An 81,038-nucleotide genomic window follows, 5' to 3' on the forward strand; every position below is an offset into this window, starting at 1 on the left:
CACGTCGGAGACCACCGGTCCGAGGGTCGTGGCCTCGTCGCGGGGGTCGCCGATCACATAGCCCGTCGCCTTCGCCGCGGCAATCTCCTCGGCCTCGGCCAGCCGGCCGCGGGGAACCAGGATGCGCGAGAGCCCGCCGCAGACCTGGCCGGAGTTCCGGAAGGCGTCGCCGAGCCCGTCGATGACGGCCTTCTCCAAGTCGGCGTCCTCAAGAATGATGTCGGCGGACTTGCCTCCGAGTTCCAGTGCCACACGCTTGACCGACCGCGACGCCAACTCCATCACCCGGCTGCCCGCGCCCACCGAGCCGGTCAGGGAGACGATGTCGATGAGCGGATGGGTCGCGAGCGCCTCGCCGACCTCCGGTCCCGTTCCACTGACCAGGTTGAACACGCCCTCGGGCAGTCCCGCCTCGGCGGCGGCCCCGGCGAACAGGAACGAGCTCAGCGGTGCGACCTCGGTGCCCTTGAGCACCACGGTGCAGCCTGCGGCAATGGCCGCTCCCGCTTTGAGGGCGATCATCCGCAGCGGCCCGTTCCAGGGGGTGATCGCCCCGGCCACGCCCGCGGGTACTCGCCGTACTATTGTGTTGTCGAGTCGCTCCTCCCAGATGATGTCCCTCAGGCTCGCCGCGGCGATGCGCAGATCTTCGATGGGGGCGGCGGTCTGTGAACGGCGAGCGACCCCCACCGGGGTGCCGACCTCGCTCACGATCGTGCGGGTGACCTCCTCGGCCCGCGATTCCAGGATTTCGGCGAGGCGCGCGAGCACCGCGGCCCGCTCCTCGATCGTCGACCACGACCAGGACTCGAACGCCCGCGCAGCGGCTCGGGCAGCCCGGTCGACATCGTCGGCGTTGCCGCGCGGCACGGTCGCGATCGGCTCCTCGGTGGCAGGGTTGACGACAGTCAGGGTCCCAGTGCCCGCCGAGTCGACCCACTTGCCGTCGATGAAGATCGTGTCTCGTTCGATCACGGCTGTCTCCTTTGCGATCACCGCCGAGGACGCAGCGCCACACTCAAGAGGCGATCGCATATACGAACGACTGTTTCCTATTGCGATCGGTGACGGTACAGCGCCCGACGGCCACGGTCAATGCCGAGACTGTGACGTTCAGAAGTGAGCGCGGGCCGACCGGGCGCCCGACACAGGACCACCGACTCCACCCCGGCCCACCAGCCCAGCAGCAACTTTCACGCGGGGGCGTACCCCGACTTTGCCCCCGACTGACACCGGCAGGCACCGATCGCCACCCGGCACCCGCGGGCGGGCGCGCGCGGCCATAACACCGCCGCCGGCACACAGAACTCGGCGAACCCAACTGACGTCGCGCCCGCACACCGCTCGCGCGCATGCCGACCGGTGCGACGGGCCTCGACGGCATCCGCACAGGCGACTTCAGGACGACGGCCGAACAGCCGCGCCGTTCCGCCGCGGGTGGAGTCGTTCACACCCGTTGACAGGACCAGTCGCCCACCTTAGGTTACCTGCAGTCGCCACTACGATCGCTTGATCGTATATACGAACCCAATTTGCCCGCTGTGGATACGCCAAGGTCTGTCGGATTCATCCGTGGTGATGCTGCGACGACCATGGCGAGCGGGTCACACAAGCCGCAAGACACGTTCTCCCCGCACTCTCCGATCGACGCCAGCGGCCACCGACTTCTACCAGGAAGCTGGAGCAGTCACGGTCGTGACCACGCCGTGGTCGTGCGACGACTCAAGGCCGTTTCGACACCCGCGACAAAGGAGTCCGGCATGTTCACCAGGCGATTTCTGTTCGCCTCCACCTCACGAAGGACACCACGGACCCGGCTCGTCGCTGCGCTCACCGTGCTCACCGTCGTGCTCACCGGGTGCGCGAGCACGGACCGAGCGAATTCCTCAGGAGGCGCGGCTCAGGACGGGGCGCTGAAGGTCCGGATCATCTCGACCTCATCGACCTTCACCGACCTCCCGACCGTGGTGATCGAGGCACGGGGCTACTTCGCCAAGGTCGGCCTCGACGCGACTGTCGAACACGGAGCCGGCAACGCCTCCCTGATCACCCAGACCGTGATCTCCGGGGACGCCGATATCGGCACGTCCGGGACCGGAGCGCTGTACAACGCCTACGCCGAGGGGATGACGGACCTCGTCGGCCTCGGGACCACCAACCCCAGCATCACCTTCGGCCTGGCGTTGAGCCAGGACACGATCGACGCTCTCGCCGAGCGCGGGGTGACGCCGAAGTCGCCTGTACGCGACCGGGTCCAGGCGCTTCGGGGCCTCAACCTCGCCGCCTCGCCGCAGGGCTCGACGGGCAATTCGTACCTGCGCTCCATGCTCAGCGAGCACGGCCTCGACCCGGACCGCGACGTGACGATCGTCCCCAACAACGACGGCACGGCCCAGATCGCCAGCACACGACAGGGCCGGACCGACGGGTTCGCCCAGTCCTTCCCACGGGTCAACTTCCCCGAGGCGGAGGGCTGGGGCGGATTGTGGCTGAACTGGGCGGTCGATCTTCCCAAGCTCCTGCCGCTGGCCTCGCACGACTACTACACCACTCGCTCCTGGCTCTCGAAGAACCCCGAGGTCGCGAAGCGGGTCATGGAAGCCATGTGGCTCGCGCACCGGGATCTGCAGAACCCGACCGCCGAGCTGCGGGACGCGGTCCGGAAGCTCCCCGACTTCGCCGATCTGAACAAGGCCGCCTTCGAGGCGGGCTGGGAACTCGCCGTCGGCGCCTACAAGGGGGCGACACCCTTGACGACAAAGGAGATGTTCGACAACGAGGCCGCGCTCGTGAACGCCGAGCGGAAAGAACCGGTGAAGTTCGGCTTCGACGACATCTACGACCTGAGCGCTGCGGAAGCCGCGCAGCCGCGATGAGGAGGCAACGATGCCGAGGGATTCAGCGCCCGAGAGGACGGGGCCCGTGGACACCATGACATCGGCAGAGAAGGCCCCGGAGTTCTCCTTCCGGAACGTCACCCGTCGGTTCCGGTCCAGCAGCGACAGAGAGTTCGTGGCGCTCCAGTCGGTCGATCTCGACGTCGACAGCGGTTCGTTCGTCTGTTTCATCGGGCCGAGCGGATGCGGCAAGACCACGCTGCTGAACATGTCGGCCGGGTTGCTGTCGCCGACCGACGGCGCCGTGCACTTCCGCGGTGAGCAGCTGACCGGCGTGAACACCGGGGTCGGGTTCATCACGCAGCACGACAACCTCCTGCCGTGGCGCACTCTGGAGAAGAACGTCGGGATCGCGCTCGAGATCGAGAAGGTGCCCCGGGCGGAGCGCCGCCGGCGAGTCGCCGAGGTGATCGAGCTGGTGGGGCTCAAGGGTTTCGCGCACCAATACCCGTCACAGCTGTCGGGCGGCATGCAAAAGCGCGCGTCGCTCGCGCGCGGTCTGGTCTACGGCCCCTCGACGCTGCTGATGGACGAGCCGTTCGGGGCGCTGGACGCGCAACTGCGGTTCACGATGCAGAACGAGCTGCTGCGGATCTGGGAGCGGGACCGCAAGACCATCATCTTCGTGACGCACGACCTGGACGAGGCCATCCTCCTCGCCGACAAGATCGTCGTCTTCGGGACCCATCCGGGCCGCGTCGTCCACGTGGAGGACGTGCCGCTGGAGCGTCCGCGTGATTTCGCCGAGCTGCGGCTCAGCCCAGTCTACGGTGAGATCTGGGAACGGCTGTGGAAACTGCTGGAGAACTCCGAGGAGGCACCGTGAACCCGACCCCTGTGTCGACGCCGCGCGGGGCGGACGCCGACCTCGCCGCGTCCGCCGTCGCGACCCCGGCGGAATCGCCGCCCGCGGGCCCGGTCCGTGGCTCGCGCGCCCGGACCGACATCAAGCGGATGATCGTCCGCGTCTCGCGGGTGGTGCTGCCCATCGCGCTGCTGCTGACCTGGGAGACCACTACCGGGGACCCGAAGACCGAGCCCGGTGTGCTCTTCGACAGCTTCTTCATCAGCAAGCCGTCCGAGATCTGGGCGGCGCTGAGCGGCTGGGTCGAGGAGGGCGTGCTGCTGGAAAGCATCCAGGCCACCGTGATCGCGATGCTCTACGGGTTCACCATCGGCTCCCTGTTCGGCATCCTCGTGGGCATCGTGCTGGGCAGCAGCCCGATGCTCGGCGACATCTTCAAACCGTTCATCGTCGCGCTCAACGCGGTACCGCGACTGGCGCTCGTGCCGCTGTTCATCCTGTGGTTCGGGTTCGGGCTGGGCTCCAAGGTCGCTCTCGTCACCCTCATCGTGTTCTTCCTTGTCTTCTACAGCACCTACGAGGGGGTGCGCGACGTCGAACAGCGCCTCATCGACGTACTCAAGGTGATGAACGCGTCCCGGCTCACCGTGCAGTTGAAGGTCCGGATCCCCTCGGCCGCGACCTGGATCATCCAGGGCCTGCGGGTCTCGGTGCCCTACGCGCTGGTCGCCGCGGTCACCGCCGAGATCATCGGCGCCAACACCGGTATCGGCTACCTGATCCAGCGGTCCGCGGGCAACTTCTTCACCGCCGGTGTCTTCGCGGGCATCGCCGTGCTCGTGGTGGTGTCGGTCGTCATCAACGCGCTGGTGACGCTGTTGGAGAAGCGCCTGCTGCGGTGGAAGCCGCGCAACCTGACGGGCGGCTCCGCCACACTGTAAGCCGTCACCAAGCCGTCACCTCCACTTCGGACCTCTCACCGGGACCCCGCCGCATCGTCGAGATCTCGGCCGGGTCCCGGCCTTTCGCGTGCATGTGCTCAGGGCGTGCATGTACTCAGGCAAGGCCCGCGCGTGGGAGTCACTCGCGCGGGCCGGCGCGCCAACGACGCGGTCACGGCCGCCCGTTGCCGATCAGCCCAGATCGAGCGCGTCGAGCAACAGTGCGGTGACCGCCTCAGGGTCGGTGACCATGGCATCGTGCGCCGTGTCCAGCACCTGGCGATGGAAGCGGGCATCAGCCTCGCTGCGTAGCCGTGCCCGCTCCAGCAGATGCGGCTCCAGGGACGAGGGGACGCATTCGATGAACGTCCCCGGGTGCTGCCAGGCGCGGTCGGTCGGCCCGATCGGGTCCTGGTAGGTCTTGAGCGGCTGGGCCGTCATCCTTCTGTTCACCCACGCCGCGGCGACCGGGTCAGTCACGCCGTACCTGGCCGCGTCCGCCGTCGGGATGTACCACCCGTCGCCTTGTTCTTCCGCCAGCGCGATCATCGCCTTCGCGCGCTGCGGGCCGATGAGGTCGAAGACCGACTCACCGGTCCGGGGCATGTGGCCGTCGAGCAGGACGTGCCCGCGGACCCTGTCTCCGATCCGTTCCAGCGCGCCGGTCACCACCATTCCGCCGTAGCTGTGCCCGACGAGCACGGCGTCCCGGATGTCCTCGTACTCGAACGTCGCGACGATGTCCTCGATATGCGTGCCCAAGCCGATCTCTCGGCTGAGCAGGTGCGCACGCTCGCCGAGACCGGTCAGCGTAGGGGTGAACACCTCGTGCCCCCGGGCGCGCAGACTGCGCGCGACCGGCTGCCAGCACCACCCTCCGTGCCTGCCACCGTGGACCAGCACGAACGGTCGGGAAGGCGCCGTCGCCATGTGAGTCTCCCTCGTCATTCAGTAGTGGGCGTGCTGGTGAGCTCCACCCGCTCCACGACCACGCTGCCGTCCGGAGGGCGCGGCGCGCAGGAGGGCGTCGACACGCGCCCGCGTAGTTCGCGATTATGAATTATCTATCGCAATTACGAACATGATATTAGAGGGCGACATTGCCAACGGTCAACGCCCGCTTGAGTGACAGGCCAAGAACCTCAGCGCGCGGATCAGGCTCCGAGGGTCTTGGGGCCGGGAAGTAAAGAAGGGAGTGCGACCGCGATCCGCCTACACCAGGGATCGAGGGCGGCACCAGGCAGCGATGGCCACGAGACAGGCGGCGACGACAAGCCAGGCCGCGCGCACCGACAGCCCGTCGGCGACAGCGCCGGAGACAACGGCAGCGACCGGCCGCGCCCCGACGAAACCCATCATCCACAGGGCCATGACCCGGCCACGCAGATGGCCGGGCACCCGCAGCTGGATCAAGGTTCCCGCACTGGAGCTGGCGACGATGAACCCTCCTCCGGCTGCGGCCATGGCCAGCATGGCGAGCTCGACGGTGATCGCCGCCGCACAGCCGGCCACGCCGACAGCCAGCAGCATGATGCCGACGCTGACGACGACTTCGTGGCGCACCCGTGGCGCCATCCATGAACTGACGATGATGCCGAGTCCGGCTCCGGCACCGAAGCTCGACGTGAGTGCGCCGACGGTACCGGCCCCTCCCCCGAGATCACGTGCCAGCGCCGGCGCCAGCGTGGCAGTCGGCTCCGAGCCGAACCCGAGTCCCGCCACGACCACGAGGAGCAACAGCAGGGGACGGTCGTGCCAGACATGCCGGACGGCGGCTGCGACCGAGTAGGACTCGTCGACACCACGCTCGGTTCGATCGCTGTCGGGGATACGGATGATCAGCATCAGACCGGCGAACAGGAGATGCCCCGCCGCGGCCGCCGCAAAGGCCTGGGCGGGGCCTGCCAGCTGCGTCATCACCGCACCTACCGCCGGGCCCGCGACACGCCCCACCGTCATCGGCGCGGTGTTCAGGGCCATCGCCGTCGGCAGCTCGTCACGCCGGACCAGCAGCGGGGTGACCGACTGCATGGCCGGCCCGCCGATGACGAAACCGAACCCGGCGATCAGGGACGCGGCAACCACCACCGAGGCAAGCACCCAACCGGTGGCGTCATCATCGACCGACAACCACAGCCCAAGTCCCCCTGAACCGGCGGCACACAACAACCGGCCGAAGATGATCTGACGCGCGACATCACCCCGGTCGGCCCAGGCACCGGCCACCAGAGCCAGGAGGAGCTGAGGGGCGAACTGGGCGACCGGGACCAGCGCGACCGCGAACACGGAGCCGGTCGCCCCGTAGACCACGATCGCCGCCACCACGGAATGCAGGTACACGGCACTGGCCGTGACCAGCCGCCCCCAGAAGAATCCACCGAAGTCCCGGCCGGTGAGCAACTGAAACGCGCCACGCGGCCGGGCGGACTTCTTCACGTGCTCGTCGGCAGTCATGGGTTCCATCTCCCGTGGTCACCTCGGCAGCCCGACGTTGCCGATGCCCCTCTGCATTCCGTCGAAGCCCCAGCAGACCAGCGACGACGGCACCTGCCCGGTCCTGGGCGTGATGGAGGGCATCGACCGCGGTGTTGATGTCGTCGAGGGCGCAGCCGTCGGCCACAAGCGCACTTGGGTGGGCGACGACGTGGGAGATTGCCTCAGCCATGCGGCTTCTCTCCCCCTTCCGTCGTCATCGATGCGACGGCGTCGTGAATCAAGGAATGGAGCATTGGTTCATATTTACGAACCATGGTTCGCAATATGGAGCACGATAGGAGTCGGCCAAATGAGCTGTCAACCACAGCTGTCGACCGCGGGGTCACCTCACGTCGGGTTCGTAATAGCGGAACACTGTCCGCCATTCGGGTACGGTGGGCACCATGAGTGCCAGGCCTTCCGCCCCCACCGAGAGCGTCCCGCAACACCACCGGACCATCGACCGCGTGACGCAGATCCTTGAGGAAGTCGTCTACCACCCGGGGATCAGCTTCGCTGAGCTCACCCGCGCCCTCAACGCTCCGAAGAGTTCGGTGCACGGGTTCATTCGGGGCCTACAGGCGAAGGGCTGGCTGTACGAGGACAACCGGCGCTTCTACCTGGGGCCCGCTGTCTACGGCCTCACACTGGTCAGCGGCCACATTCGGGCGGGCATGGTCACCCAGGCGGACCTCGACGCGCTGCACAGGGACACCGGAATGACGGTCTTTCTCGGGGTCGAGGCCGGCGACCACCTGATCTACATCGGAGAGTCGGGAACGGACGCGCTCACGGGGTTCGCCGCACGCAGCAACATCCGACGGACCCTGCTCTCGACAGCGGGCGGCAAGGCCCTGCTGGCGGCACGGCCCGATGCCGAACGGGACGCCTACCAGCGCCGCCAGCAGCCGGAGAACGCTGAGCTGGTGTCGGTCTTCCTGTCCGAGTTCGCCGACATCAACAAGAACCGCATCGCGACGAACACCCGGCACCACGGGGCTCAGCTCGCACTCGCGACCGTCGTGCGCAATCGGACGGGGGACGGAGTGGCGGCTGCGATCCTCGTCGGCCAGACCACCGCGATGAAGCCGCACGAGGCAAAGTTGAGCAGAACGCTCCTCAAGCACGTCGACTCATGGACACAGCGGCCCGATTCGCCCCGGGAACCGATCTGATCGCGGCGACGACCGGCACAGTCACGACGCGAGGCCGGACCCCGTGTCTTACGTGGGAACGGCCTGCGCCACACCGGATGTCGGCCGGACTGGTTGTTGTGTGAGCCTGGGTCAGCTGTGCACGACCTCCGCGAGACCGGCCGGCGAACCGGCGTCGATCCAGCGGGGGAGCCGGGCCGGGGACAGCAGTTCGTCGGCGACCATGAAGGCGGCACCGACGAGGCCGGCGCGGTCGCTGAGCGGTGACACCTCGATCCGCAGGTCGTGAGCGGCGGAGGGGAACGTCAGGTGGTAGACCTCCTCCCGGATGGCGGCGAGCAGAAGGTCGCCGCTGTGGGCGACACCACCGCCGACGAGCACGAGGGACGGATTGGTAATGTTCGCCAGGGCCGCAAGCGCCCGCCCCAGCATCTTCCCGGCGCGGTTCAGCAGCGAAACGCAGTACGGATCCCCCGCACGCGCTTCTTCCGCGATGTCCCGGGCGTCGATCCCGCCCCGCGCTTCGAGGCGGGCGGCCAGGGCCGGGCTGTGGCCGGCCCTGGCCGCCGCGGAGCCCTCGGCGGCGAGCGAGCTGCCTCCGGCGTAGAGGTTCAGGCAGCCGGTGGCACCACACCGGCAGACCGCCGAGGGATCGTCGACCACGTTGACGTGGCCGATCTCTCCGGCACTGCCCCGGGCACCGCGGCTGAGTCTGCCGCCGGAGATCAAGCCGGCGCCGACACCCGACCCGAGCTTGACGTACGCGAGATCTTCCACCTGGTGTCCAGGGGTTCCGCGGTACTCGCCGAGAGCCATGAGATTGACCTCGTTGTCGACCCATACCGGTACGTCGAATCGCTCGGCCAGGCGCTTGCGGACCGGATATCCGCCCCAGCCCGCCATCAGACTGAGCGGGATGGGGCACCCTGCGGCGGCGTCCACGGGACCGAGCACACCGATGCCGACGCCCCACAGCGAAGGCGCGTCGCGCGGAAGGTCGGCGAGGAGGCCGTCGAAGAGTTCCTCGACCCGGTTCAACAGGGGCTCCGGCCGCTCGGCGACCGCGTCCGTCGGCTCCTCATGGTGGGCCAGCAGTTCACCGCCCAGATCGGCGAGGCCGACGCCGATGCTCGTGTACCCGAGTTCGGCGACGAGCACGAGCCCCGCCCGACGCCGGAAGCGCAGTTGACGGGCCGAGCGGCCACCGGTGGAGGGCGCCAGTTCCGCCTCCTCCAGAAGACCGTGGCTGAGCAGGTCGGCGACCCTCTGAGTGACGAGCTTGCGGCCCAGACCGGTGCGGGCGCCGAGTTCGGGACGGGTCGTCGCCTGCCCCGTGCGGACCATGTCCAGCAACGTGCACAGAGTCTGGGCCGTCTCGAACACGGGGGCGGCCATCAGGTCCTCCTCAGGCGTGCGGCGGGACGGCGCTCCTCGGCGACGTTCACCTCGGTCAGTTCCGGCTGGTCGACGGGCGAACCGAGGGGCAGCCAGCGTGCGAGCGCCCGAGCTGCGAACAGCTCGTCCGCGGCCATGTGCGCCGCACCGACCAACCCGACGTCCACGCTGTCCGCCGAGCGCAGGATGCGCAGATCACGCGTCGCGAGCGGCAGTGAGCGCTCGTACACCGTGCGCCGCACGGCGGCCAGCACGAGGTCCCCGGCGGATGCGACACCGCCACCGATGACGATCATCGTCGGATTGTAGAAGTTGACGACCGTCGCCAGCATGCCGCCCACCAGCCGTCCGGACCGGGAGAGCAGCGCGATCGCCGCGGAGTCCCCCGCGTGTGCCGCGTCCGCGACGTCGCGCGCCTCTACGGAGCCACCGCCCGCCTCACGTTCACGAAGCCGCGCCGCCAGGAACGGGCTCGATCCGTCGCGTGCCACCGCCGCGCCGTCACGAGCCAGGGCAGCTCCTCCGGCAAGTGCCTCCAGGCAGTTGTGCCTTCCGCACCGGCACAGCACGGGAGAGTCACTGCCCACAAGAACATGTCCGACATCGCCGGCCGATCCGTTGGCTCCACGGTGCAACCGTCCGTCGCTGACCACGCCTGCCCCGATACCGGTACCGATCTTGACGTACACCACGTCACGCTGTCCGCTGGCCACACCGCCCCGCACCTCGCCCAGCGCCATGAGGTTGGCGTCGTTGTCGACCCAGGCGGGAGCCCGGTAGCGAGCGGCGAAGCGGTCACGTACGGGACAGCCGTCCCAGCCGGGCATGATCGGCGGCGCGATCGGCCGTCCGGAACGGAACTCCACGGGGCCGGGAAGCCCAACCCCGATCCCCCACACCGCGGGCGCTCCGGCGGGACGCTCATCGAGCATGCGGTCGAAGAGCTCCTCGACCCGGGCCAGCGCGCGCTCGGGACCGGCCGCGATGTCATGCGTCTCGTGGTGGCGCCCGACCAGTCGCCCCTCAAGGTCGGCGACGGCCGCGCTCAGCCCAGTGGCACCGAACCGCGCGACCAGCAGCGCTCCGGCATCCGGCGCGAACCGCAGCTCACGGCGGCTTCGGGCAGCCGTGGCGGCGCCGGTCCCGCCGTCTCTCAGCAGCCCCCGCTCGACGAGCGCGGACACCAGCGGCACAAGAGCCTTGCGGCCAAGCCCCAGGCCGTGGCCCAGTTCCTGACGCGTGGCGGCCCTGCCGTTGCGTACACGTTCCAGCAGTGCAGCGGCGTGCTCCGTCCACGTCTCGGAGGGCGCTTGAGGGCCCGCACTGGGCTCGACTTCCATCGACGGGACCACTTCCGGCAGCTGACTACGGCCGCTACCAGCTTATCGATCCAGCCACACATATATCGCCTCCCAGGGCATTGACTTATGTTCCTACGGAACATAAGTTGCGGACAGCTGACCGCGTTTCAGTGATCCACATCACACATCTCGACCTCGTCGAAGGTCTCAGCCCACCGACGCACCGACGCGGACCGCCCTCGCCCCGCGCCCATCGGCATCCGCCCGGTTCGGCACCCCGAACCGCACACGGCCGCCGAACCAGTCCTTATCCATGCAGGGACCTGCGCCAAGGAGAGTCCATGACCACTCGGCACTACCCATCGACAATCGAAAGCGGCCTCTCGCGCCGGGGCTTCCTCGGCCTGGGTGCCGGTACGGCAGGCGCCGCGTTCCTCACGGCGTGCGGTGGCCTGGGCCCGGGAAATTCGGGCAACACCAAGACCCTGAAGTTCTGGGACATGATGTGGGGCCTGACGGGCTACACACCGGTCGCGAAGAAACTGGCACTGGGCTACAAGCCGGCCTCGGGCCGCCCGAAGGCCTCGTACCAGTACATTCCGTGGGCCAACTTCGTGCAGACCTTCACCTCCGCCGTCGCCTCCAAGACCGGTCCCGCGGTCAGCTCCGGCGCCAGTTATCAGGCGCTGCAGTTCCTCCGGCAGGGCGCGATCGCCCCCGCGGACGACCTCATCGCCAAACTGAAGAAGGAGGACTTCCTGCCGGGCACCATCGAGGCCATGCGGTACGAGGGCCAGTACTTCGCGGTGCCGTGGCAGATGGACATGAGAGTGCTGTACGTCCGCAAGTCGCTGCTGAAGAAGGCGGGCGTCGCCGTACCGACCGACTGGGACAGTTTCAAGGCCGCATGTGTCGCGCTGAGGAAGCAGGGTCATGCCGGTTTCGGCATGCAGGCCGGACCGTCCACCAGCGTCGGCAGCCAGCAAGTGCTCACCATGATGTACAACAACGGCGGCGGGATGTTCGACAAGGACGGCAGGCCCGACTGTGTCACCGACCGCAACATCGAAACCCTGGAGTTCCTCAGGGAACTCGTCTCGATCGGCGCGATCGAGAAGCGGTACGTCAGCTACACCGACAACAACCTGCTCACCGACGTCAAGTCCGGGAAGGCCGCCATGGCCTTCCTGGCACCGGGCTACGAGACCAATCTCCCTACCGCGGACCAGTCGGACCTAGTGGTGACAAGCCCGCTCAGCGGACCGCACGGCGACAAGGGCGCCTACGCCTCGATCAACAACCTGATGATGTACACCAACACCCCCTCCCAGCAGGACAGCGAGGCGTTCCTCACGTACTACCTGGACCATATGAAGGTCCTGTGGCAGAAGAAGGCCGTCACTGCCCTGCCGGTCCGTCAGTCCATCGTCGACCTGCCCGAGTTCCAGGCGAACCCCAACATGGCCAAGATCGCCAAGGAGTGGCAGCCGGTCGGCAGGACCCACGCGGCCCTCTCCCCCACCCCTTTCCCCGCGCTCAACGCCGTCGACGGCGGCCAGGCACTCGCCAACTTCACCCAGCAGATCATCCAGGGCGCGGGCACGCCTAGGTCCCAGTTGGAGTCCCTGCAGAAGGGTCTTGAGTCGCTCGTCAAGTGACGCTCCCGGTGTGCCGCGCCTTCACCGCGAGCATGCCGTGGCCCCGCCCCGATCCGACCCGGAGTCCGTGATGACCGAGCCGCAGACACTGTCGTCCGCACTGGTTGCGCGACAGGTGAGCCCGACCGGCCCAGCCAGGGATGTCTCCCACCCGCGCAGACGTTCCGCCGTGTCCAAACGAGGCCTGACGATGGGCGCGATGCTCGCGCCCTCGCTGATCCTGATTGTGCTGATCAACGCCTATCCCCTGGTCTACGCCGCGATCCAGGCCACCCACAACAGCACCCTCACCAGTACGGGCCCCTACGTCGGATGGGACAACTTCTCCTTCGCACTGTCCGATCCGGGTTTCTGGAAGGCCGCCCGCTTCACCCTGTGGTTCACCCTGATCGGAGTCCTCGGCAGTTGGGCGGTCGGTCTGGCCATGGCGCTGCTGCTGCGCAGCAATGTGCCCGGCCGCTCCGTCTTCCGAGTGCTGTTGCTGCTGCCCTGGGTGGTACCGATGGTCGTCTCCGCGACCAGCTGGAACTGGCTGGCCAACACCCACGACAGCCCACTGCCCGCCCTGGCCCGCTCCCTCGGATTCGATGACGTCCTCTTTCTCGCCGACCCCACGCTGGCCGCCACCACCGTCTTCGCGTTCAAGGTCTGGGGAGCGTTCCCCTTCATGATGATGACCAGCGGCGCCGCGCTCGAAGCCGTCGATCACACCATGTACGAGGCCGCCCGGATGGACGGCGCGAGCAGGTGGCAGCAGTTCCGCCACATCACCCTGCCGCTGATCGCCCGCCCCACGTACATCAGCTGGATCCTGATGGCGATCTTCTGCGTCAACGACTTCCCCACCATCTTCCTGCTCACCGGAGGCGGCCCCTCCGACGCCACCAACTCCCTGGTCGTCTACGCCTACCGGCTCGTCTTCCAGAACTTCCAGCCCGGCTACGGAATCGCCGTGGCCTTCCTGATGACCGCCGTCCTCAGTGCCGTCGCGGCCGTCCTCTTCCGGCAGATCCGGAGGGCAGCCCAGTGACCACCGACACCCGGACCGCTTCCTCCCGTGCCGGCACCGGCACGATCGGACGGTGGCTGCGTTTCACGGTCCTCGTACTGATCACAGCGGTCGTGCTGGTCCCCATCGGCGCGATCATACTGCTGGCCCTGAGGCCCCGGGCCGCAACCGGTGCGAGCGGAATGACGCTCGACACGTTGTCGTGGGTGCTGACCGAGACCGAGGTCATGACCTGGCTCGGCAACAGCCTGACCGCCGCACTCCTGTCCACCACCATCGCGGTCGCCGTCGCAGCACCCGCCGGATACGTCCTGTCCCGGGGACGCAGCAAGGCGGTCTCCGGTTACTCCCTACTCCTCTTCGTCATCCAGTCGTTCCCCGTCGTCGTCTTCGTCATCCCCCTGTTCATCCTCTTCGCGGACCTCGGACTCGCCGACTCCATCGCCGGCCTGACCATCGTCTACGTCGCGGCCACCATGTCCGTGTCCTGCTGGATGATGGCCGCCTACATGGACTCCATCCCCCTCTCCCTGGAAGAGGCGGCCTGGATCGACGGCTGTTCGCTGGTCGGCGGTTTCGTCAGGATCGTGCTGCGCAACTCGCTGCCCGGCATCCTCTCCACCGCCATCTTCAGCTTCCTGCTCTCCTGGAACGACTACCTCGTCGCCCTGGTCTTCCTACGCAGCAGCGACCGGTACACCCTCCCCATCGGTCTGCAGACCTTCTTCCAGCAGAACTCCGTCGACTGGGGCCCCGTCATGGCCCTCGCCGTGATCATGATGCTGCCGCCGGTCCTCGTCTTCGCCGCCCTCAACCGCTACTTCAGCGTCGGAGGCATCGGTGGCTCGCTGGCAGGCCAGTGACCGCTCCGCCCCACCCCCGCACAGCGCGTCAGCCCCGCGGACGACGCGCCGTGCCCACCCCGAAGCCGGAAGGAAACACCCCGTATGAGCAGCACCGCACAGGTCGCTTTCAATCCTCTGACCTGGCTCTTCTCCTCATCTGGTCAATTCTCCCCGGACGACGCACCGCCGCTCGCGCACATCTACCGTGAGATCCGCGAGGCCGGATTCCACGCGGTGCACACCGAGATACCGCAGGACATGAGCGTCGACGACTACCGCCAGCTGCTCGACGACAGCGGACTGGCACCGGCACCGGGTTACTTCCACACCGCGTTCAGCGACCCGGCCCGCATGCCGGGCGCCGTGGAGGAGGCCAAGCGGACGGCCGGACACCACGCTCAGCTGGGGCTGAGCCGGATCTTCATCGCGGACGGGTTCGCCGCCGGCCCCCGTCTGGAACGTCCCGCGCAGGGCGCGGACGCCGACGCGGCGCGACTGGACCGGATCGCCACGGCCGTCGGCACAGTGGCGGAGGCGATGGTCGCCGAAGGGGTGACTCCCTGTCTGCACCAGCACGTCGGCACCTGGATCGAGACCGAGGCCGAAACCGAAGCCGTTCTCGCGTCCGTGGACCCCGAACTGCTGCTGCTCGGGCCGGACACCGGGCATCTGGCCTGGGTGGGAGTGGATCCCGCGCGGTTCATCGAGAAGCATCTCGACCGGATCGGCGCGGTCCATCTCAAGGATCTGCATGGTGCGATCCGCGCGGAGGCTCGTACCGAGTCCCTCGACTACTTCGGCACCGCCGCCCGCCATCTGTGGACCGAACCGGGCCGCGGAGACGTCGACTTCGACGACGTGCTCGACGTGCTCTCCCGCTTCGACGGCTGGTACGTGATCGAGGTGGACGTCGCCGACCAGCCGACCCCCCGGGACACCGCCGCCGTGAGCGCACGCTGGGTCAGCGAGCGGCTCACCGGCGACCACGCCGAGGCCGCCTCATGAGCCGTACGCACCCTCCGCTCGGTGTCGGCGTGATCGGCGCCGGCCCGGTCGTCCAGGCCGTCCACCTGCCGACCCTGGCCACGCTCGCCGACCGGCTGACGGTCACCCATGTCATGGATGTCGACCCGGAAGTGTCCGCGAGCGTCGCCGCACGGGCCGGTGCCCGCCACAGCGCCGGCCTGGAGGAGTTGCTCGCCGACGACAGCGTGGAGGTGGTGGCCGTCTGCAGTCCCCACGCCTTCCACGCCGAGCACATCGCGGCCGCCGTCGCGGCGGGTAAGCGCGGCATCCTGTGCGAGAAGCCACTTGCCACGACCAGGGCGGAGGCCGAGCACCTCGCCAAAGCGGTGAGCGCCGCAGCCGTACCGATCGTGGTCGGCGCGATGCACGCCTACGACCCGGCGTGGCGTGCCGCTCAGCGGGAGTGGGGCGATCTGCCGGAGCGCGTCCACCTGGTGCGCTCCCGGATCTGGCTGCCGGGCAACGACGAGTTCATCGGCCTTGCCACCGACCCGATGACAGCGGGCACCACGCGGCCCGCAGCCGCGTCGGGCCCCGCTCCCCCCGCCACCGAACGCCTCCGGAACGCCGTGCTGGGCCTGGCCACCCACACGGTCCCGCAGCTGCGCCAGTTCCTTCCGGGACCGGTGCGGGTCGTCGAGGCACACATGCTGTCGCCCTTCGGGTACCGGCTGGTGATCACGGGCAACGGGCGGACTGCCGAGTTGTCGGCCCTGATGCCGGGCGCCTGGGAAACCGACTGGACCTTCGAGGCCTGGGCTGCCGACGCCCGGCTTCGGGTGACGTATCCGCCGTCGTTCGTCCTCGCCGGTTCCGCGACCGCGTCCCTGACCACCGAAGCCGCCGACACCCGCACATGGCGGTTCCCCGTCAACGGATACCAGGCCGAGTGGCTGCACCTCGCCGATGTGGTGGAAGGCCGCGCCGAGCCACTGATCGGGCTCTCCCCCGCGGTCGCGGACCTCCTCTACGCCCTGGATCTGGCCGAGGCTGCGGCCGCTCTCCTGGAGGACCACGGATGACCACCGCCCTGATCGGCGTCGCCTTCGACGGGCCGGCCACCGCCGCCCGCCACGCCCCCACCCTCGCCGGGCTGCCCGCCCGCTTCCGTACGGTCGCCAAGGTATCGGACGCGGACATCCTGGTCGTCGACGGTACGACACCCGACTGGCCCGCCGCCTGCACGCGGGCGGCGGCCGTACTGGTGGACCGCCCGCGCGCGGCGGACGGCGAACCGCCGCACCGCCCCCGGGTGTTCGCCGACCTCGGCTATCCGGCGGACCCGGCCTGGACGGCCGAGCTGCCCGGCATCAGAGCCTCCCTCGACGACACCGTCAGCATCGTCGAGTCCACCGTCACCGTGACCGGTCCGGACGAACTCCCCGACAGCCTGCTGTCCCAGCTCACCATGCTGCGGGCCTTGTTCGGTGACATCGGCACGCTCACGCCGTCCGCCGTCACCGCGCGCCGCGGCTACCTCCTCACCGCCGCGGCGGGCGGAACCGTGATCTCCCTGTCCGGCACCGTCGGACCAGAAGCCGGCCTCGTCCTCGTGACGGCGAGCCAGGCCGAACGCCGACACCTCTCCCTGTACGCGCCCCACACCGCTCGTCCTGCCCGTATCACCCGCTTCACCGGCGAAGGCAGGCGCACCGTACGCCCGGTCTTCGAGTCATCCCGCCGCGCTCTCTGGCGCGGGGTCCACTCCACGCTCACCGGCACGGGCACGTACACGGGAGCGCATCAACTGGCCGCCGCCCTGCCGGACCTCGCCGTCGCCACATCCGTACTGGGCGCTCCCCACCCGACTGTCCGATGAACAGGTCCGCCGTTCACAGCGCACCGGAGGAACACATTCGATGAAACTGGACACTTTTGACGACGAGGGCTTCATCAGCCTCTTCGACGGCAATTCCCTGACCGGCTGGCATCCGGCGCCCCGGGTCTACGGGACGGTCTACCCCGGAGGACCTCACCTGCTCGACGTGTTCGACGAGCGCGGCACCGCACGCCCGGTGGAGCCGGAGAAGCATCCCGCTGTCTGGCGCGTGGAGAACGGCTACATCGTCGGTGAGCAGGAAGAGCCGGGGTGCGGCTACGGCGGGTACCTGGTGAGCGACGACACGTTCGCGGACTTCGAACTCGCGCTGGAGGCACGGCCGGACTGGCCCGCGGACACGGGCATCATGCTCCGTCGCAAGCTGGACAGCTGGGAGGGCTTCCAGGTCCTGCTCGACCACCGCGAGTCCGGCGGTATCGCCGGTTTCTTCGGCAACGGTCTCGCCAGCTTCTCCGCCGTCCCGTTCGCCGTGGTATCGAAGAAGGACGCCGAGGGAAGGATCGTCGGACTCGCCGCGGACGACCCGGCGACCTCCGTCGAACCGGTCACCCAGGAGAAGATCGACCGGCTGAGCTACGCGGCCGACGTGAACGACTTTCTTGAGGTGTGGCGGTGGGACGACTGGAACGAGATCAGGATCCGCTGCGTCGGCGCCCTGCCGGTCATCACCACCTGGGTGAACGGACTGAAGATAGCGGAGCTGAACACCGGAACACTCGACTCCCCGGACTACGACCCGTCCGCGGTGCTGGAGTCCCTCGGCAACCGCGGGCATCTTGCCTTCGAGGTGCACGACAACGACGCGTTGTTCGGTGAGGCCCGCTGGGGCACGGGCGCCCAGTGCCGCTGGCGCAACGTCAGGATCAAGGATCTCGGCGAGACGGAGGTCCCGGCATGAGTTTCCTGAGTCAACCTCTATGCCGCCAATGGCGTGTCGGCGGTCGTGCTGATCTTGTTGTTGGCTTGGTGGGTGGCTGGGTCGTAGCAGGCTCCGTCCCGCCAGCAGGCCCACATCACCCGGAGCCAGGCGCGGGCCAGGATCCGGATGGCGTGGGGGTGTCGCTTCTTGCGTGCTCGGGCGTCGTTGTAGATCTTGGCGGCCCAGTCGCTGCCGTGCCGGCTGTTGTCGGCGAAGACGGTCAGTGCGAGACGTGCTCTGCGGTTGGTCGCGAAGCGGAAGGCGACCACGCGGGACTTGCCCGAGGCGCGGGTGACGGGAACGACACCGGCCTCAGAGATGAGCTGTTCGCAGGTCTGGGCGCGTTCCAGGATCGGGCCGATCTCTCCGATGACCTGGCCGAGGCTGACCTTGCCGATGCGCGGCATGGTGGCGAACAGCGCCGCGTAGGGGTGGGTTTCGATCGCCGCGGTGATGGACTTGTCCAGTGTTCGGATGGTGGCGCGAACGCCCTGGACCAGCTGGACCTGGACGCGGACGAGCTGTTCGACGGCCGTTTCGCTGAGGCGGGAGGCAGCTTTGGGGGCGGCGCGCAGGCGCTCGATGAGGACGCTGCCGGGCTTCTTGCCGAAGTAGCCGCGGCGCTTGCACCAGGCTTCCAGCCGTCCGGCGGTGAGCTTGGCGGCGGAGGCCGGGGTGGGGTATCGCTCCAGGAACGCCATGGCGATGTCGCTGTCGAGTTCGGCGAAGACCGCCTTGCCGCCGGGCCAGTGCATGTCCAGCAGCGCGGCGAACTGGTTGACAGCGGCGACCTTGGCCTCGACGTGGTCGGCGCGGGTCCGGGTGAGCGCCTGGAGGTCCATGGTGGCCTGCTCGGTGGGCTCCAGGCGGGGCAGCAGATGCCCGTCGGTGCGCAGGTAGTCGGCGAGCTTCATGCTGTCGCCCGCGTCGGTCTTCGCCTTCGAGGCGCCCCAGCGCGCCCGCATGGCGTGGAAGGCGTTCGGATGCACCGGCACCACCGGGTGCCCGGCGGCCAGCAGCCGGTCCGCGGCCAGACCACGCGTCGTCTCGATCGCCACTGGCAGGTCTGCCGGGGCCCCGTGCTTACGCAGACGGGCCAGCGTCTTGGCGAACCCCTCCTCGGTGTGGGCGAGTTCCCACCGCTCAACCCGCCTGCCGGTGTCGTCCATGACCGTCACGTCGTGAGTGTCGGTCGCCCAGTCCCACCCGATGAACACGAAAGAAGTACTCCAGTGCCGTGCGCGGAGCACCTGCCCGGTGGTGAGGTCGTCTGCCGGGAGCTCATTAATCGGCCCTCTGCGGGGCGTGTCCCTGAAGCCGATCAGACGGCCTCGGCCCGGCGGGGCCGGCGGAACTCATGCAGGCCGTCGAACGGCTCGCACCACTGGCCGTGCACCCACCGGGACCGAGAGGTCACAACCCTACCCGTGAGGGCTGCAGAAGGGATGGTCCTCTAATGAGCACGCTCGCCGTCTCCAGTTTCAGCCTCCACCGGGTGCTGGGACCCCTGCGCCTCGAACGGCCGACACCCGACGGCGGATACGAGGAGTTCGAGCTGCCGTTGCCTCGCGAACACAGCCTTGAGGAGTTCGCGGTTCTGGTACGCGATCGCCTCGGTGTCACCGCGGTGGAGCTGTGCCAGATCCAGTTCGACTCGTCATCCGAGCCGCGTGTGGAGGCACTGGCATCGGCCTTGAAGGTCAGTGGTGTACGGGTGCTCACCGTGCCGATCGACGTCGGTGATCTCGCCGGCGGCAACGTCGGCACCCGGGAGCGGGACGTGGCCCGCATCGAGCGATGGTTCGCCGTCGCGCGTCGCCTCGGGGCGACATATGTACGCGTCAAAACCGGTTCGCCGATCACCGGCGCGGCGGCCGAGGAGCGCAGTGGGCTGGTCGCCTCGCTGCGTACGCTCGCCGTCTCCGCGGAACGGGACGGCATGCGCCTGCTGGTGGAGAACCACGGAGGCCCCGGCTCCGATCCAGACTTCCTGCTCGGCCTGCGTGCCGAGGTCGGTCCTGAGCACCTGGGCATCCTGCTCGACCTCGGCAACTTCGAGCCTGTCTCCACCATCGGGCACGCTCGGCTGACCGGCGAGACCGTCGACGAGTCCGGTGTCGATCGTGAGCCGGTGTACGAGAACATCGCCCGCCTGGCACCGGTGGCCGATCTGGTGCACGCGAAGGCCTACGACCCCACCTCCGACGGTTCACCGCTGCTGGACCTCGACCGCGCGCTCGGCATCGTGTCGGCGAGCGGCTACGAGGGATCGGTGAGCATCGAATGGGAGGGCGTCGCAGGCGACCCCTGGCTGCGAACGGCCGAGACGGTGGCCGCTGTACGAGCCGCCTTCCCCAAGCTCGGGTGACGTCCCCGGTGGCCTCCTGCCGCTCTGCCTCCAACGAACTGATGAAAGGCGATTCGTGAACGACAGCACAACGCCCCTGGTAGGAGACGCCGCCCCTCCCCGCGTCGTCGTCCTCGGGACCGGGATGATCGGTGAAGTCCACCGGCGGGCCGCGGTGCTGGCCGGCGCTCGGTGATCGGGGCGATGGCCTCGACACCCGAGCGCTCGGAAGCGGTGGCCGGCCGTCGGCGGACGACCGCGCTCGGATCCCTCGACGACCTCGCACGGCTCACCCCTGACGTGGTGCACGTTCGAAGCCCGAACGGCCTCCACGGCCCCGATGAGGGCCTGGGCCGCGCGGGCGGGTTCGCCGGGCTGAGGACCGTGGGTGGTGTCGTTCTCCTTGCGTCGGAGGCCGGCGGTGTCGTCGTAGTCCGAGATGATGGTGCTCGACTGCTGGAGCGAACGTCCCGCGAAGTCCGTGCGGAAGGCTTCCGGCTCGACGAGAGCCACCTTGATCCCGAGCGGCGCCACCTCCTTGCGCAACGCGTCGGACAGGCCCCCGAGGGCGAACTTGGTGGCTGAGTAGTAACCGGATCCGGGCAGGGCCAGTCGGCCGCCGATGGAGGAGACGTTCACGATCGCCCCGCTGTGACGTGCGCGCATGCCCGGCAGCACCGCCTTGATCATGCCGACCGGGCCGAAGAAGTTGGTCGCGAACAGTTCCGCGACATCCTCCTCCGCGCCCTCTTCGACGGCGGCGCGATAGCCGTGCCCGGCGTTGTTGACCAGCACGTCCACACCGCCGAAGCGGTCCTCGGCCGCCCGGACGGCCTCGGCGACCTGCATACGGTCGGACACGTCGAGCGGGAGCGCGAGTGCGGTGTGCGGGTGCAGCGCAGAGAGATCCTCCACCGACGAGACGTTCCGCGCGGTGACGACGGCGTTCCAGCCCCGTTCGAGCACCGCCTCTGCGAGAGCGCGGCCGAGTCCGGACGAGCATCCTGTGATCAACCAAGTAGGCACGGTAATACGCGCTTACTTCCGTTCATGAGGGTGCGGGTCCGGTGCACCACCGTGTTCCTCGGGGCGCGGCCCCGGGCCACCGTCATTTCGCCTTCGGCGCCGAGTCCCGCAGGCAGGACAGGGCTACGGTCGTTGTCGACATGACGGTGGCCCGGGGCCGGTGGGCGAATCCGCCGAAAGGAGTGCGGGCGTGACCGTCAGCGGGTGCCGAAGGTGTCCAGCTTGATGACCTCGGGGTCGGGTCCGCTGCGCAGCCCGGTGTCGAGGGCATCGATGGCGGCCACCTCGTCGGGCGTAAGGGTGAAGTCGAAGACGTCGAAGTTCTCCGCGATCCGGTGCGCCTTTACGGACTTGGGGATCGCGCACACGCCACGTTCGAGGTGCCAGCGCAGGACGACCTGGGCCGCCGTCTTGCCGTACTTCTCGGCAAGCTCCAGGACCGCGGGCTCTTCCAGGGCGCTGCGGCCGCCGTTCGCTGCGTGGGCCCAGTAGCGGGTGATGCCGCCGATCGGCGACCAGGCCTGGGTGACGATCCCGAGCTCCTCGTGGACCTCGCGCAGTTCGCGCTGGACGAAGTACGGGTGCAGTTCGACCTGGTTGACCGCCGGGACGATGTCGGTCTGCTCCATGAGGGTGTTCAGGATCCCCGCGGTGTGGTTGGAGACACCGATGGCCCGGACCCGGCCGTCCGCGAGGAGCTTCTCGGCGGCCTTGTAGGCGGCGAACCAGGGTTCGGGCTCGAGCGGCGCCGGCTGGTGCAGCAGATACAGGTCGAGGTACTCAAGACCCAGCTTGTCCAGGCTCGTCTCGAAGGCACGCAACGCGGAGATGTAACCGTAGTCACTCAGCCACAGCTTGGTCGTCACGAAGATCTCGTCGCGGGACACACCGGACCGCTTGATGCCCTCGCCGACCTGCTCTTCGTTGCGGTAGGCGGCGGCTGTGTCGATCAGGCGGTAGCCGTCCCGAAGCGCGGTCTCGACCGCGGTGGCGGTCTCCTCCGGGGGGCTCTGGTAGACGCCGAGGCCCAGGGCGGGCATCTCGACGCCGTTGTTCAGTTTCAGGAGCGGGGTCTTACCAGTCATGACTCTCCTTGCTGGGTTGGGGTGGTGCGATGAGTGGGTCAGAGTTGGACGAGGACCTTCAGTGCCTCGCGGTCGGCCATCGCGCGATAGCCGTCGGGGACGTCGTCCACTCCCACGGGACGGCCGAGGGCACGGCCCGGACCGGCACGATCCGGCCCTGCAGCACGCCGGGCAACGGTTCCTCGACCGGGCCGTCGATGACGGCCGCCGTGCCGGCTCGGGCTGCGTGTCCGTTCGGCCAGGTCGGCCGCGCTCAGTTCGACATCCGCCCCCGTCTCGGCGAGCGTGCCCCACGACTCCTCAATGGGCACCTCGGGGTCCACCCGGTGGCGCTGGTAGAGGTCGGCGTGTTCGGAACCCAGGCGGTGCAGGCTCACCTCGGTCGACTTACGGAGGTGCTCAGGGCGGCCGTTGGACACAGGACGCGGGGAGACAACGGCCTCGGCGTTGTCGGGGGCGGGACACCGACCTCGGTGGCCGGCACCGTCCGCTCACGGTGACCTCGGCGAGTGCCCCGGCCGACCGATGCCTCATCGGTGTACGGGCCGTACCCGTCAGCGATGTCGATCAGGGTCGTCGTGCCGGGGTCGATCGCCATGGAGGCGCCCCCGGTCGAGTGAAGCCGGGACTGGGGGACGATCACGGGGACGGACGCCTCCTCGTCCCGTGAGGCCGCCATGCCATAACCGTACGACGCTCCCACGCGGCCCGGACCGAGGACGCCGGTCTCAGGGTCGCTGGTGCCGAGTGTCGTTGTGCGCATGAACACTGCCTGCTTCCTGTCAGCGGTTGTGGTGGCGTTCCTCGTCGGTGAGGCGCTCGCCCCAGGTGGTCTCGGACCGCCGTCGGGGCTGAGGGCCTACGACGTGCGTGTTCCGATCGGTGCGGGCGCCAGGCGCGAACCACATCCGGTTCACGAAGTCCTCTTCGACAGGGCTTCCCCTAAGTCCGCTCCTCGGTACGCCTCGGGGAAGGTGCGGAGGGCTGCCTGGCCGCGGTTGCGAACTCCACGATGTCCTCAAGCCGCGCGATCACGCTCTTGGTGCTCGACCACCCGGCGTACAACGCCGTCAGAGTTGCGATCCCGACACCCGCAACGCTCCCTCGCGCACGCGTCATGTGCCAGACCGCGCTGTGCCAGGGAACCGCGTTCCGGGGCACGACAGGGCCCCCCACACGCCTACCGACGGGTCACCTTCACCCCGCACACTCAAAGGCATGACACGTGAGCAGGCCACCAGCGGGGGCACCGAGCTGGGCGGCTTCCTGCGCGCCCGCCGTGCCGGGATGACCCCCGCCGGGGCCGGTCTCACGGTCGGCCCGCTACCGCGCCGCAGGCCCGGGCTGCGCCGTGAGGAACTGGCCACCCTTGCCTGTATCAGCAGCGACTACTACACCCGCCTGGAGCAAGGCAAGGAGACTCGGCCCAGCACGTCCGTCGTCGACGCCCTGGCCCGCGCCCTGCGCCTGGAGGAGGACGAACACGAGCACCTGCGCAGCCTCGCCGTCCTCGCCGCACGCACCGCGCCGGAACCTCCGACGCCACCCAGCCGGACCATACGACCGGGCGTGAAGCTGCTGCTGGAGACCTTGCGGCCGAACCCCGCGCATGTGGTCAGCCGTACCAACGACCTGCTCGCGGCCAACCCCAGCGGGCTGAGACTGCTCTCCGGAATCGAGGAGTGGCCGGTCAGACAGCGCAACATCGCGCGCTACGCCTTCCTGCACCCCGCCGCCCGCGACCTCTTCCCCGACTGGGCCACCCAGGTCCGCGGCTGCGTCGCCCGGCTGCGAGCCCTGGCCGGCACCGACCCGGACGCCCCCGACCTGACCCGGCTCGTCGGTGAACTCCTTCTCAAGAGCCCGGAGTTCGCACGCCTGTGGGAGCGCTACGACATCAAGGGCCGCGCCCACGGCCGTAAGACCTTCCACCATCCCGACGTCGGCGACCTCACCGTCGGCTACCAGTCCATGGAACTGGAGGGCACGCCGGGCCACCACCTCATCACGTACTACGCCGAGCCGGGCACCGCCGACTACGACGGCATCGTCCTCCTCGACATGCTCGGCTCACGGCCGGCGCCGCACCAACCGAAATCGTCGCCCCAGGACGAACCCACGTCGTCCTCGACCTGACGCCGCAACGCCCTGCTGACAACAGCAAGATGCCGGGGCAGGGCGTTGGGTGTTCGTCAGGAGTGTGCGGGCCGTTGCTGTTCGCCCTTCGTATCGGGATGCCTGGTGGGCTGCGGTGCGGTCGTGTCGAGCAGGAGCATGGCGTAGTGGTCGGGGGTGCCGGGGTCGGCGGTGTAGACGCCGAGGCGCTGGCCAGGGGTGCCGTCGAGCTGCATGCTCTGGCCGCTGAGGGTGAGGACGCCGACCTCGGGGTGGTGGAAGGTCTTCTGGATCCTCTTGCGCCCGACGACCTCGTAGCGCTCCCACAACTTGACGAAGTCGGGGCTCTTGAGCAGGAGCTCCCCCACCAGGCCGGCGAGGTCGGAAGCGTCCGGGTCGGTGCCGGCCAGAGCGCGCAGCCGGGCAACGCAGCCGCGAACCTGCTCGTCCCAGTCGGGGAAGAGGGTGCGCGCGGTGGGGTGCAGGAAGAGGTAGCGGGCGATGTTGCGCTGGGTGGCGGGCCAGTCGGCGAGGCCCGCGTACAGGGCTAGGCCCCCGGGATTCCACGCGAGCAGGTCCATGCTGCGGCTGACCACATAGGCCGGGCTCGGCCGCATCGTCTCCAGGAGCAGTTCCAGGTCCGGGCGCACGCTGCGGCTCGGCGGCGGGGGCTCAGGGGCGTAGCGGGCTGCCCTGGCGGCCAGGTCGCGCATGTGCTGGTGCTCGGAGTCGTCGAGGCGTAGGGCGCGGGCGAGGGAGTCCAGCACAGCGGGGCTGGGGCGGGTTTCCTTGCCGCGCTCCAGCCGGACGTAGTAGTCGATGCTGATACCCGAGAGCGTGGCCAGTTCCTCGCGGCGCAGGCCAGGGGTGCGGCGCATGCCTGCACCCACGGTGAGGCCCACCTGGTCGGGGCTTGTCTGGGTACGACGCGCGCGCAGGAACCGCCCCAGTTCCATGTCGGCGCTGCTGCTCTGTTCGGATGCCATGCCGCCAGTGTCACACCACGCTGACCTGCGTGGCAGGAACGTGGGGGGCCCTCTCACACCCCTGAACGCCGCTCCCTGGCACATTCCGGCCTGCCAACGGGACCGGAAAGGCGCCAGGATCGATTCCGTCAGCACATCCGGCCTTACCAGTGCAGGAGATTCTCCCTTGTCCACGTCCGCCTCGCCCGCATCGGTCCAGTTCGGCGTGGCCGGTCCGCCGCCGCAGAGCAGGCCCGGCGCACGATGGGCGCTGGCCGCCGTACTGCTCGGCTTCTTCACGATCATGGTCGACGCGATGATCGTGAACGTGGCCCTGCCCTCGATCGGCCGCGGTATCGACAGCGGCATGACCGGGCTGCAGTGGGTGGTCGACGGCTACACCCTCGCATTCGCCGCGTTCCTGCTGTCCGCGGGCGCGGTCAGTGACCGTATCGGCGCTCGTCAGGCGTTCGCCAGCGGGCTGGGCCTGTTCGTGGTGGCGTCCGCGATCTGCGCGGTGGCGCCGAATCTGGGCGTTCTGGTGGCGGCGCGGCTGGTGCAGGGAGCCGGGGCCGCGCTCGTCGTTCCGTCCTCCCTCGCCCTGCTGCGGGAGACCTTCCCCGACCCGGCGGCCCGTGCGAAGGCGATCGCTCTGTGGGGTGTCGGCGGCTCCGCCGGAGCCGCTGCCGGGCCTGTGGCCGGTGGGCTGCTCACCCTCGTCGACTGGCGGATGATCTTCTTCGTCAACCTGCCCGTCGGCGCGGTGGCCCTGGTGCTCCTCAGGCATGCCCAGCGTTCCCCGCGCCGGGAGGTGCCCTTCGACTGGACCGGCCAGGTGGCCGCCGTCGTCGCCATGGGCGCACTGACCTACGCGGTCATCGAGGCCGGTGCCGACGGGTTCGACGCCGGGCGGGTCCTGGTCGCCTTCGCTGTGGCCGTCGTGGCGGCCGTTGTCTACCTGGTCGCGCAGGCGCGCGGTCGCCATCCGATGACGCCGCTGTCGCTGCTGCGCTCCCGCACGATGTCCCTCACGGTCGCCATCGGGTTCGCCCTGAACGTCGGCTTCTACGGGATGATCTTCCTGCTGGGCCTGTATCTCCAGCAGGCGCACGGTATGAGCGCGCTCGCCACCGGCTTGGCCTTCCTGCCGATGACCGTACTCACCTCCTTCATGGGCCCCGTCGCCGCCCGCCTGGCCGTACGGTTCGGTGCGCGGATCCCGGTGGTCACCGGCCAGTTCCTGATGGCCACTGGCCTGCTGGTGATGGTGGCCCAGCCCGGCGACGCGCCGGTGTGGCTGACGGTGGTGCTGATGGTGCCCGTCGGCGCCGGCGGCGCGATGGCCGTGACCGCGATGACGGCACTGCTGCTGGAGCAGGTGCCTGCCGAGCGCGCCGGCATCGCCAGTGGTGTGCTGAACGCAGCTCGTCAGCTCGGCGGCGCTCTGGCCGTGGCGGTCTTCGGGGCGCTGCTGGCCGACCGGGCCGGGTTCGTCTCGGGCCTGCACACCAGTCTGCTGATCGCCGCGGCGACCGTGGCCGTGAGCATCGTGGCCACCGTGCTGCTGCGCACTCAAGCCCCTCACCAGCTCCCAGCCACCGAGGCGGCTCACGCCTGATCGAACACTGGCCCGCCACCTGTCCCACCCTGCTCCATATAGACAGAAGGAAAATCCCATGCAGAGCGTCACCCTCAACAACGGCGTCGAAATGCCGATCCTCGGCTTCGGCGTGTTCCAGATCCCGGCGGAGGAGACCGAGCAGGCCGTCTCCGACGCGCTGGCCGCCGGCTACCGGCTGCTCGACACCGCCTCCTCCTACCAGAACGAGGAGTCGGTCGGCCGCGCCATCAAGAACAGCGGCATTCCGCGCGCAGATCTGTTCGTCACCACCAAGCTGTACGTTCAGGACGCTCCCGCCGAGGAGAACACCAAGCGCGCCTTCGAGATCTCGCTGAACAAGCTCGGCCTGGACTACGTCGACCTGTACCTGATGCACCAGCCCTACGGGGACGTGTACGGCCAGTGGCGTGCCATGGAGGCACTCAACCGCGAGGGCCGCGCCAAGGCGATCGGCGTCGCCAACTTCTACCCCGACCGGCTCCTCGACCTCATCATCAACAATGAAGTCACTCCTGCGGTCAACCAGATCGAGACCCACCCCTTCTTCCAGCGCACCACCGACCAGGAACTCATGCGCGAGCACGGAGTTCAGATCCAGTCGTGGGGCGGGTTCGCCGAGGGCAAGAACGACCTCTTCACCAATCCCGTCCTGAGCGAGATCGGTGAGAAGCACGGTAAGTCCGTGGCACAGGTCGCCCTCCGCTGGCTGATCCAGCGCGGCATCGTCGCGATCCCCAAGTCCGTGCGCCCCGACCGCATGGCGGAGAACCTCGACATCTTCGACTTCGAACTCACCGGCGACCAGATGGCGGCCATCGCCACCCTGGACACCGGAGGGACCCTGTTCTTCGACCACCACGACCCGGCGATGGTCAACTGGCTCAGCGCGCGGCGCCTGGACGCCTGAGCCGGTCGGCACGTCCCCCGGGGCGACCCGCGGTGTCCCCGCGGCCCGGGGGCGGCCTCACCATCGGCCTCCGCTCCCGGTCGCGTCCCGACGCGGCCGGCCCGCATCCGTTCAGGCAGTGGGGCGTCACAGCGCCCCGTGGCCCGAACCTTCCCACCGCTCCGCGCCTGGACCACATCCCCCACGTCATGAGGAGAATAGCCTTGATCACCCGCACTCTCGGCAACAGCGAACTGAAAGTCTCCGCGATCGGACTCGGCTGCATGGGGCTCAGCCACGGCTACGGCCCGGCAGTCGACAACCAGGACGGCATCTCCCTTGTCCGCGCCGCCGTCGACCAGGGCGTCACCTTCTTCGACACCGCCCAGATGTACGGCCCCTTCACCAACGAGGAACTCGTCGGCCAGGCCCTGGCACCCGTACGCGACGATGTTGTCATCGCCACCAAGTTCGGCTTCTCCTTCGACGGCTCCCAGTCCACCGGCCTGAACAGCCGCCCCGAGCACATCCGGGCGACCGTGGAGGACTCCCTGCGCCGACTGGGTGTGGACAGCATCGACCTGCTCTACCAGCACCGTGTCGACCCCGACGTGCCGATCGAAGAGGTCGCCGGTGCGGTGAAGGGACTCGTCGAGGCGGGCAAGGTCGAGCACTTCGGCCTGTCCGAGGCCGGGGTGGACATCATCCGCCGCGCCCACACCGTACAGCCGGTCGCGGCGCTGCAGAGCGAGTACTCCCTGTGGTGGCGCGAGCCCGAGGAGCGGATTCTTCCCACACTGCTCGAACTGGGCATCGCCTTCGTCCCCTTCAGCCCGCTGGGCAAGGGCTTCCTGACCGGTTCGATCTCCAGCACCACGTCCTTCGACGACTCCGACCTGCGAGGCAGTCTGCCGCGGTTCACCGAGGAGGCCCGCACGGCCAACCAGTCCCTCGTCGACCTGCTGTCGGCCGTCGCCGCACGCAAGGGCGCCACCAACGCCCAGATCGCGTTGGCCTGGCTGCTGGCGCAGCACCCCTGGATCGTCCCGATCCCCGGCACCACGAAGATCCACCGTCTGCGGGAGAACACGGGCGCTGTCGACATCGAACTCTCCCCGGAGGATCTGAAGGAGATCACCGAGACCGCCGACCGGATCGACGTCAGCGGCGACCGCTACCCCGAACACATGCAGCGGTGGATCAACCGCTGAGCCCTTCCGTCGGGCAACCAGTGCCGGCAGAGCCACGGACGGTCTTCACAGTGCACCAGCATGCCAACACCGAGCCGCGGCAGGCAGTCCGCGGCGAACCCTCCGTCCCGGGACGACGCACGTTCCTGCGTGGCGCACTTCTGGGAGGAGCCACCGTCATGACCGGATTTCAGATCGCCGACTGTTCCGCGTCCCCGCCGGGCGGGGACGCGCCGACGTCCATTGAGCGGCCTGGCTCGACGGCTCCACCCGGGAAGCGGGCCCTGCTCGCCTACCCCTGCGGCCGGGCACGAACTACTACTACTACGGCGGACGTACCGAACTCAAGACCGGAAACACCGAAGTGCTCGCCCAAATGATCAGCGAGCTCGTCGAGTGCCACGTGCACCGCATCGAAGCCGTCGACCCCTACTCCGACGACTACGACTACGACTACGACTACGACGAGACGGTCGCACGCAATGTCCGTGAACAGGACGCCGATGCGCGGCCGGCCATCGCCGACCCCCCGGCCTCGATCGGCAGGACTGACGTTCCTCAACTGCCCCAGCCTGGCAGCTCTATGACCTGTGCGACAGATGAGAAAGGGGCCCTGTCATACCCCGGCTGGCCGTTCCCCGGCACAGCACGCCCTGCCACATGGCCGGCTGGCCCTCCAGGCTGGGCACAGGCTGAAATGCCCTGCACAGCAACGATCAAACTCCGTCGTGGGCTCACGCCGATCAGCAAGTCCCCCGCCTTCCTCGTGTCGAGAGAGTGAGCATGTCTACCGAAACTCCCGAGTCGGCCACGTCTCCACCCACCCAACCCCCCTCCGTACCGTCACGTCGCACCTTCATCGCGACGACCTCCGCGGTCGGCGGTGTCGTCGCGGCGAGCGGTCTGGTCGCGGGTCCGTCGCTGCTCGGCGTCGAGGAAGCCGCTGCCGCCGACGCATCACCCAGCAGTCGCGTCTCGTTGACTGTCAACGGCGAGCGGCACACCGTCACGGTCGACAACCGCACCTCGCTGCTGGACCTGCTGCGCGAGCACCTCGACCTGACCGGGTCGAAGAAGGGCTGCAACGCCGGTGCCTGCGGGGCCTGCACGGTCCTGGTCGACGGACGCCGGGTCAACTCGTGCCTCACCCTGGCCGTACGCCTGGACGGAGCCGAGGTCACCACCATCGAGGGTCTGGCCAGTGGCGAGCGGCTGCATCCACTGCAGCAGGCGTTCATCGACCAGGACGCCTTCCAGTGCGGCTACTGCACACCAGGTCAGATCATGTCGGGCGTCGGCTGCATGCAGGAAGGCCGCACCGGCTCGCCGGAGGAGATCAGGGAGTCAATGAGCGGCAATATCTGCCGCTGCGGATGTTATGTGAAGATCGTGCGCGCGGTCGAGCAGGCCACGGGCCGGAAGTGAGTGCCGATGTATCCCTTCTCCTTCACCAAGGCACCCAGCACGCGTGAAGCTCTTGAGGCCGGCCGGCGCGGCGGGCGTTACATCGCCGGTGGCACGACGCTGGTCGACCTGATGCGTGAGACCGTCGAACGCCCCAAGAATCTGGTCGACATCAGCCGTCTGCCGCTGCGGGAAATCACCGTCACCGAGCGCGGCGGCCTGCGCATCGGCGCGCTGGTGACCATGACCGACGCCGCCGCCCACCGCAAGGTGCGCACCCTCTACCCGGTCATCTCGCAGGCTCTTGAACTGAGCGCGTCGGCACAGCTGCGGAACATGGCCACCATCGGCGGCAACATCATGCAGCGCACCCGCTGCACCTACTTCCGGGACGTGACCGCCGCCTGCAACAAGCGCGAACCGGGCTCGGGTTGCGCGGCCTGGGAGGGCTTCAACCGCACCCACGCGATCCTGGGCACCTCCGAGGACTGCGTGGCCACCCACCCCTCAGACGTCGCCGTCGCCTTCACCGCCCTGGAAGCACGGGTCCACCTGTTGGGCCCGGCCGGAGAGCGCGCTGTCTCCTTCGCCGACTTCCTGCTCCGGCCAGGCAGCACCCCGAACCGCGAACAGGCGCTCCGCAAGGGCGAGTTGATCACCGCCGTGGAGATACCGGCGTATCCGCGACCGCTCAAGTCCGGCTATCTGAAGGTCCGCGACCGCCAGTCCTACGAGTTCGCCCTCACCTCGGCCGCCGTCGCCCTGCACGTCCGCGGCGGCATGATCCGCGAGGCCAAGGTCGCCGCCGGCGGCGTGGGCACCGTGCCGTGGAAGCTGCCCGCCGTCGAGCGAGCCCTCATCGGTGAACGCCCCTCGGACCGCCTCTGGGCCCGGGCTGCCGCATCGGCCGCAGACGGGGCCCGGCCTTTGGAGCACAACCGCTTCAAGGTCGAGCTGCTCGAACGCACCGTAGAACGTCAGTTGCGGATCGTAGGAGAGATCGTATGAGCCCTCAGCCGCAGGCAGCCGTAGGCGCACCGCTGTCCCGGGTGGACGGCCGGCTCAAGGTGACAGGGCAGGCGAAGTACGCCGCCGATCACGGGCCCGGCGGGCGCGAGGGGGTTGTGTACGCCGTCGTGGTCGACAGCAGTATCGCTCTGGGCCGGATCACCGGCGTCGACACCGGCGCCGCCGAGGCACAGCCCGGCGTGCTGAAGGTGATCCACCACCGCAACGCCCCCAAGCTGCCATACCAGCCCAATCCTGGCTCGCTCAATCTGCCCGGTGAGCGGCTGCGCGTCTTCCAGGACGACCGGGTCCGTTTCCACGGCCAGCCGGTCGCCGTCGTCGTGGCCACCACGCTCGAGGTCGCCCAGCACGCGGCGAGCCTGGTGAAGGTCGACTACGACGCCGAGCGGCCCACCACCGATCTGGCCGCTGCCCCGGCGGCGGGCGAGCCCAGGACCTACGCGCGCGGCGACGCGGAGGCGGCCTTGCAATCTTCCGCCGTACGGCTGGAGATGACCTACCGGCCGGCCCGCACCCACCACAACGCGATGGAACTGCACGCCACCGTCGCCCAATGGGACGGCGACAAACTCACACTGTGGGACAAGACCCAGTGGGTGCAGAGCCCGCGGGATGAACTCGCCGCCAACTTCGGCATCCCGGCGGAGCACATCCGCGTCGTCTCCCCGTTCGTCGGCGGCGCGTTCGGCAACGCCGCGCGGGCCTGGCCGCACATCACGATCGCGGCCCTCGCGGCCCGCGAGGCGGGCCGGCCGGTCAAGCTCGTACTGACGCGCAGGCAGCTCTACTTCGGGACGGGATACCGGCCGTCGTACGAGTACACGGTGCGCCTGGGCAGCGACCGCGGCGGGCGGCTGACCGCGATGACCCACGACCTGCGCGCCGAGACGTCCAGGTACGAGACGTTCACCGAGCGCGGTGTCGTCGCCCCGGGGCAGATGCTCTACACCACCCCCAACGTCGCCCAGACGTACCGGACAGTACCGCTGGACGTGAACACCCCGACCCCGATGCGCGGCCCGGGCTACTCCAGCGCCGCTTTCCCCATCGAGAGCGCGATGGACGAACTCGCCCACGAGCTCGGCATCGACCCCATCGAGCTGCGCCGGCGCAACGAACCCGAGAACGACCAGTCCAGCGGACGGCCGTTCTCCACCCGGCGGCTGCGCGAGTGCTACACCGTCGGTGCCCGAGAGTTCGGCTGGAGCCGCCGCAACCCCCAACCCCGCTCCACCCGCGACGGCGACTGGCTCATCGGCATGGGCATGGCCACCGCGCTCTACGACACCCTGCGGGCCCCTGGCCAGGCCAGTGTCCGGCTGGACGCCGATGGAACCGCCCTGATCGAGTCCTCGACCAGCGACATGGGCCCGGGCACCTACACGTCCATGACCCAGGTCGCCGCCGACGCCCTGGGGCTCGCGGTCCGCAACGTGAGGTTCCGGCTCGGCGACACGGACATGCCCACGGCCCCGCTCCACGGCGGCTCGCTGACCATGGCCAGCGTCGGCTCCACCGTCCAGGACGGCTGCGACAAGCTGCGACAGCAGGCCATCGAACTCGCCGTCGGGGACGAGGATTCACCGCTTTACGGCGCCGACGCCGACGCCATCGTCGTACGGGGAGGGCGACTGCATCTCCAGGACAACCCCGCACGAGGGGAGACCTACCGGCAACTCCTGACCCGCAACGACCGTACCCACCTCGAGACCCTCGGCTCCTGGACACCGGGGCAGTCCCGCTCCTCCATGTACGCCTACGGCGCGGTGTTCGCCGAGGTCGCCGTCGACGCCCGCCTGGGCCTGGTCCGGGTGCGGCGGATGCTCGGTGTCTTCGACGCGGGCCGCATCATCAGCCCCAAACTGGCCGACAGCCAGGCCATCGGCGCCATGACCGGCGGCATCGGCGGGGCCCTGTTGGAACACACGGTCACCGACCACCGCGACGGCCGGATCGTCAACGCCAACCTGGCCGACTACCTCGTGCCCGTCAACGCCGACGTTCCCGAGCTGAAGGCGATCTACGTCGACGGCCGGGACGACGAGGCCGACCCCCTCGGGGTCAAAGGCCTCGGCGAGGTCGTCCTCGTGGGTGTGGCACCCGCGATCGCCAACGCCGTCTTCCACGCCACCGGCCGACGGGTGCGGGAGCTGCCCATCACGGCCGAGTCCCTGCTCTGAGTCGAGCCCGGGGCCGCGGTCGGTGAGCACGCACCACTGCCCCGGGCCCGGAGCCGCCACTCCTGGAGATCCCACCCATGCTGAACATCGCGGACACGCTGCACAATTGGTGCCGCGAGGGCCACCCATTCGCCCTCGCCACCGTCGTCCAGGTCAGCGGCAGCGCACCGCTGCCCGTCGGCACCGCGCTGGCCGTGGACGCCAACGGCACCGTAATCGGCAGTGTGTCCGGAGGCTGTGTGGAGGGCGCCGTCTACGAGCTGTGCCAACTCCTGCTCACGGGGGACGAACCCCCGACTCGGGAACGGTTCGGCTACTCCGACGACGATGCCTTCGCCGTGGGTCTGACCTGCGGCGGCGAACTCGAGGTCCTGGTACAGCGGATCGATCCCTCCGATCATCCCCACCTCACCGTGGCCCTCGACGAGGTGACGTCCGGACGGCCCGCCGCCGTGGCCCAGATCATCGACGGACCCGAAGAACTCCTCGGCAGGATCCTGAGCGTCACCGGCGACGGCAGCACGCACGACGCAGCCGTGGACGGCGAGGACTGGGAAGGTGCGGTGGCGGCCCAGACGCGCGCACTGCTGCACGTGGGCCGTAGCGACCGGGTCGAGGTCGGCGGAGAGTCGACGGCCTGCCCGGAGAGGCTGTCCGTCCTCGTCCACACCCATGCGTCCCGCCCCCGGATGCTGATCTTCGGCGCCATCGACTTCGCCGACGCTCTGAGCAAGATCGGCGACTTCCTCGGCTACCGGGTCACGGTGTGCGACGCCCGCCCTGTCTTCGCCACCCCCGCCCGCTTCCCGCACGCCGACGACGTCGTGGCCGATTGGCCGCACCGCTATCTCGCCGAGACGGAAGTGGACCCCCGTACCGTCATCTGCGTCCTCACCCACGACGCCAGGTTCGACATCCCCCTGCTGCACCAGGCGCTGGGCCTGCCGGTGGGGTACGTGGGCGCGATGGGCTCACGCCGCACCCACGAAGACCGCCTGGAACGACTGCGGGAGGCCGGCGTCCCGCAGGAACACCTGGCCCGCCTGTACTCCCCGATCGGCCTCGACCTCGGCGCCCACACTCCCGAAGAGACGGCCATCTCCATCGGCGCGGAGATCATCGCCCACAGCCATCAAGGCTCGGGAACGCCCCTTACCGGGACCACGGGCCCCATCCATCACCGCCGGACACCGGCGTGAGCGTGGCTGGGAACTCCCGCTGCTCAGCCCGGGTGCTTCTCGGTGGGGATCGCACCGTGACCTTGATCCGCCTGGTCGAGGAGGACCATGGCGGCGTAGTCCGGCGTGTCCGGCAGGGCGTAGTACGTCACCAGGCGATGCCCCTGGGTGCCTTCGATCAACAGGGACTGATAGCGCAGGGTGAGAGTGCCGACCTCAGGGTGCCGCATCGTCTTGTGTCCCTGGGCGAATGCCCTCACGTCGTAGGACTCCCACAGATGTGTGAACTCCAGGCTCTTGAGGAGCAGTTCGTCGACAAGCTCGGCGAGGTCGGGAGCGTCCGGGTCGGTGCCCGCGAGGGCACGCAGCCGGGCGACGCAGCCACGCGTCGTCACCTCCCAGTCCGGGAACAGCTCGCGGGCCATGGGATGAAGGAAGACGTACCGCGCGATGTTGCGCTGCTTGACGGGCCAGCGTTCGATCCCGGCCAGCGTCCGCAGTCCTCCCGGGTTGGCGGCGAGCAGGTCCATGGTGCGACTGAGCACGCGGGCGGGGAAAGGCCGCAGACGTTCGAGCAGCAACTCGGTACCGGGGTCCACGGAACGGCTGGGCGCGCCCTGGCACGGAGACCGACTGCGGGCAGCACGCAGGCAGATGTCGTGCAGGTGCTTGTGCTCGGCATCCCCTAGGCGCAACGCACGTGCCAGGGCATCGAGGACGGCAGGGCTGGGGTGGCTCTCCCGGCCGCGCTCCAAGCGAGCGTAGTAGTCGATACTCACCCCCGCGAGGGTGGCCAGCTCCTCCCGCCGCAGCCCCGGCGTCCGGCGCAGACCCGGGCCCGCCGTGATGCCGACCTCTTCAGGGCTGACTTCCGTCCGGCGGGCGCGCAGAAAACGGCCGAGCTCGGTACCACTGCTTCTTTTCTGCTGCTCACGTGCCACACCCTCAGTGTGACAGCCTCCGACCGCGACCGGCCGATACGGAGCTTGCCCACTTGTACTCGGCGCCTTGTCCCTCAAGGACCCTCAAGAACCACACCGCAGCGACATGCCGCAATTCAAGTGGCCCAAACAACCACTACGCCCCATTCACCCGCAATGTGAGGCGCCCTGTCATGCCCCGGAACGCTGCTCCCTGGCACGACACGGTCTGCCACGGGCCAGCGCCGAAGGCCAAGCTGAACCTGCGCTGGTGATCACTTCACAAACACAGAGGGGATGTGCACATATGGCAGACGGAACCTCCCGGGCTCAGCAACTACTCGGCGATCTCGCACCGAAGATGGTCGAGTTGACCGATGAGGTGCTGTTCGGTGACGTGTGGAAACGGGAAGGCCTCTCCCCACGCGATCGCAGCCTGATCACCGTGTCCGTCCTCGCGGCCACCTATCGGCCCGAGCAGCTCAACAGCCACCTTCGCCTGGCCCTGCAGAACGGCGTCACCAAAGACGAGCTCGTCGAAGCCCTCACTCACGTGGCCTTCTACGCCGGATGGCCCAGCGGAATGGGAGCTCTCACACAGCTGAAAGCCATCGTCGAAGAAGCCGAAGAAACGGACTAGAGGCGGGACAGCATGGAGTTCCTCAAGAAGAAGCCTTCGTCGAAGGGTCCTGCGGAGCGGTTCACCGGCGACGTCTGGGTGGACATGATCACGGAAGGCGTGGCGACCTCCCGGCTCCGGACGGGTGTGGTGCGCTTCGCGCCCTGCGCCCGCACCGCCTGGCACCGGCACGCCGTCGGGCAGACCCTGCACGTCACCGAGGGAATCGGTCTGGTGCAGGCCCGCGGCGGCGAGGTCATGGTCATGCGCCCGGGCGACACTGTCCACACCCCTCCCGGCGAGTGGCACTGGCACGGCGCCGCACCCGACCACTTCATGACCCACCTCGCCCTATCGGAGACCACCGGTGACCCCGGCGTACCCGACGTCGAGTGGGGCGAACACGTGACAGACGTCGAGTACGGAGGAACCAGCAAGTGAACCGCAGAAACATGGTGAAGGGGCTCGCCGCGGCCGCGGCGGCGGCCGGCTCGGAGGCGTTCGGCGAGTCCAGACATGAGGCCATGACGGGCGGCGACCACGGTGCTGCCGGACCACTCAGGATCCAGAAGCAGGGAAGCTTCACGGTCGGCGGCACCGTGATCAGCGAGCCCGGCACGTCCGACCCTCCCAGCCGCCGGTCCAGGGCGACCTCCGCGAACGTCGCCGCGTAGGCGTACATGGAGAAGCGGGACTCAGCAGGCGTGTAGGGACCCAGCTTCTCCAGATGGGTGACGTTGTGGCGGGCGAGCAGCCGTCGGCAGGACTCCCCACGCATCGGGTGTCCTTCACGAAGAGCCGTCCGGCCCGTAGGGCGTCGACATCGACATCGACACGGTACAACGGTGAGTCCTTGTCCTCGACCGCGAGTTGGACCGCCTGTCGGCGCACCTGGTCGCAGGCGCCCTGGATTGCGGAGCCGACGCTCACCATCGTCTGCGAACCGCCGTGCACAGGTGCAGGGGGCATGTCGGAGTCACCCGGAAGTCCACATGCCGGGTGGTCAGGCCGAGGGCGTCGGAGGCTACCTGGGTCATCGAGGTGTAGGTGCCCGGGCCCATGTCGCTGGCCGCGGACCGGACCAGCGCGGTGCCGTCCGCGTCCAGGCGCACCGAGGCCTGGGACGCGCTGCGCAGGGTGTGGTAGGCGCCAGCGGCCACGCCCGTGCCGATCAGCCAGTTCCCATCGGTGGTGGACCGGGGCCCGGGGTCGCGGCGGTCCCAGCCGAACTCGCGGGCGCCCACGGTGTAGCACTCGCGCAGTCTGCGGGTGGAGAACGGCAGCCCGCTGGACTCGTCGTCGTCAGGTTCGTTGCGGCGGTGCAGTTCGAGCGGGTCCAGGCCGAGTTCGTAGGCCAGTTCGTCGAGGGCCGACTCGATGGAGATCGCGGCGCTGGCGTATCCCGGGCCGCGCATCGGCGTGGAAGTGTTCGCGTCCGGCCGGCGCCACCGACTCGCACACCGTACGCACGTTGGGCATGCTGTAAGCATGCGGCCAGGGGCGTCGATGTTCTCGCGGAACTTCTCGTAACCGGACGTCTCGCCCGCCGCCTCGTGGACCATCGCGGTCAGGCGACCGCGCCTGTCACTGCCCAGGCGGCCCGCGTACTCGTACGCGGGCCGGAACCCCAGCTGAAAAACAGCTGCCGACGCGTGAGCACCAGCTTGACCGGGCGATTCACCTCGCGGGCGGCCATCGCGGCGATGGTGATGGCGGCCAGCTGCGCAGTGAGTTGCCGAAGGCGCCGCCGACGAACGGCGAGATGACCCGCACCTTCTCCTTGGCTATGCCGAACTTGGCCGCGAGATCGTCGCGCGTACCGCGCACCCACTGGGTCTTGTCCCACAGCGTGAGCTGGTCACCGTCCCGCCGGGCGACGGTGGCGTGCGGCTCCATCGCGTTGTGATGGTTGCGGGCCATCCGGTACGTCAGATCCAGCCTTCGACCGTCCACACGGGACAGCGGGGCGCCGACGGCTGCCTGCGGCTGTGGGCTCACTTGGTTGCTCCTACTGTGAGGCTGGTGCTCTACTGCGACGCTTCTTCCCTGATCTTCTGGAGGGCGTCGTTGAAGCCGTCCGGGGTGCCGCTCGAACCTGCGACGCGGTCGAGGTTCACGCCGTCGATGTCCTGGCCGACAACGAGGTCCGGAACGGCGTCGGCGAAGCGTTCCTGGTAACCACGCGACGTCTCATTCGTCGCATGGGGCTCTACCCCGACCTCGGTGATCACACCGTTGTCCAGGGTGAGCGAAACACCGATGCTGGAGCCCTGGGTGCCGTACTCACCGTCGGCGCTGTACTCACCGTCCGTGTAGGCGCCGCCCGGCGCTGAGGCCGCTCCGGTCTCCGTGGCGGCTCTGCTGCTCGAAGTCGGCGGCGAGCTCGTCGTATCCGTGTCGTCCGATGACGAGCATCCGGCGAGGGCGACAGTGGCGGAGATCCCCATCATCGCCGCAGTCGCGAACTTCTTGCTCAGGACTGCCATATCTCCCGTCCCTCCAGGGGTTGGCCATCCGTATGAATCTTCAGCTGACGTCCATCCTGCTGCTCCGGTCGCGCGCGTGGCAGACCGCGCTATGCCAGGGAGCGCTGTTCAGGGGTCTGACAGGGCCCCTCACCGCCGTCCGCCGGGCCGCCACGTCCCCAACCGGGCCGGCACCGCCCTGGCGGCCCTTCCTGTTGAGGATCCCGGCCGACTCCGTCTGTAGCAGACAAGCGGTCCGTCCGGGAGGAATGTTGGGGGCCCTGTTGCTCCCCTGACCAACGCTCCCTGGCACAACGCGCCCTGTCGCGGGGTGAGCTCTTCCGGCAAGCTTGTTCACGAGCGCCGGAAACCTGCGCGACTCCACCGAAGGCGTGAGACCAGTACGGCCACTCAACGGCGTACCGCTTTCGGCCACCGAAGATTCCCAGAGCGACACAAAAAGGGAATGTCTCTTTCCCGCTCTCCCCGGACGAAAGTCGAATGAATGAGAACGGCCGAAAGGACGCGCATGCCGCGGGACAAGGCATCCCTGTGCGTTCTTGTTCTGGCCGCTCTCCTGGTGACCCTGCATTTCATCGGTGGGATGGTGCCCGGCGCGTTCGGGTCCGCCACCCACGTGCCTGCCCCGGCGCCTTTGGCATGGTCCGCGAGCGTGGACGCCGCCGCCGGCCCCTCCGACGAGTTCGCCACCTGCGGCGACGTCGGGCAGATCGTGGACCCGTCCTCCTCGCTGGCGGGTCGTGACCGCCACCGCCCCGCCACGGAGCCCTCCATCGGCGGTGTCCGGGGAGATGAACTCACCGGGCTGCCCCAAAGCGGCCTTACTACGCCGCAGCTCGCGTCGAGATCCGCAAGAGCCGCTCCCTCACTCGCAGCACTTCAAGTGTTCCGCCGCTGAGACGACCTGCGGCCGGGCTGACGCGACACACGCCGGGCACCATGTTCGCCCAGTGCTTCGACGTGAGAGCTGTCGTCATGCCCGCCTGAGCGCGGTGCCGGCCTCCCCAGGTTCTGTTCATCACCTGCGCCGGCTCATGGGTCGTCCACCCTCTGATCACCGGCACGCCCAGGTGCGCTCTTTCGGACCGTGGACCGTGGGGCGACACACTCCTCTCCCTACGCGTCCCCACTGCCCACGATCGAGGCTGCCGGCATCGAATCGTGTGCTGACGACCTGATCCACGTACCGACGCCGCGCGTCCGGCCCACGCAGACCACTCCCGCCCCGGAAGAGACGTCGAAGACCAGGCCGTCGCCGAGGCAAGCCGTGTGGCGAAGTTCCTTCGCCAGGACTTCGCAGGTGACTTGTACGTCGATCGGCAACGCAACTCGCCGGGAGGACGGTCATCGACCTCACACGGACGTACAACCGGGCAATCCACGCAACGCAGACAGGAAGAACACTCGATGGGTCAGACCTCGAAGTCGGCCGATGACGAAAAGCTCATCGGCTCGGCAGGCCACCAGCGCAAGCTCCTGCTGGAAAGGGCCCGCGCGTGAAGCCGAAACACAAAATGGTCGTCCTGATTGCTGTTGCCGCCCTGACCATGGCGGCACTCATCTACGTCAACCTGCAAAAGGTGCGGGACACGGGCCCGCGAGGAGTTTCCTCGGTGAGCAACACCAAGACGCCCGAGGCCGGGCAACGGTCGAACAAGCTTGACCGGACAGACCGGGTGGAGTCCTAGAAATGCTACGTAAGCTGCTGTTCTGGAGCTTCGCGGTCGTCTTTCCGCTCCCACTGGTGTTCACATACGATTTCGTGGCCACAACAGTGCCTCCATCCCTGAAGTTCTACATCTTCCTCGGCCTGATCGCGTATGCATGGTGGCTGTTGTCCATCGCGCTCAGCACGAGGCCGTCGTGGCTGGACCGTTTCGTGGGACTGCCGTCCATTTACGGGCTTCATGGAATGCTCGGCGTGCTGGCGATCGGTATGGCCTATGTGCACCGCGAGTACTCCTACTCGCCGACCCCTCTGGCCCGAAACCTGGGCGATTGGGCGTTCTACGGATTTCTCGGGGTGCTGTGCTTCTCGGTGTTCTTCCTGAGCGGGTGGCTGGTCGACAGGTCAAGGCTGCTACTGCGAGCCAAGGGGCTTCTGGAGATTGTTTTTCGTCACCAGCTCGTCGTGTGGATTCATCGCATCAACCTGGTGATCGTGGCGATGATCTGGCTGCATGCCCACCTACTCGTGCGAACCAACCAGTACTTTTCGTTCATGGTGCTCTTCGATTTGTACACAGTGACGGTGCTGTCCGTCTACGCCTGGAAGAAATTGATCGCATCCGACACTTATCTGACAGGTACCGTCATAAGCAATGACGCTCTCGGCGGGTCGACCCGCAGGGTGTCGGTGGATCTCGACAGCAAGACGGCGACCTTGCGGCCAGGGGACTTCTTCTTCCTCCGTTTCGAGGGGTCCTCTGCTGTGAGCAGAGAATGGCATCCCTTCTCGGTGACCGACGACAATCAGGAGACCCTGACCTTCACTATTCGTCAGCACGGAGACTTCACTCGCCGCCTCGACAACGTCGAGGTGGGAACCCGCATGCGTTTGGAGGGGCCGTTCGGCCGCTTCGAATCGATCGTCCAGAATCGGGACCGTGAAGCTCCGCTCGTCCTCGTCGGGATGGGCGCGGGCGTGTCGCCGCTGCTCAGCCTGGCAGCAGCTCACCACACCGACCGAGAGATTCACCTGCTATGGGCGGTGCGCAGCCCGGAAGACGCCTATTTCCACGACGTGCTCAAGGAGTACGAGGCGGCGCCTGGCAGCCGATTGCATGCCACTGTCAGTGTCGGCCGGTTCCGCCGCGAAGATCTCGCCGGCATATTGTCTGCCGAGGCGGTCGCGAAGGGCAATTTCTTCATCGTGGGACCGAACCTCGCCGTGTTGGCAAACCAGCGCCTGCTGCGACGAATAGGAGTCTCCGCACGACGCATACACCAAGAACGGCTCACCATGTAGACGGCGTACCGCCCTTCTACACAAGATCGAGTTCAGCGATGATACGGAGTTTACTGAGATGACCAGCACGACACGTCGCAAATTTCTCACATTGGCCGGCGCAGCTTTGGCTGGGGCCGGCGTCGCGGGCTGCTCGATGATAGGGGGAGACGACACCTCTCGCGCTTCGGGGCCCGCGAAAATCGACCGACCTCTGGACAAGACGCGCACTCTGGTCACCTATTTTTCGATGCCAGAAACCGATGCCCCGGACAACATGACCGAAGACGAGGAAAACAGCACACACGTCGTCGACGGAAAAGTACTCGGGAACACCCAGTACGTCGCGCAAATCATCGAGAAACGCACCGAAGGCGACGTGTTCCGTATCGAGACGGCAGAAGCTCTGCCCCTTGATCACGGCACGCTTGAGGACCTCGCGCTCCAACAGCAGGAGTCAAACGAAAGGCCGAAACTCAAAGCCCTGATCCCGAACCTTCAAGAGTATGACACCGTGTTCATCGGTTACCCAATCTGGTGGTACGACCTACCGATGCCGGTGTACACATTCCTTGAGCAGCATGACTTCAGCGGAAAGAACATCATCCTGTTCAGCACTCATGGCGGAAACCGCCTGGGGGAAACCGTGGAAGCCATCACTGAAAAACTTCCCGATTCCACTGTCATCAGTAATGCGTTCACGATCTCGCGGGACGATATGGACAATGCCGAGTCCGAGGTGAGTGACTGGCTCGACAGCCTTGGCTAAGGAGCCCTTCAGAGCCAGAGCAGGCATGTCAGGCAGGTGAGGATGCGGCTCCCGGGCACCTCACGGTCTGCCACACAGCGGCCGAGGACGCGAAGGGGGGTAGCAAAGGACATCCCACAGGAAGTAGCGGTCGTGATCGATGTCGGGCCAGGCACACCAAATACCTCAGGGCAGGCTGCCCTGGGCGGACAGGAAACGCGAACCGACCGGTTCTCCTTCGAGGCCATCGGCACGGATTGGCGGATCGACACGGACGAGCCGATGGGCGCGTGTCTGCGTGCCCGCATCCTGGAGCGGGTCCGGCGGTTCGACGCCACGTACTCCCGCTTCCGTCCGGATTCACTGGTGTCCCGGATCGCCGCCGCTCATGACGGGGGCCGGTTCGATTTCCCCGAGGACTCCATCAAGCTGTTCGCTCTCTACGACTGTCTGTACACGGCCACCGAGGGCGCCGTGGATCCGCTCGTCGGCCGGCAGCTGGAGCTCCTCGGCTACGACCCGTCCTACTCCCTCACGCCCGCGCCCGAAGAGGTGCGGGCGGCCGAGCGTGCCCGGGGTCGCACGACCTGGGTCACGGACGTCGTCCGGGACGGCACGGCGCTTGTCACGCGGCGGCCGCTGGTGATCGACGTGGGAGCGGTCGGCAAGGGCTACCTGGTCGACCTCCTCTCGGCGATCCTCCGCGAGGCCGGCCACACCCGGTTCGTCATCGACGGGAGCGGGGACCTGCTCCACGCGGGCGGGCGGACCTTCCGGGTCGGCCTGGAGCACCCCTTCGATCCCAAGCGGGTGATCGGCGTGGCCCACCTGAGAGATCAGGCACTGTGCGCGTCCGGGGTCGCCCGGCGGGCGTGGGGCGAGGGTCTGCACCACGTGCTCGACGCGAGGACCGGTGTCCCGGTGGGAGGAGTGGTCGCCACCTGGGTCGTCGCCGACGAGACCGCGCTCGCCGACGGCCTGGCGACGGCGCTGTTCTTCACCGACATGTCGCGGCTCGCGGAGACCTTCCCGTTCGCCTACGTGCGGATGTATGCCGACGGGCGCGTCGACCGTTCTCCGAACTTCGCAGGCGAGCTCTTCACCTGAGGGAACACTGCCCGGGCCTCATGACGTCGACAAGCAAGGAAGACATGTCAGCCCTGAGAAAGAAGATCACCGCGACGCTGGTGGGAATCTCTGCCACTGCCACGATCGCAGGTTGCGCCGTCACGGATACCGAGCCGGACAGCGCGGCTTCCCCGTCCGCTTTGAACACCAGCCCCGCCTCTTCCGGCTCCGCTTCGCATCGCGGCCCGTACGACGACGGCGAGTACTCCGTGGACGGCGAGTACGGAACCCGGGGCTCAAGTATCGGGGTGGCCATCACGCTCGAAGACGACGAGATCACCGCTGCCGAGGTCACCCCTCACGCGACGAACAAGACCTCACTCGCGTTGCAGAGGCGCTTCGCCGACGCGGTACCGGCACTCGTGGTCGGCCGGGACATCGACGACGTGAGTCTCGACCGTGTGGCGGGGAACAGCCACACGCCCGCCGGCTTCAACGACGCACTCGAAAAGATCAAGGCTGAAGCCACCGGGTGACGCGGTCCGCAAGCAGGTCGTAGGGGCTCATCCGGCCCGGGGGCATCTCGGCCCTACGGGCTCATGAGCCCGTAGGCAGCATCTCAAAGGAAGGACCGCGCAAGGTCGTGGCCGTCATATTCGCATTCGTCAGTGCCGCCGTACTGGCACTGTTCGGCGCACTCCACTGGTACGTGTGGCGCCGTCTCATACAGGACACAACACCCAAGGGCTCGCTGCTCCGCCGAGCGGGAAGCGTCCTCTTCGTGGCCGGCCCGCTGCTGTCGATGGCTGCCATGACAGCGGAGGGTGACGCTGTCCCCTTCCTTCTGCAGCAGATCCTGGCCTGGCCCGGGTACCTGTGGATGGCGCTGTTCGTCTACCTGCTGCTCACAGCGCTGGCCGGTGAGGCCGTCCGGCCGGTGCTCCGGCGGTGGCTCGCGCGCCGGGGCGCCGGGACAGACCAGCCGCAGCGGGGCCTGCCGACGACGCAGTCCACGAAGGCGCAAGCGGCTGACTCCGGCGTGGAGGAACTCGTCTCGGTCGGCGAGCCACCGTCCGGGGCGACGCATCGCGGCGACGCCGCTGCCGCACGAGGCCCGGCCGGGCCCGTCGCCGTGCCGGACCCCCCGCACGCACCGGAGCAGCCCACGCCGTCGGCCGGCACCGCCCCCACGGGCCCGTCACGCCGCCTCTTCGTGTCCCGCGTCGTGGGCGGAACCGCCGCGGCCGTGGCCGTCGGTACCGTGGGCCACGGCACATACGGTGTGCTGCGCGGGCCGAAGGTGAAGCGTCTCACCGTTCCGCTGGCCAAACTTCCAGGCAGCGCGCACGGGTTCCGCATCGCGGTCGTCAGCGACGTCCATGTCGGTCCCATCCTGGGCCGCGGTTTCGCCCAGCGGGTCGTCGACACCATCAACGCGACCCAGCCCGACCTGATCGCGGTCGTCGGCGACCTGGTGGACGGCAGCGTCGAGAACCTCACCCCGGCAGTGGAACCGCTCGCCGGGCTCCGGGCCCGGCACGGCACGTACTTCGTCACCGGCAACCACGAGTACATCTCCGGTGCCGAACCGTGGATCGAGAAAGTACGGGACCTGGGGCTGCGCCCGCTGGAGAACGCCCGTACCGAACTGCCCGGCTTCGACCTGGCCGGCGTCAACGACGTCCGGGGCGAAGAAGAGGGCCAGGGCCCGGACTTCGGCAAGGCTCTCGGCGACCGCGACCGTTCCCGCGCCGCCGTTCTCCTCGCCCACCAGCCCGTCGTCATCGACGACGCCGTCCGCCATGGTGTCGACCTCCAGCTCTCCGGCCACACTCACGGCGGCCAGCTCTGGCCCGGCAACTACTTCGCCGAACTGGCCAACCCCACCGTCGCCGGCCTGGAACGCTACGGCGACACCCAGCTGTACGTCAGCCGCGGCGCCGGCGTCTGGGGCCCACCCGTCCGCGTGGGCGCACCGTCCGACATCACCGTCGTCGAACTCGCCTCAAGACAGGCATAGTCCCCGGACGGCTACGCACCCGCGCTCCCACCGGCCGGGTCGCACCCCGGCTTGCTCCCGATGCGAGTGCCGCGACGATCGGCAGGCCTCACCGCGCCTTCCCGGCGCAACTGACATCTTCGTCCAAGAGAGGGAGGAGCACCAAGGCGTCACGTACGACCTAACGGTGGCCCGTGTCCCGTCTGCCTGCAACCCCAGCGCGTGTGCCTGCACGGAGGACGCCGAGCAATCGGAGCAGGGGCGGCCGGCGTGAGCCCGGGTGAAGGGAAAGAGCGAGAGGCACCGACTCAAGCCGCCGAACCGTGTAACGGCCACCGGGCGAGTGGGCCGAAGGGTGATCGGCCTCGCCGCCCAACGGGGCCTCGTTTCCCGTCCTTTACTTCCGGAAACAATCAGCGAGGGCGCAGAACGCTGACCACCAACGGCCTTGAGCCTTGAAGCACGAAATCCACTCACTGATCAGTTCAGCATCGCCACGTCGTGGTGCGGCCTCGCGGGCCGTTCCAGCCGAGTGGGGCCATGCCCGGGCCGAGAGCCCTCCGCCGGGCGTGGGGGGTAGTGCCGTTACCTGGCACTACACGCCCTCCCATCCCGATGGTCACGCTGATTGAATCTGACTGTCCGGCACCATCGAAACCAGACAACGCCCATCGCCGGACGAGCGTGGGCATCATCCGAAGCTACGGACGTGGCCAGAACGCCGCCGGACGAAGTGCCCAGGTGTTCATCTCCCACTCCGACTGCTCGACGAGGCCCGCCCCGTCTACGGGGCCTGTTCAGGCCAGGACAGAAAGCTGACCAGGGCAACAGGGTCTGCTTCTTCGTCACCGATGGTGATGCGCCGAGGGTGCTCTCAACAGACGACCATGAGGAAGGCAACCCATGCACGAACATGACGGCACGCCGAACGGCGACTCGACAGACCGCGGCCGTCGCGGCTTCCTGGGCGCGGCCGCACTCGCAGCGACCTCGCTAATCGCCGTGACGGGAGCCACAGCGACACCGGCGCACGCGGCACAGCCCGCCATGGGTGCCGGGGTACCCACCCGCCGCCATGACCAGGTGACCGCGGCGATCACGCAGACCGGCCACCGCAGGCTCGGACGGTTGACGGTCTCCGGTATCGGCCTCGGCACCCAGACCATGCCGGGCAACCTCTACGGCCCCGTCACCAGCCGCAAGGACATGATCACCCTCATCCGCACAGCCGTCGACCAGGGGGTGACGTTCTTCGACACGGCCGAGGCGTACGGGCCTTGGGAGTCGGAGCGGATCGTCGGTGATGCCCTGCGGCTCGTCCGCGACGACGTAGTGATCGCGTCCAAGTTCGGCTGGGACATCGACCCGGATACCGGAGCACGCAACGGCCTGAACAGCCGCCCAGAACACATCCGTCGGGCCGTCGACGGCATGCTCAGGCGCCTCAGGACCGACCACATCGACCTGCTCTACCAGCACCGGGTCGATCCCACCGTCCCGATCGAGGACGTCGCGGACACGGTGAAGGACCTCATGGCCCAGGGCAAGGTGCTGCACTGGGGCCTCTCCGAGCCGGGCCTGCAGACCGTCCGCCGGGCCCACGCCATCCAGCCGCTCACCGCGATACAGAACGAGTACTCCACACTGTGGCGCGGACCGGAGGAGAACGTCCTGCCGCTCTGCGAGGAACTCGGCATCGGCTTCGTGTGCTGGGCACCACTGGGCATGGGCTTCACCACCGGCACGATGAGTCCGTACACCCGATTCGCGGAGGGAGACCGCCGGACCGCGTTCCCCCGCAACAGCGAGGACAACCTGGCCGCCAACATGCCACTGGTGCAACTGCTCCAGAAATGGGCCGTACGCAAGGGCGCCACCCCCGCCCAGATCGACCTCGCCTGGCTGATGGCACAGAAGCCCTGGATCGTACCGATCCCCAGCACCACCAGGCTGTCCCACCTCCTGGAGAACATCGGCGCCGAAGAAGTCAGGTTCACCCGCGACGAACTCCAGGAACTCAACGCCTCCATCGCCCGCATCACCATCCACGGCGACCGTCTCCCGCCGGAGGCCCTCGCCATGACGGGTGTCGAAGCACCGCCCCGCTGACCGACCGCACGGGACGTGACGCCCCGCCCCCGGCCGGAACATCCCGTACGCCGACGGGATGTTCCGGCCGGGGACACCCGCCCGGTCGAGTTGAGGCACTCCGTGACCAGGTGCAGATACGCCCGCTCGCCAAGAATGAAGAGTGACGTCAATACGGGTGCCGCCGACAGCGCGTGGATCACGCAGGTGCTGCAGGACGCTGACACGACATCGACTCCTTCGTGATCGTGGGTACGGCAGATGTCCACGACGCCTTCGAGGCCTGGAACCTCCCGAGGCCGCACATGGGGCCTTGGCACACGCTTCAGGGAACGCTCTTCGTCCTGGACTCCGAGCGACGAGATCAAGGACGCTTTGCTGCGGTTCTTCCAGGGCATGGCCAGCCGCTAAAGCGCAGCTACGAGGGCACCTCAGCTGAACTGTCCGCGTAGGTCACCACATCCGGACAGCGGCCATCCTTGCGTAAACGCAGCACAATCCTTAAAGACGCCGAAATGCGCGTCTGTGCAGGTCAGAGGCGAGAAAAACCGCACCTCTGTAGGTCTCCGCCGCCGGGTAGGCAACCCGAGTCCCCGTCCGGCGCCGACCTCTCCCAGCTCACGACCAAGATCCGGATCATGCGCGGGCCAAAGGCTGCCCGCTTCCCTTCACACGTCGCATTCGCACTGGTCAGGGCCATGCGCACGGTGTACCACCAGCAGACGAAGAATCTACTGGCACTAGTGTGATGCGCCAGAAATGACGAGACTAAGTCTGTTTCAGGTTTCAGTGGTCGGCGGGTTGATTTTGGTGAGGTAGTCGGCGAGGGAGTTGAGGATCTCGTCGGCGGTCTTGGTCCAGGTGAAGGGCCTGGGGTTCTCGTTCCATCCGTCGACCGCTCGGCACCACGAAATTCCCGGCACCTTGCCACACCCTCGCAGCCAAGAGGCCGCCTGACCAGCGACGCAATGCGCCTGATGGCCCATCAGGACGAGCCTCTAATGAGCGTCACGATGCCTCGGAGAGCGTCATTTCAGCGTCGAGATCGCCCGTAACGCCCATGGTGCACATAGCGCACACCACGCGAACCCGCAGGTCAGACGGCCTTTGCGGCCGGTTCAAGGATCGCCACGCACTCCACCCAGGACGGCACGTACTGACTCGCCAAACCCCGACTCCCTGAAAATGAGCACGAAAGACTCGCTAAGTTCGAAGATCCTCGCACCAGCCCTGCGGCAAAGCCCTGGCCCAGCAGGCCAGCAGCCCTTCGTTCCATGGCACTGCCGACGCCCCCTGCCGCTAGGCAGTCAGTCCGGCCAGCAGCGCCAGAGCACCGCCCTTAGGGGTCACCAAATCATCTGAGGGAGCGTCAGCTAAGTCAGCAACGAGTCAGCACGAGTGCGATCAACGGTGACCAGAGATGGCCGAACCCGCACACCTGCATCGACCGCTTCTCCTTACTGACCTGCAAACTTGCAGGTCAGTAAGGAGAAGCGACGAGCACGCTGTCTGTCTTGGACGATCCCCCGCGTCGCCCAAGACAGACAGCGTCCATCCAGCCCACCAGGCCCGACAGGGCGGTCGGCAGGGACGTGCCGAGTATACTGGCTTGGAGCCAGTCAACGCAGGAGTCCTGCATGTCCCCGCGAAGCGCATCGGTCAATGAAGAACTTCGTCGGCGTTCCCGCGAACGGCTTCTGCAGGCCACCGTGGACCTGGTCGAGGAGCGCGGTTTCGACGGGACGACCCTGGCCGACATCGCCGACCGGGCAGGCGCGGCGCGCGGACTGGTCTCGTACTACTTCCCCGGCAAGCGCCAGATGTTCCAGTCGGCCGTGCACCGGCTGATGCACCGCACCCTGCGGGCTGCCCTGGAACGCGAGCCGCGGACCGACGACGGACGGGAGCTGCTGGCGCGGGCCATCGACTCCGTCATCGGTCTCACGGTCGACCACCCGGTGGTGATGCGCGCCCATATGGCGGGCATTCTGCAGGCCGAGGGCTTCGTCCAGTGCGCCGAGCAGCAGCGGCTCGCGGAGCTGCTGCGCGAGACGATGAAGCGGTACGGGTCGAACGACGTGGACAGCGACTATCCGCTGCTGCGCGCGCTGATGATGGGCGCGGTGTTCGCGATTCTGCTGCCGGGGGCGGGGATGCCGCTGGTCAGCCTGCGGGGCGAGCTGTTCCACCGGTACGGCCTGGACCCCGCGTACGCCGCTCCGCCGGGCGGGGAGCCCGCCCGGCGGAACAACTCATGACCTCATGACTCCGGCGGTCCGGCCGCCCCGTCAGCGGCCGGCCGCGCCGGTCAGTTGCGGAAGTCCTCGAAGTAGTCAGGCTGCGTCTGGACGTTGAGCTCGTCCATCTTCACCCTCTTCGCCTCGTCCGTCCGGCGGTCGTCGAGCCTGATGACGTCCAGGCCCTTGGCGATGTCGTTCGAGTAGATGTAGCCGTTGTAGTAGTACGCCGACCACGGGCCGGCCGTGGTGACCTGGTCGAGGGTGACCGGGCCGCGCTCGAAGTAGCCGATCTCCTTCGGCTTCGAGGAGTCGGTGAAGTCCCAGACCGAGATACCGCCCTGGTACCAGGCCTGGACCATGATGTCCTTGCCCTTGACCGGGATCAGCGATCCGTTGTGCGCCACGCACACCTCGGCGTCCGCCTGCGGACGGTCGATCTTGAAGTAGCTCTTGAACTTCAGCTTCCGGCTGTCACCCTTGCCCTCGATGTCGTAGATGCCGTCGGCACCACGCTTCGGGCCGATCTCCTCGTTGCAGGTGGCCGCGCCGCCGCCGCCGAGCTCGTCGGTGAAGACGACCTTGTTGGCGCGCTGGTTGAAGGTCGCGGAGTGCCAGAACGCGAAGTTCACATTGTCCTGGACGCGGTCGATGACCCTCGGCTGCTCCGGGTTCTTGATGTCGAACAGGATGCCGTCACCCATGCACGCACCGGCGGCGACGTCCTTGGAGGGAAGCACCGTGATGTCGTGGCAGCCGGTGGTCGCCGAGACGCCCGGGTTGGTGGGCGCGCCGGGGTTGCCGCCGTCCGGGAACAGGATCGGGAAGTCGACGACCGCCGACTTCTCGGGCGCGTTGCGCGGCACCTTGATGATGCTGATGCCGTCGTGCGGCGGCTGGCAGTCCGGGAACGCGGCGCTGGGCGAGTACGACGAGACGTACACGTACACGTTCTTACCGTCGGGCACGAGCGTGTTCGTGTGCGAACCGCACGCGGTCTCGACAGCGGCGACGTACTCGGGGTTGCGCTTGTCGCTGATGTCGAAGATCTTCATGCCCTCCCAGGACGACTTCTCCGTCGCCGGCTGCGAGACGCTGGAGCAGGAGTTGTCACTGCGCGAGGAGTCCGTCGACAGGAAGAGCAGGTCTCCCGAGACGGATATGTCGTTCTGCCCGCCGGGGCACAGGACCTGTGCGACGGTCTTGGGCTGCGACGGCTTGCTGATGTCGAAGATCCGGAAGCCGTCGTAGTTTCCGGAGAAGGCGTACTTCCCCTGGAAGGCGATGTCCGAGTTGGTCCCCTTCAGGTGCTCCTTGGGGACGTTGGCCACGTGCGACATGTTGTCGCTGTGGATGATCTCGTCGATACCGGGTATGTCGTTGTTCTCGATGGCCTCCCGGGCCTCGGCCTGCTGGCTCTTGGAGGTCTCCTCCTTGGCCGGTTTGTCACCGGGGTCCGGTGTCGCGACCGCCGGTCCGGCGGCCAGCAGCGTGGCGAAGAGCCCGGCGGCAGCGGCTGCTGCCACGCCCAGACGTCTGCGGCGCACGCGGGTGGTGTGCAACGAAGTCACTGCGTCCTCCCTTGTATCCGTTCCCAGTTGAACGGCTTACGGACGTCGGCAGTATCGTCCGTCTCATGTACATCACAACAGATGGCAACGTACATGTAATGAAAATTTTTGATCAGTCGTGTCCGGAACCGTGTTACTACTGTGCCTAACAACGTGCCCGATACACGTCAAGTACCACAGGAGGCCATCGTGTTGATCCGGACCAGGAGTTCACGTGTCCTCCGGCCCGTCGTGGCGACGGCGGCCGTCGCCGCCCTACTCACCCTGGGAGCCTGCGACTCCGGCGACGACGGCAAGAACGCCGAGACCAAGAGCGGGGCCACGGGACAGGTGGTCGCTCCGGGCAAACCGGGCGAGAAGTCCCGGACCCTCTCCCCGGAGGAGGCGGCGAAGGAACTTCCGGACAACACGCCCAACTCCTCCGACTTCGGCTACGCGACGATGATGATCCAGCACCACAGCCAGGCTCTGGTGATGACTGAACTCGCCCCGGACCGCGCCGGATCGGGCCAGGTGAAGCGGCTCGCGGAGCGTATCGCCGCATCGCAGAAGCCGGAGATCGGCGCCATGGAGGGCTGGCTGAAAATCAACGGCGGCGAGGAGAAGGCGAAGAAGGAGGGCGGCCACGAGCACGGCTCGATGGAGATGCCCGGCATGGCCACCGACGCCCAGCTGGCGAAGCTGCGCGCCGCGAAGGGCAAAGCGTTCGACGATCTCTTCATCAGCCTCATGGTCACGCACCACCAGGGTGCGGTCACGATGGCGACCGATGCGCTCTCAGCGGGCAACAACGTCCAACTCGAAGAGATGGCCGGCGATGTGATCGCGCAGCAGACGTCCGAAATCAACCGAATGCGCTCACTGTAGGGCGAGCCCGACATCTCACACAGCCGTGGCTCACCGGCCGGTCCCGTGTCAGCGGCGGCGGTGGCGCGGCGCCAGATAGCCACCGTCGCGGGCGCTCGCGATGAGGCTGAGCGATTTGCGGCGTCCGTATCCCGTCGCGCACATCACCACGAGGACCGGATCCTGGCCCAACTGCTGCGCCCTGCGGTACGTGGCGGCCACACCGCGCCGGTCCGCGCTGTCGGAGGACGTGGCGTCGTCGGCGCGATGCCGGCCGACGGGCGCGGGGTCCTCCTCCGGCAGGGACGCGTCGAGGTCGGGGGCGTCGGTGAGGTCGGAGGGGTTGTCGTTCGCCACGTCCACGTCCACCGGCACCGCCGCCGCGTCGTCGGTGTCCGGATCGGTCTCCACATGGTGCTGTGCCGCCACCGCCCGGCAGGCGTACGCGAGCGGCGCCTCGATCCAGTTGCCCAGCTCGGTCAGATCGTCCAGGGGCAGCGGCGGATCGGCCTGCGCGTCCTCGACGGCGATCACACCGTCCCGCAGGACGGTGAGTACGTCGACGCGGGCCCCGTCGGCGAACGTCAGCCGGATGTCGACCCACGGCGGCACCAGCTCGTGCCGCGGCAGCTCGCACCGGCCACCCGGCGGCGAATCGCAGGTGACCGTGCCGTACCCCTGCACCTCCCACCGGGGCCAGACGGGTGCCGTGGGCTCAGCGGCGGAAGTCATCTCAAGTTCTGACACATTCACCACTTAATCAGGCAATTCTGCCCTTCCTTCGTGGCACACTCGCCCCCGGCGCGCATCGCACTCGGTCAGCGCACTGGCGTACCCCCAGCCGCGCCGTCTCCCGCGAGCCGACGGCGCCGCGTACTCCCCACGTCCGCGCACCGGTGCGATGCTGGAAGTCTCCTGCCGGAAGGAGTGCGCCGTGCTGCGCATCGCCGTCGTCGGATCAGGTCCCAGCGGGGTCTACACCGCCCAGGCCCTCGTCCAGCAGCCGCTGGTCCCCGGCATCCTGGTGGATGTCCTGGACCGCCTCCCCTGCCCGTACGGACTGGTGCGGTACGGCGTCGCACCCGACCACGAGAAGATCAAGTCGCTGCAGAACACGCTGCGTTCGGTGCTTGAGCACGAACGTGTGCGGTTCCTGGGCAACGTGGAGATCGGCACCCGCGGCCTCACACCCGAACGGCTGCTGGGGCTCTACCACGCGGTCGTGTACTGCGTCGGCGCCGCCCGCGACCGCCGGCTCGGCATCCCCGGCGAGGAGCTGGCGGGCAGCCACTCGGCGACCGACTTCGTCTCCTGGTACAGCGCGCACCCCGATGCCGCGCCCGCCGAGTTCGGGCTCGGCACGCGTTCGGTCGTGGTGATCGGCGTGGGCAATGTCGCCGTCGACGTGGCGCGTGTCCTGGCGCGTGGCGCGGAGGACCTGCGGCCGACGGATGTGCCGCACCCGGCGCTCGGCGCGCTCGCGGGGAGCGCGGTCCGGGACGTGCACATGGTGGGCAGGCGCGGCCCGTCGCAGGCGAAGTTCACGACGAAGGAGCTGCGTGAACTGGGCGCGCTGCCCTCGGCGGAGGTACGGGTGGAGCCCGCCGACCTGGCGCTCGATCCGGCGTACGCCCCGGCCACACCGACGGCGGCCCCACTCGCCGCCGTCAACCGGCGCAACGTCGACGTCGTACGCGGCTGGGCAGACCAGCCCCATCGGGACCGGGCACGCCGCATCCACCTGCGGTTCTTCCTGCGCCCTGTGGAACTGCTGGGCGCCGAAGGGCGGGTGACGGCGGTACGGTTCGAACGCACCGCCCCGGACAAGAGCGGCGGCGTGCGGGGCACGGGGACGTACGAGGAGATCGAGGCCGGGCTCGTCCTGCGGGCGGTCGGCTACCGGGGGGTGCCGATCGCGGGGCTGCCCTTCGACGAGACGACGGGCACGGTGCCACATCAGGCGGGCCGGGTGCTGCGACAGGGCGTGGCGTCGCCGGGCGAGTATGCGGCGGGCTGGATCAAGCGCGGCCCGACGGGCGTGATCGGCACCAATCGCGCCTGCGCGAAGGAGACGGTCGTCTCGCTCATCGCGGACGTGCCGCGGCTGGCGGCACGCCGGATCACGGCGGACCCGCTCGACGCACTGCGGGCGGCCGGGCACCACCCGGTCGAGTGGCCGGGCTGGCTGGCGATCGAGGACGCGGAGGTGGCGCTGGGGGCATCGCTGGGACGGCGGTCGGTGAAGATCCCGGACTGGGATGGCCTGCTGGCGGCGGCACGCGGGGAGCGGGGGTAGTCCGGTACCTGGGGGGGTGCCTTGTCGATCTTGCCGGGCTCGCGGCCCCCGGCAACGCGCCCTGATCCGGCCTGATCCGAAAGACAGGCCCTGGGCCGCGTCTGAACACCTCCCGCCGGGCGCGTGACGCCCGGCACGCTCCCTCGGTGCGTTGGCACCGTTCTCGACGGTGCCAACGTACGTCAACTACGAGAGCGGTCCCCCATCCTGCGGGCGCACGGCGCATGTGTCAGGCACGGCCCGGCCGACCGGTCGGATCCGGGATGCTAGGATGCCTTGCCTTCCACGCCTCCTCCGGCACGGATTCCGATCCGCTCCAGGGAGGCTTTTTTCATGCCCGGACGCCCCTTTCCGGAGTCGGCTCGCGTCCGGCAGGCCGAGGCATCCCGAAACACCCGACCGTCCTTCCCTCCCAGAGGAGACCCATGTCCGACACCCGTACGCGTCCCCCGACAGCCGCCGGCACCTGGAAGCTCGGTGATCTGACCGTCAACCGGGTCGGGTTCGGTGCGATGCGGCTGACCGGTGGCGTGCCCTTCGCCGCCGGCGGCGGGGCCGGAGGCGGCTCCGGCGACCGCGAGCGGTCCCTCGCCGTGCTCCGGCGCGCAGTCGAACTCGGCGTGAACCACATCGACACCGCCGCCTTCTACTTCTCCCCGACACGCTCTGCCAACGAGCTGATCAACCGGGCGCTCGCGCCGTACCCCGACGACCTGCTCATCACCACCAAGGTGTGGCCGGCCCGGGACCCTGCGGGCGCGTTTTGGTGGGCCGAGCCGGAGCAGTTGCGTGGTCAGGTCGAGGAGAACCTGCGCCAGCTCGGCCGTGACCATCTCGATGTGGTGAATCTGCGTCTCCCACCGAGCCGTGCGACCGGCTCGCTCGCCGAGCACTTCGGTGTGCTGGCGGATCTTCGTCAAGCCGGGCTCATCCGCCATCTCGGCATCTCCAACGTGACCTCCGCGCATCTGGCCGAAGCCCGGTCCATCGCGCCCGTCGTCTGTGTGCAGAACGCCTACAGCGTCGACGCGCCCGGCGCGGAGCAGGAGTTCCTGCGGGAGTGCGGTGAACTGGGCATCGCCTTCGTACCGTTCTACGCGATCGCCGGCGCCCGGCGCGAGGAGGGCGCGGGCGCCGCCGAGGACGAGGCGGTGCGCGCCGTGGCCCGCGCGCACGGCGCGTCGCCCGCGCAGATCCGGCTCGCCTGGACGCTGGAGCAGGGCCCGCACGTACTGGCCATCCCCGGCACCGGCGATCCGGACCACCTCGTCGAGAACGTGGCGGCGGGCGCGATCCGTCTCACGGACGAGGAGATCGCGCGGCTCGGGTCGGTCCGCCGGACCGGCGAGTAGCCGGGCCGCTGTCAGTGGGTGGGTGCAGACTGGCCGGAGTCTGGGACAACGGCGTCTTCGGAGGTATGCACCATGACCGACGTACTACTCACCGTGGGCACACGAAAGGGACTCTTCATCGGCCGCAGGCGCGCCGGGCGGTGGGAGCTCGACGGACCGCATTTCAACGCGCAGGCGGTCTACTCGATCGGGATCGACACCCGCCGCCCCGTGCCGCGCCTGCTGGTCGGCGGCGACAGCGCGCACTGGGGCCCGTCCGTGTTCCACTCCGACGATCTCGGCGTGAGCTGGACCGAGCCCGGCGTGCCGGCCGTGAAGTTCCCGAAGGACACCGGTGCGTCGCTGGAGCGGGTCTGGCAGCTGCATCCGGCGGGCCGCGCCGCGCCGGACGTCGTGTACGCGGGCTCCGAACCGGCCGGGCTGTTCCGGTCCGCCGACCGGGGCGAGACGTTCGAGCTGGTCCGGCCTCTGTGGGAGCACCCGACGCGTTCGCAGTGGGTGCCCGGCGGTGGCGGCGAGGCGGTCCACACGGTGGTGACCGACCCCAGGGACGCGGACGCGGTCACGGTCGCGGTGTCGACGGCGGGAGTGTTCCGCTCCCGTGACGGCGGCGCGAGCTGGGCGCCCTCCAACCATGGGGTGTCGGCGGTCTTCCTGCCTGATCCCAACCCCGAGTTCGGCCAGTGCGTCCACAAGATCGCGCAGGACGCGGTCGATCCGGACCGGCTCTACCTCCAGAACCACTGGGGCGTGTTCCGCAGCGACGACGCGGGGGCCAACTGGACGGACATCGGCGCCGGCCTGCCGTCCGACTTCGGCTTCGCCGTCGCGGCCCATCCGCACCGGGGGGACGTGGCGTACGTGTTCCCGATCCAGGCCGACTCCGACCGGGTCCCCGCCGGCCGGCGCTGCCGGATCTACCGTACGGCCGACGCGGGCGAGACGTGGGAGCCCCTGAGCACGGGCCTGCCCGACGGGGACCACTTCGGGACGGTGCTGCGCGACGCGCTGTGCACGGACGACGCGGACCCGGCCGGTGTCTACTTCGGCAACCGCAACGGGGAGGTGTACGCGAGCGCGGACGACGGCGACACCTGGCAGCAGCTCGCCTCGCACCTTCCCGATGTGCTGTGCGTGCGGGCGGCGGTCCTCGGCTGACGTGCCGGTCGCTGTTTCGTTGATCGCGAAGACCGACGGCGCATTAGAGTGACGCCCCGTGGCACGTGAACTCAAAGAAATCGTCGAGTCCGGATGGGCCGACGCCCTCGCCCCGGTGGCCCAACGCATCACCGCGATGGGCGACTTCCTCCGCGCGGAGATCGCAGCGGGTCGCACCTATCTGCCCGCCGGGCCGAATGTGCTGCGCGCCTTTCAGCAGCCGTTCGACGAGGTGCGCGTCCTGATCGTCGGGCAGGATCCGTATCCCACTCCGGGGCACGCGGTGGGGCTGAGCTTCTCCGTCGCGCCCGAGGTGCGGCCGGTACCGGGCAGTCTGGACAACATCTTCCGGGAGATGCACGCGGACATCGGCGCGCCCCGGCCGTCCAACGGAGATCTGACGCCGTGGACCCGGCAGGGTGTCCTCCTGCTCAACAGGGCGCTCACCACCGCTCCCCGTAAACCGGCGGCGCACCGGGGCAAGGGCTGGGAAGAGGTCACCGAACAGGCCATCCGGGCCCTGGTGGCGCGGAACAAGCCGCTGGTGTCCATCCTGTGGGGCCGTGACGCCCGCAATCTGCGCCCCCTTCTCGGCCAACTGCCCGCGATCGAGTCGTCGCACCCCTCCCCCATGTCGGCGGACCGGGGCTTCTTCGGCTCGCGTCCGTTCAGCCGGGCCAACGAACTCCTCGTCCAGCAGGGCGCGCAGCCGGTCGACTGGCCGCTGCCGTGAGCCGGGTGCTCGGCGTCGACTCGGGCGGGTCCGGTCTGAGGATCGCCCTCGGGTCGACGGACGGCGACACGGGCGTCCGGACGATCGGCACCGCCGTGTCGACCGAGCCGGTCCGTACGGGCCCTTCGGGGATCGATCCGGACCATTTGCTGGAGCAGTTGCTGCCCGCCGTGCGGACGCTGCTCGCTCGGGAAGGCACGGACCCCGACGCGGGCACGGAGCCACCGCTGGCCGTCGCGATCGGCGCCGCCGGTATGACGACGCTCGGCGACGGGCTCCGCGCCGAACTGCCTGCGGCGCTGGAAAGCGCCCTGGGGGTAACGCGGTTGGCGCTGGCCGCCGACGCCGTCACCGCGTACGCGGGGGCGCTCGGCCAGCGTCCGGGCGCCGTGGTGGCCGCCGGTACGGGCATGATCGCGCTCGGCACCGATCTGACGGACTGGCGGCGCGCGGACGGCTGGGGGCAGTTGCTCGGCGACTGCGGCGGCGGTGCCTGGATCGGCCGGGCGGGGCTGGAGTCGGCGATGCGCGCGTACGACGGGCGGCGTGGTGGTTCGGCCGCACTTCTGTCCCGGATGGAAGCCGTGTTCGGCCCCGCGCCGGGGATGCCGGGGCTCATCTATCCGCGTACGGACCGGCCCGCCGTGCTCGCCTCCTTCGCCCCCGAGGTGGCCCGCTGCGCGGCGCACGACCCGGTCGCCGCGGAGATCGTCAACGAGGCGGCGCGGCATATCGCGGACGCGGCCGTGGCGGTGTGTCCGCGGAGCGAGGGGTGCGAAGTCGCCCTGACGGGTGGGTTGTTCAAGATGGGCGACCCGCTGCTCGCACCCCTGCGGGCGGAGTTGGCCGACCGGCTGCCGCTGGCCACGACGGTGCCGGCGGAGGGCGATCCGCTGGCGGGGGCGTTGCGGATCGCCGCGGCCCTCGCGACCGGTTCGCTTCGACTGCCGTGCGACGGGCGACTGTTGTCCGTTCCGACAGAGCGGGGCGAATAAGCAGTAAGCAGCATATCGAAAAAATATGGACAGATGACGCGCGACCGGACCCTCCCCGAACAGCCGACCCCACAAAACCAGTAGCATTCGGCGCCATGAGCTCCCCCACTGGGCCGGCACCCGGCCTGCCTGTACGAATGCCCCGACCTCGACAGTCGGGGCGGCACCGTCGACCCGAACCCGTGGCGGCGCCCGAGGGCGCGCCCACGCTGGTGCTGGCCATGCCCGGCATCCCGAGCGCCGGGGTGCGGAGCCTCGGCGAAGAGGTCGTCAGCATCGCGCGTTCCGAGCTGCCGGGCCTGGATGCCCGGATCGGCTATCTGGACGGCGACGACGACGAGTACCCCGCGCTGGGCACGGTCCTGGCCCAGAACGCCGAACAGCGTTTCGCGCGCTACGAGCTGGCGAAGGCGGCCGGCCGTGAGGTCAGCGAGCCCGAGGGCATCTCGGCCGTTGTCGTGCCGCTGCTCGCGGGTCCCGACAATTCCCTGGTCAGGCGCATACGCCAGGCGGTTGTCGACAGCAAGGCCGTGGCGGAGATGACCGAGGTCCTCGGCCCGCACCCGCTGCTCGCCGAGGCGGTACATGTGCGCCTGTCGGAGGCCGGGCTCGCCCGCGCCGACCGGGCGCGGCTGTTCACGGTGGCCACAGCCGCCGACGGCATCATCCTCGCCACGGTGGGCGGCGAGGAGGCCGTCCAGGCCGCGGGGATCACCGGGATGCTGCTGGCCGCGCGTCTCGCCGTGCCGGTGATGGCGGCGGCGCTCGACGACGAGGGCGCGGTCGCGGCCGTCGCCGAGCAGCTGCGCGAGTCCGGTTCGACGCAGCTGGCGCTTGCCCCGTATCTGATCGGGCCCGAACTGCCCGAGGGCCTGCTCGACATCGCGCTCAAGGAGGCCGACTGCGCCACGTCCGAGGCGCTGGGCGCGTACCCGGCGGTCGGCAAGCTGGTGCTGTCGCAGTACACGAGCGCGCTGGGCATCTCCGCGCAGACGCAGCAGACGCCGGCGCGCTGACCTCCGGGTGGCCTCGGCCCCGCCCGGTGGCCGGTGCCTCTCGATCGCCGGACGGCCTGATCTGCCGGCCCCGTCCGGCGGTTGGCGATCTGCGCTGCCCGGCGGTCGCGTCAGCCGAAGATCACGCATGAGGCGCCGGGCGCCTCGAACGAGCCCGCGCGGGACGGGACTCCGGTCACGGGATCGAGGTCGAACCAGGTCACGTCGCCGGAGTGCTCGTTCGACACGTAGAGCCTGCGGCCCGCCGGGTCCAGTGTGAGATCGCGCGGCCAGCGTCCGCCACAGTCCACCGTGGTGACCAGGACGGCCTTCTCGCGCGTCTCGTCGAGCCTCAGGACGGCGATGCTGTCGTGCCCGCGTACGGCGGCCCAGAGGTACCCGCCGTCGCGTGAGACGACGATCTCGGAGGCGTAGCTCGCCGCTTCGACACCGTCCGGGAGGACGGGCGCCTCGCCGACCGGCTCCAGCGTGCCCTTGTCGGCGTCCCAGCGGCAGATGGTGAGGGTCGTCTCCAGTTCGTTGAGTACGTAGGCGTGGGTGCCCGCCGGGTGGAAGGCGAGGTGGCGCGGTCCCGTGCCGGGACGCAGCGCGGTCTCGGCGTGCGCGGTGATGTCGCCGCTGTCGGCGTCGATCGTGCTGGTGCGTACGGAGTCGGTGCCCAGGTCGACGGCGAGCAGCCACCGGCCGCTCGGGTCGGGCAGCACCTGGTGGGCGTGCGGGCCCTCCTGCCGGTCGGGGTGCGGTCCGTTGCCCTCGTGCTGGAGCATCCCGGCGGCGGAGCCGAGGCTGCCGTCGGCGAGGACGGGCAGGACGGTGACGCTGCCGGAGCCGTAGTTGGCGGTGACCAGATGCCCGGCGGCGAGGGCGAGATGGGTGGGGCCCGACCCGCAGACCGGCACCGGCTCGCCCATCAGACGCGGCGCCGAGGTGCGGCCCGACGCGCGGGGCGTGACCTCGAAGGCGCCGGCCGCGCCTTCCTCCCCCTCGGAGACGGCGTAGAGCACCGATCCGTCGGCCGCGAGGGCCAGGTAGGAGGGGTCGGCGAGGGCGTCGGTCGCGCCGAGTTCCGTCAGTGCCCCGGTGTCCGCGTCGACGGTGGCGGCGATGATGCCGCGACCGCCGGCCGAGGTGAACGACCCGATATAGACCCGCCTGTCGCCCGGCCTGTCGCTCGTGTCGCCCACTGTCCGTCCCCTTGTCGTTCGTTCGATGGCTGCCCGACAGACGGTAGCAGGCGGTCTAGACCAACCGGTCGCGTCGGGTGCTCCGCCTCAACTACCCATCGCAGCGGCCGGTTCACCCTTTCGGATGGGCCGGAAGCACAACTCCGCTCAGACGGCGTGCCCGGGGAGCGCGACGCCGGTCAGGCGTTCGGCCTCCGCCCACAGACGGGAGTTGACCTCGGCGTCGAGCGCCCTGCTGGTCGTACGCGCGGTGGTGGTGGGGCCGACGAGGCCGAAGCGTCCGCCGGGGCCGTAGTAGCCGGCGGCGACCGCGTCGGGGCTGGTCGCGGCGTACAGCAGAGGTTCGGTGCCCTGCTCGACCTCCTGCGAGGGCAGGAAGTCGAGTTTGGTGGACAGGCGTGTGAGGGTCGTCCTGCCGGTGCCGAGGCTCGCGCCCGCCGTCTGGAGGTTGGTGCGGGTGTAGCCGGGGTGCGCGCCGGTGCTCAGCAGGTGCCAGCCGCGCTCGGCGGAGATACGGGCGAGCTCCCTGGTCAGGATGAGGTCGGCGAGCTTGGACTGCGCGTAGGAGCGGTTCGCGCTGTACCTCCGGGTCTTCCACTGGAGGTCGGCGAAGGCGATCCTGCCGTAGTTGGCCACGCCGCTGCTCATGGTGGCCACGCGCGGGGACTCGGCGGCGAGCAGCAGCGGGAGGAGCCGTACGGTCAGGGCGAACGGGCCGAGGAAGTTGCTGCCCATCTGGAGCTCGAAGCCGTCGGTCGTCTCGATCCGGGAGGGCGGGGCCATCACTCCGGCGTTGTTGACCAGCAGGTCGATCGGGGTGCCGTCGGCGATGAGCCCGTCGGCGAACTCCTGGACGGAGGCCAGGTCGGCCAGGTCGACGCGGCGCACGTCGAGGGTGGAGTGCGGATGCCGGGCCAGGATCTCGTCGCGGGCCTGTTCGCCCTTCGCGACCGTACGGACGGCCATCACGACGCGTGCGCCGGCGTCGGCGAGACGGCGGACGGCCTCCTTGCCGGTGCCGCTGTTGGCGCCGGTGACGACGGCGTACTTACCGGTCTGATCAGGGACGGTGTACATGACGACTCCTTCGGGTGCGGTGGTCGGCGGACATGGGGGAGATAGAAGACCACCGGTCTCTTCTCCTTCCGAAGCTAGCAGACCATCGGTCCGATAACAACAGACCGCAGGTCTGTAGACTCGTGCCATGGCACACACGTTCAAGCGCGCCCGCAGCGAGGAGCAGCGCGCCCAGCGCCGACAGGCGATCCTCGACACGGCGGCGTCGATGCTGACCGAGATGCCGGTCGCCCAGGTGAGCCTCAACGAGCTGAGCCGGCGCGTCGGGCTGGCGAAGTCGAACGTCCTTCGCTACTTCGAGTCCCGCGAGGCCGTACTCCTCGAACTGCTCGACATCGCCTGCCAGGAGTGGCAGGAGTATCTGGAAGGCGCGCTCGCCTCGGGCGTCGACGCCGACGCGCCGCTGCCCGAGCGCGGTGACCAGGTGGCCGATGTGCTCGCCGCGTCGCTGGCGGACCGCCCCGTCCTGTGCGACCTCATGAGCGCGCAGGCGGCGGTCCTGGAGCGCAACGTCTCACCGGCCGTCGCGGCGGAGTACAAGCGCACGGCGATCGTGAACGTCGGCGCGCTGGCCGCGCTGGTACGCGGCCACGTACCCGAGCTGCGCGAGGAGGACGCGCCGAAGTTCGCCGCCGTCTGCGTCATGTCGACGGGGGCGGTCTGGACCCACGCCCAGCCGTCGGCCGCGATGCTCGCGGTCTACGAGGCCGATCCGGCGCTGGCGGCCATGCGGATCGACTTCACGACGACGCTGCGGGAAGTGCTGGAGGTCGTGCTGTCGGGCCTGCTGGCACGCGCCTCGCACTGACCCGCGCGTCACGCCTAGAACGGGCCCGACGATCCGATCTCGTACTGCGTGATCTCCATGCTCAGCATGACCGGGGACGGCTGTGACTCCCGCGCTGTACGGGCCAGATGGGCCGCCAGATGCTCCCGTGATTCCCACCGCTCGTACACGTTGACGCGTCCGGATCGACGTAACCCCTGCCCGCGACGATCAGCATGCCGCGCCTCCGTGGTGTTCGGGGGTGCTGCGTGAGCCGTGCCTGGACCCGTCGGATTCTGCCGCGTGGCGGGTCGGTGGCGTACGGCGGGGCCGCCGTCGCGGGTGCGGAGCGGTGGCAGGGAACCGTCGGGGGGCCGGATTCGTCGTTGCGGGTTGGGAGGCGACATATGAGCGACGCAGGACAATCACCCGAGGTCACGGCCGGGGCGCGGGAGCTTCACGAGCGCGGGGTGGCGGCACAGCGCGAGGGAAGGGCGCTGGACGCCGAGGACCTTTTCCGGCAGGCGTACGAGGCGGGCCACGCGGGCGCGGCGCACGCTCTCGGCATGAGCCTGGCGACCTGGCGGGATCTCGACGGGGCGCGGGAGTGGTGGCGGCGCGCGGCCGACGCCGGAGTCACCGAGGCCGCGTTCAAGCTCGCTCTCGACGCGGAGGAGGAAGGCGACGACCCGGAGGAGGCCGAGCGCTGGTACCGGCAGGCTGCGGCGGACGAGCACCGGGACGCGCTGCTCAATCTCGGGAAGCTGCTGGAGGGCCGGGACGAGGACGAGTCGATGAGCTTGTATCTGCGGGCCTCGGAGCTGGGGTCGGACAAGGCCGCGTTCAACATCGGCCTGCTGTACGACAACAGGGGCGAGCTGACGGCCGCCGAGCCCTGGTACAGCAAGGCGGCGGAGCGCGGCAACCCGTCCGGCGCGTTCAACCTGGGGCATGTACGGCTGGATCTCGGGAATGTGGACGGAGCCCTGGAGGCGTGGCGGCACGCGGCGGATCTCCAGCACCAGAACGCGGCGCACAGCGTGGGGATCATCCTCGCGCGGGGCGGTGACGAGGACGGCGCGGCCGAGTGGTTCCGCCGGGCGGCGTGGGAGTTCGCCGATCCGCGAGGGGCCCGGAGGCTCGCCACGCACTACGAGGCCCGCGGCGATACCGCCGAGGCGACCCGGTGGACCACCCTGGCCGAGCGGCTGTCGGCACCGCCGGTCGAGGTGGTCGGGATGAGCTGGCGCCCGGACGCCTGATCCGGAAGCCTGACCGGGGTCGGACTCCCCCGGTCGGCGGGGCACCCTCGCGCGAGTGGCCGGTGGGGTTGGCATGCTGGGGGCATGACCACCGCGCGTGCCCCCTTCGTCGTCTTCGATCTCGACGGCACCCTCGTGGACAGCGAGCCGAACTACTACGAAGCCGGTCGGCGACTGCTCGCCCGGCACGGTGTGCCCGACTTCAGCTGGGAGCATCACACCCGGTACATCGGCATCAGCACCCGCGAGACGCTGGAGGGGCTGCGCGCGGAGTACGGAATCGCGGCGCCGGTCGACGAACTGCTCGTCCTGAAGGACCGCCTCTATCTGGAGCTGGCGCGTGCCTCGACCGAGGTCTTTCCGGAGATGCGGAAGTTCGTGGAGCTGCTGTACGCGCAGGGGGTGCCGATGGCGGTGGCGTCCGGCTCGTCACGTACCGCCATAGAGACCGTCCTCGGCGGCACGGGCCTGGACCCGTACTTCACCCTCTTCGTCTCCGCCGAGGAGGTCCCGCACGGCAAGCCCGAGCCCGATGTCTTCCTGGAGGCCGCGCGGCGTCTCGGCGCCGACCCGGCGGACTGTGTGGTGCTGGAGGACGCGGCGCCCGGCGCGGCGGCGGCGCGCGCCGCAGGGATGCGGTGTGTCGCCGTCCCGTACGTGCCGGAGACAGCCGACGATCCGGCCTTCCGCGGGGCGGAGTTGCTGTTCGCCCGCGGTCAGAGCGAGTTCACGGCGGGGGCGGCGTACGCCTGGCTGACCGGGACGGAGTAGGAGCGGGAGCGCGAGCGGGAGCGCGGTGCGGCGGCGACGCCGGCGATCGGCGGCCTGGTGGGCTTCTACCCCGCCGTACGCGCCGCCCGCCTCCCGCCGCCGATGCCGCGTCCGGTCAGTCGAGCGGCTGAGGCCATTCGTTGGCGGGCAGCAGCTCACGCAGACTGGGGGACGTGTTCCGGCCCAGGACCACCTCCGCGTCGATGTTGGCGGGCTCGATCTGCCGGACGAACTCCCGGCACCGGCCGCACGGCGGCAGCACGTGCAGAGCGCCTTCCTCGTTCCGCCACACGGCGACGATCTTGACGATCCGGTACTCACGGGCCGTCACCATGGCGGCGATCGCTGCGTGCTCGGCGCAGAATCCCGTCCCCGAACCGGTGTCGATGCACACACCGGAGTAGAGGGCTCCTGAGTCGGTGACGAGGGTGGCCGCCACATCCCCGAAGAGCCGGTCCCCCACCCGGTGCGGGTGGAGCAACGCCTGGGCGTTGTCGATGAGTTCACTGTTCGAAGGCATGTTCACCCGGAGAACGCTACTGCGTGACACCCTCGCCGTTCCGGGTCAGATACGCGCCCAGGGCGCCGAGCCATTCGCCGGTGCCGTGCTCGCGCCACTCCGGCTTCTCGTGTCCGTCGAGGAAGCTGCCCTGCTCGGTGAGGATCAGCCGGGTGCCTTCGCCGTCGGGCTCGAACTCCACGGTGGTGAGCGAGGCGGTCGCCAGGGTCTTCCCGCCGTGCAGTGTGGAGCCGTACACGAGCCGCCCGTCCGGGACGATGTCGTGGTAGACGGAGGCGAATGTCATGGCGGTGCCGTCGGGGGCCGTGCCACGGGTGACCTCCCGGCCGCCGACCCGGAAGTCGAGTTCGTACGGGTGCTCCGCGTCGGCGAACCAACTGCCTTTCGCCTTCGGGTCGGACCAGGCGGCGAAGACGCGGGCCGGCGGTGCGGCGTAGAGGCGTTCGATGGTGAACGTCGCGTGGGTGACGGTGTGGTCGGTGACGGCCCGGTCGGTCCCGGTGTAGTCGGTCATGATGCGCTCCCTTGCTCTGCCGGTCCTTGATCTGTCGGCGGTTGTTCCGGCTCGTGGCCGCACACATGGCCGCTCCCCCGGACGCCCGCGCGCTCACCCAGGTGCTCCCCGAGCCGGTCCAGGCGGCGCTCCCAGTCGGTGCGCTGCCGCCCGATCCAGCCCTCGGCCATCCGCAGCCCGGCGGGTTCGATGTGACAGGTGCGGACCCGGCCCACCTTCTCGGACCGGACCAGGCCGCATGCTTCGAGCACCTGGAGGTGCTGCATCACGGCGGGCAGCGACATCTCCAGAGGCTGCGCGAGCGTGCTGACCGAGAGCGGGCCACGGATCAGCCGTTCGACCATGTCCCGTCGGGTCCGGTCCGCCAGCGCCTGGAACACCGCGTCCAACGAGCCTTCATAGTTAGGCACGTACTTAACTATTACAGCCGGGAGCCCAACAGTCAAGTGACCGCTTAAGTATCAGCCGGTGCCGTCGGCCGCGGCGCGCAGAGCGGCGAGGTCGATCTTCTTCATGCCGAGCATGGCCTTCATGGCCCGCTGGCCGCGCTCCGGGTCGGGATCGTTCAGCATGTCCTTCATGCCGGTGGGAGCGACCTGCCAGGACAGTCCGTACTTGTCCTTCAGCCAGCCGCAGGGCCCCTCCTCGCCGCCCTCGGAGAGCTTGTACCAGTAGTGGTCGATCTCGTCCTGGTCGGCGCACTCGACCATGAACGAGACGGCCTCGTCGAAGGTGAACTGCGGACCGCCGTTGAGCCCCAGGAACGACCGGCCGTCCAGCTCGAACTCGACCGTCAGCACCGTGCCGGCCGGTCCGGGACCGGCCTCACCGTAGAGGGTGATGCCCGTGATCCTGGAGTTCGGGAAGATTCCGACATAGAACTCGGCGGCCTGCTCGGCCTGGCCGTCGAACCAGAGATTGGGGGTGATCCTCGGCATGGCTGTCTCCCGGTGTCGTCGCGGTTCGGCGCCGCTTCTTCGTCTTCTCTTTCTCTTCTGACTGTCCCACCGGCCGAAACTCAGCGCAGAAGTAGCCGCTGAGGCGGGTAGCCGCCTCAGATGTGGCCACCTCAGCCCTTCGTCGCCCCCTGGGGCAGCCCGGTCACAAGACCGCGCTGGAACAGCAGGCACTGGTTCCAGGACCACATGAAGACGAGCACCCCGAGGGTCATGAGCGACGGACGGGCCAGCGGCAGCGGCACGCGCAGCAGGATCGTGCCGGACGAGGCTCCGTCGATACGCGCGGCCTCCACCAGCGACGGCGGCGTGGCGCGGAAGTGGGTGCGCATCCGGAACACGCCGAACGGCATGAACAGCGCGATCTGCCGTCGTCGGCGACCACTCGCCGGTGTGCCGCTGCCACTTCACCCAGTACGCCTTTCCGTTCGGGCACGGCGTCCGTGTCCGGGTCCGGTGGGAGGAATCCGTTGGCCGCGGCGATGGAGGCGGCTTGGGGCGACGCCAGGTAGTCGAGCAACGCCCCGGCCGCTTCCGGGTGTTCGGTACGAGAGGAGATGGAGCACGCGGCGCTGAAGCCGGACGCCACGGACCGCGCGGACGCGTCGGGACCGGGCTTGGGGGAGAAACCGACGTTCTCCCCCATGGCGCCCACGAGTTGGCCCGCCGCCCAGTTCCCGTTGACCAGGAAGACGCTCTCGTCGCGGGTTAGCCGGCCCTCGAACTGCTTGAGCGTGCGCGGTGGGCGACTGATGCCCGCCGTCGCGGCCAGTTCCCGCCGCGCTGGGCGAGAGCGTCCATCCCCACCGCGTACTGCGCGATGTCGGGCGCGGTGTCCGAGGCCATCGTGAGCTTGAGGCTCTTCACGTAGTCCGCGAACTGCGTGCACTCCGGCCGTACATCGATCCGCGGGTGCTTCTCCTCGAAGGCGGCGAGCAGGACGGCCAGGCAAACGACGCGAGTGCCTCGGCGCGCCGCGCCTCGTTCGATGGCCGCCATGGGTGCCTCTCCGGTGGGGTCGGGGCGAGGGACGCCGGGTGCGGGACGCGCCGGCAAGCGTCCCGCACCCGGGCGGCCCCGGACGAGCGGAGATTCAGTCAGCCGGACAGCCACACACACCCGTACAGCGGTACAGGCGGTCGGCTCAGCCGACCGCGAGAGAGATCTCCGTCGACTTGATCAGCGCGGTGACGCCGGTACCGGGGGTGAGCCCCAGCTCCTCCACGGCCTCCCTGGTGATCACGGCGGTCAGCTCGGCGTCGTCCACGGCCACCTTGACGTTCGCCAGGTTCGGGCCGAGGACGATCTCCATCAGGGTGCCGGCCAGCCGGTTGCGGATGCTCAGGCCCTCGATCGACCCGGTGGCCAGGGAGACCTCGGTGGCCTTGGCGAGCACCCGCACCGCGGCGCCCTCCTCGATGCCTAGCTCCTGGACCGCCTCCAGGGTGATGGCGGCGGTGACGTCCTGCCCACCCGACAGATGGACCCCAACCGTGGCCATGACCTCCCCGGGGGTGACGGTGGTTACGGTGCCGGGGAGCTGGTTGCGAATGCTCAGCTGCATATGAGGTTCGGCCTCTCGCTGGTGGCGGGCGTGGAGCGGACAGGAGCGAGGCCATTCAAAAGGATGAGCAAAGGCCAGCCACCCATTGACGCCAGTATCTGGCAATTTGCTCGAATTTAGGATTGGTAAGGCTCAGCTAACTTAGGCTCGCCTCATTCCGGGGCAGCGACGAACACTGTCCTCAGCCGCTGGAGCCCTCATGCCCTCCTTCCGTCTCTCCTTGGTCACCGCCCTCGCGGCGGTCGCCGCCCTCACCACCGTCACGGCGTGCGCCGAGAAGATCGACGCCGGTGGCGGCGGGGCGATAGAGGTCACGGCCACCGACACCTCCTGCGAGGTGTCGAAGAAGGAGTTCCCGGCCGGCCATCTTCAACTGGCGGTGGAGAACAAGGGCTCGAAGGTCACCGAGGTCTACGTCCTGTTCCCCGACGACCGGATCGTCACCGAGCGCGAGAACATCGGTGCGGGCACCAAGGCGAACATCACCGCGGAGATCAAGGCCGGCGACTACGAGATCGCCTGCAAGCCGGGCATGAAGGGCAAGGGCATCCGGCAGCAGGTCAAGGCCACCGGCGGCGGGAAGACGGCGCAGCGCGATCCCGAGCTGGACGCCGCGGTCGCCGCGTACCGCCAGTACACGCTGGAGCAGGCGGAGGAAACCCTGCCGAAGGCGAAGGTGTTCGCCCACGCCGTGAAGTCCGGTGACATCGAGGCCGCGAAGCGGGCGTACGCGGACTCCCGCATCGGCTGGGAGCGCACCGAGCCGGTGGCGGAGTCCTTCGGCGACGTCGACCCGAAGGTCGACCTGCGCGCGGACGGCCTCGAAGAGGGCCAGGACCCCGAGACGGACTGGACCGGCTGGCACCGGCTGGAGAAGTCTCTGTGGGAGGACAAGAAGATCACCCCGCGCGACAAGGAACTCGCCGATCTGCTGATCACGGATCTGACCGCCTGGCAGAAGAAGGTCGGTACGGCGGAGATCACCCCGACGTCCATGGCGAACGGTGCCAAGGAACTGCTGGACGAGGTCGCCACCGGCAAGGTCACCGGCGAGGAGGAGCGGTACAGCCATACCGACCTGGTCGACTTCAAGGCCAACGTCGAGGGCGCCGAGAAGTCGTACGCGCTGCTGAAGCCGGTGGCGTCGAAGAACGACGCGGCGCTGACCTCCGAGCTCGACACGCAGTTCGCCGCGTTGAACACGTTGCTCGACAAGTACCGTGAGGGCAAGACGAGTTACGTGTTCACGTCGTACGACAAGGTCGGCAAGGCGGAGCGCAAGGAGCTGTCCGACGCGGTGAACGCGCTGGCCGAGCCGCTGTCGAAGCTCGCCGCCGCGGTCGTGAAGTAGCGGCGCCGACATGACAGACGAAACAGACACCGACGAAGCGATGGACGCGACCCCCGGAGACCGAGCGCCGTCCCGGCGTTCGGTGATCGGCTGGGGCGGTGCGGGGCTCGCACTCGGCGCCGCCGTAGCCGGCGGTACGGCCGTCGCGCTGCGCGGCCCGGACGGGACGGAGTCCGCCGGGTCGGCGGGCGCGGCCGTCCCGTTCCACGGCGCGCACCAGGCCGGGATCGCCACGGCCGTCCCCGACCGGCTGCACTTCGCGGCCTTCGACGTAACCGCCAAGGGTCGGGCCGAGCTGATCCAGCTCCTCAAGGACTGGACGGCGGCTGCCGCGTTGATGACCGAGGGACGCGCGGTCGGCGAGGGGGCGTTCGGCGGACTGCCGGAGGCGCCGCCGGACGACACGGGTGAGGCGGTCGGCCTCAAGCCGTCCCGGCTGACGCTGACCATCGGCTTCGGGCCGTCCCTGTTCACGGGGGAGGGTGACCGTTTCGAACTGGCGGGCCGCAGGCCCGAAGCCCTCGTGGACCTCCCGAAGTTCCCCGGTGACAATCTCGACCCGGCGCGCAGCGGCGGCGATCTGTGTGTGCAGGCGTGCGCCGACGATCCGCAGGTCGCGGTGCACGCCATCCGTAACCTGGCCCGGATCGGCTTCGGCCGGGTCGCGATCCGCTGGTCTCAGCTCGGCTTCGGCAAGACGTCGTCCACGACACCCGAGGCGCAGACGCCGCGCAATCTCTTCGGTTTCAAGGACGGCACCCGCAATGTCGCGGGCACCGACACGGCGGCGCTCGACCGGCATGTGTGGGTGTCCGGCGAGGCCGGGCCCGGCTGGATGGCCGGCGGTTCCTATCTCGTGGCCCGCCGGATCGCGATGCGGATCGAGACCTGGGACCGTACCTCCCTGAAGGAGCAGGAGGACGTCTTCGGCCGGGACAAGGGCGAGGGCGCGGCGGTCGGCAAGGCCAAGGAGCACGACGAGCCGTTCCTCAAGTCGATGCTGCCGACGTCACACGTACGGCTCGCGCACCCCGACTCCAACGGTGGGGCGCGGATGCTGCGGCGCGGCTACTCCTACACCGACGGTACGGACGGACTCGGCCGCCTCGACGCGGGCCTGTTCTTCCTCGCGTACCAGCACGACGTGCGGGAGGCGTTCATCCCCGTACAGCGGAGTCTGTCGCGGGCCGACGCGCTCAACGAGTACATCCAGCACGTGGGTTCGGCGGTCTTCGCCGTACCCCCGGGCGTCCGGGACAAGGACGACTGGTGGGGACGGGAGCTGTTCTCGTGACCGGCACTCTCGTGACCCGCACTCCCGTGACCGGCACAGTGACATCGGCGGAAGGACGGCCGGCATGTTCGGCAACTATCTGATCGGGCTGCGCGAGGGGCTGGAGGCCAGCCTGGTCGTCTGCATCCTCGTGGCGTATCTGGTCAAGACCGACCGCCGCGACGCGCTGCGGCCCGTGTGGTTCGGTCTCGGTATCGCCGTCGCCGTCTCGCTGGCTTTCGGCGCCGCGCTCGAATTCGGCTCCCAGGAGCTGACGTTCGAGGCACAGGAGCTGCTCGGCGGTTCGCTGTCGGTCATCTCCGTGGGCCTGGTGACCTGGATGATCTTCTGGATGCGGCGTACCGCACGGCATCTCAAGAGTGAGCTGCACGGCAGGCTCGACGCGGCGCTGCAGATGGGAACGGGGGCCCTGGTCGCGACCGCGCTGCTGGCCGTGGGCCGGGAAGGGCTGGAGACGGCGCTGTTCGTGTGGGCGTCGGTGCGGGCCGGCGGGGAGGGCAGGTCGGGGCCGCTGATCGGGGTGCTGCTGGGGATCGCCACGGCGCTCGTGCTGGGCTGGCTGTTCTACCGGGGCGCACTGAAGATCAATCTGGCGAGGTTCTTCCGGTGGACCGGCTCGATGCTGGTGATCGTGGCGGCGGGCGTTCTCGCCTACGGCGTGCACGACCTCCAGGAGGCGCGCTTCGTCGGCGGGCTGCGGAACAAGGCGTTCGACATCACCAGCACGGTCCCGCCGGACAGTTGGTACGGCACCCTGCTGAAGGGCGTTTTCAACTTCCAGCCCGATCCGACCGTCGCGCAGGTGACGGTGTGGGCGCTGTATCTGATTCCGACGATGCTCTTCTTCCTCGCGCCGCAGCGCGGAAAGCCGACCGGGCGGCCCGCGCCGGTGGCGCCCCCGAAGGCCGACCCGGAGCCGGCCCCCGAAGACGCCGTTGTCCGGCCCCCGGGGAGCGAAGGAACAGTCAGCCCTCGATGATCGAGTAGCCGATGATCACGCCCGCCGAGACGCTGACCTTGCCGGGGGTCAGGTCGCCGTCGCCCCCGTCCCCACCACCGCTGCTGTGGCTGCGGTAGGTGTTGCGCATCTGCTCGGAGTCCACGTCCTTGATATGGATGACCTGACCGAGTCGGACATCGGCGGCCTCCGCGTACAGGTCCGCCTTCTCCCGCGCGGCGGCCACGGCTGCCGTGCGGGCCCGTGCGCGCAGTTCCTTCTTCGCCCGCACGTCGAACTCGACACCGTCGACCTGGTTCGCCCCGGCTTCCACGACGTCGACGAGCGCGGTCTCCAGTATGTCGAGTTCACGCAGCTCGATCACGAACGAGGCGGTGCACTCGTAGCCGCGGAACTTGCGCTCGTTGCCGTAGGTCCAGAGGGACTTCAGGTCGAGACGGGACGTCGACACGGCGGTGTCAAGGATGCCGTGGCCGCGCAGCACCTCCCGGATCCGGTTGACCCCGCCCCTGGTCACCTCGAAGGCCTCGCCCGGCTGCTGCCGGGTCTGCGCTATCGCCACCCGGAGCCGGGCCAGGTCCGGCGCGGCGTCCACACTCGCCGCGCCGAACACCGATATGCCCCAAGGGGCGTCTATGGACTGAGTACCGTTCATGCCGCTCATCCAACCAGGGCGGGGATCGGCCCGACGCCCGTTCACCAGCTCTCAGGGGACCAGCTCAGGATTCGAGCCAGCCGTGCGAGCGCGCCAGCTCGATCACCGACGTGCGCACCCGCTTGATCTGATCACCCGTCAGAGACCCGTCCGCCTGGAGCAGCGCCTCGGTCAGCTCGTTCCGCAACTCGGCCGGGGACAGTACGTCCGAGTAGTCGCCGTGCGGATCCACCGGTCCGTTGCCCGACGTGCTCCGGTTCGGCGACGGCGCGTTCACCAGTCTGATCTGTGATGCCTTGGGGCCCTTGTCCCCCATCTCCAGGAAGTACTCGACCTCACTGCCCGCCTTGTACTGGTACTTGTCGTCCAGCAAATCGTTGGCGTGCATGAACACGTCCTCGTCCCCTTCACTGGGAACGATGAACCCGTACCCGCGAACCTCGTCGAACCTCAGCACTCGACCTACGTGCAACACAACCACTACCTCCACGGCCTACCGCTACCTCGGCTACCTCAACGGGATCCACAGCGGACCCCCCGGACAACCTCTCATATCCGCCCGCCTGCGAGAATCCGTCTCGCCAGATCGACACGAGTCGGGGCGTGCGCCCAGTGTGGCGTGCCCTCAGTGCGACTCGCGCGACACCTCGTGGCCGCTCGACCCGACGAGGAAGTCGAGGTCCACTCCAGTGTCGGCCTGCATGACATGGTCGACATAGAGACGTTCCCAGCCGCGCGCGGGAGCGGCGAAGGCGCCGGTCATCTCCTCGGCGGGGCGCCGCAGTTCGAGTTCCTCCGCCGGTACGTCGACATCCAGGCGGCGCCCGGCGACGTCCAGCTCGATCCAGTCCCCCGTACGTACGAGCCCCAGCGGCCCGCCCGCCGCGGCCTCGGGCGCGACATGCAGAACGACCGTGCCGTACGCCGTCCCGCTCATCCGGCCGTCGCAGATCCGCACCATGTCCCGCACGCCCCGCTCCAGCAGCTTGGTGGGCAACGGCAGGTTCGCCACCTCGGGCATTCCGGGGTAGCCCTTGGGACCGCAGCCCCGGAGCACGAGCACCGACGAGGCGTCCACATCGAGTTCCGGGTCGTCGATACGTGCGTGCATGTCCTCGATGCTGTCGAAGACCACCGCCCGGCCCCGGTGGTTCAGCAGCTCGGGCGACGCGGCGGCTGGCTTGATGACAGCCCCCGACGGGGCCAGGTTCCCGCGCAGCACGGCGATGCCCGCGTCGGCCTGAAGAGGCTCGGCGCGCCGCTGGATGACGGAGTCGTCCCAGATCCGCGCCCCGTCCAGATGGTCGACCAGCGGTCTGCCGGTGACGGTCAGCGCCCGCGGATCGAGCAGGTCCCTGACCTCGTGCAGAACGGCGAGCAGTCCGCCGGCCCGGTGGAAGTCCTCCATCAGATGCCGGCCGGCGGGCTGGAGGTCGACCAGCAACGGCACACCGCCGCCGGTGCGGTCGAAGTCGTCGAGCGTGAGGTCGATGCCGAGCCGCCCGGCGATGGCGAGCAGATGGACGACGGCGTTGGTCGAGCCGCCGACGGCCGCCAGGGCGACGATCGCGTTGAGGAAGGACCCCTTGGTCAGTGTGGTGCTGGGGCGGCGGCCCTCGGCGACCATCTCCACGACGAGCCGCCCCGTGCCGTGGGCGCTCTCCAGCAGCCGGCTGTCCGGGGCGGGGATGCCCGCGACGCCGGGGACCGTGGTGCCCAGCGCCTCCGCGACGCACGCCATCGTCGACGCGGTGCCCATGGTGTTGCAGTGTCCCCGGCTGCGGATCATCGAGGACTCGGACCTCAGGAACTCCTCCTCGGAGAGCGTTCCCGCCCGTACCTCCTCGCTGAGTTTCCACACGTCCGTGCCGCAGCCCAGGGGCTTGCCGCGGAACGTGCCTGTCAGCATCGGACCGCCGGGCACCACCACGGCCGGCAGATCGACGGACGCCGCCGCCATCAGCAGGGACGGGATGGTCTTGTCGCAGCCGCCGAGGAGCACCACACCGTCGATGGGGTTGGCCCGCAGCATCTCCTCGGTGGCCATCGCCGCCATGTTCCGCCACAGCATGGCGGTGGGTCTGACCAGCGTCTCGCCGAGGGAGACGACCGGGAGGTTCATCGGGACACCGCCGGCCTCCCAGATGCCCTGCTTGACGCTCTCGGCGACCTCGCCGAGATGGGCGTTGCAGGGCGTCAGGTCGGACGCGGTGTTGGCTATGGCGATGTGCGGGCGGCCGTCGAAGGCATGGGCGGGGAGTCCCCGGCGCATCCACGCCCGGTGGATGTATGCGTTCCGGTCCGTTCCCGCGTACCACTGCGAGCTGCGCTGCTCCGGCATGGCTGGCACCCTAACTTCCCTGAGCCGTACCGGGAAGGGCGCACCCGCGGTCGTACCCGCCGTCCGGCCACCCCTTCCAGGAGGTCGTCCTTGCGTGCTTTTTTCATCGTCGGGCCGCGCCGGTGCGAGGTGCGGGACGTCGAGCCGCCCGTCGCCCGGCCCGGTGAGGTCGTCGTGGACGTCGACCGGGTGGGTGTGTGCGGGACGGACATCGAGTTCTACACGGGCGAGATGAGCTATCTGCACGACGGCCACGCCACGTATCCGATCCGGATCGGCCACGAGTGGTGCGGCACCGTCTCGGCCGTGGGTGAGGGAGTTGAGCCCGGCTGGCTCGGGCGGCGCACCACCGGGGACACCATGCTCGGCTGCGGGCACTGCCGGCGGTGTCGGGGCGGGCTGCACCATGTGTGCGAGGACCGTTACGAGTTGGGCATCCGGCACGGCCGTCCCGGCGCGCTCGCCGAACAGGTCGCCGTCCCGGTCTCCTCGCTGCACGCGCTGCCGGACGGCGTGGACAGGGTGGCGGGCGCCATGGTCGAGCCGGGCGGTAACGCGCTGCGCGCGGTCGAGGCCGCCGCGTTGTCCCCCGGCGACCGGCTGCTGGTGCTCGGTCCCGGCACCATCGGTCTGCTGGCGGCGCGATTCGCCCTGGCGCGCGGCGTGGAGGTGCATGTACAGGGGCTGGACGAGGCGTCGCTGGACTTCGCCCGCTCCGTGGGCGCGCACGGTGCGTGGACGGCCGACGGGCTCCCTGATCTGCCCTTCGACGCGGTGATCGACGCGTCGAACGCGGCGCATCTTCCGGCGCGGGCGCTGGAACTCGTGGAGCCGGGCAAGCGGGTCGTCTACATCGGTCTGGCGAGTGTGCCGAGCCGGATCGACACGCGTGCGCTGGCGTTGAAGGACGTCACCGCCGTGGGTGTGCTGAGCGCGTCGCCGGCACTCGCCCGCACCATCGGGCACTACGCGTCGGGCGCGGTCGATCCGCGTCCGCTGGTCGCGGCCACGGTGGCGCTGGAGTCACTGGCGGAGGTGCTGGCGGGCGTACGGCCCGAGGGAGCCGGACCGGGGCCCAAGATCCACGTCGACCCCCGGCTGTGAGCCGCCGCGGCTCGGGGACATGGCCGGCGGCCTGACGGGCGGGCGGTCAACGAGCAGGCGGATCACCGTTGTTCGAACCGGGCGGCGGCGGACCGTATCGAGGCCGCCGCCGTCCCGCTCGTACACGTGCCCCCGCGATCGTGCCGGGGTGTGTGCCGCTGCTCGCGCTCGTCGTCAGACGTTGACGCCGAAGTCGGCAGCGATGCCGGCCAGTCCGGAGGCGTAACCCTGGCCCACCGCGCGGAACTTCCACTCCGCACCGTGCCGGTACAGCTCGCCGAAGACCATCGCGGTCTCCGTCGACGCGTCCTCGGTGAGGTCGTAGCGCGCCAGCTCGGCACCGCCCGCCTGGTTCACCACGCGGATGAACGCGTTACGGACCTGGCCGAAGCTCTGCCCGCGCGAGCCGGCCTCGTGGATCGAGACCGGGAAAACGATCTTGTCGACATCGGCGGGCACACCCGCGAGGTTGACCTTCAGCGACTCGTCGTCACCCTCGCCCTCACCCGTGAGGTTGTCGCCGGTGTGCTCGACCGAACCGTCCGGGCTCTTGAGGTTGTTGTAGAAGATGAAGTGCTGGTCGGAGAGCACCCGGCCGGCGCTGTTCACGAGCAGCGCGCTCGCGTCGAGGTCGAAGTCCGCACCCGTCGTACTGCGCGCGTCCCAGCCGAGGCCGACGAGCACGGCGGTCAGGCCGGGAGCCTCCTTGCTCAGCGATACGTTGCCACCCTTGCCCAGGGAAACGCCCACGATCTCCTCCTGTGTTCGTGACTGAAAAGTGGATCAAAATCTATAACACCGCGCACGTGACGGTCCCGGTATCGACCAGGCTTGTACGGTTCGTTGGCCTCCGTTGGGACTGGAGTGGCTGAAGCGGGGCAGGCGGTGAGAGGAACGGAGAACAGGCCCTCCCCCACGGGCCGCCACGGGGAACGGATCGCATTCATGGAACAGCGCCTGGAAGAGACCGAGGACCGCTGCCCGGCCACGGGCCGGGTGCTCACACGCGGCGCGGTCTTCGACGGGGATTCGGCGATGATCGGGGAAGCACGCCGCTTCGCCGCCGACTTCCTCGGCGGCATCCGGACCGAGCACGGCCGGACGGTGCCGTCGCATGTGATCGGTGCGGCGCAGCTCGTGGTCAGCGAGTTGGTGACGAACGCGTGCAAGTACGCCCCCGGCCCCTGCCTCCTTGATCTGGTCGTCGACGGGGACATCGTGGAGATCACCGTGTGGGACACCGACTCCACGCTGCCGGTGCCGAGCGCCGCCGAGCCCGGCCGGATCGGGCAGCACGGGCTGGAGATCGTCATCGCGCTCTGCGAGGAATACGACGTCCGCCGGGAGCCGGTCGGCAAGCGCGTCAAGGTCCGCCTCGCGGACGGCGAAGACAGGCCCTGAGCCGTGTCTGACAAACGATCGCGGTTTCCGGAGCCAGAGGATGAGCGAGGCGAGTCGAAGGCCGGCGAGGCAGCGGGGGCCGGTTTGTCGAAGCGGGTGCCCACGGCCCGGAAGTGCTGCGACGGCGTCGTGCACGCCTGGCGGCGCGTTACGAAGGGGTGATCCCCGCCTGCCGCTGCTGCCGCGCACGCCGCGTCACGACCACACCGGGGATGGCGACCGCGAGCAGGACCGGGATCGCGGCGGCGATCCCGAACCAGAGAAAGATGGCGAGGTAACCGTAGGCAGCGTTCCCCACGTCCGAGTCCGCCTGTGCGAGCAGGACAAGGCTCGCCACGAACGCAACCACCACGAGGACCGCGATGATGATTGCGAGCCAGATGAGAATGCCGGCCCATCGCCGGTAGCCGACGCTGCCCCCCGGGCTTGCGGTGGCGCGTACGCCTTGGGCGCGCCGCGCATCCGGGTCGGGTGAGGGGCTGGCCGCTGGTCAGACATAGGGTCCAGTTCCACTGTGCGCGGCCCCGAAACACCGCCCTCACCGCTGACGCGCGCGCCAGGTCGGAGCACTTGACGGTCTCGCGTGAGCGGCCGCACTCCACCGGCGCGGAGTCCACGATCCACACATCGTCGCTCCACATGGAGGTGTCGGTGGCCGGCAGTCGGGTGACCCGACGCAGCGGCTCGGCGGCCTTGCGCAGGCGCTTGTTGTCGCAGGGTTCGTCCACCGGGAGATCCGGGAAGGCACACCCTCCACGACCAGGTACACCTTGCTGCCGCGGCGGCCCCTATGTGTGTGGTCAAGGTCGAAGACCAGTAGGTTCATGTGGTCGGGGGGCCAGGTCATAGGGGTGTGTGCATGGGTGATAGCCAGGTCACGATCAAGCTCACGACTGACGAGGCACTGGTGCTGTCGCACTGGCTGGAGAAGCTCCAGATGTCGGACCTCAGCCGCGTTGTCGACGATCCGGCGGTCTGGGCACCGATCCATAGGATTGCCGGGACATTGGACAAAGCGCTTCCGGAGCTGTTCGCGCGTGACTATGACCAGCGGCTTGAGACCGCTCGTCGGCGGCTGCGGCCGGAGGACTGACTGATCGGTCTGAACTTCTCACCTGGCCGCGGCGGGTTGGGGTTCGTAGAAGGTTCCGTCGCGGAGCATCGCGAAGAGGACGGCGGCCTGGTGCCTAGAGCCTGTTACGGAAGTGGACTTTTAGCCCACTGCCGAACCCGGACGGGTGCCCGAGGGCGCCCGTCCGGGAGGTGTCAGAGCTGACGGAAGTAGACCGTGAGCGGGAGGGGAGTGCATCCGAGGGCCTCGTAGAGGGCTCGGGCCGGCGCGTGGAACTGGTCTCCTCCGGTGCCGATCTCGACGACCTCGGCATCGAGGGCCCGCATTTGGGCGAAGGCGTGCTCGCACAGTGCGGTAGCCACGTGGTGGCGTCGATGCTCGGTCGAGACGGCGAGGATCGTGACCTCACCCTTCTTGCGGGCCTGGTCCACGTTCCACGCCACGTAGCCCGCGATGGCGTCATCGACTTCGGCGATGGCGATGTATGTGTGCCGTTCGGGCGCGTGGAGTTCGGCGACCTGTTTGCGGTAGTCGTCGCGCCAGTTGCCGTGCTGAACAGTGAAGACGTCCTCGCCCATCAATGGGCGGAAGGAGTCCTCGTAGAACGGTCGGAACGTGTCGATGGTGAGTTCGGTGAGTGGCGCCAGGTCGTGCTGGGTGAACGCGCGGATGAGCATGGAAGTGTTGCCTCTCAGACTGAGGGCTTGATACCCGGGCGGAACAGGGCATCGGTCGGCCCGCTCCCGGCAACAGGATTGGCGGTGAGCCGGGCCCCTCAGTGACGTATACGCCAAGCGTCAAAGCACTCCATGCTCCGCATCGTAGCGCCCGGCGCGCATTTCGAATGCTTCGATCACAGCCACTCGTTGATGGCTGCGATGAGGACGGTCGCCTCGTAGCGGACCGCTAACTTGTCGTATCTCGTGGCGACGGCACGGTGCCTCTTGAGGCGATTGATTCCGCACTCGACCGCGTGGCGCTCGCGGTAGTCGACCGGGTCGAACTTCGGCGGCCGACCGCCGCGGGAGCCGCGCTGCTTACGGTTACGCACCTGGTCCGCCTTGTCCGGGATGGTGCAGCGGATACCTCTTCTACGCAGGTAGGCGCGGTTCTTGCGGGAGGCGTACGCCTTGTCAGCGCGCACGCGATCGGGTCGGTTGCGCGGCCGGCCCACCCCAATGCGGGGCACGCGAACTTTCTCAAGTACGGCCTCGAACTGCGGCGAGTCGCCGTGCAGCCCAGCAGTCACCACGATTGACATGGGCTTCTGGCCCTGCTCGACAGCCAGGTGCAGTTTGGTGGTGAACCCGCCGCGCGAGCGTCCCAGTCCGTGATCAACGGGTTCGGTGAACACACCACCCGGCGGTTCCTTCTGCAAGTCGCCCTGCTGTCGGCCCCGGCCGCATGCTGATGAGCGCGACACACCGTGGAGTCGACGCTCAGATCCCAAGTGATCGCACCCTTCGCGTCGGCCAGGGCGTGGAGCTGAGTGAGGATTCGGTGCCAGGTGCCGTCCCGCTGCCATCGGCGAACAGGTCGTAGATCCGGCTCCACGGCCCGTTACTCGACGGGTACGTCCCGCCAGGGGGACGCCGGTACGGACCCGGAACCGTATGCCGTCGATCAGCTGCCGCCGCGGCCAAACAGGCGGCCGCCCCGCTTTCGCCCCCTTCGGCAACAACGGCTCCAGCACCACCCACTGTTCATCCGTGAGATCTCCCCGCCCCATGAACCATGATCATCCACAGTGCAAGATCCACTTTCGATACACGGACTAGGGTGGCCCTAGTGTCCTGCGCCTGAAATCCTGGCGATATATTTCGCTAACGAGTTGAGGATTTCGTCGGCGCTCTTGGTCCATGTGAACGGCTTGGGGTT

Annotated in this window: 79 protein-coding genes and 3 pseudogenes (1 of these 82 cut by a window edge); 49 read left to right on the plus strand and 33 right to left on the minus strand. The window is 68.9% G+C overall.

Annotation, left to right across the window (positions count from 1 at the left end; genetic code table 11):
* On the minus strand, nucleotides 1-975 hold the 5' portion of the coding sequence (locus tag ACIBLA_RS14830) for an aldehyde dehydrogenase family protein (protein ID WP_399198783.1). 441 nt of this gene lie to the left of the window's left edge; the window shows 975 of its 1,416 coding nt (coding positions 1-975); the start codon lies at nucleotides 973-975; its stop codon lies beyond the left edge, outside the window.
* Between the two features lie 785 nt (nucleotides 976-1,760).
* On the opposite strand from ACIBLA_RS14830, the gene ACIBLA_RS14835 reads away from it, so the two are divergent.
* Genes ACIBLA_RS14835 through ACIBLA_RS14845 form a run of 3 tightly spaced genes read left to right on the plus strand, consistent with a single transcriptional unit; the run spans nucleotide 1,761 to nucleotide 4,643 of the window.
* Nucleotides 1,761-2,876: an ABC transporter substrate-binding protein gene (locus ACIBLA_RS14835; protein ID WP_399198784.1), complete on the plus strand. Its 1,116-nt coding sequence runs from the start codon at nucleotides 1,761-1,763 to the stop codon at nucleotides 2,874-2,876.
* Between the two features lie 55 nt (nucleotides 2,877-2,931).
* Complete coding sequence (locus tag ACIBLA_RS14840; RefSeq protein ID WP_399198852.1) at nucleotides 2,932-3,723, plus strand: ABC transporter ATP-binding protein; 792 nt, start codon at nucleotides 2,932-2,934, stop codon at nucleotides 3,721-3,723.
* Nucleotides 3,720-4,643, plus strand: coding sequence for an ABC transporter permease (locus tag ACIBLA_RS14845; protein WP_399198785.1), 924 nt, complete (start codon nucleotides 3,720-3,722; stop codon nucleotides 4,641-4,643). The genes ACIBLA_RS14840 and ACIBLA_RS14845 overlap by 4 nt, the downstream gene beginning before the upstream one ends.
* A 192-nt stretch (nucleotides 4,644-4,835) precedes the next feature.
* Here ACIBLA_RS14845 and ACIBLA_RS14850 read toward each other — a convergent pair whose 3' ends face one another.
* Both ACIBLA_RS14850 and ACIBLA_RS14855 read right to left on the minus strand, forming a co-directional pair.
* Nucleotides 4,836-5,573 carry an alpha/beta fold hydrolase gene (locus ACIBLA_RS14850; protein ID WP_399198786.1) on the minus strand — a complete coding sequence of 246 codons (738 nt, stop codon included), beginning with the start codon at nucleotides 5,571-5,573 and terminating at the stop codon, nucleotides 4,836-4,838.
* A gap of 282 nt (nucleotides 5,574-5,855) precedes the next feature.
* On the minus strand, nucleotides 5,856-7,097 hold the full coding sequence (locus ACIBLA_RS14855; RefSeq protein ID WP_399198787.1) for an MFS transporter: 1,242 nt from the start codon (nucleotides 7,095-7,097) through the stop codon (nucleotides 5,856-5,858).
* Between the two features lie 425 nt (nucleotides 7,098-7,522).
* Between ACIBLA_RS14855 and ACIBLA_RS14860 the strand changes: the two genes are divergently transcribed.
* Complete coding sequence (locus ACIBLA_RS14860; RefSeq protein WP_399198788.1) at nucleotides 7,523-8,293, plus strand: IclR family transcriptional regulator; 771 nt, start codon at nucleotides 7,523-7,525, stop codon at nucleotides 8,291-8,293.
* A 111-nt stretch (nucleotides 8,294-8,404) separates the two neighbouring features.
* Here the strand turns inward: ACIBLA_RS14860 and ACIBLA_RS14865 are convergent, their stop codons facing one another.
* On the minus strand, nucleotides 8,405-9,667 hold the full coding sequence (locus ACIBLA_RS14865) for an ROK family protein (RefSeq protein ID WP_399198789.1): 1,263 nt from the start codon (nucleotides 9,665-9,667) through the stop codon (nucleotides 8,405-8,407).
* The gene (locus ACIBLA_RS14870) at nucleotides 9,667-11,007 is read right to left on the minus strand and encodes an ROK family protein (RefSeq protein WP_399198790.1); all 1,341 of its coding nucleotides are present in this window, start codon (nucleotides 11,005-11,007) and stop codon (nucleotides 9,667-9,669) included. Before ACIBLA_RS14870 ends, ACIBLA_RS14865 begins: the two co-directional genes overlap by 1 nt.
* Before the next feature lie 302 nt (nucleotides 11,008-11,309).
* On the opposite strand from ACIBLA_RS14870, the gene ACIBLA_RS14875 reads away from it, so the two are divergent.
* From ACIBLA_RS14875 to ACIBLA_RS14905, 7 genes are all read left to right on the plus strand, one after another.
* Nucleotides 11,310-12,626, plus strand: coding sequence for an ABC transporter substrate-binding protein (locus ACIBLA_RS14875; protein WP_399198791.1), 1,317 nt, complete (start codon nucleotides 11,310-11,312; stop codon nucleotides 12,624-12,626).
* A 169-nt stretch (nucleotides 12,627-12,795) separates the two neighbouring features.
* Nucleotides 12,796-13,656: a carbohydrate ABC transporter permease gene (locus ACIBLA_RS14880; protein ID WP_399198793.1), complete on the plus strand. Its 861-nt coding sequence runs from the start codon at nucleotides 12,796-12,798 to the stop codon at nucleotides 13,654-13,656.
* Nucleotides 13,653-14,498, plus strand: coding sequence for a carbohydrate ABC transporter permease (locus tag ACIBLA_RS14885; RefSeq protein ID WP_399198794.1), 846 nt, complete (start codon nucleotides 13,653-13,655; stop codon nucleotides 14,496-14,498). The genes ACIBLA_RS14880 and ACIBLA_RS14885 overlap by 4 nt, the downstream gene beginning before the upstream one ends.
* 84 nt (nucleotides 14,499-14,582) lie before the next feature.
* Nucleotides 14,583-15,485 (plus strand): sugar phosphate isomerase/epimerase family protein, encoded by a 903-nt coding sequence (locus tag ACIBLA_RS14890; RefSeq protein ID WP_399198795.1) that lies wholly within the window; start codon nucleotides 14,583-14,585, stop codon nucleotides 15,483-15,485.
* Nucleotides 15,482-16,528: a Gfo/Idh/MocA family protein gene (locus ACIBLA_RS14895; protein WP_399198796.1), complete on the plus strand. Its 1,047-nt coding sequence runs from the start codon at nucleotides 15,482-15,484 to the stop codon at nucleotides 16,526-16,528. Before ACIBLA_RS14890 ends, ACIBLA_RS14895 begins: the two co-directional genes overlap by 4 nt.
* The gene (locus ACIBLA_RS14900; protein ID WP_399198797.1) at nucleotides 16,525-17,325 is read left to right on the plus strand and encodes a hypothetical protein; all 801 of its coding nucleotides are present in this window, start codon (nucleotides 16,525-16,527) and stop codon (nucleotides 17,323-17,325) included. The genes ACIBLA_RS14895 and ACIBLA_RS14900 overlap by 4 nt, the downstream gene beginning before the upstream one ends.
* Before the next feature lie 40 nt (nucleotides 17,326-17,365).
* Complete coding sequence (locus ACIBLA_RS14905; RefSeq protein ID WP_399198799.1) at nucleotides 17,366-18,244, plus strand: DUF1080 domain-containing protein; 879 nt, start codon at nucleotides 17,366-17,368, stop codon at nucleotides 18,242-18,244.
* A gap of 17 nt (nucleotides 18,245-18,261) precedes the next feature.
* On the opposite strand, the gene ACIBLA_RS14910 is transcribed toward ACIBLA_RS14905, so the two are convergent.
* Nucleotides 18,262-19,515, minus strand: coding sequence for an IS110 family transposase (locus ACIBLA_RS14910; protein ID WP_399198800.1), 1,254 nt, complete (start codon nucleotides 19,513-19,515; stop codon nucleotides 18,262-18,264).
* Nucleotides 19,516-19,721: 206 nt separating this feature from the next.
* On the opposite strand from ACIBLA_RS14910, the gene ACIBLA_RS14915 reads away from it, so the two are divergent.
* Entirely contained in the window at nucleotides 19,722-20,633 is a 912-nt protein-coding gene (locus ACIBLA_RS14915; protein ID WP_399198801.1) for a sugar phosphate isomerase/epimerase family protein, read from the plus strand.
* A 312-nt stretch (nucleotides 20,634-20,945) separates the two neighbouring features.
* Here the strand turns inward: ACIBLA_RS14915 and ACIBLA_RS14920 are convergent.
* The 4 genes and pseudogenes from ACIBLA_RS14920 to ACIBLA_RS14935 form a co-directional block, all read right to left on the minus strand.
* Nucleotides 20,946-21,638 (minus strand): annotated as a pseudogene (locus ACIBLA_RS14920) (oxidoreductase); the annotation flags it as partial.
* Nucleotides 21,639-21,835: 197 nt separating this feature from the next.
* Nucleotides 21,836-22,723 carry an aldo/keto reductase gene (locus tag ACIBLA_RS14925; RefSeq protein WP_399198802.1) on the minus strand — a complete coding sequence of 296 codons (888 nt, stop codon included), beginning with the start codon at nucleotides 22,721-22,723 and terminating at the stop codon, nucleotides 21,836-21,838.
* Between the two features lie 38 nt (nucleotides 22,724-22,761).
* Nucleotides 22,762-23,100 (minus strand): aldo/keto reductase, encoded by a 339-nt coding sequence (locus ACIBLA_RS14930; RefSeq protein ID WP_399198803.1) that lies wholly within the window; start codon nucleotides 23,098-23,100, stop codon nucleotides 22,762-22,764.
* The gene (locus tag ACIBLA_RS14935) at nucleotides 23,097-23,486 is read right to left on the minus strand and encodes a hypothetical protein (RefSeq protein ID WP_399198804.1); all 390 of its coding nucleotides are present in this window, start codon (nucleotides 23,484-23,486) and stop codon (nucleotides 23,097-23,099) included. The genes ACIBLA_RS14930 and ACIBLA_RS14935 overlap by 4 nt, the downstream gene beginning before the upstream one ends.
* A 455-nt stretch (nucleotides 23,487-23,941) precedes the next feature.
* Here ACIBLA_RS14935 and ACIBLA_RS14940 point away from each other — a divergent pair, with 455 nt between their 5' ends.
* Entirely contained in the window at nucleotides 23,942-24,859 is a 918-nt protein-coding gene (locus tag ACIBLA_RS14940; RefSeq protein ID WP_399198805.1) for a helix-turn-helix transcriptional regulator, read from the plus strand.
* A 56-nt stretch (nucleotides 24,860-24,915) separates the two neighbouring features.
* Here ACIBLA_RS14940 and ACIBLA_RS14945 read toward each other — a convergent pair whose 3' ends face one another.
* On the minus strand, nucleotides 24,916-25,824 hold the full coding sequence (locus tag ACIBLA_RS14945; protein WP_399198806.1) for a helix-turn-helix transcriptional regulator: 909 nt from the start codon (nucleotides 25,822-25,824) through the stop codon (nucleotides 24,916-24,918).
* Nucleotides 25,825-25,990: 166 nt separating this feature from the next.
* On the opposite strand from ACIBLA_RS14945, the gene ACIBLA_RS14950 reads away from it, so the two are divergent.
* From ACIBLA_RS14950 to ACIBLA_RS14985, 8 genes are all read left to right on the plus strand, one after another.
* The gene (locus tag ACIBLA_RS14950) at nucleotides 25,991-27,421 is read left to right on the plus strand and encodes an MFS transporter (protein ID WP_399198807.1); all 1,431 of its coding nucleotides are present in this window, start codon (nucleotides 25,991-25,993) and stop codon (nucleotides 27,419-27,421) included.
* A gap of 58 nt (nucleotides 27,422-27,479) precedes the next feature.
* Nucleotides 27,480-28,331, plus strand: a complete 852-nt coding sequence (locus ACIBLA_RS14955) for an aldo/keto reductase (protein WP_399198808.1) — start codon at nucleotides 27,480-27,482, stop codon at nucleotides 28,329-28,331.
* 203 nt (nucleotides 28,332-28,534) lie between these two features.
* Complete coding sequence (locus ACIBLA_RS14960; RefSeq protein WP_399198809.1) at nucleotides 28,535-29,521, plus strand: aldo/keto reductase; 987 nt, start codon at nucleotides 28,535-28,537, stop codon at nucleotides 29,519-29,521.
* Nucleotides 29,522-29,876: 355 nt separating this feature from the next.
* Entirely contained in the window at nucleotides 29,877-30,281 is a 405-nt protein-coding gene (locus ACIBLA_RS14965) for a hypothetical protein (protein ID WP_399198810.1), read from the plus strand.
* Between the two features lie 2 nt (nucleotides 30,282-30,283).
* Nucleotides 30,284-30,925 carry a (2Fe-2S)-binding protein gene (locus tag ACIBLA_RS14970; protein ID WP_399198811.1) on the plus strand — a complete coding sequence of 214 codons (642 nt, stop codon included), beginning with the start codon at nucleotides 30,284-30,286 and terminating at the stop codon, nucleotides 30,923-30,925.
* 6 nt (nucleotides 30,926-30,931) lie between these two features.
* On the plus strand, nucleotides 30,932-31,912 hold the full coding sequence (locus ACIBLA_RS14975; RefSeq protein ID WP_399198812.1) for an FAD binding domain-containing protein: 981 nt from the start codon (nucleotides 30,932-30,934) through the stop codon (nucleotides 31,910-31,912).
* Nucleotides 31,909-34,113, plus strand: a complete 2,205-nt coding sequence (locus ACIBLA_RS14980) for a xanthine dehydrogenase family protein molybdopterin-binding subunit (RefSeq protein WP_399198813.1) — start codon at nucleotides 31,909-31,911, stop codon at nucleotides 34,111-34,113. Before ACIBLA_RS14975 ends, ACIBLA_RS14980 begins: the two co-directional genes overlap by 4 nt.
* 77 nt (nucleotides 34,114-34,190) lie before the next feature.
* Nucleotides 34,191-35,312 (plus strand): XdhC family protein, encoded by a 1,122-nt coding sequence (locus ACIBLA_RS14985; RefSeq protein WP_399198814.1) that lies wholly within the window; start codon nucleotides 34,191-34,193, stop codon nucleotides 35,310-35,312.
* Nucleotides 35,313-35,335: 23 nt separating this feature from the next.
* Here ACIBLA_RS14985 and ACIBLA_RS14990 read toward each other — a convergent pair whose 3' ends face one another.
* Complete coding sequence (locus ACIBLA_RS14990) at nucleotides 35,336-36,232, minus strand: helix-turn-helix transcriptional regulator (protein ID WP_399198815.1); 897 nt, start codon at nucleotides 36,230-36,232, stop codon at nucleotides 35,336-35,338.
* A 286-nt stretch (nucleotides 36,233-36,518) separates the two neighbouring features.
* Here ACIBLA_RS14990 and ACIBLA_RS14995 point away from each other — a divergent pair, with 286 nt between their 5' ends.
* The 3 genes from ACIBLA_RS14995 to ACIBLA_RS15005 are packed head-to-tail and all read left to right on the plus strand — an operon-like array spanning nucleotide 36,519 to nucleotide 37,504.
* Nucleotides 36,519-36,851, plus strand: coding sequence for a carboxymuconolactone decarboxylase family protein (locus tag ACIBLA_RS14995; protein WP_399198816.1), 333 nt, complete (start codon nucleotides 36,519-36,521; stop codon nucleotides 36,849-36,851).
* Between the two features lie 12 nt (nucleotides 36,852-36,863).
* Entirely contained in the window at nucleotides 36,864-37,271 is a 408-nt protein-coding gene (locus ACIBLA_RS15000) for a cupin domain-containing protein (protein ID WP_399198817.1), read from the plus strand.
* Entirely contained in the window at nucleotides 37,268-37,504 is a 237-nt protein-coding gene (locus ACIBLA_RS15005) for a hypothetical protein (RefSeq protein WP_399198854.1), read from the plus strand. The genes ACIBLA_RS15000 and ACIBLA_RS15005 overlap by 4 nt, the downstream gene beginning before the upstream one ends.
* Here ACIBLA_RS15005 and ACIBLA_RS15010 read toward each other — a convergent pair.
* Both ACIBLA_RS15010 and ACIBLA_RS15015 read right to left on the minus strand, forming a co-directional pair.
* A pseudogene (locus tag ACIBLA_RS15010) lies at nucleotides 37,459-38,726 on the minus strand (xanthine dehydrogenase family protein molybdopterin-binding subunit); the annotation flags it as partial. The gene ACIBLA_RS15005 and the pseudogene ACIBLA_RS15010 sit on opposite strands and share 46 nt — an antisense overlap.
* 131 nt (nucleotides 38,727-38,857) lie before the next feature.
* Complete coding sequence (locus ACIBLA_RS15015; protein WP_399198818.1) at nucleotides 38,858-39,316, minus strand: hypothetical protein; 459 nt, start codon at nucleotides 39,314-39,316, stop codon at nucleotides 38,858-38,860.
* Between the two features lie 508 nt (nucleotides 39,317-39,824).
* Between ACIBLA_RS15015 and ACIBLA_RS15020 the strand changes: the two genes are divergently transcribed.
* The 8 genes from ACIBLA_RS15020 to ACIBLA_RS15055 all read left to right on the plus strand — a co-directional run bounded on the left by ACIBLA_RS15020 (nucleotide 39,825) and on the right by ACIBLA_RS15055 (nucleotide 48,187).
* Nucleotides 39,825-40,214, plus strand: a complete 390-nt coding sequence (locus ACIBLA_RS15020) for a hypothetical protein (RefSeq protein WP_399198819.1) — start codon at nucleotides 39,825-39,827, stop codon at nucleotides 40,212-40,214.
* 598 nt (nucleotides 40,215-40,812) lie between these two features.
* Nucleotides 40,813-41,004, plus strand: a complete 192-nt coding sequence (locus ACIBLA_RS15025; RefSeq protein WP_399198820.1) for a hypothetical protein — start codon at nucleotides 40,813-40,815, stop codon at nucleotides 41,002-41,004.
* Between the two features lie 2 nt (nucleotides 41,005-41,006).
* Nucleotides 41,007-42,284, plus strand: a complete 1,278-nt coding sequence (locus ACIBLA_RS15030) for an FAD-binding oxidoreductase (RefSeq protein WP_399198821.1) — start codon at nucleotides 41,007-41,009, stop codon at nucleotides 42,282-42,284.
* Nucleotides 42,285-42,342: 58 nt separating this feature from the next.
* Nucleotides 42,343-43,032, plus strand: coding sequence for a flavodoxin (locus ACIBLA_RS15035; RefSeq protein WP_399198822.1), 690 nt, complete (start codon nucleotides 42,343-42,345; stop codon nucleotides 43,030-43,032).
* 261 nt (nucleotides 43,033-43,293) lie between these two features.
* On the plus strand, nucleotides 43,294-44,118 hold the full coding sequence (locus ACIBLA_RS15040) for an FAD:protein FMN transferase (RefSeq protein WP_399198853.1): 825 nt from the start codon (nucleotides 43,294-43,296) through the stop codon (nucleotides 44,116-44,118).
* A 20-nt stretch (nucleotides 44,119-44,138) separates the two neighbouring features.
* Complete coding sequence (locus ACIBLA_RS15045) at nucleotides 44,139-44,615, plus strand: hypothetical protein (protein WP_399198823.1); 477 nt, start codon at nucleotides 44,139-44,141, stop codon at nucleotides 44,613-44,615.
* A gap of 107 nt (nucleotides 44,616-44,722) precedes the next feature.
* Nucleotides 44,723-46,099: a metallophosphoesterase gene (locus tag ACIBLA_RS15050; protein ID WP_399198824.1), complete on the plus strand. Its 1,377-nt coding sequence runs from the start codon at nucleotides 44,723-44,725 to the stop codon at nucleotides 46,097-46,099.
* Nucleotides 46,100-46,981: 882 nt separating this feature from the next.
* Nucleotides 46,982-48,187, plus strand: coding sequence for an aldo/keto reductase (locus ACIBLA_RS15055; RefSeq protein ID WP_399198825.1), 1,206 nt, complete (start codon nucleotides 46,982-46,984; stop codon nucleotides 48,185-48,187).
* Nucleotides 48,188-48,945: 758 nt separating this feature from the next.
* Here ACIBLA_RS15055 and ACIBLA_RS15060 read toward each other — a convergent pair.
* Complete coding sequence (locus ACIBLA_RS15060) at nucleotides 48,946-49,089, minus strand: hypothetical protein (protein ID WP_399198826.1); 144 nt, start codon at nucleotides 49,087-49,089, stop codon at nucleotides 48,946-48,948.
* Nucleotides 49,090-49,803: 714 nt separating this feature from the next.
* On the opposite strand from ACIBLA_RS15060, the gene ACIBLA_RS15065 reads away from it, so the two are divergent.
* A complete protein-coding gene (locus tag ACIBLA_RS15065; RefSeq protein ID WP_363242057.1) occupies nucleotides 49,804-50,424 on the plus strand; it encodes a helix-turn-helix domain-containing protein in 621 nt (206 codons plus the stop codon).
* A 50-nt stretch (nucleotides 50,425-50,474) separates the two neighbouring features.
* Here ACIBLA_RS15065 and ACIBLA_RS15070 read toward each other — a convergent pair whose 3' ends face one another.
* Nucleotides 50,475-51,974, minus strand: a complete 1,500-nt coding sequence (locus ACIBLA_RS15070) for an LVIVD repeat-containing protein (protein WP_399198827.1) — start codon at nucleotides 51,972-51,974, stop codon at nucleotides 50,475-50,477.
* A gap of 189 nt (nucleotides 51,975-52,163) precedes the next feature.
* Between ACIBLA_RS15070 and ACIBLA_RS15075 the strand changes: the two genes are divergently transcribed.
* Nucleotides 52,164-52,841: a DUF305 domain-containing protein gene (locus tag ACIBLA_RS15075; RefSeq protein ID WP_399198828.1), complete on the plus strand. Its 678-nt coding sequence runs from the start codon at nucleotides 52,164-52,166 to the stop codon at nucleotides 52,839-52,841.
* A gap of 48 nt (nucleotides 52,842-52,889) precedes the next feature.
* Here the strand turns inward: ACIBLA_RS15075 and ACIBLA_RS15080 are convergent, their stop codons facing one another.
* On the minus strand, nucleotides 52,890-53,552 hold the full coding sequence (locus ACIBLA_RS15080; protein ID WP_399198829.1) for a DUF6214 family protein: 663 nt from the start codon (nucleotides 53,550-53,552) through the stop codon (nucleotides 52,890-52,892).
* A 202-nt stretch (nucleotides 53,553-53,754) separates the two neighbouring features.
* Between ACIBLA_RS15080 and ACIBLA_RS15085 the strand changes: the two genes are divergently transcribed.
* The 6 genes from ACIBLA_RS15085 to ACIBLA_RS15110 all read left to right on the plus strand — a co-directional run bounded on the left by ACIBLA_RS15085 (nucleotide 53,755) and on the right by ACIBLA_RS15110 (nucleotide 60,370).
* Nucleotides 53,755-55,116 carry an FAD-dependent oxidoreductase gene (locus ACIBLA_RS15085; protein ID WP_399198830.1) on the plus strand — a complete coding sequence of 454 codons (1,362 nt, stop codon included), beginning with the start codon at nucleotides 53,755-53,757 and terminating at the stop codon, nucleotides 55,114-55,116.
* Between the two features lie 425 nt (nucleotides 55,117-55,541).
* Entirely contained in the window at nucleotides 55,542-56,468 is a 927-nt protein-coding gene (locus ACIBLA_RS15090; RefSeq protein WP_399198831.1) for an aldo/keto reductase, read from the plus strand.
* A gap of 72 nt (nucleotides 56,469-56,540) precedes the next feature.
* The gene (locus ACIBLA_RS15095; protein ID WP_399198832.1) at nucleotides 56,541-57,626 is read left to right on the plus strand and encodes a WD40/YVTN/BNR-like repeat-containing protein; all 1,086 of its coding nucleotides are present in this window, start codon (nucleotides 56,541-56,543) and stop codon (nucleotides 57,624-57,626) included.
* A gap of 58 nt (nucleotides 57,627-57,684) precedes the next feature.
* On the plus strand, nucleotides 57,685-58,359 hold the full coding sequence (locus tag ACIBLA_RS15100) for a uracil-DNA glycosylase (RefSeq protein ID WP_363242051.1): 675 nt from the start codon (nucleotides 57,685-57,687) through the stop codon (nucleotides 58,357-58,359).
* A complete protein-coding gene (locus ACIBLA_RS15105) occupies nucleotides 58,356-59,354 on the plus strand; it encodes a BadF/BadG/BcrA/BcrD ATPase family protein (protein ID WP_363242050.1) in 999 nt (332 codons plus the stop codon). Before ACIBLA_RS15100 ends, ACIBLA_RS15105 begins: the two co-directional genes overlap by 4 nt.
* A 95-nt stretch (nucleotides 59,355-59,449) precedes the next feature.
* Complete coding sequence (locus tag ACIBLA_RS15110) at nucleotides 59,450-60,370, plus strand: hypothetical protein (RefSeq protein ID WP_363242049.1); 921 nt, start codon at nucleotides 59,450-59,452, stop codon at nucleotides 60,368-60,370.
* A gap of 110 nt (nucleotides 60,371-60,480) precedes the next feature.
* Here the strand turns inward: ACIBLA_RS15110 and ACIBLA_RS15115 are convergent, their stop codons facing one another.
* The gene (locus ACIBLA_RS15115; protein WP_399198833.1) at nucleotides 60,481-61,554 is read right to left on the minus strand and encodes a lactonase family protein; all 1,074 of its coding nucleotides are present in this window, start codon (nucleotides 61,552-61,554) and stop codon (nucleotides 60,481-60,483) included.
* A 147-nt stretch (nucleotides 61,555-61,701) separates the two neighbouring features.
* Nucleotides 61,702-62,631 carry an SDR family oxidoreductase gene (locus tag ACIBLA_RS15120; protein WP_399198834.1) on the minus strand — a complete coding sequence of 310 codons (930 nt, stop codon included), beginning with the start codon at nucleotides 62,629-62,631 and terminating at the stop codon, nucleotides 61,702-61,704.
* A gap of 127 nt (nucleotides 62,632-62,758) precedes the next feature.
* Here ACIBLA_RS15120 and ACIBLA_RS15125 point away from each other — a divergent pair, with 127 nt between their 5' ends.
* From ACIBLA_RS15125 to ACIBLA_RS15135, 3 genes are all read left to right on the plus strand, one after another.
* The gene (locus ACIBLA_RS15125; protein WP_363242046.1) at nucleotides 62,759-63,439 is read left to right on the plus strand and encodes a TetR family transcriptional regulator; all 681 of its coding nucleotides are present in this window, start codon (nucleotides 62,759-62,761) and stop codon (nucleotides 63,437-63,439) included.
* A 365-nt stretch (nucleotides 63,440-63,804) separates the two neighbouring features.
* Nucleotides 63,805-64,659, plus strand: coding sequence for a tetratricopeptide repeat protein (locus tag ACIBLA_RS15130; RefSeq protein ID WP_399198835.1), 855 nt, complete (start codon nucleotides 63,805-63,807; stop codon nucleotides 64,657-64,659).
* Nucleotides 64,660-64,743: 84 nt separating this feature from the next.
* Nucleotides 64,744-65,430, plus strand: coding sequence for an HAD family phosphatase (locus ACIBLA_RS15135; RefSeq protein WP_363242044.1), 687 nt, complete (start codon nucleotides 64,744-64,746; stop codon nucleotides 65,428-65,430).
* Between the two features lie 115 nt (nucleotides 65,431-65,545).
* Here the strand turns inward: ACIBLA_RS15135 and ACIBLA_RS15140 are convergent, their stop codons facing one another.
* From ACIBLA_RS15140 to ACIBLA_RS15170, 7 genes are all read right to left on the minus strand, one after another.
* Nucleotides 65,546-65,950, minus strand: coding sequence for a cytidine deaminase family protein (locus ACIBLA_RS15140; protein ID WP_399198836.1), 405 nt, complete (start codon nucleotides 65,948-65,950; stop codon nucleotides 65,546-65,548).
* A gap of 16 nt (nucleotides 65,951-65,966) precedes the next feature.
* The gene (locus ACIBLA_RS15145; RefSeq protein WP_363242042.1) at nucleotides 65,967-66,464 is read right to left on the minus strand and encodes an SRPBCC family protein; all 498 of its coding nucleotides are present in this window, start codon (nucleotides 66,462-66,464) and stop codon (nucleotides 65,967-65,969) included.
* Nucleotides 66,461-66,874 (minus strand): metalloregulator ArsR/SmtB family transcription factor, encoded by a 414-nt coding sequence (locus tag ACIBLA_RS15150; protein WP_363242041.1) that lies wholly within the window; start codon nucleotides 66,872-66,874, stop codon nucleotides 66,461-66,463. The genes ACIBLA_RS15145 and ACIBLA_RS15150 overlap by 4 nt, the downstream gene beginning before the upstream one ends.
* 51 nt (nucleotides 66,875-66,925) lie before the next feature.
* Nucleotides 66,926-67,402: a VOC family protein gene (locus ACIBLA_RS15155; protein WP_363242040.1), complete on the minus strand. Its 477-nt coding sequence runs from the start codon at nucleotides 67,400-67,402 to the stop codon at nucleotides 66,926-66,928.
* A gap of 131 nt (nucleotides 67,403-67,533) precedes the next feature.
* A complete protein-coding gene (locus ACIBLA_RS15160; protein WP_363242039.1) occupies nucleotides 67,534-67,773 on the minus strand; it encodes an ABC transporter permease subunit in 240 nt (79 codons plus the stop codon).
* 355 nt (nucleotides 67,774-68,128) lie between these two features.
* The gene (locus ACIBLA_RS15165) at nucleotides 68,129-68,419 is read right to left on the minus strand and encodes a hypothetical protein (protein WP_399198837.1); all 291 of its coding nucleotides are present in this window, start codon (nucleotides 68,417-68,419) and stop codon (nucleotides 68,129-68,131) included.
* Between the two features lie 145 nt (nucleotides 68,420-68,564).
* The gene (locus tag ACIBLA_RS15170; RefSeq protein WP_399198838.1) at nucleotides 68,565-68,984 is read right to left on the minus strand and encodes a molybdopterin-binding protein; all 420 of its coding nucleotides are present in this window, start codon (nucleotides 68,982-68,984) and stop codon (nucleotides 68,565-68,567) included.
* A gap of 199 nt (nucleotides 68,985-69,183) precedes the next feature.
* On the opposite strand from ACIBLA_RS15170, the gene efeO reads away from it, so the two are divergent.
* The 3 genes from efeO to efeU all read left to right on the plus strand — a co-directional run bounded on the left by efeO (nucleotide 69,184) and on the right by efeU (nucleotide 72,608).
* Entirely contained in the window at nucleotides 69,184-70,335 is a 1,152-nt protein-coding gene (gene efeO, locus ACIBLA_RS15175) for an iron uptake system protein EfeO (RefSeq protein WP_363242037.1), read from the plus strand.
* Nucleotides 70,336-70,345: 10 nt separating this feature from the next.
* Nucleotides 70,346-71,629 (plus strand): iron uptake transporter deferrochelatase/peroxidase subunit, encoded by a 1,284-nt coding sequence (efeB, locus tag ACIBLA_RS15180; RefSeq protein WP_399198839.1) that lies wholly within the window; start codon nucleotides 70,346-70,348, stop codon nucleotides 71,627-71,629.
* Between the two features lie 64 nt (nucleotides 71,630-71,693).
* A complete protein-coding gene (gene efeU / locus ACIBLA_RS15185) occupies nucleotides 71,694-72,608 on the plus strand; it encodes an iron uptake transporter permease EfeU (protein WP_399198840.1) in 915 nt (304 codons plus the stop codon).
* Here the strand turns inward: efeU and ACIBLA_RS15190 are convergent.
* The 3 genes from ACIBLA_RS15190 to ACIBLA_RS15200 all read right to left on the minus strand — a co-directional run bounded on the left by ACIBLA_RS15190 (nucleotide 72,595) and on the right by ACIBLA_RS15200 (nucleotide 75,583).
* The gene (locus tag ACIBLA_RS15190; protein WP_363242033.1) at nucleotides 72,595-73,242 is read right to left on the minus strand and encodes an SIMPL domain-containing protein; all 648 of its coding nucleotides are present in this window, start codon (nucleotides 73,240-73,242) and stop codon (nucleotides 72,595-72,597) included. The genes efeU and ACIBLA_RS15190 overlap by 14 nt on opposite strands.
* A gap of 64 nt (nucleotides 73,243-73,306) precedes the next feature.
* Nucleotides 73,307-73,717 (minus strand): cold shock domain-containing protein, encoded by a 411-nt coding sequence (locus ACIBLA_RS15195; protein WP_363242032.1) that lies wholly within the window; start codon nucleotides 73,715-73,717, stop codon nucleotides 73,307-73,309.
* A gap of 150 nt (nucleotides 73,718-73,867) precedes the next feature.
* The gene (locus ACIBLA_RS15200) at nucleotides 73,868-75,583 is read right to left on the minus strand and encodes an IlvD/Edd family dehydratase (RefSeq protein ID WP_399198841.1); all 1,716 of its coding nucleotides are present in this window, start codon (nucleotides 75,581-75,583) and stop codon (nucleotides 73,868-73,870) included.
* A 90-nt stretch (nucleotides 75,584-75,673) separates the two neighbouring features.
* Here ACIBLA_RS15200 and ACIBLA_RS15205 point away from each other — a divergent pair, with 90 nt between their 5' ends.
* Nucleotides 75,674-76,687, plus strand: coding sequence for a zinc-binding dehydrogenase (locus ACIBLA_RS15205; protein WP_399198842.1), 1,014 nt, complete (start codon nucleotides 75,674-75,676; stop codon nucleotides 76,685-76,687).
* A gap of 174 nt (nucleotides 76,688-76,861) precedes the next feature.
* On the opposite strand, the gene ACIBLA_RS15210 is transcribed toward ACIBLA_RS15205, so the two are convergent.
* On the minus strand, nucleotides 76,862-77,437 hold the full coding sequence (locus ACIBLA_RS15210) for a TerD family protein (protein ID WP_381948723.1): 576 nt from the start codon (nucleotides 77,435-77,437) through the stop codon (nucleotides 76,862-76,864).
* Between the two features lie 195 nt (nucleotides 77,438-77,632).
* Between ACIBLA_RS15210 and ACIBLA_RS15215 the strand changes: the two genes are divergently transcribed.
* Nucleotides 77,633-78,088, plus strand: a complete 456-nt coding sequence (locus tag ACIBLA_RS15215; protein WP_399198843.1) for an ATP-binding protein — start codon at nucleotides 77,633-77,635, stop codon at nucleotides 78,086-78,088.
* A 148-nt stretch (nucleotides 78,089-78,236) separates the two neighbouring features.
* On the opposite strand, the gene ACIBLA_RS15220 is transcribed toward ACIBLA_RS15215, so the two are convergent.
* The gene (locus ACIBLA_RS15220; RefSeq protein ID WP_399198844.1) at nucleotides 78,237-78,425 is read right to left on the minus strand and encodes a hypothetical protein; all 189 of its coding nucleotides are present in this window, start codon (nucleotides 78,423-78,425) and stop codon (nucleotides 78,237-78,239) included.
* A 522-nt stretch (nucleotides 78,426-78,947) separates the two neighbouring features.
* Here ACIBLA_RS15220 and ACIBLA_RS15225 point away from each other — a divergent pair.
* Nucleotides 78,948-79,181 (plus strand): hypothetical protein, encoded by a 234-nt coding sequence (locus tag ACIBLA_RS15225; RefSeq protein ID WP_399198845.1) that lies wholly within the window; start codon nucleotides 78,948-78,950, stop codon nucleotides 79,179-79,181.
* A 173-nt stretch (nucleotides 79,182-79,354) separates the two neighbouring features.
* Here the strand turns inward: ACIBLA_RS15225 and ACIBLA_RS15230 are convergent, their stop codons facing one another.
* Nucleotides 79,355-79,837 (minus strand): GNAT family N-acetyltransferase, encoded by a 483-nt coding sequence (locus tag ACIBLA_RS15230; RefSeq protein ID WP_399198846.1) that lies wholly within the window; start codon nucleotides 79,835-79,837, stop codon nucleotides 79,355-79,357.
* 176 nt (nucleotides 79,838-80,013) lie between these two features.
* A pseudogene (locus tag ACIBLA_RS15235) lies at nucleotides 80,014-80,889 on the minus strand (IS5 family transposase).
* Between the last annotated feature and the right edge of the window lie 149 nt (nucleotides 80,890-81,038).

It is taken from the genome of Streptomyces sp. NPDC050433 (genome assembly GCF_044458565.1).
Classification (GTDB): Bacteria; Actinomycetota; Actinomycetes; order Streptomycetales; family Streptomycetaceae; genus Streptomyces.

Bases quoted from the DNA above. Each gene is read 5' to 3' on its own strand.
- ACIBLA_RS14890 (WP_399198795.1), top strand. From the start codon at position 14,583: ATGAGCAGCACCGCACAGGTCGCTTTCAATCCTCTGACCTGGCTCTTC.
- ACIBLA_RS14975 (WP_399198812.1), top strand. From the start codon at position 30,932: ATGTATCCCTTCTCCTTCACCAAGGCACCCAGCACGCGTGAAGCTCTT.
- ACIBLA_RS14905 (WP_399198799.1), top strand. From the start codon at position 17,366: ATGAAACTGGACACTTTTGACGACGAGGGCTTCATCAGCCTCTTCGAC.
- ACIBLA_RS14915 (WP_399198801.1), top strand. From the start codon at position 19,722: ATGAGCACGCTCGCCGTCTCCAGTTTCAGCCTCCACCGGGTGCTGGGA.
- ACIBLA_RS15225 (WP_399198845.1), top strand. From the start codon at position 78,948: ATGGGTGATAGCCAGGTCACGATCAAGCTCACGACTGACGAGGCACTG.
- ACIBLA_RS14965 (WP_399198810.1), top strand. From the start codon at position 29,877: ATGATCAGCGAGCTCGTCGAGTGCCACGTGCACCGCATCGAAGCCGTC.
- ACIBLA_RS14970 (WP_399198811.1), top strand. From the start codon at position 30,284: ATGTCTACCGAAACTCCCGAGTCGGCCACGTCTCCACCCACCCAACCC.
- ACIBLA_RS14925 (WP_399198802.1), bottom strand. From the start codon at position 22,723: ATGACTGGTAAGACCCCGCTCCTGAAACTGAACAACGGCGTCGAGATG.
- ACIBLA_RS14860 (WP_399198788.1), top strand. From the start codon at position 7,523: ATGAGTGCCAGGCCTTCCGCCCCCACCGAGAGCGTCCCGCAACACCAC.
- ACIBLA_RS15045 (WP_399198823.1), top strand. From the start codon at position 44,139: ATGACGTCGACAAGCAAGGAAGACATGTCAGCCCTGAGAAAGAAGATC.
- ACIBLA_RS15165 (WP_399198837.1), bottom strand. From the start codon at position 68,419: ATGGCGGCCATCGAACGAGGCGCGGCGCGCCGAGGCACTCGCGTCGTT.
- ACIBLA_RS15135 (WP_363242044.1), top strand. From the start codon at position 64,744: ATGACCACCGCGCGTGCCCCCTTCGTCGTCTTCGATCTCGACGGCACC.
- ACIBLA_RS15080 (WP_399198829.1), bottom strand. From the start codon at position 53,552: ATGACTTCCGCCGCTGAGCCCACGGCACCCGTCTGGCCCCGGTGGGAG.
- ACIBLA_RS15230 (WP_399198846.1), bottom strand. From the start codon at position 79,837: ATGCTCATCCGCGCGTTCACCCAGCACGACCTGGCGCCACTCACCGAA.
- ACIBLA_RS15200 (WP_399198841.1), bottom strand. From the start codon at position 75,583: ATGCCGGAGCAGCGCAGCTCGCAGTGGTACGCGGGAACGGACCGGAAC.
- ACIBLA_RS14870 (WP_399198790.1), bottom strand. From the start codon at position 11,007: ATGGAAGTCGAGCCCAGTGCGGGCCCTCAAGCGCCCTCCGAGACGTGG.
- ACIBLA_RS14985 (WP_399198814.1), top strand. From the start codon at position 34,191: ATGCTGAACATCGCGGACACGCTGCACAATTGGTGCCGCGAGGGCCAC.
- ACIBLA_RS14835 (WP_399198784.1), top strand. From the start codon at position 1,761: ATGTTCACCAGGCGATTTCTGTTCGCCTCCACCTCACGAAGGACACCA.
- ACIBLA_RS14875 (WP_399198791.1), top strand. From the start codon at position 11,310: ATGACCACTCGGCACTACCCATCGACAATCGAAAGCGGCCTCTCGCGC.
- ACIBLA_RS15055 (WP_399198825.1), top strand. From the start codon at position 46,982: ATGCACGAACATGACGGCACGCCGAACGGCGACTCGACAGACCGCGGC.
- ACIBLA_RS14940 (WP_399198805.1), top strand. From the start codon at position 23,942: ATGACACGTGAGCAGGCCACCAGCGGGGGCACCGAGCTGGGCGGCTTC.
- ACIBLA_RS15090 (WP_399198831.1), top strand. From the start codon at position 55,542: ATGTCCGACACCCGTACGCGTCCCCCGACAGCCGCCGGCACCTGGAAG.
- ACIBLA_RS14955 (WP_399198808.1), top strand. From the start codon at position 27,480: ATGCAGAGCGTCACCCTCAACAACGGCGTCGAAATGCCGATCCTCGGC.
- ACIBLA_RS15015 (WP_399198818.1), bottom strand. From the start codon at position 39,316: ATGGCAGTCCTGAGCAAGAAGTTCGCGACTGCGGCGATGATGGGGATC.
- ACIBLA_RS14980 (WP_399198813.1), top strand. From the start codon at position 31,909: ATGAGCCCTCAGCCGCAGGCAGCCGTAGGCGCACCGCTGTCCCGGGTG.
- ACIBLA_RS15160 (WP_363242039.1), bottom strand. From the start codon at position 67,773: ATGCCGTTCGGCGTGTTCCGGATGCGCACCCACTTCCGCGCCACGCCG.
- efeO (WP_363242037.1), top strand. From the start codon at position 69,184: ATGCCCTCCTTCCGTCTCTCCTTGGTCACCGCCCTCGCGGCGGTCGCC.
- ACIBLA_RS14855 (WP_399198787.1), bottom strand. From the start codon at position 7,097: ATGACTGCCGACGAGCACGTGAAGAAGTCCGCCCGGCCGCGTGGCGCG.
- ACIBLA_RS15000 (WP_399198817.1), top strand. From the start codon at position 36,864: ATGGAGTTCCTCAAGAAGAAGCCTTCGTCGAAGGGTCCTGCGGAGCGG.
- ACIBLA_RS15065 (WP_363242057.1), top strand. From the start codon at position 49,804: ATGTCCCCGCGAAGCGCATCGGTCAATGAAGAACTTCGTCGGCGTTCC.
- ACIBLA_RS15170 (WP_399198838.1), bottom strand. From the start codon at position 68,984: ATGCAGCTGAGCATTCGCAACCAGCTCCCCGGCACCGTAACCACCGTC.
- ACIBLA_RS14900 (WP_399198797.1), top strand. From the start codon at position 16,525: ATGACCACCGCCCTGATCGGCGTCGCCTTCGACGGGCCGGCCACCGCC.
- ACIBLA_RS15120 (WP_399198834.1), bottom strand. From the start codon at position 62,631: ATGTACACCGTCCCTGATCAGACCGGTAAGTACGCCGTCGTCACCGGC.
- ACIBLA_RS14995 (WP_399198816.1), top strand. From the start codon at position 36,519: ATGGCAGACGGAACCTCCCGGGCTCAGCAACTACTCGGCGATCTCGCA.
- ACIBLA_RS15040 (WP_399198853.1), top strand. From the start codon at position 43,294: ATGGGCGCGTGTCTGCGTGCCCGCATCCTGGAGCGGGTCCGGCGGTTC.
- ACIBLA_RS15095 (WP_399198832.1), top strand. From the start codon at position 56,541: ATGACCGACGTACTACTCACCGTGGGCACACGAAAGGGACTCTTCATC.
- ACIBLA_RS14935 (WP_399198804.1), bottom strand. From the start codon at position 23,486: ATGCGCACAACGACACTCGGCACCAGCGACCCTGAGACCGGCGTCCTC.
- ACIBLA_RS14895 (WP_399198796.1), top strand. From the start codon at position 15,482: ATGAGCCGTACGCACCCTCCGCTCGGTGTCGGCGTGATCGGCGCCGGC.
- ACIBLA_RS14945 (WP_399198806.1), bottom strand. From the start codon at position 25,824: ATGGCATCCGAACAGAGCAGCAGCGCCGACATGGAACTGGGGCGGTTC.
- ACIBLA_RS15125 (WP_363242046.1), top strand. From the start codon at position 62,759: ATGGCACACACGTTCAAGCGCGCCCGCAGCGAGGAGCAGCGCGCCCAG.
- efeU (WP_399198840.1), top strand. From the start codon at position 71,694: ATGTTCGGCAACTATCTGATCGGGCTGCGCGAGGGGCTGGAGGCCAGC.
- ACIBLA_RS15030 (WP_399198821.1), top strand. From the start codon at position 41,007: ATGCTACGTAAGCTGCTGTTCTGGAGCTTCGCGGTCGTCTTTCCGCTC.
- ACIBLA_RS15140 (WP_399198836.1), bottom strand. From the start codon at position 65,950: ATGCCTTCGAACAGTGAACTCATCGACAACGCCCAGGCGTTGCTCCAC.
- ACIBLA_RS14850 (WP_399198786.1), bottom strand. From the start codon at position 5,573: ATGGCGACGGCGCCTTCCCGACCGTTCGTGCTGGTCCACGGTGGCAGG.
- ACIBLA_RS14865 (WP_399198789.1), bottom strand. From the start codon at position 9,667: ATGGCCGCCCCCGTGTTCGAGACGGCCCAGACTCTGTGCACGTTGCTG.
- ACIBLA_RS15130 (WP_399198835.1), top strand. From the start codon at position 63,805: ATGAGCGACGCAGGACAATCACCCGAGGTCACGGCCGGGGCGCGGGAG.
- ACIBLA_RS15110 (WP_363242049.1), top strand. From the start codon at position 59,450: ATGAGCTCCCCCACTGGGCCGGCACCCGGCCTGCCTGTACGAATGCCC.
- ACIBLA_RS15020 (WP_399198819.1), top strand. From the start codon at position 39,825: ATGCCGCGGGACAAGGCATCCCTGTGCGTTCTTGTTCTGGCCGCTCTC.
- ACIBLA_RS15155 (WP_363242040.1), bottom strand. From the start codon at position 67,402: ATGCCGAGGATCACCCCCAATCTCTGGTTCGACGGCCAGGCCGAGCAG.
- ACIBLA_RS15145 (WP_363242042.1), bottom strand. From the start codon at position 66,464: ATGACCGACTACACCGGGACCGACCGGGCCGTCACCGACCACACCGTC.
- ACIBLA_RS15190 (WP_363242033.1), bottom strand. From the start codon at position 73,242: ATGAACGGTACTCAGTCCATAGACGCCCCTTGGGGCATATCGGTGTTC.
- efeB (WP_399198839.1), top strand. From the start codon at position 70,346: ATGACAGACGAAACAGACACCGACGAAGCGATGGACGCGACCCCCGGA.
- ACIBLA_RS15215 (WP_399198843.1), top strand. From the start codon at position 77,633: ATGGAACAGCGCCTGGAAGAGACCGAGGACCGCTGCCCGGCCACGGGC.
- ACIBLA_RS15035 (WP_399198822.1), top strand. From the start codon at position 42,343: ATGACCAGCACGACACGTCGCAAATTTCTCACATTGGCCGGCGCAGCT.
- ACIBLA_RS14840 (WP_399198852.1), top strand. From the start codon at position 2,932: ATGACATCGGCAGAGAAGGCCCCGGAGTTCTCCTTCCGGAACGTCACC.